Annotated in this window: 115 protein-coding genes and 1 tRNA gene (2 of these 116 running past the window's edge); 74 read left to right on the top strand and 42 right to left on the bottom strand. The window is 34.6% G+C overall.

Features of this window, described 5'->3' with window-relative positions; genetic code table 11:
• Positions 1 to 705 carry the 5' portion of an EamA family transporter gene (locus NZ698_RS08115; protein WP_263002573.1) on the bottom strand. 294 nt of this gene lie to the left of the window's left edge, so only the first 705 of its 999 coding nucleotides appear in the window; its start codon is at positions 703 to 705; its stop codon lies off the left edge, out of view.
• 356 nt (positions 706 to 1,061) lie between these two features.
• Here NZ698_RS08115 and NZ698_RS08110 point away from each other — a divergent pair, with 356 nt between their 5' ends.
• Together NZ698_RS08110 and NZ698_RS08105 are read left to right on the top strand one after the other, a co-directional pair.
• Complete coding sequence (locus NZ698_RS08110; protein WP_263002572.1) at positions 1,062 to 1,808, top strand: metallophosphoesterase; 747 nt, start codon at positions 1,062 to 1,064, stop codon at positions 1,806 to 1,808.
• A 96-nt stretch (positions 1,809 to 1,904) separates the two neighbouring features.
• Positions 1,905 to 4,028 carry a type IA DNA topoisomerase gene (locus tag NZ698_RS08105; RefSeq protein WP_263002571.1) on the top strand — a complete coding sequence of 708 codons (2,124 nt, stop codon included), beginning with the start codon at positions 1,905 to 1,907 and terminating at the stop codon, positions 4,026 to 4,028.
• Positions 4,029 to 4,188: 160 nt separating this feature from the next.
• On the opposite strand, the gene NZ698_RS08100 is transcribed toward NZ698_RS08105, so the two are convergent.
• Genes NZ698_RS08100 through NZ698_RS08090 form a run of 3 tightly spaced genes read right to left on the bottom strand, consistent with a single transcriptional unit; the run spans position 4,189 to position 6,078 of the window.
• Entirely contained in the window at positions 4,189 to 5,496 is a 1,308-nt protein-coding gene (locus NZ698_RS08100) for a ComEA family DNA-binding protein (protein WP_263002570.1), read from the bottom strand.
• Between the two features lie 56 nt (positions 5,497 to 5,552).
• The gene (locus NZ698_RS08095; protein WP_263002569.1) at positions 5,553 to 5,720 is read right to left on the bottom strand and encodes a hypothetical protein; all 168 of its coding nucleotides are present in this window, start codon (positions 5,718 to 5,720) and stop codon (positions 5,553 to 5,555) included.
• A gap of 13 nt (positions 5,721 to 5,733) precedes the next feature.
• Complete coding sequence (locus tag NZ698_RS08090; RefSeq protein ID WP_263002568.1) at positions 5,734 to 6,078, bottom strand: MerR family transcriptional regulator; 345 nt, start codon at positions 6,076 to 6,078, stop codon at positions 5,734 to 5,736.
• 82 nt (positions 6,079 to 6,160) lie between these two features.
• On the opposite strand from NZ698_RS08090, the gene NZ698_RS08085 reads away from it, so the two are divergent.
• The gene (locus NZ698_RS08085) at positions 6,161 to 7,051 is read left to right on the top strand and encodes an SMP-30/gluconolactonase/LRE family protein (protein ID WP_263002567.1); all 891 of its coding nucleotides are present in this window, start codon (positions 6,161 to 6,163) and stop codon (positions 7,049 to 7,051) included.
• A gap of 59 nt (positions 7,052 to 7,110) precedes the next feature.
• On the opposite strand, the gene NZ698_RS08080 is transcribed toward NZ698_RS08085, so the two are convergent.
• The gene (locus NZ698_RS08080) at positions 7,111 to 8,418 is read right to left on the bottom strand and encodes a DEAD/DEAH box helicase (RefSeq protein ID WP_263002566.1); all 1,308 of its coding nucleotides are present in this window, start codon (positions 8,416 to 8,418) and stop codon (positions 7,111 to 7,113) included.
• Positions 8,419 to 8,612: 194 nt separating this feature from the next.
• On the opposite strand from NZ698_RS08080, the gene NZ698_RS08075 reads away from it, so the two are divergent.
• The 4 genes from NZ698_RS08075 (at position 8,613) to NZ698_RS08060 (ending at position 12,322) form a co-directional block, all read left to right on the top strand.
• The gene (locus NZ698_RS08075; protein WP_263002565.1) at positions 8,613 to 9,035 is read left to right on the top strand and encodes a PaaI family thioesterase; all 423 of its coding nucleotides are present in this window, start codon (positions 8,613 to 8,615) and stop codon (positions 9,033 to 9,035) included.
• Positions 9,036 to 9,088: 53 nt separating this feature from the next.
• Complete coding sequence (locus NZ698_RS08070) at positions 9,089 to 9,433, top strand: phage holin family protein (protein WP_263002564.1); 345 nt, start codon at positions 9,089 to 9,091, stop codon at positions 9,431 to 9,433.
• Between the two features lie 218 nt (positions 9,434 to 9,651).
• Positions 9,652 to 11,646, top strand: a complete 1,995-nt coding sequence (locus tag NZ698_RS08065) for a S9 family peptidase (protein WP_263002563.1) — start codon at positions 9,652 to 9,654, stop codon at positions 11,644 to 11,646.
• A 184-nt stretch (positions 11,647 to 11,830) separates the two neighbouring features.
• Positions 11,831 to 12,322: a DNA-deoxyinosine glycosylase gene (locus tag NZ698_RS08060; protein WP_263002562.1), complete on the top strand. Its 492-nt coding sequence runs from the start codon at positions 11,831 to 11,833 to the stop codon at positions 12,320 to 12,322.
• Between the two features lie 51 nt (positions 12,323 to 12,373).
• Here NZ698_RS08060 and NZ698_RS08055 read toward each other — a convergent pair whose 3' ends face one another.
• Complete coding sequence (locus tag NZ698_RS08055) at positions 12,374 to 13,066, bottom strand: AIM24 family protein (RefSeq protein WP_263002561.1); 693 nt, start codon at positions 13,064 to 13,066, stop codon at positions 12,374 to 12,376.
• A 198-nt stretch (positions 13,067 to 13,264) separates the two neighbouring features.
• Between NZ698_RS08055 and queA the strand changes: the two genes are divergently transcribed.
• The 4 genes from queA (at position 13,265) to NZ698_RS08035 (ending at position 17,446) form a co-directional block, all read left to right on the top strand.
• A complete protein-coding gene (gene queA, locus NZ698_RS08050) occupies positions 13,265 to 14,314 on the top strand; it encodes a tRNA preQ1(34) S-adenosylmethionine ribosyltransferase-isomerase QueA (protein ID WP_263002560.1) in 1,050 nt (349 codons plus the stop codon).
• A 68-nt stretch (positions 14,315 to 14,382) separates the two neighbouring features.
• Positions 14,383 to 15,417 (top strand): dual-specificity RNA methyltransferase RlmN, encoded by a 1,035-nt coding sequence (gene rlmN / locus NZ698_RS08045; RefSeq protein WP_263002559.1) that lies wholly within the window; start codon positions 14,383 to 14,385, stop codon positions 15,415 to 15,417.
• A 101-nt stretch (positions 15,418 to 15,518) separates the two neighbouring features.
• On the top strand, positions 15,519 to 16,397 hold the full coding sequence (locus tag NZ698_RS08040; RefSeq protein ID WP_263002558.1) for a hypothetical protein: 879 nt from the start codon (positions 15,519 to 15,521) through the stop codon (positions 16,395 to 16,397).
• A 71-nt stretch (positions 16,398 to 16,468) separates the two neighbouring features.
• On the top strand, positions 16,469 to 17,446 hold the full coding sequence (locus NZ698_RS08035) for a polyprenyl synthetase family protein (protein WP_263002557.1): 978 nt from the start codon (positions 16,469 to 16,471) through the stop codon (positions 17,444 to 17,446).
• A 59-nt stretch (positions 17,447 to 17,505) separates the two neighbouring features.
• Here the strand turns inward: NZ698_RS08035 and NZ698_RS08030 are convergent, their stop codons facing one another.
• Positions 17,506 to 17,802: a hypothetical protein gene (locus NZ698_RS08030; protein WP_263002556.1), complete on the bottom strand. Its 297-nt coding sequence runs from the start codon at positions 17,800 to 17,802 to the stop codon at positions 17,506 to 17,508.
• Positions 17,803 to 17,940: 138 nt separating this feature from the next.
• Between NZ698_RS08030 and NZ698_RS08025 the strand changes: the two genes are divergently transcribed.
• Positions 17,941 to 20,373 carry an alpha-ketoacid dehydrogenase subunit alpha/beta gene (locus NZ698_RS08025; RefSeq protein ID WP_263002555.1) on the top strand — a complete coding sequence of 811 codons (2,433 nt, stop codon included), beginning with the start codon at positions 17,941 to 17,943 and terminating at the stop codon, positions 20,371 to 20,373.
• A gap of 132 nt (positions 20,374 to 20,505) precedes the next feature.
• A complete protein-coding gene (locus NZ698_RS08020; RefSeq protein WP_263002554.1) occupies positions 20,506 to 20,844 on the top strand; it encodes a hypothetical protein in 339 nt (112 codons plus the stop codon).
• 114 nt (positions 20,845 to 20,958) lie between these two features.
• Here NZ698_RS08020 and NZ698_RS08015 read toward each other — a convergent pair whose 3' ends face one another.
• Positions 20,959 to 22,161: a C1 family peptidase gene (locus NZ698_RS08015; RefSeq protein ID WP_263002553.1), complete on the bottom strand. Its 1,203-nt coding sequence runs from the start codon at positions 22,159 to 22,161 to the stop codon at positions 20,959 to 20,961.
• A gap of 289 nt (positions 22,162 to 22,450) precedes the next feature.
• Here NZ698_RS08015 and NZ698_RS08010 point away from each other — a divergent pair, with 289 nt between their 5' ends.
• From NZ698_RS08010 to NZ698_RS07940, 15 genes are all read left to right on the top strand, one after another.
• Positions 22,451 to 22,969 (top strand): RNA polymerase sigma factor, encoded by a 519-nt coding sequence (locus NZ698_RS08010; protein WP_263002552.1) that lies wholly within the window; start codon positions 22,451 to 22,453, stop codon positions 22,967 to 22,969.
• Between the two features lie 11 nt (positions 22,970 to 22,980).
• Positions 22,981 to 25,431 carry a vWA domain-containing protein gene (locus NZ698_RS08005; RefSeq protein ID WP_263002551.1) on the top strand — a complete coding sequence of 817 codons (2,451 nt, stop codon included), beginning with the start codon at positions 22,981 to 22,983 and terminating at the stop codon, positions 25,429 to 25,431.
• 185 nt (positions 25,432 to 25,616) lie between these two features.
• Positions 25,617 to 27,674, top strand: a complete 2,058-nt coding sequence (locus NZ698_RS08000; protein WP_263002550.1) for a vWA domain-containing protein — start codon at positions 25,617 to 25,619, stop codon at positions 27,672 to 27,674.
• 206 nt (positions 27,675 to 27,880) lie between these two features.
• The gene (locus tag NZ698_RS07995) at positions 27,881 to 28,384 is read left to right on the top strand and encodes a GbsR/MarR family transcriptional regulator (protein ID WP_263002549.1); all 504 of its coding nucleotides are present in this window, start codon (positions 27,881 to 27,883) and stop codon (positions 28,382 to 28,384) included.
• A gap of 148 nt (positions 28,385 to 28,532) precedes the next feature.
• Positions 28,533 to 28,952 (top strand): hypothetical protein, encoded by a 420-nt coding sequence (locus tag NZ698_RS07990; RefSeq protein WP_263002548.1) that lies wholly within the window; start codon positions 28,533 to 28,535, stop codon positions 28,950 to 28,952.
• Positions 28,953 to 28,968: 16 nt separating this feature from the next.
• Positions 28,969 to 29,745, top strand: a complete 777-nt coding sequence (locus NZ698_RS07985) for a fatty acid desaturase (RefSeq protein ID WP_263002547.1) — start codon at positions 28,969 to 28,971, stop codon at positions 29,743 to 29,745.
• A gap of 2 nt (positions 29,746 to 29,747) precedes the next feature.
• The gene (locus NZ698_RS07980) at positions 29,748 to 30,203 is read left to right on the top strand and encodes an SRPBCC family protein (RefSeq protein ID WP_263002546.1); all 456 of its coding nucleotides are present in this window, start codon (positions 29,748 to 29,750) and stop codon (positions 30,201 to 30,203) included.
• 60 nt (positions 30,204 to 30,263) lie between these two features.
• Positions 30,264 to 30,968 carry a YqjF family protein gene (locus tag NZ698_RS07975; RefSeq protein WP_263002545.1) on the top strand — a complete coding sequence of 235 codons (705 nt, stop codon included), beginning with the start codon at positions 30,264 to 30,266 and terminating at the stop codon, positions 30,966 to 30,968.
• A gap of 400 nt (positions 30,969 to 31,368) precedes the next feature.
• Positions 31,369 to 32,811 carry an alpha-L-fucosidase gene (locus tag NZ698_RS07970; RefSeq protein ID WP_263002544.1) on the top strand — a complete coding sequence of 481 codons (1,443 nt, stop codon included), beginning with the start codon at positions 31,369 to 31,371 and terminating at the stop codon, positions 32,809 to 32,811.
• Positions 32,811 to 35,468, top strand: a complete 2,658-nt coding sequence (locus NZ698_RS07965) for a beta-glucosidase (protein WP_263002543.1) — start codon at positions 32,811 to 32,813, stop codon at positions 35,466 to 35,468. Before NZ698_RS07970 ends, NZ698_RS07965 begins: the two co-directional genes overlap by 1 nt.
• Before the next feature lie 234 nt (positions 35,469 to 35,702).
• The gene (locus NZ698_RS07960) at positions 35,703 to 37,013 is read left to right on the top strand and encodes a PQQ-dependent sugar dehydrogenase (protein WP_263002542.1); all 1,311 of its coding nucleotides are present in this window, start codon (positions 35,703 to 35,705) and stop codon (positions 37,011 to 37,013) included.
• Between the two features lie 121 nt (positions 37,014 to 37,134).
• Entirely contained in the window at positions 37,135 to 37,407 is a 273-nt protein-coding gene (locus tag NZ698_RS07955; RefSeq protein ID WP_263002541.1) for a hypothetical protein, read from the top strand.
• Positions 37,408 to 37,583: 176 nt separating this feature from the next.
• Positions 37,584 to 38,972, top strand: a complete 1,389-nt coding sequence (lpdA, locus tag NZ698_RS07950; protein ID WP_056082259.1) for a dihydrolipoyl dehydrogenase — start codon at positions 37,584 to 37,586, stop codon at positions 38,970 to 38,972.
• A gap of 400 nt (positions 38,973 to 39,372) precedes the next feature.
• Entirely contained in the window at positions 39,373 to 39,987 is a 615-nt protein-coding gene (locus NZ698_RS07945; protein ID WP_263002540.1) for a PH domain-containing protein, read from the top strand.
• A 143-nt stretch (positions 39,988 to 40,130) separates the two neighbouring features.
• A complete protein-coding gene (locus NZ698_RS07940; RefSeq protein ID WP_263002539.1) occupies positions 40,131 to 40,922 on the top strand; it encodes a patatin-like phospholipase family protein in 792 nt (263 codons plus the stop codon).
• A 2-nt stretch (positions 40,923 to 40,924) separates the two neighbouring features.
• On the opposite strand, the gene ade is transcribed toward NZ698_RS07940, so the two are convergent.
• The 4 genes from ade to NZ698_RS07920 all read right to left on the bottom strand — a co-directional run bounded on the left by ade (position 40,925) and on the right by NZ698_RS07920 (position 44,506).
• Positions 40,925 to 42,553, bottom strand: a complete 1,629-nt coding sequence (gene ade, locus NZ698_RS07935) for an adenine deaminase (protein ID WP_263002538.1) — start codon at positions 42,551 to 42,553, stop codon at positions 40,925 to 40,927.
• A gap of 72 nt (positions 42,554 to 42,625) precedes the next feature.
• Positions 42,626 to 43,078 carry a hypothetical protein gene (locus tag NZ698_RS07930; RefSeq protein WP_263002537.1) on the bottom strand — a complete coding sequence of 151 codons (453 nt, stop codon included), beginning with the start codon at positions 43,076 to 43,078 and terminating at the stop codon, positions 42,626 to 42,628.
• A 54-nt stretch (positions 43,079 to 43,132) separates the two neighbouring features.
• Entirely contained in the window at positions 43,133 to 43,843 is a 711-nt protein-coding gene (locus NZ698_RS07925; RefSeq protein WP_263002536.1) for an ABC transporter ATP-binding protein, read from the bottom strand.
• Between the two features lie 81 nt (positions 43,844 to 43,924).
• Positions 43,925 to 44,506 (bottom strand): hypothetical protein, encoded by a 582-nt coding sequence (locus NZ698_RS07920; RefSeq protein WP_263002535.1) that lies wholly within the window; start codon positions 44,504 to 44,506, stop codon positions 43,925 to 43,927.
• A gap of 324 nt (positions 44,507 to 44,830) precedes the next feature.
• Between NZ698_RS07920 and NZ698_RS07915 the strand changes: the two genes are divergently transcribed.
• The 6 genes from NZ698_RS07915 to NZ698_RS07890 all read left to right on the top strand — a co-directional run bounded on the left by NZ698_RS07915 (position 44,831) and on the right by NZ698_RS07890 (position 48,655).
• Positions 44,831 to 44,953, top strand: a complete 123-nt coding sequence (locus NZ698_RS07915) for a hypothetical protein (protein WP_263002534.1) — start codon at positions 44,831 to 44,833, stop codon at positions 44,951 to 44,953.
• Positions 44,931 to 45,689 (top strand): SDR family NAD(P)-dependent oxidoreductase, encoded by a 759-nt coding sequence (locus tag NZ698_RS07910; RefSeq protein ID WP_263002533.1) that lies wholly within the window; start codon positions 44,931 to 44,933, stop codon positions 45,687 to 45,689. The genes NZ698_RS07915 and NZ698_RS07910 overlap by 23 nt, the downstream gene beginning before the upstream one ends.
• 212 nt (positions 45,690 to 45,901) lie before the next feature.
• Positions 45,902 to 46,897 carry a VOC family protein gene (locus NZ698_RS07905; protein WP_263002532.1) on the top strand — a complete coding sequence of 332 codons (996 nt, stop codon included), beginning with the start codon at positions 45,902 to 45,904 and terminating at the stop codon, positions 46,895 to 46,897.
• Positions 46,898 to 46,955: 58 nt separating this feature from the next.
• Entirely contained in the window at positions 46,956 to 47,399 is a 444-nt protein-coding gene (locus tag NZ698_RS07900; protein WP_263002531.1) for a nuclear transport factor 2 family protein, read from the top strand.
• A gap of 111 nt (positions 47,400 to 47,510) precedes the next feature.
• Complete coding sequence (locus NZ698_RS07895) at positions 47,511 to 47,894, top strand: nitroreductase family protein (protein WP_438265555.1); 384 nt, start codon at positions 47,511 to 47,513, stop codon at positions 47,892 to 47,894.
• Positions 47,895 to 48,235: 341 nt separating this feature from the next.
• Positions 48,236 to 48,655, top strand: a complete 420-nt coding sequence (locus NZ698_RS07890; RefSeq protein ID WP_263002529.1) for a pyridoxamine 5'-phosphate oxidase family protein — start codon at positions 48,236 to 48,238, stop codon at positions 48,653 to 48,655.
• Between the two features lie 536 nt (positions 48,656 to 49,191).
• Here NZ698_RS07890 and NZ698_RS07885 read toward each other — a convergent pair.
• From NZ698_RS07885 to NZ698_RS07830, 12 genes are all read right to left on the bottom strand, one after another.
• A complete protein-coding gene (locus NZ698_RS07885) occupies positions 49,192 to 50,013 on the bottom strand; it encodes an alpha/beta fold hydrolase (protein ID WP_263002528.1) in 822 nt (273 codons plus the stop codon).
• A 266-nt stretch (positions 50,014 to 50,279) separates the two neighbouring features.
• Complete coding sequence (locus NZ698_RS07880) at positions 50,280 to 50,795, bottom strand: DsbA family protein (protein ID WP_263002527.1); 516 nt, start codon at positions 50,793 to 50,795, stop codon at positions 50,280 to 50,282.
• A 3-nt stretch (positions 50,796 to 50,798) separates the two neighbouring features.
• The gene (locus NZ698_RS07875) at positions 50,799 to 51,260 is read right to left on the bottom strand and encodes a redoxin domain-containing protein (RefSeq protein WP_034974803.1); all 462 of its coding nucleotides are present in this window, start codon (positions 51,258 to 51,260) and stop codon (positions 50,799 to 50,801) included.
• Positions 51,261 to 51,264: 4 nt separating this feature from the next.
• Complete coding sequence (locus NZ698_RS07870; RefSeq protein WP_263002526.1) at positions 51,265 to 51,912, bottom strand: YoaK family protein; 648 nt, start codon at positions 51,910 to 51,912, stop codon at positions 51,265 to 51,267.
• Positions 51,913 to 51,991: 79 nt separating this feature from the next.
• On the bottom strand, positions 51,992 to 53,038 hold the full coding sequence (locus NZ698_RS07865) for a cupin domain-containing protein (RefSeq protein ID WP_263002525.1): 1,047 nt from the start codon (positions 53,036 to 53,038) through the stop codon (positions 51,992 to 51,994).
• Between the two features lie 294 nt (positions 53,039 to 53,332).
• Positions 53,333 to 54,301 (bottom strand): NAD(P)H-quinone oxidoreductase, encoded by a 969-nt coding sequence (locus NZ698_RS07860; protein WP_263002524.1) that lies wholly within the window; start codon positions 54,299 to 54,301, stop codon positions 53,333 to 53,335.
• A gap of 26 nt (positions 54,302 to 54,327) precedes the next feature.
• Entirely contained in the window at positions 54,328 to 54,771 is a 444-nt protein-coding gene (locus NZ698_RS07855; protein ID WP_263002523.1) for a lipocalin-like domain-containing protein, read from the bottom strand.
• Positions 54,772 to 54,823: 52 nt separating this feature from the next.
• Complete coding sequence (locus tag NZ698_RS07850; protein WP_263002522.1) at positions 54,824 to 55,381, bottom strand: hypothetical protein; 558 nt, start codon at positions 55,379 to 55,381, stop codon at positions 54,824 to 54,826.
• 552 nt (positions 55,382 to 55,933) lie between these two features.
• A complete protein-coding gene (locus NZ698_RS07845) occupies positions 55,934 to 56,488 on the bottom strand; it encodes a putative antibiotic biosynthesis monooxygenase (protein ID WP_263002521.1) in 555 nt (184 codons plus the stop codon).
• 20 nt (positions 56,489 to 56,508) lie between these two features.
• Positions 56,509 to 58,722, bottom strand: coding sequence for a hybrid sensor histidine kinase/response regulator (locus tag NZ698_RS07840; RefSeq protein WP_263002520.1), 2,214 nt, complete (start codon positions 58,720 to 58,722; stop codon positions 56,509 to 56,511).
• A gap of 250 nt (positions 58,723 to 58,972) precedes the next feature.
• Positions 58,973 to 59,668, bottom strand: a complete 696-nt coding sequence (locus NZ698_RS07835; protein ID WP_034675016.1) for a LytR/AlgR family response regulator transcription factor — start codon at positions 59,666 to 59,668, stop codon at positions 58,973 to 58,975.
• Between the two features lie 54 nt (positions 59,669 to 59,722).
• Entirely contained in the window at positions 59,723 to 60,199 is a 477-nt protein-coding gene (locus NZ698_RS07830) for a Dps family protein (protein WP_263002519.1), read from the bottom strand.
• Between the two features lie 239 nt (positions 60,200 to 60,438).
• On the opposite strand from NZ698_RS07830, the gene NZ698_RS07825 reads away from it, so the two are divergent.
• The 21 genes from NZ698_RS07825 to NZ698_RS07725 all read left to right on the top strand — a co-directional run bounded on the left by NZ698_RS07825 (position 60,439) and on the right by NZ698_RS07725 (position 77,840).
• Positions 60,439 to 61,371: a ring-cleaving dioxygenase gene (locus NZ698_RS07825; RefSeq protein ID WP_263002518.1), complete on the top strand. Its 933-nt coding sequence runs from the start codon at positions 60,439 to 60,441 to the stop codon at positions 61,369 to 61,371.
• 86 nt (positions 61,372 to 61,457) lie between these two features.
• A complete protein-coding gene (locus tag NZ698_RS07820; RefSeq protein ID WP_263002517.1) occupies positions 61,458 to 62,411 on the top strand; it encodes a ring-cleaving dioxygenase in 954 nt (317 codons plus the stop codon).
• A 1-nt stretch (position 62,412) separates the two neighbouring features.
• Positions 62,413 to 63,033, top strand: coding sequence for an alpha/beta hydrolase (locus tag NZ698_RS07815; RefSeq protein ID WP_263002516.1), 621 nt, complete (start codon positions 62,413 to 62,415; stop codon positions 63,031 to 63,033).
• Between the two features lie 52 nt (positions 63,034 to 63,085).
• Entirely contained in the window at positions 63,086 to 63,433 is a 348-nt protein-coding gene (locus NZ698_RS07810) for a cupin domain-containing protein (RefSeq protein ID WP_263002515.1), read from the top strand.
• Positions 63,434 to 63,455: 22 nt separating this feature from the next.
• Positions 63,456 to 63,767: a hypothetical protein gene (locus tag NZ698_RS07805; RefSeq protein WP_263002514.1), complete on the top strand. Its 312-nt coding sequence runs from the start codon at positions 63,456 to 63,458 to the stop codon at positions 63,765 to 63,767.
• Positions 63,768 to 63,776: 9 nt separating this feature from the next.
• Entirely contained in the window at positions 63,777 to 64,361 is a 585-nt protein-coding gene (locus NZ698_RS07800) for a Crp/Fnr family transcriptional regulator (protein WP_263002513.1), read from the top strand.
• A 145-nt stretch (positions 64,362 to 64,506) separates the two neighbouring features.
• Entirely contained in the window at positions 64,507 to 65,382 is an 876-nt protein-coding gene (locus NZ698_RS07795) for a pirin family protein (protein ID WP_263002512.1), read from the top strand.
• A 304-nt stretch (positions 65,383 to 65,686) separates the two neighbouring features.
• A complete protein-coding gene (locus tag NZ698_RS07790) occupies positions 65,687 to 66,067 on the top strand; it encodes a molybdopterin cofactor-binding domain-containing protein (protein WP_263002511.1) in 381 nt (126 codons plus the stop codon).
• A gap of 48 nt (positions 66,068 to 66,115) precedes the next feature.
• On the top strand, positions 66,116 to 67,237 hold the full coding sequence (locus NZ698_RS07785; protein ID WP_263002510.1) for an XdhC family protein: 1,122 nt from the start codon (positions 66,116 to 66,118) through the stop codon (positions 67,235 to 67,237).
• A 3-nt stretch (positions 67,238 to 67,240) separates the two neighbouring features.
• Entirely contained in the window at positions 67,241 to 68,221 is a 981-nt protein-coding gene (gene moaA / locus NZ698_RS07780; protein WP_263002509.1) for a GTP 3',8-cyclase MoaA, read from the top strand.
• Entirely contained in the window at positions 68,221 to 68,802 is a 582-nt protein-coding gene (locus NZ698_RS07775; RefSeq protein ID WP_263002508.1) for a nucleotidyltransferase family protein, read from the top strand. The genes moaA and NZ698_RS07775 overlap by 1 nt, the downstream gene beginning before the upstream one ends.
• Positions 68,799 to 69,983 carry a molybdopterin molybdotransferase MoeA gene (locus NZ698_RS07770; protein ID WP_263002507.1) on the top strand — a complete coding sequence of 395 codons (1,185 nt, stop codon included), beginning with the start codon at positions 68,799 to 68,801 and terminating at the stop codon, positions 69,981 to 69,983. The genes NZ698_RS07775 and NZ698_RS07770 overlap by 4 nt, the downstream gene beginning before the upstream one ends.
• Positions 69,984 to 70,021: 38 nt before the next feature.
• Positions 70,022 to 70,756, top strand: a complete 735-nt coding sequence (locus tag NZ698_RS07765; RefSeq protein WP_263002506.1) for a sulfite exporter TauE/SafE family protein — start codon at positions 70,022 to 70,024, stop codon at positions 70,754 to 70,756.
• 2 nt (positions 70,757 to 70,758) lie between these two features.
• A complete protein-coding gene (locus NZ698_RS07760) occupies positions 70,759 to 71,256 on the top strand; it encodes a molybdopterin-binding protein (protein ID WP_263002505.1) in 498 nt (165 codons plus the stop codon).
• 2 nt (positions 71,257 to 71,258) lie between these two features.
• The gene (locus tag NZ698_RS07755) at positions 71,259 to 71,486 is read left to right on the top strand and encodes a MoaD/ThiS family protein (RefSeq protein ID WP_263002504.1); all 228 of its coding nucleotides are present in this window, start codon (positions 71,259 to 71,261) and stop codon (positions 71,484 to 71,486) included.
• A gap of 1 nt (position 71,487) precedes the next feature.
• Entirely contained in the window at positions 71,488 to 72,609 is a 1,122-nt protein-coding gene (locus tag NZ698_RS07750) for a HesA/MoeB/ThiF family protein (RefSeq protein WP_263002503.1), read from the top strand.
• On the top strand, positions 72,593 to 73,033 hold the full coding sequence (locus NZ698_RS07745) for a molybdenum cofactor biosynthesis protein MoaE (RefSeq protein ID WP_263002502.1): 441 nt from the start codon (positions 72,593 to 72,595) through the stop codon (positions 73,031 to 73,033). Before NZ698_RS07750 ends, NZ698_RS07745 begins: the two co-directional genes overlap by 17 nt.
• A 1-nt stretch (position 73,034) precedes the next feature.
• On the top strand, positions 73,035 to 73,943 hold the full coding sequence (gene moaCB / locus NZ698_RS07740; RefSeq protein ID WP_263002501.1) for a bifunctional molybdenum cofactor biosynthesis protein MoaC/MoaB: 909 nt from the start codon (positions 73,035 to 73,037) through the stop codon (positions 73,941 to 73,943).
• Between the two features lie 136 nt (positions 73,944 to 74,079).
• Positions 74,080 to 74,565: a (2Fe-2S)-binding protein gene (locus tag NZ698_RS07735; RefSeq protein WP_263002500.1), complete on the top strand. Its 486-nt coding sequence runs from the start codon at positions 74,080 to 74,082 to the stop codon at positions 74,563 to 74,565.
• The gene (locus NZ698_RS07730) at positions 74,558 to 75,577 is read left to right on the top strand and encodes an FAD binding domain-containing protein (RefSeq protein WP_263002499.1); all 1,020 of its coding nucleotides are present in this window, start codon (positions 74,558 to 74,560) and stop codon (positions 75,575 to 75,577) included. The genes NZ698_RS07735 and NZ698_RS07730 overlap by 8 nt, the downstream gene beginning before the upstream one ends.
• A 25-nt stretch (positions 75,578 to 75,602) precedes the next feature.
• The gene (locus NZ698_RS07725; protein ID WP_263002498.1) at positions 75,603 to 77,840 is read left to right on the top strand and encodes a xanthine dehydrogenase family protein molybdopterin-binding subunit; all 2,238 of its coding nucleotides are present in this window, start codon (positions 75,603 to 75,605) and stop codon (positions 77,838 to 77,840) included.
• A 47-nt stretch (positions 77,841 to 77,887) separates the two neighbouring features.
• Here the strand turns inward: NZ698_RS07725 and NZ698_RS07720 are convergent, their stop codons facing one another.
• Entirely contained in the window at positions 77,888 to 79,024 is a 1,137-nt protein-coding gene (locus NZ698_RS07720; protein ID WP_263002497.1) for a cysteine desulfurase family protein, read from the bottom strand.
• Positions 79,025 to 80,097: 1,073 nt separating this feature from the next.
• Here NZ698_RS07720 and NZ698_RS07715 point away from each other — a divergent pair.
• Complete coding sequence (locus tag NZ698_RS07715) at positions 80,098 to 81,486, top strand: DASH family cryptochrome (RefSeq protein ID WP_263002496.1); 1,389 nt, start codon at positions 80,098 to 80,100, stop codon at positions 81,484 to 81,486.
• On the opposite strand, the gene NZ698_RS07710 is transcribed toward NZ698_RS07715, so the two are convergent.
• Positions 81,483 to 81,956 carry a hypothetical protein gene (locus NZ698_RS07710; protein ID WP_263002495.1) on the bottom strand — a complete coding sequence of 158 codons (474 nt, stop codon included), beginning with the start codon at positions 81,954 to 81,956 and terminating at the stop codon, positions 81,483 to 81,485. The two genes, NZ698_RS07715 and NZ698_RS07710, sit on opposite strands and share 4 nt — an antisense overlap.
• Positions 81,957 to 82,291: 335 nt before the next feature.
• Here NZ698_RS07710 and NZ698_RS07705 point away from each other — a divergent pair, with 335 nt between their 5' ends.
• From NZ698_RS07705 to NZ698_RS07685, 5 genes are all read left to right on the top strand, one after another.
• Complete coding sequence (locus NZ698_RS07705) at positions 82,292 to 83,122, top strand: phosphatase PAP2 family protein (RefSeq protein ID WP_263002494.1); 831 nt, start codon at positions 82,292 to 82,294, stop codon at positions 83,120 to 83,122.
• A gap of 146 nt (positions 83,123 to 83,268) precedes the next feature.
• Entirely contained in the window at positions 83,269 to 83,829 is a 561-nt protein-coding gene (locus NZ698_RS07700; protein WP_263002493.1) for a hypothetical protein, read from the top strand.
• Positions 83,830 to 84,171: 342 nt separating this feature from the next.
• Entirely contained in the window at positions 84,172 to 85,068 is an 897-nt protein-coding gene (locus NZ698_RS07695) for a GLPGLI family protein (RefSeq protein ID WP_263002492.1), read from the top strand.
• A gap of 23 nt (positions 85,069 to 85,091) precedes the next feature.
• A complete protein-coding gene (locus NZ698_RS07690) occupies positions 85,092 to 85,526 on the top strand; it encodes a hypothetical protein (RefSeq protein ID WP_263002491.1) in 435 nt (144 codons plus the stop codon).
• A 14-nt stretch (positions 85,527 to 85,540) separates the two neighbouring features.
• Positions 85,541 to 86,392: an IS3 family transposase gene (locus NZ698_RS07685; protein WP_263002490.1), complete on the top strand. Its 852-nt coding sequence runs from the start codon at positions 85,541 to 85,543 to the stop codon at positions 86,390 to 86,392.
• A gap of 84 nt (positions 86,393 to 86,476) precedes the next feature.
• Here NZ698_RS07685 and NZ698_RS07680 read toward each other — a convergent pair whose 3' ends face one another.
• The 6 genes from NZ698_RS07680 to NZ698_RS07655 form a co-directional block, all read right to left on the bottom strand.
• Entirely contained in the window at positions 86,477 to 86,842 is a 366-nt protein-coding gene (locus NZ698_RS07680; protein ID WP_263002489.1) for a hypothetical protein, read from the bottom strand.
• A gap of 62 nt (positions 86,843 to 86,904) precedes the next feature.
• Positions 86,905 to 87,207, bottom strand: coding sequence for a hypothetical protein (locus tag NZ698_RS07675; protein WP_263002488.1), 303 nt, complete (start codon positions 87,205 to 87,207; stop codon positions 86,905 to 86,907).
• 118 nt (positions 87,208 to 87,325) lie between these two features.
• The gene (locus NZ698_RS07670) at positions 87,326 to 87,565 is read right to left on the bottom strand and encodes a hypothetical protein (RefSeq protein WP_263002487.1); all 240 of its coding nucleotides are present in this window, start codon (positions 87,563 to 87,565) and stop codon (positions 87,326 to 87,328) included.
• Positions 87,566 to 87,685: 120 nt separating this feature from the next.
• Positions 87,686 to 88,261 (bottom strand): hypothetical protein, encoded by a 576-nt coding sequence (locus NZ698_RS07665; RefSeq protein WP_263002486.1) that lies wholly within the window; start codon positions 88,259 to 88,261, stop codon positions 87,686 to 87,688.
• A 525-nt stretch (positions 88,262 to 88,786) separates the two neighbouring features.
• Positions 88,787 to 89,911, bottom strand: coding sequence for a hypothetical protein (locus NZ698_RS07660; protein WP_263002485.1), 1,125 nt, complete (start codon positions 89,909 to 89,911; stop codon positions 88,787 to 88,789).
• Between the two features lie 64 nt (positions 89,912 to 89,975).
• Positions 89,976 to 93,659, bottom strand: coding sequence for a hypothetical protein (locus tag NZ698_RS07655; RefSeq protein ID WP_263002484.1), 3,684 nt, complete (start codon positions 93,657 to 93,659; stop codon positions 89,976 to 89,978).
• Between the two features lie 474 nt (positions 93,660 to 94,133).
• On the opposite strand from NZ698_RS07655, the gene NZ698_RS07650 reads away from it, so the two are divergent.
• The 4 genes from NZ698_RS07650 to NZ698_RS07635 all read left to right on the top strand — a co-directional run bounded on the left by NZ698_RS07650 (position 94,134) and on the right by NZ698_RS07635 (position 97,098).
• A complete protein-coding gene (locus NZ698_RS07650; RefSeq protein ID WP_263002483.1) occupies positions 94,134 to 94,547 on the top strand; it encodes a hypothetical protein in 414 nt (137 codons plus the stop codon).
• A complete protein-coding gene (locus tag NZ698_RS19515; RefSeq protein ID WP_368407651.1) occupies positions 94,531 to 94,815 on the top strand; it encodes a hypothetical protein in 285 nt (94 codons plus the stop codon). Before NZ698_RS07650 ends, NZ698_RS19515 begins: the two co-directional genes overlap by 17 nt.
• 153 nt (positions 94,816 to 94,968) lie before the next feature.
• Positions 94,969 to 95,877 (top strand): leucine-rich repeat domain-containing protein, encoded by a 909-nt coding sequence (locus NZ698_RS07640; RefSeq protein WP_263002482.1) that lies wholly within the window; start codon positions 94,969 to 94,971, stop codon positions 95,875 to 95,877.
• A gap of 564 nt (positions 95,878 to 96,441) precedes the next feature.
• Positions 96,442 to 97,098 carry a hypothetical protein gene (locus NZ698_RS07635; protein ID WP_263002481.1) on the top strand — a complete coding sequence of 219 codons (657 nt, stop codon included), beginning with the start codon at positions 96,442 to 96,444 and terminating at the stop codon, positions 97,096 to 97,098.
• Between the two features lie 332 nt (positions 97,099 to 97,430).
• On the opposite strand, the gene NZ698_RS07630 is transcribed toward NZ698_RS07635, so the two are convergent.
• From NZ698_RS07630 to NZ698_RS07620, 3 genes are all read right to left on the bottom strand, one after another.
• On the bottom strand, positions 97,431 to 97,727 hold the full coding sequence (locus NZ698_RS07630; protein ID WP_263002480.1) for a cadherin repeat domain-containing protein: 297 nt from the start codon (positions 97,725 to 97,727) through the stop codon (positions 97,431 to 97,433).
• A 15-nt stretch (positions 97,728 to 97,742) separates the two neighbouring features.
• Positions 97,743 to 99,035 (bottom strand): serine hydrolase domain-containing protein, encoded by a 1,293-nt coding sequence (locus tag NZ698_RS07625; RefSeq protein WP_263002479.1) that lies wholly within the window; start codon positions 99,033 to 99,035, stop codon positions 97,743 to 97,745.
• A gap of 532 nt (positions 99,036 to 99,567) precedes the next feature.
• A complete protein-coding gene (locus NZ698_RS07620) occupies positions 99,568 to 100,863 on the bottom strand; it encodes a hypothetical protein (RefSeq protein WP_263002478.1) in 1,296 nt (431 codons plus the stop codon).
• A 719-nt stretch (positions 100,864 to 101,582) separates the two neighbouring features.
• Here NZ698_RS07620 and NZ698_RS07615 point away from each other — a divergent pair.
• The 5 genes from NZ698_RS07615 to NZ698_RS07595 all read left to right on the top strand — a co-directional run bounded on the left by NZ698_RS07615 (position 101,583) and on the right by NZ698_RS07595 (position 106,719).
• On the top strand, positions 101,583 to 102,023 hold the full coding sequence (locus NZ698_RS07615) for a hypothetical protein (protein WP_263002477.1): 441 nt from the start codon (positions 101,583 to 101,585) through the stop codon (positions 102,021 to 102,023).
• 126 nt (positions 102,024 to 102,149) lie between these two features.
• Positions 102,150 to 102,731, top strand: coding sequence for a hypothetical protein (locus tag NZ698_RS07610; protein ID WP_263002476.1), 582 nt, complete (start codon positions 102,150 to 102,152; stop codon positions 102,729 to 102,731).
• A gap of 443 nt (positions 102,732 to 103,174) precedes the next feature.
• On the top strand, positions 103,175 to 104,626 hold the full coding sequence (locus NZ698_RS07605) for a serine hydrolase (protein ID WP_263002475.1): 1,452 nt from the start codon (positions 103,175 to 103,177) through the stop codon (positions 104,624 to 104,626).
• Positions 104,627 to 104,642: 16 nt separating this feature from the next.
• A complete protein-coding gene (locus NZ698_RS07600) occupies positions 104,643 to 105,857 on the top strand; it encodes a hypothetical protein (RefSeq protein WP_263002474.1) in 1,215 nt (404 codons plus the stop codon).
• 577 nt (positions 105,858 to 106,434) lie between these two features.
• Positions 106,435 to 106,719: a hypothetical protein gene (locus NZ698_RS07595; RefSeq protein ID WP_263002473.1), complete on the top strand. Its 285-nt coding sequence runs from the start codon at positions 106,435 to 106,437 to the stop codon at positions 106,717 to 106,719.
• Here the strand turns inward: NZ698_RS07595 and NZ698_RS07590 are convergent.
• Positions 106,685 to 106,758, bottom strand: a tRNA-Arg gene (locus tag NZ698_RS07590). The two genes, NZ698_RS07595 and NZ698_RS07590, sit on opposite strands and share 35 nt — an antisense overlap.
• A gap of 47 nt (positions 106,759 to 106,805) precedes the next feature.
• Here NZ698_RS07590 and NZ698_RS07585 point away from each other — a divergent pair.
• The 3 genes from NZ698_RS07585 to NZ698_RS07575 are packed head-to-tail and all read left to right on the top strand — an operon-like array spanning position 106,806 to position 110,584.
• Positions 106,806 to 107,852, top strand: coding sequence for an ABC transporter substrate-binding protein (locus NZ698_RS07585; RefSeq protein ID WP_263002472.1), 1,047 nt, complete (start codon positions 106,806 to 106,808; stop codon positions 107,850 to 107,852).
• A 40-nt stretch (positions 107,853 to 107,892) separates the two neighbouring features.
• Positions 107,893 to 108,537 (top strand): monofunctional biosynthetic peptidoglycan transglycosylase, encoded by a 645-nt coding sequence (mtgA, locus tag NZ698_RS07580; protein WP_263002471.1) that lies wholly within the window; start codon positions 107,893 to 107,895, stop codon positions 108,535 to 108,537.
• A gap of 13 nt (positions 108,538 to 108,550) precedes the next feature.
• The gene (locus tag NZ698_RS07575; protein WP_263002470.1) at positions 108,551 to 110,584 is read left to right on the top strand and encodes a transporter-like protein; all 2,034 of its coding nucleotides are present in this window, start codon (positions 108,551 to 108,553) and stop codon (positions 110,582 to 110,584) included.
• On the opposite strand, the gene NZ698_RS07570 is transcribed toward NZ698_RS07575, so the two are convergent.
• From NZ698_RS07570 to NZ698_RS07545, 6 genes are read right to left on the bottom strand one after another with little or no spacing between them, the layout of a single operon-like run.
• Positions 110,562 to 110,858, bottom strand: a complete 297-nt coding sequence (locus NZ698_RS07570) for a hypothetical protein (RefSeq protein ID WP_263002469.1) — start codon at positions 110,856 to 110,858, stop codon at positions 110,562 to 110,564. The genes NZ698_RS07575 and NZ698_RS07570 overlap by 23 nt on opposite strands.
• Complete coding sequence (locus NZ698_RS07565) at positions 110,858 to 111,445, bottom strand: hypothetical protein (RefSeq protein WP_263002468.1); 588 nt, start codon at positions 111,443 to 111,445, stop codon at positions 110,858 to 110,860. The genes NZ698_RS07570 and NZ698_RS07565 overlap by 1 nt, the downstream gene beginning before the upstream one ends.
• Positions 111,446 to 111,450: 5 nt before the next feature.
• On the bottom strand, positions 111,451 to 112,530 hold the full coding sequence (recF, locus tag NZ698_RS07560; RefSeq protein WP_263002467.1) for a DNA replication/repair protein RecF: 1,080 nt from the start codon (positions 112,528 to 112,530) through the stop codon (positions 111,451 to 111,453).
• Complete coding sequence (locus NZ698_RS07555) at positions 112,527 to 112,835, bottom strand: type II toxin-antitoxin system RelE/ParE family toxin (RefSeq protein ID WP_263002466.1); 309 nt, start codon at positions 112,833 to 112,835, stop codon at positions 112,527 to 112,529. The genes recF and NZ698_RS07555 overlap by 4 nt, the downstream gene beginning before the upstream one ends.
• Positions 112,823 to 113,059, bottom strand: coding sequence for a hypothetical protein (locus NZ698_RS07550; protein WP_263002465.1), 237 nt, complete (start codon positions 113,057 to 113,059; stop codon positions 112,823 to 112,825). The genes NZ698_RS07555 and NZ698_RS07550 overlap by 13 nt, the downstream gene beginning before the upstream one ends.
• A gap of 12 nt (positions 113,060 to 113,071) precedes the next feature.
• On the bottom strand, positions 113,072 to 113,836 hold the full coding sequence (locus tag NZ698_RS07545) for a UbiA prenyltransferase family protein (RefSeq protein ID WP_263002464.1): 765 nt from the start codon (positions 113,834 to 113,836) through the stop codon (positions 113,072 to 113,074).
• 18 nt (positions 113,837 to 113,854) lie between these two features.
• On the opposite strand from NZ698_RS07545, the gene NZ698_RS07540 reads away from it, so the two are divergent.
• Positions 113,855 to 115,343, top strand: partial view of an alpha-2-macroglobulin family protein gene (locus NZ698_RS07540; RefSeq protein WP_263002463.1) — the 5' portion only. The gene runs 4,511 nt beyond the window's last position; 1,489 of the gene's 6,000 nt are visible here — the first part of the coding sequence; the start codon lies at positions 113,855 to 113,857; its stop codon lies beyond the right edge, outside the window.

The raw sequence follows: 115,343 nt of genomic DNA, 5'->3' as shown, positions 1-115,343 counted from the left end.
AATCAAAAACAGCAAACCCAGCCAAGCTGAAACCGGAACTGCTGTGATGGAAAAACCTGCCCATTCATTTCTGAAAAGTGCGACTAAAAATGAAGCAAGACCTGCAACGATCAACTGTTGAGAAATATTCATAAAGGTTGAATGATCTGCCGGATTTTTCTTGGAATATAAAGATCCCAAAACCCACGCAACCGAACTTAATGCGAGAACGATAAAGGCGATTATTCTCAGAGATGAATCCACATTTGCAGTATGAGTATTTACACTTCCGTTCAAAAATAAAATCAATCCGGCGAAACCCAGTAACAATCCGATCGGAATAAATTTGTCTGAAAAATAATAACTCCAATTCTTTTTATCGATGGCAATGAACCAAAACGGTCCGGTTGCAATGGCGATGGCAGCTTCTGAAGCAGTAACGTACTGTTCTCCCCACGCAACAAGACCTGTTCCTCCGGTCAGAATCAGAATTCCTGTGACTGCATTTTTCCACCAGTTTTTCAGGGAGTTGGCTCTTTCACCTTTTGCAGTTAAATATCCGATGAGTAAAATTCCGGCAGCAAAGAATCTGAATCCCGAAAGTATAAAGGGCGGAAATCCTGTCAGTCCGAATGAGATGGCGAGGAAAGTAATTCCCCAGATGATATAGATGTTGGCGAAGGCTACAGGAACCAGCCATTTGTTTTTAAAATCAGTTGTTTTCATATTGTTTTGTTTACTGGTTTTTTCAAATAAAAAAGGCTTTACAACGTGGTAAAGCCTTTAAAAAATATGTCATAATAAAAGTAAGGTCATCCACTAAAATTCATATATAAAGGCATACAGCAATACATCATCATGTGCATGATGTTGATCTTCTTCATTGAATTGTATCTGAATTTTGTTTTCATTTTCATTTCCAAACCTGATTACGGGTGCAAATATAGAACATATATTTTTATTAGTCTACTTTTTTAGTAGACTTTTTATTGATTCCTTTTTAAACTTTTGATTTTTAGATATTTATTTTTTAAATTAAATAATGTTTACGTTTTTTATTTAAATTAAATTACTTTTAAAAAATGAAAATTCAGATCATCAGCGATTTGCACCAGGAATTTGGCTTTACTGATTTATCTTTTGATAAGGCGGATATTGTTGTTTTGGCAGGAGACGTCAATTTAGGTACGAAAGGAATTGATTGGATCAAAACTAAGATTCCTGATAAACCTGTTATTTATGTATTGGGTAATCATGAATACTACAAAGGTTCTTACCCAAAAACTTTAAACAAAATAAAAGAAGCAGCAAAAGATTCTAATGTATTTGTGCTCGAAGATTCTTTTGTGGATATTGAAGATGTACGATTTCATGGGGCAACTTTATGGACGGATTTTTCCATTTTTGGTGATCCTCGATTTTATGGAATGACTTGTCAATCCGTGATGAACGATTATAAGAAAATCACTCGTGATCCTTCTTATTCTAAAACGAGGTCAATCGATACTTTTAAAATTCATCAGTTTTCTAAATTCTCGCTGAAAGAAAGTTTAGAAAATTCAAAAGGATTGAAAAACATTGTGGTTACACATCACGCACCGAGTATAAAATCTGTTCCTGAACATTTTAAAAATGATCCTGTGACTGCGGCTTACTCTTCAAACTTAGAAGATTTTATTGAAGAATATCAACCGCTGTATTGGATTCATGGGCACATTCATACACCTTGTAGATATAAAATTGGGGAAACAGAAATTATCTGCAATCCTCACGGCTATATAACTGAAAAATATAATGGCTATGAGAAAGAACTGATTGTTGAACTGTAATCTTTGAAGTTTATACTCAATATTTTTGATATTCCTAAACTGATAATTCCAAAAAAATTCCCGAATTTTGCACCCCTTTCTATAACCCGATTATTCATGAAACTTTGTATTGCCGAGAAACCAAGTGTTGCCAGAGATATAGCCAAAGTATTGGGCGCAACCATGCCCAAACAAGGCTATATGGAAGGAAACGGCTATTGTGTGACATGGACTTTCGGACATCTTTGTACCCTCAAAGAACCACACGATTACGGTCCGCAATACAAATCATGGAATCTGTTTTTGCTTCCGATTATTCCAAATAATTTCGGGATTAAATTAATTCCAAACAAAGGTGTTGAAAATCAGTTTAAAGTGATTGAAAAACTGGTTGCAGAATGTGATGAAGTCATCAATTGCGGGGATGCGGGACAGGAGGGAGAACTTATTCAACGTTGGGTGTTACAAAAAGCAAAATGTGACAAACCGGTGCAGCGTTTGTGGATTTCTTCCCTTACCGAAGAAGCAATCAAAGAAGGTTTTGAAAAATTAAAACCTGCCGAAGATTACAAAAATCTCTACCTCGCAGGAAATGCAAGAGCAATAGGAGATTGGTTATTGGGAATCAATGCAACCCGACTTTTCACCAAAAAATTTGGCGGAAACAAAGCGGTTTTGTCCATCGGAAGAGTGCAGACTCCGACTTTGGCGATGCTCGTTCAGCGTCAGAAAGAAATCGACGCCTTCTCAACCGAAGAATATTGGGAACTGAAAACCAAGTACCGTGACGTCATTTTTAACGCTGCAATTGACAGATTAAAAACGATTGACCGTGCAGAAAAAGGTTTGGAGTATTTGAAGGTAAATACTTTTGAAATTCTTTCTTTTGAAATTAAAGAAGGGAAAGAAAAAAATCCGAGATTATTTGATTTGACCGGACTTCAAGTGGAAGCGAATAAAAAATTCGGCTATTCCGCAGACAGCACTTTAAAATACATTCAAAGTCTTTACGAGAAAAAACACGTTACTTATCCGCGTGTTGACACAACGTATTTATCAGAAAGTTTATATCCGAAAATCGGTGGAATTCTGCAAAGTATGGTAATTTACAAAGAGTTGATTTCGCCTTTACTGGAAAAGCCTATTCCAAAATCGAAAGCTGTTTTTGATGATGCTAAAGTGACCGATCACCATGCAATTATCCCAACGGAAATTCCGCCGACTCAGAATTTAAGCAGAGAAGAAAAACTCATTTATGATCTCATAGCTAAACGTTTTATCGCCGTTTTTTATCCTGAATGTAAAATTTCAAATACTATGGTAGAAGCTCAGGTAGGAACGATTCCTTTTAAAACAAGCGGAAGACAGGTTCTCGAACCGGGTTGGAGAGCAGTTTATGCTAAAGATGCCAAAGAAGAACCGACGGATAAAGAAAAAGATAAGGACGAAGAACAAACGATTCCGGAATTTAAAGTGGGCGAAACCGGACCTCACGAGCCAATGATTCATCAGGGAAAAACCTCTCCACCAAAAGCTTACACCGAAGCAACTTTACTTCGAGCGATGGAAACTGCCGGAAAACAGGTCGACGATGAAGAACTTCGTGAAATGTTGAAAAATAACGGAATCGGTAGACCTTCAACCCGTGCAAATATTATCGAAACTCTTTTCAAAAGAAAATATATTGAAAGGAAAAAGAAAAATTTGGTCGCAACTTCTACAGGAATTCAGTTAATCGACACGATCGAAGATGAGTTGCTGAAAAGTCCGGAACTGACAGGAGAGTGGGAGCTGAAACTTCGTAAGATCGAAAGTGGTGAATATGAAGCCAATCAGTTTAAGGATGAGTTGATTCAAATGATCAGAGAACTGACCAAAAAAGTTGTTGACGGAAAAGCAAAAGTTTTCACTTTACACGAAGAAAAAGAAGAAGTCAAAGAAAAGAAAAAGCGCGAACCAGCCATAAAAAAAGAACTGCAGTCTTGGGAAGAAACAAAATGCCCAAAATGCAAATCACACAACTTAATGAAAGGAAAAACCGCAGTTGGATGTTCCGATTATAAAAACTGCGGCTTCAAAGTTTCATTTGATATTTTCGGGAAAAAGCTTTCCGACAAACAATTAATGGATTTAGTTTTAAAAGGAAAAACATCAAAATTAAAAGGTTTTACCACGCATCCCGAAAGTTTAAGTGAAGGAATAGTTTCGCTGTCTCCGGAATTTTTGATAACTCTAAGCTAAAAATTATTGAAATTTTTTAACCATTAAGATTGTTTAGTTGGTAAGAAATATTAAGAGAAATCTAAAGATTTTTTAGCATTGTGCTTAAAGCGAAGCTCAAATTAAAATCCTAAAAATCTAAATAATCTTAATGGTTAAAAATTCTATTCACAATCAAAACTTATTTCACATATAATCTCATCCTCGCTTCGTATTCAGGTTTGGTTTTAATGAATTTCCAAATCTTTTTATCATCGGGATTAGTAACTCTGTAAAATATAATTTTATCCGCAGAATATTTAAAATACGGATGATTTTTCAACCATTCTTCAGGTGCATCAACCAAAGAATATCGTTCCACTTTTGAGTTGTCGAGTGGTGCAATGCTTAGTAATTTCTGAACCAACTCTTTGTCGATATTATAAGTTTCAAGAATCTGTTCTTTTGTCATAAAACCTCCAAGTTTCTTTCTGAAACCGATCATCGAACCTGCACTTTTTTCGTCTAAACCAAATTCCAGAAGCTGTCGGAAAGTAATAGAATTCATATCAATTTTTGAGAAATCTGTCTTTTCCTGTTTTACTTCAGGTTTTTTAGATTCAGCGATTTTCATTGTTGCCGTGTTTAATCGGATGAAAGGTTTCAGTTCGGCAAATTTTTCCGCAGAAATTACAAAGCAATTCTGAATATCTTCTAATGTTTTAAAACTTCCTTTCAGATTTCGATCACGATAATTCACGATCACATTGGCTTGTTTTTCTGTAAATCCTAAAGCCATCCAACCATTGACATCCAAAACATTTGGATCGAAAGTTGTTTGCGGAGTCCTGGTTTTAAATGAATTGGATTTTCCTGCATATGCATTAAAATTAGCAGGAGTTTTTGCAGGCAAAATTAAAAAAGGCGCAAGTTTTTGATAATTTTCATCATTAATGATAAAACATTCTTTGAACTTTTCTTTACTGACGAAACTTCCTCCTAAATAACTTTTGTATTTTAAAATTGCGGCTGCTTGTTTTTCACTAAACCCCATCTTTTCCCAATCGACTTGAGAAAGATTGTCTGGATTAAATTTCCTTGTGATATTTAAAGATTTCTTTTCAAAACTGTTAAAAGTAGAATTTCCTGATTTTGCTTCAGAATTTGTTTCAGGAAGTAAAATAAATGTTTCAAGTTGGCTGAATTTGTCCTCAGAAACCGCGTAACATTTTTTAAATTGTTTTTTTGAAAGAAATTTTCCGCCGACAATTTGCTTGTATTTTAAAATCGTGGCGGTTTGTTTCTCAGAAAATCCCAACTTCTGCCATTGGTTTTCATCCAGATCATTCGGATCAAATTCAGATAGCGATTCTAACGGTAAATTTTCTGAGATGAAAGTGACTTCAGGAAAAGAGTTATCAGATTTTTCGGTATATTTTTGAAATGCAAGCAGCGTAAGAAGCAACATTCCAAGAATTGCCATCTTTTGGTAATAATTTTTTTTCATCATTTAGTAAAATTAAAAATAAAATTTAATTATAAAAATGATTTAGTTAAAAAATAAACCTATTTTCTGCTCTTGTTGTGAATAAATAGCTGAACAAGTGCACCTACAGTTAATCCAATCAAAGCGCTCATCACGATCGTATTGGCATCAAAAATAACACCCATAATCAGCAGCGCTACTGTAATGAGAATCATGATAAAAAGGTATTTACGTTCGAGTTTTATCATTTTAAATTTGAATTTATTCGGAATCTTTTTCTACCAAAGAATCTTTCAGTTTAAGCAATTCTGCTTTTACAAATTCTAAACGGTCGATCAAAGAAATTGTTTCAGAAATTTTTGAATTTGTAGTCAGAGCAACACGAGCTCCGTCTAAAGTGTACCCTTTTTCTTTCACCAAATGATAAATAATCTTCAGATTTTTGATATCTTCAGGCGTAAAATAACGGTTTCCTTTCTTGTTTTTTTTAGGCTTGATGATTGGGAATTCCTGTTCCCAATATCTTATCAATGAAGCGTTTACGTCGAAAGCTTTGGCAACTTCTCCTATTGAATAATACAGTTTGTCGGGTAAATTTGTCTTCATTGTAGCTGATCCTGAAAATTCAAAGATAAATATTTTTTAAACCACTTCGCAAATCGTAAATTGTAAACTTTAATTTTAGAAAATGAAAAATATCTTGAATACAGGTCTTATTGGTTTAGTTTTGGCATTTCTCAGTTGCAAATCAACAAATTACAATGCTATGCTTGAAAACACTGAACCGAAATTAATTTCAGACCAATTCAAATTCACAGAGGGTCCTGCAACCGATCAAGCAGGAAATGTCTATTTCACCGATCAGCCAAATGATAAAATCTATATCTGGGACTGGAAAACCAATAAAATTTCTTTGTTTTCAGATAAAACTGGGCGCGCCAACGGAACATATTTCGATGAAAACGATAATCTGATTACGTGTTCTGATAATGAAGGAGAAATCTGGAAAATTGGTAAAGATAAATCGGTAGAAGTTTTGTCAAAAGGTTTTGAAGGGAAAAGATTAAATGGTCCAAACGATCTTTGGCTCGATGGAAATGGCGGAATTTATTTCACAGATCCTTTATACAAAAGAGATTACTGGGGAAATTTTAAAATTGAAATTCCTGAGAAAAATTTATACTACAGAAATAAAGATGGAAAAATTTCAAAACTGGAAACCTTCACTCAACCCAACGGAATTATTGGAAGTATTAAATTGAAAAAACTATTTGTTTCTGATATTGATGCCGGAAAAACCTATGTTTATGACATTTTAGGCGAAGGAAAACTTTCAGAAAAGAAGTTGTTTTGCGAAATGGGTTCAGACGGAATGACGCTCGACAAAGAAGGAAATCTTTACTTAACAGGAGACGGAGTTACGGTTTTCAATAATAAAGGAGAAAAAGTTCAGCACATCAAAATTCCTGAAGATTGGACTGGGAACGTCACTTTCGGTGGAGAAAAAAATAATATTTTATTTATAACCGCTTCAAAATCGGTGTATACTTTACCAACGAAAACAAGTGGATTGAAATAGATTGAGGTTTAGGCAAAGGTTAAGATTGAAATTTTCAGTCTCAACCTTTGCCTTAAATTTCAATAAGCAACTTCCATTTTCACTTTTTTACCTTTCAGCTTTTCAGTGCTTAGTTTTTTCAATAATTCTCTCACTTTAGTTCTTGAAACTGCCACATAAGAAGTCGTATCTTTCACTTCAATCAAACCTAAATCTTCCTTCTGTAATTCACCTTTTTTCAATAAATATCCAACGATATCTACTTTATTCACCTTATCTTTTTTTCCTGCGCTGATATAAATCGTCTGAAATGGCGGATTAGCAGGAACTTTAGAAAATTCTTTTACGGATTCTTCAGGAGTATCTTTTCTAATAAACGGAAACTTTTCATCTTCTGTCATCACCAAATAAGCAAAACCTTTGGCGTTCATTCTTGCAGTACGTCCGTTTCTGTGAATAAAAGCGTCTTCAGTTGTTGGCAATTGATAATGTACAATTGATTCAACTTCAGGAACATCTAAACCTCGTGCAGCAAGATCTGTTGTGATTAAAACTCTTGCAGTATCATTTCTGAATTTCAGCAAAGCACGTTCTCTTTCGTCCTGTTCCATACCACCGTGGAAAGTTTCTCTTGCTATGCCTTTATCTAAAAGCAAATCAGCAATACGATCGACGGTTTCTCGGTGATTACAGAAAATAAGGGTTCTTTTGTTCCCGATTTTACAGATCAGATGAAATAAAGTATCGAGTTTTTCCTCAGAAATCGTCATCACTTTTCTTAACTGAATATCAGGTTTATTTTCTGCTAATTTTAAGAAATCAACTATTTTTTCATCTTTCAGTCCGGTAAACTTCGGAATTTCATCCATAGAAGTTGCTGAAGTCAGAATTCGCTGAAAAAGGTTGTACATATTTTCGATAATATATTCCATGTCATCATGAAAACCTAATTCTAACGCCTTATCAAATTCATCAAGTACCAAATTCTTGATTGTTTTTACATCAAGATTTTTATTTCTCATGTGATAAGCAATCCTTCCCGGAGTTCCGATCAATACGGCCGGAGCTTCTTTTAGATTGTTAATCTCTATCTTTTTATCATGACCTCCGTAGCAAACCGTCACTTTAAAATCAGTTCCCATCGATTTGAAAACCTGCTCGATCTGAAGAGCCAGTTCTCTCGCCGGAACTACAATCAAAGCCTGAATTCCTGTAGATTCTTTCTGCAGATTTCTTAGAACCGGAAAAAGAAAAGCAAGCGTTTTCCCTGAACCGGTAGGAGAAAGTAAAACAACATCTGTATTGTTTTCCGTAGTTTTGTATGTAGATTTCTGCATCTGATTCATATCCTGAATCTGCAGTTTTTTGTAAATAGATTCTAATTCCATTTTGCAAAGGTAAGGGAAAAGAATTTTTGTGGAAATTTTTAAATTAAATTAAAGAACTTACTGCAGATATTGAAGATTTTAATAAAAGTAAAAAGTACAAAGTACAAAGTACAAAGTAATTTTGACTCTAAAACTCTAAAACTCTAAAACTCTAAAACTCTAAAACTCTAAAACTCTAAACCCTCCCACTCAAAATGACTCCAGAGAAAAAACAACTTATGACCGACAGTTTCAACCGTTCAGAAACGTTGAAATTTTACAAAGCGGAACTATTGGAAGTAGAAACAGATTTTGTTTCGATCAAAATTCCTAAAATGGAAATGATGACAAGAACAGCCGGAATGTTCAACGGTGCAATGATTGCTTCTCTGGTTGATGTTTCATCAGGTTATGCTGCGGTAAGCCATTATGAGGAAGATGCGTATGTCGTGACAGTTGAACTGAAAGTAAATTACCTGCGTCCTGCAGTTGGTGATGCATTAGTTTCGAAAGCTTATGTTGTGAAAGGAGGAAGTAAGATCAGTGTCATCAGAACCGAAATTTATACGGTAAGCAAGGATCGTACTTCAGAAAGTCATGTTGCAACTTCACTAGTGACGATGATGAAGATCAAATGAAATTATAGTGGAACAAATTTTGTTAAAGAAAAACTCATTAAAAAATATAAATCATGAATATACTTATCCGACTTTTTATTACTGCGATTGTCGCTTTTTTACTCACAAAAATCCTTCCGGGTGTTCATTTTGACGGTTTCATCGGAGCTGTTATTTTCGCCATTGTTTTAGGAATTTTAAATCTTATTTTAAAACCAATTTTAAGTCTTTTCGGTCTTCCGCTGACTATTATCACTCTGGGATTTTTCGCTTTAGTTATCAATGCGATCATCATTTTAGTCGCTGATTATTTTATTGATTCTATGGAGGTCAATGGCTTTTGGTGGGCATTTATTTTCAGTATTTTGCTTTCAATTATTACATCGTTGGCGAATTCGATGTTTGCAGATAAAGATTAAATTAAAGATTTTTTTAACTAATAATAATAATCGTCAGTTTTTTAGCTGACGATTATTTATTGTTGATAATTTGTGAATTAATCGTGCTAATTTGTGTTTCAATAAAACTGTTAATTTTTTCGTTGATTTTTATTTAAAATATTAACTTTGGCAACCTTGGATTTAATAAGAACATTTAAATCTCAATTTGATTTATATGTTCACTAAATGAATTTTTTATGAAACTAAAATATAGTTTGCTGGCATTAGCAACTCCATTTTTAATGAATGCACAACAATTAATGACTCCTGAAATTCTTTGGACTTTAAAGAAAGTCGGAGTACAGGCAGTCTCTCCCGATCAGTCTTCGCTAATTTATAAAGTCGGGCAGGTCGATCTTAAAACTGAGAAAACAAAAAACGAAAACTATTTTCTGAACGTTCTTAATAATCAATCTTCTAAAATTGATTTAGGCAAAAAAGCATTAATTCAATGGGATAAAAACGGAATTTATGCTCAAGAAGGGGATCAGATTTTCCTTTCAAAAGACAACGGGAAAACCTGGACTGAATTTTATACAATCGGTGAAGCTGATAATATCGTCATTTCTCCGGATGGAAAAAAAATAGCTTTTAGTAAGCAGGTTTTAGTTGAAAAACTGATGGGGAAAGATAAATATTCCGACACTCCAAAAACCACTGCACAGGTTTACACAGACCTGAACCACAGACATTGGGATTATTTCAACGAAGGAAAATACAATCATGTTTTTCTAGTGAATACTTCGGATAAGGTTGATGCGGCAAAAGATCTTCTGGAAGGAAAAACCTGGGATTCCCCGCAAAGACCTTTCGGTGGAGCAGAAGATTTTATCTGGAGCCCTGATTCTTCGCAACTTTTATATGTTACAAAACCTAAAAGCGGTAAAGAATATGCAACAAGCACAAATACAGATATTTTTGCTTACGATTTAGCTTCAGGAACAACAAAAAACTTAACTGAAACAAACAAAGGCTATGATCTAAACCCTAAATTCAGTCCGGACGGAAAATCTTTGGTTTGGCAAAGTATGGAAAGGGATGGATTTGAAGCTGATAAAAACGACATTAAATTAATGGATTGGAAGTCAGGAAAAACTTCAAATCTTACTAAAAGTTGGGACGAAAGTATTTCCGGAGATGTTTTCTGGGGTGGAGATTCTAAATCTATTTATTTTACGGCAGCATTCAGAGGAACAAAACAATTATATTCTTTAGAAGTAAAATCTTCAAAAGTTCAGCAGATCACAAAAGGAGATTTTGATATTAATGAAATTTTTGCTGATAATAAAACTTCACTTTTAGTTACAAAAACAGATATCAATCACGCATCAGAAATATTTTCTGTAAATCTTAAAAATGGAGAATTAAATCCTGTCACAGAAGCTAATAAAGAAATGTATTCTAAGTTAGCTCTAGGTAAATCTGAATTGAAAATGGTGAAAACTTCTGACGGAAAAGAAATGGGAGTGTGGTTCCATTATCCACCCAACTTTGATCCGAACAAAAAATATCCAACTCTTGTTTATTGTCAAGGCGGGCCACAATCCGCACTAACTCAATTTTTCAGCACCCGTTGGAATTTTGCTTTAATGGCAGCAAACGGATACATTGTTGTCGCACCAAACCGTCGCGGAATGCCTGGTTGGGGGACAAAATGGAATGAAGAAATCTCCAAAGATTGGGGAGGTCAACCCATCAGAGATTATTTGGCGGCGACAGATTTTGCTAAAACTTTACCTTACGTTGACGGAGAAAGAGTTGCTGCAGTTGGAGCAAGTTATGGTGGTTACAGCGTATTTATGTTGGCTGGAGTTCACAACAACAGATTCAAAACATTCATCGCTCACGACGGGTTGTTTGATATGAAATCCTGGTATTTAACCACTGAAGAACTTTGGTTTGCCAATTGGGATTTGGGTTCTCCATGGGAAAAACCTTTACCAAAAGCCTATACAGAATTTAATCCAAGCAACTTTGTTGACAAATGGAATAAACCAATCATGATTTTTCAAGGTGGAATAGATTATAGAGTTCCTTATGAACAAGGTCAGGAAGCTTTTCAAGCTGCAAAATTAAGAGGTTTAAAATCTAAATTGGTCTATTTTCCAAACGAAAACCATTGGGTGCTGCATCCTCAAAATGGTTTGGTGTGGCAACGCGAATTCTTCGATTGGCTGAAAGAAACGTTATAAATTAAGCCACACGAAAATTCCCCTCCTTTGGAGGGGTGGCGAAAATTCAAAGAATTTTTGACGGGGTGGTTTTACTGTGTCAAATAACTTTTAGCAATAGAAATAATATCAATACAAGCGGGCTTTAGCCCGCTTTTTGTTTTCAATATTATAGGGCTTCAGCCAAAATTTATATATTTGAATCATGCAAAACCGCATCTCATCTTTTCCACCAATTATCAATAATACTTCAAAAATCATAATTTTAGGATCAATTCCTGGTGTGAAATCTTTAGAAAAGCAACAATATTATGGTCATCCGCAAAACAAATTTTGGAAGATTATTTTTGAATTGTTTCACGAAGAATTTACTGATGATTATGATCAACGAATTGCTGTTTTAAAGAAAAATCATGTAGCACTTTGGGATGTCATAGATTCGTGCGAAAGAAAAGGAAGTTTAGATTCAGAAATTAAAAATGAAGAAGCCAATCAGATCGCAGAACTTTTAGAAGAATATCCAAACATCAAAGCAATTTTCTGCAATGGTGGAAAGTCTTATAAAAATTTGCAGAAATTATTAGGTAAAAATTTCAGGATCCCTATTTATTTATTGCCTTCAACAAGTCCGCTTCACACGATTTCTTTTAAGAGGAAATTCGAAGACTGGAAAAAGATTTTAGAATTTATAGTATAAAATAAAGAGTCAGCTTAATAATGCTGACTCTTTTATAATTTGATTTTAAATCTATTTCTCCACCACATAAACCTCCTCAAACGGCTGTATCAATACCCATCCATTTCCGGAAAACTTCATCTGAAATTCTTCGCCGCTTCCTCTTCCAATTAAGCTCTTAAAAGATACATTGGTTTTTAGTTCCGGGCTAATATTTCCAGACCAAGCAACAGTTGCATTGGGATCCGTGAAAACCGGTGCATCGGGAGTAACCATCAAAGTTAAAGGTTCGCCGTGAGTGGTAATCGCAATATGTCCTGTTCCCGAAAGTTTTACCTGAAACAATCCTCCGGACATCATCCCTGCAATACTTTTCAGCATCGTAATGTCGCTTTTAATGCTTTGCTCGTGTGCTAAAACATCATTTCCATTCACGAAAAGTGTCTCATTATTCAAATAAAGAATTCTCACTTTTTTCCCGGAATCAGCAACGTATAATTTACCAGTTCCTTCAGCTTTCATCAGTTTTGAACCTTCTCCACTGATTGCTTTTTTTAATAGATTTCCCAATCCGCCGGAAAGCATTCCCTGTCTTTCAAAGTTCACATTTCCTACATAACCAACCATGCTTCCTGTTTTTGTCCAGACCGCCTGATTGTTGAGGTTGATTTCTAAAAGTGCAGGTTTTTCCAGCTCAAAATAATCTCTTTCAAGAGGATTTTCTTTGGTTTCTTTTACGAATTCTTCTAAAGAATATTTGCTCATAGGTGTAATTTTAATCTTACTAAAATAGTCTTTTTTTTGCTTTAAATTTCATTAAATAAAAAAATGTCATACTTTAAAATCCCTGCCAGTACCGATTGTGAAATAAAGACTTGACAAAGGGGTGTCGAATGTTGTATATTTGCAATCCGAAAATTACATCCGTAATTATCACATAATTTTTAAACCGTAATTTAAAAAATGAAGACATCCGATTTTAATTTTGATCTCCCTGAAGAATTATTGGCAGAACATCCATCAGAACACAGAGATGAAGCAAGATTAATGGTTCTTGACAGAAAAACTCAAACCATTGAGCATAAAACATTCAAAGATGTTGTAGATTATTTTGACGAAAAAGATTTATTCATTTTCAACAATACTAAGGTTTTCCCTGCACGTCTTTACGGAAATAAAGAAAAAACCGGAGCTAAAATTGAAGTTTTCTTATTGAGAGAGCTTGATAAAGAAACCCGAGTTTGGGACGTTTTGGTAGATCCTGCAAGAAAAATCAGAATTGGTAATAAATTATTCTTCACAGAAGATGAATCTTTGGTTGCTGAAGTAATCGATAATACTACTTCAAGAGGAAGAACTTTGAGATTTTTATTCGACGGTTCTTACGAAGAATTCAGAACAAAACTGAAAGAGTTAGGAGAAACTCCTCTTCCAAAATATATCAAAAGAGATGTAGAACCTGAAGATGCTGAAAGATATCAAACGATCTATGCTAAAGTAGAAGGAGCTGTAGCGGCACCGACTGCAGGTCTGCATTTCTCAAGACATTTGATGAAGAGATTGGAAATCAAAGGAATTGATTTTGCTGAAGTGACGCTTCACGTAGGTTTAGGAACATTCAATCCAATTGAAGTGGAAGATCTTTCTAAGCACAAAATGGAATCTGAAGAAATCATTATCGATGAGAAAAATGCTGAGATCATCAACAAGGCTGTTCAGGAAAACAGAAAAGTTTGTGCAGTAGGTACAACAACGATGAGAGCAATTGAAACTTCAGTTTCTTCAAACAGAAAAATTTCTGCATTCAATGGCTGGACAAATAAATTTATTTATCCGCCTCACGATTTTGGAGTTGCGAATACAATGATTACCAATTTCCACACGCCAAAATCTACTTTAATGATGATGATTGCAGCGTTTGCAGGAAAAGATTTCTTAATGCAAGCTTACGAAGAAGCGGTAAGAGAAAAATATAAATTCTATTCTTACGGTGACGCAATGTTAATTTTATAAAAAGATATTAGATAGATGGTTGCAGGTATTAGTTATCTGCAACCTAAAATCTTCCACCTATTCCTACAATGAAAGACATCCGTACATTATCCCTAGACCAACTCAAAGATTACTTTGGTACTATTGGTGAAAAACCTTTTCGTGCCAAGCAGGTCTATGACTGGATCTGGAGTAAAAATCTTCATTCATTTGAAGAAATGACGAATCTTTCAAAAGATCTGAGAGAAAATCTGATCCGTGACTTTATCATGAATCCTGCAGCCGTAGATCAATTTCAGAAATCTACAGACGGAACGATAAAAAACGGAGTAAAGCTTCATGACGGATTGATGGTAGAATCTGTTTTGATTCCTACAGAAACGAGAACTACAGCGTGTGTATCGTCACAGGTAGGTTGTTCGTTAAACTGTGAATTTTGTGCTACAGCCAAGCTCAAAAGAATGAGAAATCTTGAAGTGGCAGAAATCGTGGATCAGGTTGCTCTTATTGATAAACAAAGTAAAGAATACTACAATCGTCCGCTCACCAACATTGTTTTTATGGGAATGGGAGAGCCAATGATGAATTACAAAAATGTAGTCGAAGCCATCAGAAAAATCACGCAGCCGGAAGGTTTGGGAATGTCTCCAAGAAGAATTACAGTTTCTACATCCGGAATTCCAAAGATGATAAAAATGCTGGCTGATGATGAATTAAAAGTAAAACTTGCACTATCATTACACTCTGCGGTTGAACAAACCCGTAATGAGATTATGCCGTTTTCAGACAAATTTCCTCTGACAGATATTATGGAGGCTCTTCAATATTGGTACAAAAAAACAGGTTCTGTAATTACGTTCGAATATTGTGTTTGGAAAGGAATTAATGACAAAGATGAAGACATTAAAGCTTTAATTAAATATTGCCGACAGGTTCCTTCTAAAGTTAATTTAATCCAATACAACCCAATTGGTGAAGGTAAATTTGATCATCGAAGTATTGCAGCTGAAGAAAAGTATGTTCGCGAACTTGAAAAAGCAGGAATTACAGTGATGGTGAGAAAAAGTCGTGGCGGTGACATTGATGCAGCTTGTGGACAACTAGCCAATAAAAACGCTGAATAATTTCTTAATTAAATTCTTTTTAAATAAATTCAATCCATAAAGTGGAGGCATACCTTTAAATTCTTAACAATCCATTCATACCAAATTCTTAATTTTGCATGATGAAAAAGGTTTTTCTACTATTTGTAATTTTCACATTCCAAACTGCTTTTTCTCAACATGCAGAAATTTTCAAGCTTAAAAAATTCAGAGTTTCAGTTTTAAACGATTCGATCCAGGAAACTTCAGGACTGAATTTTTTTGATGGAAAACTCTACACCTTCAACGACAGCGGAAATCCTGCTGAACTGTACGAAATCGATAAAAATTCAGGAAAAATTCTCAAAGTTTTAAAAACGAGTACTGAAAATAAAGACTGGGAAGCTTTAACCAATGATGGGGAAAATTTCTACATCGGAGATTTTGGCAATAATGCAGGAACCCGAAAAGACTTAAAAATCTATAAAATTCCTTTTCAGAATAATGAATTGCAGAATGATTTGATGAAAACTATTTCTTTTTATTATCCTGAACAGAATGATTTCACCTCAAAAAATATTTCCACAGATTACGATTTGGAATCGATGATTTATTTAAATGGAAAAATTCACATTTTCACTAAAGAATGGTCTTCAAAAGCTACAACGCATTACACACTTGATCCTGAAAATTCTGAAAATCAGGCTGCTCAGAAAGTAGAATCTCACAAAACTGGTTTTGTAATAACTGATACTTATTATTACGATAAAAAACTTTACGTTGTCGGTTATACCAAGAAAACCGAAGTATTTTTAGATATATTTAATGAAACTGAGCCAGGAATATTTTTCAAAGAAAATCCAAGACACTTTTATTTAGGAAGCGCATTGACGATTGGACAAATTGAAGGAATTGCAGTCGATGAAAAAGGAATTTATATTTCAGGGGAAAAATTCTATTCACCGATTAAGAAAACCAAACCGTTTTTTTATTTTATTCCTAAAGATAAACTCAAACTTTAATTTTGTTAAAATTGGTTTAAAAAAATTATCTTTGTGAGAATTAATAAATACTCACCCATCATTCTCAGATAGTGGCCAATATTGTAGAAGAAATCAAACGACCGATCAATGAGGAAATGAAACTTTTCGAGCAGAAGTTTTATGAATCTATGCAAAGCAAAGTCGCTTTACTTGATAAAGTTACCCGTTTTATTGTTACCACAAAAGGGAAACAAATGCGTCCGATGTTTGTTTTTCTATGTGCAAAATTGATTGGAAACGTCAACGAAAAAACCTATCGCGGTGCTTCAATGATTGAGTTGATTCACACGGCAACTTTGGTGCATGACGATGTTGTGGATGAGAGTTTTAAAAGACGTAATTTTTTTTCTATTAATGCTTTATGGAAGAATAAAATTGCAGTTTTGGTAGGAGATTTCTTGCTTTCTAAAGCGGTTTTACTTTCTACAGACCATAAAGATTACGATTTACTTTCTGTAATTTCAAGAACCATCAGAGAAATGTCTGAAGGCGAACTTCTTCAATTGGAAAAAGCCAGGAAACTAGATATTACCGAAGATGTTTACTACGAAATCATCCGTCAGAAAACTGCTACTTTGATTGCTGCATGTTGCGAAATCGGTGCTTTATCAAACGATGCTGATGAAAATTTAGCCAAGAAAATGATGCAGTTCGGAACGTATACCGGGATGGCTTTTCAGATCAAGGATGATTTATTTGATTATTTAAGTTCAAATTTTATCGGAAAACCGGTCGGAATTGATATCAAAGAACAGAAAATGACGCTTCCTTTGATTCATACTTTGAAAATTGCCAGCGAAGCTGATAGAAAATATTATTTCAATACCATCAAGCGTTACAATAACGACCAGAAACGTGTGAAAGAGCTTATTGCTTTTGTGAAAAGTTCAGGCGGTTTGGATTACGCAATTCAGGTCATGAAAGATTTTCAACAGAAAGCAAAAAATATTTTGGATGAATTTCCTGATTCTGAAGTGAGAAAATCTCTGCACACGATGCTGGATTATGTGATTGAAAGAAAATTCTAATTGCCATTTCTATATCAGAATTTCAATGTTAATTTAAAGACAACAAAAAAACTGGAATTTTAATCCATTATTGTTGTTGTTATAATAATCACAGATAGAATAATACAAAATAAAGCGATTAAAAATAAATAATCCGCAATACTCTCATATCTGTTTCCTAAACTTTCTTTCTTAGATCTTATCGACATAAAAGAAAATAAACTGCTGCACGCAAAAAACACACATGCGATGCCCGCAAATTCATCTAAAAATGTATGATGACTCGTTTTAGTGATTTTCAATGAGGTAATGATGATCATCGAAAACCCTAAAAGATTGGTCGATGCATTGAGGATGTGGGTTGACTTTTTTTCCATATTACAGAGTTTTATTCAAAGTAAATACATTTTTTTTCATTATCAAATTTTTAAAAAATATTCTTTAAAATTAAAATTAATATAAAAAGTGTATATTAGCAAAATACTTGATAATTAAAAAATATTTAATATTTGGCTATGCAGACAACCTATATTGAAACTCAGCAGATTTCTTTTCAAGACTTTAAAAATCAGATACTTGAAGACTATAAATTAGGAAGAATCTCTCGTGAAATGTCTTATTTGGGCAGAAGAGAAGTGCTTACCGGAAAAGCGAAGTTCGGAATTTTTGGAGACGGAAAAGAGTTGCCGCAATTGGCAATGGCGAAAGTTTTCAGAAACGGAGATTTCCGTTCAGGGTATTACAGAGATCAGACTTTTGCACTAGTTGTAGATGCTTTATCGGTTGAAAGTTTTTTTGCGCAATTATATGCAGATACAAGTGTTGAAAGAGAACCTGCATCTGCCGGAAGACAGATGAACGGACACTTTGCTACAAGAAGTTTGAACGAAGACGGAAGCTGGAAAGATTTGATGGCTCAGAAAAATATTTCTTCTGATATTTCTCCGACTGCCGGACAAATGCCGAGATTATTAGGTTTGGCGCAAGCCTCTAAAGTATACAAAACGGTACAGTTTGAGGGTTCTGAAAAATTCTCCGACAAAGGAAACGAAATCGCTTTCGGAACCATTGGTGATGCTTCTACTGCAGAAGGTCATTTCTGGGAAACTTTAAATGCTGCGTGTGCGCTTCAAGTACCGATGATTGTTTCAATTTGGGATGACGGTTATGGAATTTCTGTACCAACAATGAAACAGAGAGCAAAAGCCGATATTGCTGAAATGTTGAGCGGTTTCCAGAGAAAAGAAGGTGAAAACCAAGGTTGTGAAATCATTCAGGTGAAAGCTTGGGATTATCCTGCTTTGTTGGATGCTTATGCGAAAGCAGAACATTTTGCAAGAACTGAATCTGTACCTGTGGTGGTTCATGTGATTGAAGTGACTCAGCCTCAAGGTCACTCTACTTCAGGATCACACGAAAGATATAAAAATGAAGACCGTTTATCATGGGAAGCTGATTTTGACGGATTGTTGAAATTCAGAGAGTGGATTTTAAATTATTCGATCGAAATTGAAGGTAAAGAGGAGATCATTGCTGCTGTTGAAGAATTGGATGCGATTGATGAAGAAGCGAAGAAAAAAGTAAAAGCCGGACAAAAATTGGCTTGGGAAAATTACCAGAAAACACTTACAGAACTTGCTTTTTCAGTTTTACCTTTAGTGGAAAATCTGAAAGGTCAAAACTCTGAAATTGAAACTTATATCAATCAATATACTAAATTGGTTTCAAAAGCTAAAAAAGATGTTTTCCATTTGATCAGAAAATCTTTATTGGCAACAAGAGGAACAAATTCAGCGGAAAGAACTCAGTTGATGAATAAGTACAACGAAGTTTTTGAAGTTGAAAAAGACAATTATTCTTCTCACTTATATTCGCAGTCTCAGTGGAAAGCTGAAAATGTGAAAGAAGTAAAACCTATCTACTCTGAAACTTCAGAAGATGTTGACGGAAGAGTAGTAGTGAGAAATAATTTCGATAAAATATTTGAAAAATATCCTCAAACTTTAGTCTTTGGTGAAGATGCCGGAAATATCGGTGACGTGAACCAAGGTCTTGAAGGAATGCAGGAAAAATATGGTGACATTCGTGTTGCTGATACCGGAATCCGTGAAGCGACTATTTTGGGTCAGGGAATCGGTATGGCAATGAGAGGTTTGAGACCAATCGCTGAAATCCAGTATTTAGATTATATCTTGTATTGTTTGCAGGGAATGAGCGATGATTTGGCGACAGTTCAGTACAGAACAAAAGGCGGTCAGAAAGCTCCTGTAATCATCAGAACGAGAGGTCACAGATTGGAAGGAGTTTGGCATTCAGGTTCTCCGATGGCGGGAATTTTAAATCTTTCAAAAGGTATTTTGGTTTTGGTTCCAAGAAACTTGACGAAAGCTGCCGGATTCTACAACACGATGCTTCAAAGCGACGATCCTGCTGTGATTGTTGAATGTCTGAACGGTTACCGATTAAAAGAAAAACAGCCTGATAATTTAGGTGAATTTACTGTTCCTGTCGGGAAAATTGAGGTTACAAAAGAAGGAAAAGACGTGACTTTGGTAACGTACGGTTCGACTTGGAGAATCGTTATGGAAGCAGCAGAAGAATTAGAAAAATTGGGAATTTCTGCAGAAGTTATTGACGTTCAGTCATTAATTCCTTTTGATTTAACACACGAAATTGCTGAATCTGTGAAAAGAACAAACAGATTGGTTGTAATCGACGAAGATGTGGAAGGTGGAACATCAGCGTTTATCCTTCAGCAGATTTTAGAGAAGCAAAAAGCGTTCAGATTCTTAGATTCTGATCCTTTGACGATTGCTGCAAACGATCACAGACCTGCATATGCAAGTGATGGTGACTATTTCTCTAAACCATCTTCCGATGATATGGTGGAGAGAATTTATGCCTTATTTAATGAAACAAATCCTGAGAAATATCCTTCGATATTCTAATTGAGATTTTAGATAAATTTTGAAACCGCTTTCTTTTTAGGAGCGGTTTTTTTTTGAGTTGTCACTTTAATTCAATAGAAATTGTAAATTAAATTCGTCTTTATATGTCATTATTTAACAAAAAGAAAAACCATGAAATTTAATTTTATTTGTCTAATTTTTATACTAATTACGAGTTGTAAAGAAGAAAAAAAAGCAGTTTTGCTGGCTGATCGGGAAGCTCCGATCGGATGGATATATTTAGAAATGTTTAATGATAAAACTTTTAATTTTATATCTAAAGGAGGTTTAAGAGGTGATGATGTTTATTCGGGAAATTTTAATTTAAAAAATGATACAATGTACTTTAAATATAAAGATTCAATTCCGCAAGCGGGTTCAAAGGCAGTAATTAAAGATGGTTTTGTAAGTTATCTCAATGGCAAATATCCTGAGAGTGTTGAAATCAAATTAAATAATATCAAAAAATAAATATCGTATACAGTTAATTTTACAAACAAAACCGCCTCAAGAAAAATCTCAAGACGGCCTATTAACAAGTTTAAAAATATCTAAAATTGTCAAATGAATGACAATAATGATTTCCTACAAACCAATACTTTTGATTGGTTTCAATTGTTTTCTTATGTTCTTTGGGATTGCATTTTTATGAACCAAAATCGCAGTTGATTTATACTCGACATATGGTTTTGTCACATACAAATATCCGTCAAAATCGTTCGTTACACCCCAAGAATTTTTCACCATATAATATTCTTTTCCCGTTTGATCTTTCGCCAAACCTACGATGTGCATTCCGTGGTCATCGGTTGTGGTAAGGTTGTTTAAAGCTTTCTGACGAAGATCTTCAGTGATGGTTTTGTCTTTTTTAGGCTGTGTAAACAATTCTTTTTTTACTTCCGGAGTAATCTGATCCAAATCTACATCAGGAACATAGGCAACCCCGTTTTTGTAAGAAAAATAAGGCTCCGAAACATCGGTTGCCCAACCTACAGAATATCCTTTGCTTACTGCATTATCAATGATAGCCGTCATTTCATTCATTGGAATATTCCAGTCAGAGTCGTGGCTCCAGTTATCAGGAATCGGAACGACAAATTTCTGATAGTAAGGATAATCTTTGTAAGAAGATAATTCCACATAATCTTCAGGATTAATACCTACAACTTCTTTAGCAAAAGTTTTTGGAGTATATTTTTTCCCTTCGTAGTTAAAGTTGGCCGGAACTTTTCCTAAATATTCATCAAGAATTGCATCCACAGAATCCATCCAGTTATCTTGAAGTTTTCCTTTTGAAGATGCTGCAACCAAACTTTCTAAAACAGGTTTTAGTTTCCCTTGCATTTCATTAAAATTATTTAAAGTCTGCCCAGATTTTAATCCTGTATAAACATCCTGCGGAACGGCTCCGTATTTTTTGTACATATTGACAACATCATGCAGTTCTCCACCATCGCCCCAACTGATTGCTCCGCCGTTTAAAACATATAATTTTGCTTTGTCGTGATAAGAATTTCTTGCAGTGAAAATTTCTGCTAAATCAACAGGCTTTTTACCCATTCTCTGCATTTCAGATTCCAGAAAAGAGTTTCCGGAATAACTCCAGCAGGTTCCTGATGAACCTTGGTTTTTTACCGAAGTTGCCCCTACATCTTTTAAAGTAGTAAACTGGAAATTGGCATTTTGAGACTGATTGTTCTTCAACTTGTTGATCAGGTCATCCTGAGCAAACATCATACTTCCTGCACATAAAACAACAAGCAGTGATGCAATTCTTTTATTTTTCATAAGAAAAGGAATGTTTATTTTACAGTTCTGTTTTAGAAATTTCATTAGTTTAAAACTATTTAGGCAATCTCATAACTGTAAAAAATTATAATTAAATAGTCGACAGTATTAAGGTAATGTTACAGATTTGAATGTTAAAAAGGGTTAAAGTTGGTAAGAGCTAAATGACTAAAAAACTGTACAACTTTTACCTTCTTTACTTTGAGTATTTCCTTAATTTTAGAAAAAGTTTACAATGTTTCCAACCTTTCTGAAATTTCCTGCATCTATAAGAGTATAAAGCCTGACTATGGAAAAAGAATTACTGTTAGAATGCCAACGGAACGACCGCAATGCCCAGCGGAAGGTTTATGAGAAAATGGCGGGCAAACTGTACTCAGTCTGCAAACGCTATCTGAAAAACGACGAAGACATCGAAGAAGTGTTGGCCGATACGTTCTACAAAATTTTCACAAAGCTCAATCAACTGCAAAATCATGAAATTTTCGAAGCTTGGGCAAGAAAAATTGCAGTGAACGAATGTTTGCAGAAACTGAGAAGTATGAAAGCTCTCGACATTTCTTTAGAAGACGAATTGGTAGAATCGACGGGTTCACCAACGGACAGTATTTCTTTTGAAAAGGATATTTTGAAGCTGCTCAACTTTCTTCCAGAAGGCTGCAGAGCTATTTTCAATTTGTTTGCGATTGAAGGTTATCCGCACAAAGAGATTGCGACAATGCTTTCCATCAGTGAAGGAACTTCAAAATCTCAGCTCAATTTTGCGAGAAAAAAGCTTCAGGAACTCTTGGTTAATCACAACATTTAAACTTTTACACAATGGAAAACAATCACGATATAGATAAAAAATTCAATGAGGCTTCTCATTCTTTGGAAGAACCTGCGACTTTTCCGGGTTTCGATAAGGTTTGGGCAAAAGTTGAAGAGAAATTAGACAAAAAAGAAGATAAGAAGAGAAACGTTCCTATCTGGTTTCCTTATGGAATTGCAGCGAGTTTAATTATTGGTTTGGGAGCGTTTTATTTTATTAACAAAAAAGAAATTGTTGATATTTCAAAGCCTCAAATTTCTCAAAATAAGGTTTCGCCAAAAGTAAATCCTAAAGTTGAGGTAATTGATAGTACTGTGAAATCTAATATTGAAATGGAAATTGCTGTTGTAAATGCTCAGAAAGAAAATCAAGTTTTAGTTTATTCAAATGTAGTTCCTGAGCCTGTAAAAGCTCCAAATATTTTAGTTCCAAAACAAGGAGATTATGCAGTTGCAAGTAACCCAAATTACATGGAACCGGATCATGACGGAGTTTTAGATAAAGATGATGAGCCACAAGAGATGAAAGAAGTTGTTGTAACGGGTGCTTTAGGAATTAGAAAAAAACAAAATGCGACATCATCCTCAAATCAAATTTCAAATTCTAATATAGTTCAATCCTTACAAGGTAGTGTTGCAGGAGTTAAGATTTCAAGTAATAATAATGGATGGCTTTATAATCAATCATCCAACAACAATGTGGTAAATTCTATTCAAGAACAAATACCAAGTAGTACAATTTCGGGAAGTCTACCGCAAAATATTCTCATCAGAGGCGCTGGAAGTTTAAATGGAAATAATCAGGCTCTGATTGTAATTGACGGTATGGTTTCTAACCAGATCGCTTTAACAAAGTTGAATCCTCAGCAGATAAAAAGTGTAGATGTTTTAAAAGAAGCAGCATTAACCGCTCTATATGGAAGCCGTGCAGCCAATGGAGTAGTCGTTGTTACCACCAAAAAACTTTCCAGAAAAGAGAAAAAAGCATTTAAAAAATTACAAAAAGTTCAGGACAGCATCAATCGTTCAAAACAAATTCAGCAATATAGCTCTGAAGAATACGATGCTTTTGTAGAAAATCCTTTTGAACTGACAAAAAATCAATCGGTTTCTACTTTCTCAATTGATGTTGATAAAGCAGCGTATTCCAATATCCGAAGAATGATTAATAATGGTGAAGTGGTAAATAAAAATGCAGTGAGAATAGAGGAAATGATCAATTATTTTAAATACAATTATCCGCAACCGAAAAACAACCAGCCTTTTTCTATCAATACAGAATACAACGATGCGCCATGGAATCCTAAACACAAATTACTGAAAATTGGTCTTCAGGGAAAAAATATTCCGATGGATAAATTACCGAGTTCAAATTTTGTTTTTCTGATTGATGTTTCCGGTTCGATGGATGCTGCGAATAAATTGCCATTGCTGAAGTCATCTTTCAAAGTTCTTTTAGATCAATTAAGACCGCAGGACAAAGTCGGAATTGTAGTCTACGCAGGAAGTGCAGGAATGGTTTTACCTCCGACTTCAGCGAAAGAAAAAGATAAAGTAATTGAAGCTTTAGACAAACTGCAGGCAGGTGGAAGTACAGCAGGAGGACAAGGAATTGAATTAGCTTACAAACTTGCTCAGGAAAATTTCATTAAAGGCGGGAATAACCGAGTAATCATCGCAACGGATGGTGATTTTAATGTAGGAGCTTCTTCAACCGGCGATCTTCAGACATTGATCGAAGAGAAAAGAAAATCAGGAGTTTTCCTTACATGTCTAGGTTTCGGAATGGGAAATTTCAAAGACAACCATATGGAAACTTTAGCTAACAAAGGAAACGGAAATTATGCCTACATCGACAATATGCAGGAAGCCAATAAGTTTCTCGGAAAAGAGTTTGCCGGAAGTATGTATGCAATTGCAAAAGATGTGAAAATTCAGATTGAGTTTAATCCGAAATTTGTAAAATCATATCGATTGATTGGTTATGAGAATAGAAAATTGAAGAATGAAGATTTTACCAATGATAAAATTGATGCCGGAGAATTAGGAAGCGGACATACCGTTACAGCTTTGTACGAAGTGATTCCGAATGATGTAAATTCTGAGTTTTTACCTAAAGAAAATGACCTAAAATATACTAAAAACACAAATGATGAAAATTTTAGTGATGAGTTGGCAACCGTGAAATTCAGATATAAAAAACCTGACGGAGATACAAGTTCGGAAATTATTCAAGTGGTAAAAAATTCAAATGAATCAATTTCTTCGGCGAGTGACGATTTTAAATTTGCCTCTTCGGTCGCTTGGTTTGGTTTGGTTTTGAGAAATTCAAATTTAATTAAAAACAAAAGTCTAGTTGACATTGAAAAACTTTCTAAGAAAGGAAAAGGAAATGATGAAGAAGGTTACAGGTCTGAGTTTGTGAGATTACTGGAAACTTACAAAACGATTCAAAAGTAAAATTTTATAAAAAGAAATTTCTTCGGAGATTTCTTTTTTATTTCATTGAAAATTAAATAGATCAGGCAAACTTAACAAAGCTTTTTTATCATCAATTATAGATTTTTCACTGAAACCTTTTTAAATTTTTGCATCTATACATTAGTGTGAATTTGTTAAATGTTTTTTTAAAAAAATTAATGAGTATGAAAAAATTATGTATTACAACATTGGCTTTAGCATTGTTAGGAAGTTGCAAGACCAAAAATGTTACCGATTCTACATCGGAATCTCAAAAATTAAGCATTAAAAAAGATAAAGATCAGGACGGTCTGAAAAATAATCATGATAAATGCCCTGAAATTGCAGGATCACTTGAAAATAAAGGCTGTCCATGGCCGGATTCAGACAATGACGGCGTTCCCGATAAAGACGATTCCTGCAAAGATGTTGCAGGACCAGTTGAAAATAATGGTTGTCCGTGGCCGGAAACTGACGGAGATGGCGTGATTGATAAAGATGATGCATGTCCTACAATCGCCGGTCCTGCCGAAAACAATGGTTGTCCATGGCCGGATACAGATGGAGACGGAATATTAGATAAAGGTGATGCTTGTCCTACAGTTCCAGGATTACCTGAATATAATGGTTGTCCAAAACCGAAAAGTGTGGTTGCAGAAGAAATCGAATATTCATTGGAGAGTAGTTCAATTACTCGCTCACAAAAAAAGCAACAACGCATTGTTCCGTCAAAACCAGTAAAACAGACTAAATCTGCTACAGATAAAAAAGTTTACAGTAAAAAAATTACAACCATAAAAGGAAAGAAAGGAGTACAACCCATCAGTAACACAGATGAAGAATACAATTCATTAGTTGAAAATCCTTTTGAACTGACAAAAAATCAGTCTGTTTCTACATTTGCGATTGATGTTGATAATGCTTCATACTCAAATATCCGAAGAATGATCAATTATGGAAGTGTTGTCGACAAAGACGCCGTAAGAGTTGAAGAAATGATGAATTATTTTAAATATGATTATCCTCAACCGGAAAACAAGCATCCTTTTTCAATCAATACAGAATACAGCGATTCTCCGTGGAATGCTGATCATAAACTTTTAAAAATAGGTCTTCAGGGAAAAAATGTGGCGATAGAAAATCTTCCCAATTCCAATATAATTTTTCTGATCGATGTTTCTGGATCGATGAGCAATGAAAATAAACTTCCGCTTTTAAAATCTTCATTTAAAATTTTACTGGATCAGTTAAGACCACAAGACAAAGTAGGAATTGTTGTTTATGCGGGAAGTGCAGGAACGGTTTTGGAGCCGACTTCTGCAGCGGAAAAAGTAACAATTTTAAAAGCCTTAGACCAACTTCAGGCAGGAGGAAGCACTGCCGGAGGAGAAGGAATCGAGTTGGCTTACAAATTAGCAAAAGAAAGTTTTATCAAAGGCGGAAATAATCGTGTAGTTTTGGCGACTGACGGAGATTTTAATGTTGGAATTTCATCTGAAAAAGACCTTGAAACCTTGATAGAAGAAAAGAGAAAAACAGGAATTTTCCTTACGTGTTTAGGTTACGGAATGGGAAATTATAAAGACAACAGACTCGAAACTTTAGCTGATAAAGGAAACGGAAATTACGCATATATTGATAATTTACAGGAAGCAAATAAGTTTTTAGGACGAGAATTCGCCGGAAGTATGTACACAATTGCGAAAGATGTGAAAATCCAGATTGAATTTAACCCGAAATTTGTTAAATCGTACAGATTAATCGGTTACGAGAACAGAAAACTAAGAAACGAAGATTTTACTGATGATAAAATTGACGCAGGAGAATTGGGAAGCGGTCATACTGTGACTGCTTTGTACGAAATCATTCCGGTAAATGTAAACTCAACATTTGCTCCGAAAGAAAGTAAACTGAAATATTCTGCTACTACGGCTTCTCAAAACTTTGGAGATGAGTTGGCAACGATCAAGTTCCGATACAAAAAACCGGACGGAGATAAAAGTACAGAGATCACAAAAGTCGTGAAGAATTCTGAAGAACCCTTAAATCAATCAAGTCCGGATTATAAGTTTGCTTCGTCAGTCGCTTGGTTTGGCTTGGTTTTGAGAGATTCAAAATTGATTAAGCTAAAAGATTTAGATAAAATTGAAAATCTGGCAAAAGAAGGAAAAAACAAAGATGATGAAGGGTATAGATCAGAATTTATCAGATTGGTCGAAAGCTATAAAGCAATTCAAAAATAGATTTCAAACAGACATTCAAAAGGATGTCTGTTATTTATTAAAATAAACTTTCAAATATTATTGAAAATTCAAAAACTATGATTATCTTTGTAACAGTTAAAGAAGTTTTTAGTTGTTCAATTATACAGTTCTCATTCAAACTGAAAAACTACACAACTAAGTAACACAGTAACTGATCAACTGCAAAACTAACAAACTTAAAAGAAATGAAACTTTCAGAAGCCAAAGAAAAATACATTCAGACTTGGGGAACATTTGCCACGAGTTGGGGAATCAACCGCACAATGGCGCAGGTTCATGCCTTGCTTTTGGCAAACGGAAAACCACTTTCAACTGATGAGGTGATGGAATTGTTGGAGATATCGAGAGGAAACGCCAATATGAATCTTCGTGCTCTGATGGATTGGGGAATTGTAAAAAAAGAGTTTATCAAAGGTGACCGAAAAGAATATTTCATTGCAGAAAAAGACGTTTGGTTTTTGTTTAAACAGATCACAAAAGAGCGTAGAAAGAGAGAAATAGAGCCTGTTGTTGCATTTTTAGAGGAATTAAAAAACATTGAAGACAACAATTCTGACGAAGCAAAAGAATTTATCAAATTGATGGATGATTTTAGCAATGTCACAAGCAAAATCAACAATATTATGGATCTTGCGATTAAAAGTGACGATCATTGGCTGGTCGGAAAGATCACCAATTTACTAAAATAGAAAGGACTTCAAAATCCTTTTTTATTTCAAACCAACTTTCAATAATTACTGAAAATATTATAATTATGAAAAACTTAATCATTCATTTAATCTTGATTTTTTATTTCGGGGGAAAAACAAAAAGAATAACTTTTTAAAATTGATTATAATGAAAACACTTTTAAAACATGAATTTAAAATTCAAATCGTAACCGTTTTAATATTTGTTGTCACTTTTGTAAAGAGCTTTTATTCCGAAAATGGCATTTTTTCTCAGATTATGATTGTTGAATTTTTTGTTTTGGCGATCGTACAGTACACTTTAAACATTATTAAATTCTTCAACGATGATTTTATCAATGATGATTCTAGGAAATTATATATGTTTCTGTCAATTTTCGTGGTGGTAGGTTTTCTTAGTTGGAGATTGGCTTTTGTTTTTGATTGGAGTGATTTTGAAAATTTTTCAGGAATGTTGGCTCTAACATGGATATTTCTTACACCATTTCTAATTTTTCAATCTTTATACATCAGTTGGTCAGATTCAGAAAAGAAGATTGAAAAACAAGATGAAATTTCTCAAAAATAATTAAAACTAAAGAAAAATGAACCATACAGATTTAATCAAAAAAGTAGAATGGAAAGATCTCAAAAAACTTTCTCTAAAAGAAATGTTGATTGAAAATAACATAAGTGTTCCCTGGCTTCTAATCTCTTTGTTTTTGGCTTTCAAAGGATATTATTTTGCGGCGCTTCCGTTTTCCGGATTTTACTTTCTGACAGCGCTCAGACAAGTTCACAACGGTTTTCATAATTCTTTAGGTACAGGAAAATTTCTTACATGGCTTTCGATGAACAGTATTTCAATGATTGCTTCCGTTCACGCTGTGAAATTCAATCACATCAGACATCACAAATTTTGTCTTTCTGAAGAAGATTATGAAGGAAAATCAGCCTCAATGAAATGGTATCAAGCCATTTTCTACGGGCCAAAGCATCTGTTTTTAATTCATTGGATGACATTTAAATTAGCAAATAGAAAGTGTAAACAAAATATGTTTTTAGAACTAATTTCAATCTCAGTTTTTGTTTTCATCGCGTTTTATTTTAAAATTAATTTTTTGATTTATCATATTTCCATTATGTTTTTTGGAGAACTTTTAATGGCATTTTTCGCAGTCTGGACAGTTCATCACGACACTCACAATCATCCGGAAATCGCAAGAACCCAACGTGGATTTTGGAAAAACAAACTAACTTTCAGCATGTTTTATCACATGGAACATCATCTTTTTCCGGCAGTTCCAACAATTAAATTGCCTGAATTAGCTGAGAGAATTGATAAAGTTTTACCCGAATTACATAAAAAGCAAACTTTCTGATCATGTCTGTCATTCATTTAAAAACAATCATCAAAGCTGATATTTACAAAGTTTTCGATTTGGCAAGAGACATCGATCTCCACCAAAAATCTACTTTTAAAACGGGTGAAAAAGCTATTGAGGGAAGAATTTCGGGATTGATTGAAGATGGCGAAACGGTCACCTGGAGAGCAAAGCATTTGGGGTTTTATCAAACTCACACTTCAAAAATTATTGAGATGAAAAAGCCATATCAATTTACAGATATCATGTTGAAAGGAACGTTCAAGTCATTAAAACATCAGCATCTTTTTTCTCAAGAAGGTGAAAGTACGGTGATGATCGATATTTTTGAATTTGAATCTCCATTCGGAATTATTGGGAAACTTTTCAATACATTTTTTCTAAAAAATTATATGACGAATTTTCTTCTTGAAAGAAATAAAATGATCAAAAAAACAGCCGAATTATCGGTTTGAAAATTAAATATTTAACCAATCACAAATTATTTCATCTTAAACAATTCAAAAACAAAAATTATGAATTTCCTGAAAGCCGAATGGCGAAAATTAGCAATTATCAATTACGAAATCGATCCAGAAATTTTAATGAAATATCTTCCAAAAGGTACTGAACTTGATTTTTACAAAGGCAAATGTTATGTAAGTCTTGTAGGTTTTATGTTTTTAAATACCAAATTATTGGGACTTCCGATTCCTTTTCACAGAAATTTTGAGGAAGTAAATCTTAGATTTTACGTAAAGAAAAAAGAAGGAAATGAATGGAAAAGAGGAGTGGTTTTCATCAAAGAAATTGTTCCGAAACCGGCTTTAAGTTTTGTAGCAAACTCAGTTTACAAAGAAAATTATCAAACTATGCGTATGAAAAATCACATGCAGCATAACGAGAACGATTTCATGATCAAATATTCCTGGAAAGACAAAAATTGGCATTCTATAGAAATAACCGCTGACAACAATGCACTTCCTATGGAAAACGATTCGGAGTTTGAATTTATTACGGAGCATTATTACGGTTTTACCAAAAGATCAAACAAAACTTCAGAATATGAGGTTTGCCATCCGAAATGGGATTGGTACAAAGTGAAAAATCATCAGCTCGAAATTTGTTTTAATAAAATTTACGGTAAAGATTTTGAGTGCTTAAATCATCAGGAACCCTTATCGGTAATGCTTGCCGAAGGTTCTGAAATTGAAGTGAGAACGAAGAAATATTTAGTTTAAAAAAACAAGAGCCAGTTATAAAATAAAAAGAGCCAAGTACGAAGTGGTAGTTCTTAGTATAAATTGACGCACTTGGAAATCTCAAATTTCAGATTGACGCCCTCTAATAATTTCACAATTTTTAATCATAAACTCATGTGAATGATGTGTCAAAAACTTCGTGCCCCCTCACAAATAACAATTTTATTTTCAACAATAATTTTTGTAATCATACCTAAAATCCATTCGATTATAAGCAGTTTTCTGCTCCCAAAAGAGAATTTTCGATTTTTAATCTTATGTGTTCTAAATATCCTCAATCCATTAAACTTAAAACTCATGTTACTCATGTATAAAAAACTTTTGTCCCTTTTGTGGTAGAATTTATGGTTAAAGTTTAATTTAGCAAAAACTAAACTTCATGTTCACCAAGCCAAAAACGAAAACGCTCTTTCTCTCATCCTTATTACTTTCATCCATTTTTTTTTCACAGGCACACAATGTTTCAGAAGGCTACCAAAAACCTACAGATCCGCTTGTTATTCAGAATCTTGAAAACTGGCAGGATTTAAAATTCGGGCTCTTCATGCACTGGGGAACCTACAGCCAATGGGGAATTGTAGAAAGCTGGAGTCTTTGTCCGGAAGACGAATCGTGGACACAAAGAAAACCTGAACATGGAAAATCGTACAACGAATACGTAGAAAATTATGAAAACCTGCAGAAAACATTTAATCCGACTCAGTTTAACCCACAAAAATGGGCAGATGCGGCGAAAAAGGCGGGAATGAAATATGTAGTTTTTACGACCAAGCACCACGATGGTTTTGCGATGTTTGATACCAAAGAATCTGATTACAAAATAACTTCTTCAAACACTCCTTTTTCCAAAAATCCCAAGGCGGATGTGACGGAGGAAATTTTCAGTACATTCAGAAAAGATGGCTTTAAAATCGGAGCTTATTTTTCAAAACCCGATTGGCATTCTGATGATTACTGGTGGCCGTATTTTCCACCGAAAGACCGGAATGTAAATTATGATCCGAAAAAATATCCTGAAAGATGGAACAGTTTTAAAAATTTCACTTTCAACCAACTCAACGAAATCACTTCCAATTACGGTAAAATAGATATTCTCTGGCTCGATGGAGGCTGGGTTCGTCCGTTTCACACCATCGACCAAAATGTGGAATGGCAAAGAACCATCAAGGTCGAACAGGACATTGACATGGACAAAATCGGAACGATGGCGCGAAAAAATCAACCCGGAATTATCGTCGTAGACCGCACGGTTCCCGGAAAGTGGGAAAATTACGTAACTCCTGAGCAGGCTGTTCCTGAAAAAGCACTTTCAATTCCGTGGGAAAGCTGCATCACGATGGGTGATTCTTTTTCCTACGTTCCGAATGACAATTACAAATCGTCTCAAAAAATTATTGAAACTTTGGTGAAAATCATTTCCCGGGGCGGAAATTATCTGATGAACATCGCTCCCGGACCGAATGGCGATTACGATGCGGTGGTTTATGAAAGATTAAAAGAAATTTCAGGTTGGATGGATCAAAACCAATCGGCGGTTTTTGCAACGAGAGCAGTGGCACCATACCACGATGGTAATTTTTATTATACCCAAAGCAAAGACGGTAAAACGCTGAATGTTTTCCACTTAAATGATCAATCAACCTATGAGTCTCCATCAACGTTAAACTTTACAATTCCTGAAAATTTTAAACCAAAATCATTAAAAGTTTTAGGACTATCCAATAAAATTCAATGGAAAAAATCCGGTAATATAATTGAAATTCAATTGCCTGAAGACCGTAAAAAATTGAACTATGCAAGTGTAATTCAAATAACGCAATAATGAAGTTTAAATTAAAATTAATTGGAATTTCATTGTTGAGTGCTGTTTTCATATCAGCTCAAAAACCGCTGTACAAAGATTCAAAACAACCGATACAAACAAGAGTTCAGGATTTGCTGAAACGCATGACGCCCGAAGAAAAATTCTGGCAGTGCTTCATGATTCCCGGTGATCTGGACAACGTTCCGAAAGGTCAGTATTCCCACGGAATTTTCGGATTGCAGGTGAGTGCAGGAAATCAGGGCGGTGGAGTTGCCGGACAGTTGTTGAAATACAATGCCAATGAAGATGCGGAAAGACTGGCAAAAAAGATCAACGCCATTCAAAAATATTTTGTGGAAGAATCTCGATTGGGAATTCCAATTATCCCTTTTGATGAGGCCTTGCACGGACTGATGCGGGAAGGAGCGACTGCTTTTCCGCAGGCAATCGGCTTGTCCGCGACCTTCAATCCTGAGTTGATGAAAGAGGTTTCGAGCGCGATTGCAAAAGAATCAAAACTGAGGGGAATCCGTCAGATCCTGACTCCCGTGGTGAATCTTGCGAATGATATACGATGGGGAAGGACAGAGGAAACGTACGGAGAAGATCCGTTTTTAACTTCCCTGATGGGCGTTAATTTCGTCAGTTCATTTGAAAAGCAGGGAATTATTACCACTCCGAAACATTTTTTAGCGAATGTGGGTGAGGGCGGAAGAGATTCCTATCCGATTCACTGGAGCAAAAGATATTTGGAGGAAACTCATTTGGTTCCGTTTCAGAAAGCCTTTCAACAGGGAAAAAGCCGTTCGGTGATGACTTCCTATAATCTGTTGGATGGTAGACCTTCAACGGCCAATCACTGGTTGCTGACTGAAAAATTAAAGAAAGAATGGGATTTTAAAGGATTTGTCATCAGCGACGCCAGTGCGGTGGGTGGTGCCAACGTTCTGCACTTTACGGCAAAAGATTACGACGATGCTTCTGCACAGGCGATCAATGCAGGACTTGACGTGATTTTCCAGACAGAATATCAGCATTATAAACTTTTTATGCCGCCGTTTTTGGATGGTAGAATTTCAAAGGAAAGAATTGATGATGCAGTGGCGAGAGTTTTAAGAGCAAAGTTTGAGCTCGGTCTTTTTGAAAATCCTTATGTTTCTAAAAAAGATATTGATGAATTAAAGAATATCAATAACAAACCTCTGGCGGAAAAAACAGCGGTCGAATCTTTTGTTTTGCTTCAGAATAATCATCAGACGCTTCCAATTTCAGAAAAGATAAAAAAGATTTTAATTGTCGGAACTGATGCTGTGGATGCAAGACTGGGCGGTTATTCCGGACCCGGAAATAAAAAGGTGAGTATTTTGGAAGGAATTAAAAATTTCGTCAAAAATAAAAATATTGAGATCACTTATTCAAAAGGAATTGACTGGAATATAAAGAATTTTGCAACCGTTCCTGCTGAATTTTTATCTTCAGAAAATCAAAAAGGTTTGAAAGGTTTTTACTTTTCCAATCCTGATTTAAAAGGAAATCATGCATTTGAAAAGCAGGATGAACAGATCAATTTCAAATGGACTTTATATTCTCCAAATCCGGAAAAGCTGCAGCCAGACAGTTACAGCATTCGCTGGACAGGAAAACTCGAAGCGCCGGAATCAGGAAAATATAAGCTTGGATTACGTGGAAATGATGGTTTCAGATTGTATATAAATGGAAAACTGGTTATCGACCATTGGGAAAAACTGAGTTATTCAACCAAAACAGTTGATATTGATTTGACTAAAGGTCAGAAATATGATATCACCATTGAGTTCCATGAAAATAGAGGTGAAGCGAACATCGAATTGGTCTGGAATTATGGTTTAAACAATTACCAAAAAGATTTTGATGAGGCTTTAAAACTTGCTCAAAATTCAGATTACATCATTGTAACAGCCGGAATTCACGAAGGTGAATTTCAGGATCGCTCATCAATCAGTCTGCCCGGAAATCAGGAAGAATTCATTAATGAAGTTTCCAGATTAAATAAACCGACAACCGTAGTTTTGGTGGGCGGTTCTGCTATAAAAACTACAGATTGGAAGGATAAAGTAGGAGCCATTCTGGATGTCTGGTATCCCGGTGAAGAAGGCGGAAATGCTGTGGCAAAAGTGCTTTTCGGAGCAGAAAATCCTTCAGGAAAATTACCGATTACGTTTCCGATAGAGGAAGGTCAGTTGCCTCTGACGTACAATCATCATCCGACCGGTCGGGGAAATGATTACCACGATTTGAGCGGGGAGCCGTTGTATCCGTTTGGTTTCGGTTTAAGTTATACCACTTTTGAAATTTCTGATTTGCATTTAAATAAATTAAAATTTAAAGAAAATGAGACGGTCATTGCAAAGGTCAAAGTTAAAAACACAGGTTCAAAAGCAGGAAGTGAGGTGGTTCAGCTTTATATAAAAGATTTGTTGGCGTCTGTTTCAAGGCCGGTTTTGGAATTAAAGGGTTTTCACAAAGTGTATCTGAAATCCGGTGAATCCAAAGAAATTTCAATTGAAATTCCGGTAAAAGAATTGCAGTTTTTAGATGAAAAAATGAACTGGATTGTGGAAAAAGGAATATACAGAATTATGGTCGGAAATTCATCAAAAAATCTTCCTCTTAAGCAGAATATTGAGGTCGAATAATGTTTTGGATTAAATCTGATGATTAGCTGTAATGATAAAAAAAATAGTATTTCCTGACTAAGTTTACGCCGTTGTATATCTTAACAGCGGCCTCTATTTAAAATTCTTTGTCTGACTTTGCGTTAAATAAAAAATTATATAAGATCTAATCCATTATTGTGCAACCGTTTTCTTTTTCGGGAACGGTTTTTGCAATTTTTGAGACAAATATTTTAACACATCACATCATTATTTATGAAAAAATATCTTCTACCGGCAGTCGCAGTGCTGTTTTTCAGCTGTAAAGAAAGTAAAAATCAGAATACTTCAGAAACCGAAGTCGTTACCAAAACAGATACTTTAAAACTTCCCGCACCCGATGAGAAAGGTGCCAAAAATAAATTCAGTAACGTCATCGGATGGCCTGCAGGAAAGGCTCCGACAGCTCCTGAAGGATTTACAGTGACCCGTTTTGCCGAAAATATCAAAAGTCCGAGAAACATGATTCAGGCTGCAAACGGCGATATTTTTGTCGTCCTTTCCAATTCTGAAAGAACAAAAACCGAAAAAATTAAAAATGACATCAGCGGGAAAAGCGATGCTGAAGTCGGAGGAAAATCAGCCAACCGTATCATTTTATACAGAGATGCCAACAAAGACGGAGTTGCAGAATCTTCTTCTGTTTTTCTGGATAATCTGAATCAGCCTTACGGAATGCTGATTATTAAAGATAAATTTTATGTTGCCAACACCGATGGACTTTGGGTTTATCCATATAAAGAAGGTGATACGAAAATTACCCAGGCAGGAAAGAAAATCGTTGATTTACCTGCTGGAGGTTACAACAATCACTGGACGAGAAATTTAATTGCCAATAAAGATCAGTCTAAAATCTATATTTCCGTTGGTTCCGGAAGTAACGTCGGTGAAAACGGAATGGAATATGAAGTGAGAAGAGCCAATATTTTGGAAGTCAATCCTGATGGAAGCGGAGAAAAAATCTACGGAGCCGGACTTCGGAATCCTGTCGGAATGAGCTGGAATCCTTCCACCGGAGAGCTTTGGACCGTTGTAAATGAAAGAGATGAATTGGGTGACGAGCTCGTTCCGGATTATCTGACCAGTGTGAAAAGAGATCAGTTTTACGGCTGGCCATATGCTTACTTCGGAAAAAATGAAGATCCGAGAAGAAAAGGAGAGAAGCCTGATTTGGTTGCAAAAACCATTGTTCCGGATGTTCCGTTAGGGTCGCACACTGCATCTTTAGGACTAACTTTCTACACAGGAAATCAGTTTCCTGAAAAATATAAAAACGGCGCTTTTATCGGACAGCACGGATCGTGGAACCGCTCATCTTTAGTGGGTTATCAGGTAGCTTTTGTGCCTTTTGCCAACGGGAAAGCTTCAGGACCTTATCAGCCATTTTTAACCGGATTTATAGCGAATGAAGAGAAAGGTGACGTGTACGGAAGACCTGTAGGTGTTTTACAAATTGCCGACGGATCTCTTCTGGTTGCTGATGATGTCAGCGGAATTGTGTGGAGAGTGGCACATTCTAAAAAGTAAAATTTTGTGTTAATACCAATTTCATTCAGAAATTTACATCAAATTTTGTGGTATGAAATATGTAATATTTAGCTTATAACCCATTGAAATTGTACAATTTCAATTATAAAAGTTAAACGTCATGAAAAAGTTATTGATATCAACCATTCTTTTAGTAGGATTATCGTTCAATGCTTATGGTCAGAAACGTCCGCCGAGACCGCCTGCACCGCCACATCCATCAAAAACTCAATTGACAAACAGTAAAGCGAGTGAACTGGATAAACGATACCGAACAGAAAAGAAAATGATTATGAATCATCCGGTGGCTACTAAGAAAATGAAAAATGAGCAGTTAAGAGCTTTGAATCTGAGATATCAGAATGAAAAAAAACTGCTGAGAGCTGCAAGATAATCTTCGGGATTAATAATTTAAACGAATTATAAATATAAAAGAGAGAATGCGAAAGTATTCTCTTTTTTGCTTTATAATAAAAATCATATGACTTTTTCCAAAGCATGGTCATATCCATCTGTTTAGACATACAAATCCAATATTTTTCCTTAAATTCGCATAAAAATTTTAATCTAATGAATTACGATATTATTGTCATCGGTAGTGGTCCTGGTGGATATGTTACAGCAATCAGAGCAGCACAGTTGGGTTTTAAAACTGCAATTATCGAGAAAGAAAATTTAGGAGGAATCTGCCTTAACTGGGGATGTATTCCTACAAAAGCTTTATTGAAGTCGGCTCAGGTTTTTCATTACATCAATCACGCTGAAGATTATGGTTTAAATAAAGTGGAAGCGAGTTTTGAGTTTCCGAATGTAATCCAGAGAAGCCGTGGTGTTGCCTCTAAAATGAGCAAAGGAATCGAGTTCTTGATGAAAAAGAACAAAATCGACGTAATTCTTGGTACTGCAAAAGTACAGAAAGGTAAAAAAGTTTCTGTGACTGATAAAGACGGAAAAGTAACTGAATATACCGGAACCAACATTATTTTGGCTACCGGAGCACGTTCTAGAGAATTGCCAAACTTGCCTCAAGACGGTAAAAAAGTAATCGGATACAGACAGGCATTGTCTCTTCCTGAGCAGCCAAAATCTATGATCGTTGTAGGTTCTGGAGCTATCGGTGTTGAGTTTGCTGATTTTTATAACACAATGGGGACGAAAGTAACCGTTGTTGAATTCTTGCCAAACATCGTTCCTGTGGAAGATGAAGAAATCTCAAAACACTTAGAGAAATCTTTGAAAAAGACAGGGATCGAAATTATGACCAACGCATCTGTTGAAAGCGTAGACACAAGCGGAAACGGTGTGAAAGCGACTGTAAAAACAGAAAAAGGAAATATCACTCTTGAAGCTGATATCTTATTATCTGCTGTTGGAATTGCTGCAAACATCGAGAATATCGGTCTTGAAGAAGTGGGAATCCAGACAGATAAGGGTAGAGTTTTGGTAAACGAATGGTACGAAACGTCAGTTCCAGGTTATTACGCAATAGGAGATATTATTCCGACTCAGGCTTTGGCGCACGTTGCTTCTGCTGAAGGAATCACTTGTGTAGAAAAAATCAAGGGAATGCACGTTGAGAAAATTGACTATGGCAATATTCCTGGATGTACTTATTGTCACCCGGAAGTAGCTTCTGTTGGTCTTACAGAAAAGCAGGCTAAAGAAAAAGGTTACGAAATTAAAGTAGGTAAATTCCCTCTTTCCGCAAGTGGAAAAGCCACTGCAAACGGAAATACAGATGGTTTCATCAAAGTAATTTTTGATGCTAAGTATGGCGAATGGTTAGGTTGCCACATGATTGGTGAAGGAGTAACTGATATGGTTGCTGAAGCTGTTGTTGCAAGAAAACTTGAAACTACAGGTCACGAAATTATCAAATCTATTCACCCGCATCCAACGGTTTCTGAAGCAATTATGGAAGCTGCTGCAGCTGCATATGGTGAAGTGATTCACATTTAATTTGAAATAATCAATTTTAAATAATATTAACCACAGATTTTTCTGTGGTTTTTTTGTTTTCTAAAAGTCTGTTTAGATTTAATATTTAAATTTTATGATCCTATTAATTTTTAAACGCAAAGATTTAATTCAACTTTACATTTCATTTTTAGAAAGCAAAGGCAAATAAAATTTGCTTCACAAAGCTTGAAAACACAGCTTTATCAAATCAACTTGTTGATTCTTCTTGGCTCACTTGAATAATTAAGTCTTTAAATTAAATCTTTGCGTCAAAAAATGAATAATCATTTTAGAACATTTATTCAAATTTAAACGGACTTTATGGTAATTTTTTTTGGTTTTATTTCGCTTATTTTCTTAATTTTATTTCACTTAAATAAAATACAAATTAAAATAAATTATGTTTAAAAAATTAGCTGCAGAAGCTCTAGGATTGGGAGATATTGGAAAAATTATTCCGTCTCAAGATTATGACAAAGTAGATTCTGATGATTATATTTTATCGGAGGATAATGAAAAAATCTTCTTTTTAATCAAATCTAAAAGAGATGAATATTGCTTTACAAACAGAGCTTTGATCCATATTGATGGAGCAAGTGCAATTGATAGAAAGAGAATTTTGAGAAGGTATGAATATTATCAGTTTCCTTTCTCTAATGTAGTTTTGCAAACAGCTGGGACAATTGACCTGGATGTTGAAATATCATTTAATATCGGCAATGTCCCTCTGATGATCAGTGTTGCAAAAGGACAGGTTGATCAGTTGAAAGATTTGTACAAGGCACTTTTGGCAATTCAGCAGGTGGTTCATCACAATCATTCATTGTTGAATTTTTCGAATGACAGTTTGCAGAAAGCAATAACAACTGTAGCGGCAGGAAAACAGGAGAGTGTTTCAAAAAGTCAGGAATTGAGAACAATCAACGAATACATTTTCGCATGGAATACGACCAGTTTTGATAAATATACTCAAAAAGATTTTTCAAAAGTTTTTGAAAAGTATATCAATAATTAGAATTTAATTCTGGTAATTATAGAAATGCCACAGATTTTAGTTTGTGGCTTTTATTTTTTCCATTCAACAAAAATTGTTGGTAATGCATAATATTTAATGTCATTATTAATTTTTTTCCAGAGAGTTTTCATTAAATTTATTCAATGAATTTTGAAAAAACAGGATTGGTTTTATCGGGAGGCGGTACTAAAGGTATAGCTCATGCAGGAGTTTTAAAATTCCTTAGCGAGAAAAATATCGATATTGATATTTTGTCATGTTGCAGTGCAGGATCTATTGTCGGCTGTCTCTATGCAATCGGAAAAAAGCCTGAAGAGATTTTAGATTTCTTTCAGTCGATCTATTTTTTCAACTGGAAACATTTTACTTTTAATCAACCGGGTTTGGTTTCCTCCATTATTTTCGCCAATTATCTCAAGCCGATTTTTCAGGATATGAAAATTGGAGAATTAGATAAAGAAGTACGGATTGTTGCTACAGAATTAGTTTCAGGAACCGAAAAAGTTTTTGATAAAGATTTTAAAGTTATTGATGCAATGATTGCTTCCTGCTCAATTCCCGGAATTACAACGCCGTATATTTTGGGTGAAGAAATGTATTGTGATGGGGGAGTTCTCAATAATTTTCCGGCAGATATCATCAGAAAAGATTGTGATAAATTGATTGGCGTGTTTGTTTCGCCGCCACATGATATTAAAATTACCGATCTAAAAACCATTAAATCTATTGTTTCCCGCTCATTCGACTTGTTTTCCTACAGAGTCGAAAAAGTAAAATTTGAATATTGCGATTGGCTGATCTCTTCAAAAGATCTTTCCGCTTTCGGAAATTTTGAAAGAAAAAAAGACCGTCTCGAACAAATTTACAACATTGGTTATGAAGCGGCTAAAGATAGTTACTCTAAAAGTGATTTTATGAAGGAGTTCAAAAATTAAATTTATTTGACAAAAACATCCGTAAACTCAAAACTTTTACCATTAAACAAACCTTTATCACTCAGCTTTAACTCAGGAATTACCAAAAGTGCCATGAATGATAAACTCATGTAAGGTGCTCTTAGTTTGCTGCCTAATTCTTTTGCTCTTCGATCTAATTTGATGTATAATTCTGCAACTTTTTCAGCAGGAAGATTGGTCATAATTCCCGCAATTGGTAATTCTAAAACCAATTCTTCAGTTTCTGTGGCCAATGATATTCCTCCTTTTGCTTTGATTACTGCATTGACTGCTTTACAAATATCTGCATCATCTTTTCCTACAACAACGATGTTATGACAATCGTGGGCAACACAAGATGCGATTGCGCCACTTTTTAAACCGAAATTTTTAATAAATGCAACCGCAACTGGCGCATCACTATAACGATTTACAACTGCAATTTTCAGAATGTCTGCTTCGATATTTGATTCGGCAAATCCATTAATTATTAAAGTGTCTGCTTGAATTTCATGCGTGATCAATTGTCCGTCTAAAGCTTCAATTACACGAATTTTGCCACCTTCACTTTTGAGTTTAAAATCAGAAGGCTGTTTCAGATTACAATTAAAATTATTGACAATCGGGGCTTCAACAGACTGAATGAAAGATTTTCCGTTCTCAGCCACCATTTCACCGTTGATATATGTTTTTATAATAGTAAAATCGTCAGTATTATCAATTTCAATAAAATCTGCATTGTCACCAATTTGTAATAGTCCGATTGGCAAGTTATAGTGGTTCACAACATTGTAAGATGCAGCTCGTAAAACATCATATAAATTGTGACCTTCTTTCAATGCACGTTTCACATGATCATTAATATGAGATTCAATCAAATTATCGGGATGTTTGTCATCACAACAGAACATGATCTGCTCTGGAAAATCTTTTAATAATGGAATTAATGTGTTGAAATTTTTAGCAGCACTTCCTTCTCTGATCATTATTTTTACGCCATGCTTCAGTTTTTCTAAAGCTTCCGTGTGTCCAAAACATTCGTGGTCAGTTGAAATTCCCGCATCAAAATAAGTTTTCATTCCTTCACCCATTAATCCAGGAGCGTGACCATCGATGGGTTTTTTATGTTTTTTAGCAAAAGCTATTTTCCTTAAAACTTCATCTTCATTATAAATTACCCCCGGAAAATTCATCATTTCCGCTAAATAAACGATTTCTTTTCTGCTAAATAATTGATCAATATCCTGAGAATCAATTACTGCTCCTGCAGTTTCAAAATTGGTTGCAGGAACGCATGAAGGAGCTCCAAAATAAAAGTGAAAAGGAACTGTCTCAGCATTAGCAATCATATAATCCACACCTTCAATTCCCAAAACATTGGCAATCTCGTGAGGATCGGAAATCGTTCCTACCGTTCCATGCTTTACGGCAATCCTTGCAAATTCTGACGGAACAAGCATACTGCTTTCTATGTGAACATGAGCATCAATGAATCCCGGTAAAATATAGGTATCTAAACTTTCCTCAATTCTTTTTATAGAAGCGATTTTTTTATCAGAAATAATGATTTCAGCAGGATAAGTTTCCTTTGAAATGATGTCTATTAAATTAGCTTTAACTGTAAATGTCATTGCGCTTTTATTAAAATGAAAAATTCCTAATCGTGAAAATTAGGAATTTATTATTTGATTTTTTAATTAAATTTAATTTTTAACGACCTTTCCATCTTGTCTTACAAAAGTTTTTCCCTCGATATCTGTCACTACCAATGTATAAGCTGGTTTTGTTGCTGAGTTGGTAAGGTAGTTTCTGTATACTTTATAACTGTAATTGTTATTGTTAAACTCGTAGTAATAATTTCCTCCACTTCCGTCAGGAATAAGTTCTCCGTCCGAAATAATCATGCTTGGCTTTGCAGTGATTTTTGTATTGGCACCCCAAGATTGATAAAGGTAATTTCCGTTGGGTTGTTTGTCGATTCTTATTTTAAACTTTTTGGTTTTAATGATAACTGTTTTAGGAACTTTTTCCTGAACTTTTTTTTCTCTGTTATTTTTAATTTCTTTTGGTACATCAGAAATACTATTATCTTTTATCACATTTGCAAAAGACAAAATAGGTACTAAGGTTGCGCACAGTATAATTTTCTTGATCATTTTCGTTAGTGTATTTAAGATTATTCACTGAGGTGTTATCAAATTTAAAGCCAATTAAGAAATGTTTTCAGTCTGAGTATAACTTGCGAAAGCTTCTTCCAGACTTTCAAACTTGCCTTTAAATTCCTCAATTGGGCAATCCTGCAAAATATTTCCTTTATGAATAAGGATCACACGCGAACAAAGTGCTTCAACTTCCTGCATAATATGTGTAGAGAGTAAAACGGTTTTTTCTTTACCAATTTCCTTTACTACATTTCTGATTTCAATGATTTGATTGGGATCTAAACCATTTGTCGGTTCATCTAAAATCAACAAATCCGGTTGGTGAATAATTGCCTGAGCCAATCCGACTCTTTGTTTGTAACCTTTTGAAAGCTGATTTATTTTCTTTGATTTTTCTGGAGTTATTCCCACCAATTCAATCACTTCATCAACTCTTGCTTCAGAAATTTTGTGAATATTCGCTACAAATTGTAAGTATTCTTTCACATACATTTCCATGTACAAGGGATTGTTTTCAGGTAGAAAACCGATGTTTTTTTTGCTTTCAATCTCGTTTTCCGAAATGTTTTTACCATTAAAAATGATTTCGCCTTCATCAATTTTAAGAGCACCTACAATAGATTTCATCAGTGTAGATTTTCCTGCTCCATTGGGACCGAGAAGACCGATGATTTCACTTTTATCAATAGTAATGTTGATATTATTGAGAGCAGTTTGCTCTGCAAACTTTTTGGTGAGATTGATTACTTGAAGAGACATAATTTATGATAATCTTTTTACAAAAATAAAATAAAAAAACTCATTCGGAGAGAATGAGTTGAGTATTATTAAAAAATAAAATTATTTTCTTGATTTATTTTTGGGAGGTACAGGTTTTGTAGCCACAGGTGTTTCATTCACATAGCTTTGTTGTGCTGTTGCAGTGTTAGAAACTTGTGGTGTTACTCTTTGTTGACTTGGCTTATTGTATAAAGCAGCTTTTGAAGTACCGATTCCGAAAATTTTATCAATTTGTTTCTTATTCAAAAACTGTGATTTTCCTACATACTTTCTGTTCTTATTGATAAACTGAATGAATTGTACTGTCGGCTGACCGTAGTTTTTTTCGTAATGAAGTTCAATAATATCATTAGGAAGTTCTAGAGTGACATTTCCGACAGGCTGGTCGATAAAACCATCAGTTACAAGCTTATAAAGTCCCATTACATCAGCATTCACGTCTAAAAACGAAAATGATCTGAAGGTATTTAAATTACTGGTGTTGATATCCTGATAATTAAAAGTAAACCTATTTTCTTTTTTGTAAAGACCTACCGAGTTTTCCTTGCCGATTTCCACCAAGGTCTCATTCTTCAGCACTTTGATCTGCGAAAAAGCAGAAATGCCGAACATGCAGGCAAATAGTAGAATTATTTTTCTCATGCGTTTGATTTTAATATTTTTTGATATGGTAATGCTAATTTAATTATTCTACCATAAACAACAATTTTTTTCTGCGACAAAATTAATGTTTTTTTTTTGAATCTAATTTTGATTGTAAACATTAAAGTAAATTTAACGTTCCTCTTAAATTAAAAAAACCGCTTATTATAAGCGGTTTTAAAGTTATGTGAACTTGAAAGGACTTTATTGAAAATATTTATTGACAGATATAGATAATATATTGCAAGTTTTCAGCAGCTTACAATAAACTGACTCCTGTTGTGCCAATTTTGTCTTATTAAATAACAATCAAAATTTAAATAGATGAACAAGACTATTTTTATTACAGGAGCCAGTACAGGATTTGGAAAATTAACAGCGACAACACTTGCTAAAGCAGGTTTTACGGTAATTGCAGGAATGCATGGTGTCAAAGGAAAAAAATGAAACTGCCGCAAAAGAACTGGAGGCAATTCCCAATATTCACGTTATTGAAATCGATGTTACAGACGACCAATCTGTAACCAATGCTTTTGCTGAAACATTAGAAAAATTTGGAAAAATAGATGTGTTGGTCAACAACGCTGCCTTTTCCGGTTTCGGATTACTGGAAGCATATAGTATTGATAAAATACGTCAGATGTTTGAGGTTAATTTTTATGGCGTGATCCGAACTTATCAAGCTGTGTTGCCATCGATGCGTGAGCATAAAAGTGGTGTGATCATTAATATTAGTTCAGGAGCAAGCGCCCATACATCGCCATTTATGATTCCGTATTTCGCATCGAAATTTGGTGTGGAGAGTATAACGGAAGGTTTGCAAGATGAGCTGAAACAGTTCAACATTGAAAACGTTTCCATCCAGCCCGGCGTCTATCCAACCGAAATGAACACCGGTCAAAAAGCTGGAGTGAATGCAGACAAACCTGAAATTGCAAATCTTTATGACCCCGTTGCAACAGAACAGTTTAACGCAATTGGAAGTGCCTTATTCGGGAAGATGAAAGAGTTCAATAAGGATCCTCAAAAGATTGCCGACGGAATTTTGGAATTGATACAGATGAAACAAGGTTCCCGTCCTTTACGTTTTCCGCTGGACGCTGTTGCGCAGGGAACGGATCTCGAATTTATCAATGCCAGAGCTGAACTGAAAGCTAAATGGTTAGCAAAATATAATGATTAAATTACTTTTCGAAAGAATTAAAAAGGGTTGAAGGATTTGTACTTCAACCATTTTTTAGTTGTTGGTTTTGTTGAATTTACGATGATGTTTTTTCAATAAGATTGCATTTCATTGACATTTGTTTGTTTTTTTTTCAAGCTTTTGTCAATGGAAGAAGGTGGTCAAATGGCAGAAATTTGCTTTATCAAATAACAATAAAAAAATTAAATAAGATGAGCAATTTAAAAAAACAAATCAAAGCAACCGCAGTAGCCGGTGCATTATTAGCGTCAGCTTCAGTTTCTAATCTTGGCGCACAACAGAAAGCTGGAATTATCGGAATAGACCACGTTGGAATCAATGTTCCGGATATGAATCAGGCAGTTAATTTCTTCACAGATGTATTGGGTTTTTCAGCAGTAACCACATTAGGACCGATTCCTTTGGATGATACCTGGAAGAAAAATAATCATATGCAGTCTGGAACTGGTGCAGTAACCATTAGAATGGTAAAAGCCGGAACTGGTGCCAATATCGAATTATTCCAATATCAGGATAATAAAGGCAGTAAACAATTCCCTGGCGGAGATGACCTTGGTGCAAGCCACATCGCTTTTTATACAGATGACATCAAGCAAAGTGTAACATTTTTAAAAAGTAAAGGTGTACAGTTTTTGGGTGAACCATTTCTAATGCCTTCTGGTGATACAGAAGGCGAAACCTGGGTTTATTTCTTAACACCTTGGGGAGCAAAAATGGAACTGGTTTCCTATCCCAACGGAAAAGGTTACGAAAAGAATAAACCAGCAACTATTCTATGGTCTCCGAAAGATGTTCATTCATCAAAATCAGAAAGTTCAAAAAATTTATCCGAGACAGAAATCCGTTTATTGGTTGAGACACACTTAGCCATCTGGAATGAAAGTGATCTGAAGAAACGTGAAGCTTTGATGAAAAAAGTTTATGCAGAAGATATTGAGATGGTGGACAGCCATTTTATAGCAAAAGGTTTTAAAGAGATCAACGGTTTTGTGGAAGATCTTCAGAAAAAAGCACCTGGTTCCAAATTTACCCACGTCAAATCGATTGATGTCAATCATAATATTGCACGCCTATTCTGGCAGAACGGAACAACTGATAAACCTGATGCAGTAACCGGAATGGATCTTTTCGTATTCGAGAACGGAAAAGCGGTGAAACTCTATGTTTTCGTGGACAGCAAAAAATAATCTTCGACATTAAAATCAACCAAAATTTACTTAATAATAACATTTAAAATTATCAATTATGAAATCTTCAGTCATCAACCCAAACTCAAAAAATGAAACATTGATCCGCGAACTGTACAGAATCGCAGAGATTCAGGATACAAAAGGATTCGTTGACCTGTTCGCAGAAGACGGCTATTTCTGGGATGTCTCTGCCGGAACCAAATATTACGGTGAAGATATCGGTAAAACGGTCGATGTGTACGCCACTGCTTTTCCAGATATGCACAGAGAATTGTATGATCTCTATGTTTTGGAAGATGAAAATACGGTGGTTGTGGAATTATCTCTGAACGGAACACACAAAGGACCACTACAATTGCCATCAGGAACGATTGCGTCAACAGGAAAAACAATGCAGACGCCTTGTTGTGATGTTTTTAAAATCGAAAATGGAAAAATAAAATCATTTCATTGTTACACTGCAGCAACGATTATGTTGGGACAGTTGGGACTTTTTTAAAACTCAATAGATCAGGATGAATGATAAAATTTTTTCATCCTGATTTAAAAAATGTTATAACGAATGGAAAATATTATAGACCTTCTGAACTGGCGTTATGCCGCTAAAAGAATGACAGGTGAAAAGGTCGTAGATGAAAAAATCAATACCATTTTGGAAGCTGCACATTTAGCGCCTTCTGGGATAGGTTTACAGCCTTATGAGATCATCGTCATCAGTGATCCTGATATCAAAAAACAGATTCTCCCTATTGCTATGGATCAATCCGTAGTTACTGAGTCTTCTCATCTGTTGGTTTTCGCCGTTTGGGATGAATATACCAAGGAAAGGATCGACCACGTTTTTGATCATCTCATTTTAAAACGACATTCTGAATCTGCATCTTATGAAAGACAAAGGCATTTTGCCAAACAGTTCTTTGGCAATATGAGTATTGAAGAGAATTTTCATCACGCTGCAAAACAGGCCAACATTGCTTTAGAAAGAACAGTTTAAAAAACCGTTCAAGATTTTCAGAATAAAAATTTAAAAATAAGACAATGGAAAAAGATACTATTTAGTTTGGCGAGCCTTACAGCGATTAATTGTTAACAAATTCTATACTTGTTTCTTTAAATCATCGCAACCAAAGCAATTGTAAAACAAAGCTTCCATTTTTCTAATCACTGTTCTGAATGGTTGCTAATGAGTAAAAGGAGTAGATTAGCAACAGCTTATTTTAATAATTTGGCTAATGTTATTTTATAAAGGTTTTTATCGGTACGTGTTTTGGTTATGACACGAAACAGGTTGTTCTGTAAATTATCATCAAAAACATTAATTAAACAAAAGTTAAAATGAAAAAAGCATCATTAAAAACAATTGCAGAAAAGATGAAGGATCTAGACTTCTGCATGATGACTACAAGAGACGGAAGGCAGACTCTGCATTCGAGACCAATGAGTAACAATGGTAAGGTAGATTATGACGGTGATTCGTGGTTTTTTACGTTTTCTGACAGTAATAAAGTTCGTCAAATTGAAAAAGATGACAAAGTAAGTTTAGTTTATCAGACCGATGATATGCTTTTCATCGAATGTTATGGTACTGCAACAATTGTAACTGATAAGAAAATTCTCAGTGATAAATGGGTTGATAGTCTTGAACAATGGTTTCCCGATGGTATCGAAACACCGGGTATTTGCCTGATTAAAGTAACTTCTCAACGTGTTACGTTTTGGCATAAGGATGAAGAGGGTGAATATATTTCCTCATAATAACTAATTACAAAAATTTCCTGAGGAGTGTGTATCATCTTTAATCTTAAATGATAAAAATTGTTGTAAAAAATTAACAATATCATAATAAAAAAATCGTGAATTATAAGAAGATATGAATTGCAATACTATTAACGTATTATCAAAAAAATGGAGTTCAAACTAACTCCATTTTTTAGTATATGAATCTTCGGCTAATAAAATTTTATACCACAAAAATTATTAGTCTGCTAATGTTTTGGTCGGATAAACATACGATAGAAAAAAACCGACAAAGAAGCGAACTTCAAATGTCGGTTTTGGTAATATAGGATTTTCTCCACTCAAATGTTATATATCTCAATAATTTACAAGTAAATAAAGTCACTTAGGACAAAATTAGACTCATTTTTTGCCTGTAATACAGAAATAATTTTTAACTTTTTTAATAATCGCGCTCATCGAAGACATAAACTGATTACTAAAATTTCAAAATGTTAATATGCATAAATGATTGTTTGAACTTCATCCTTTTCTATATTTAAATTATACCTGAACTAAGCCTCAATAAACTCCAAAAGGTCTTTATTAATAACATCTGCGTGAGTTGTCGGCATTCCGTGAGGAAAACCCGGATATGTTTTTAAAGTTCCGTTTTTCAATAATTTGATTGATTTTAACGCCGCATTTTGATAAGGCACAATTTGGTCGTCTTCACCGTGAAGCACCAAAACCGGAATATCAACAGCTTTCAAATCTTCTCTGAAATCAGTCTCAGAAAACGCTTTGATGCCGTCGTAATGAGCCACAATTCCGCCCATCATTCCTTGTCTCCACCAATTTCTCTGTACACCTTCTTTCACATCTGCACCTTCTCTATTGTAGCCATAGAAAGGGAAAGTCAAATCGATATAAAACTGCTGTCTGTTGTTCAAAGTCTGGTCTCTGATGCCATCAAAAACGGACATCGGAACACCATCCGGATTACTGTCGCTCGCTACCATAATTGGCGGCACGGCACTGATTAAAACTGCTTTTTTAGCTCTTCCATTAGCATATTTATTTACATATCGAATAACTTCGCCACCACCTGTAGAATGACCGATGTGAACTACATCTTTCAAATCTAAGAATTCTACCAATTCAGCTGCATCAGAAGCATATTGCTCAATCGTGTGATTGTAAATATCCTGGCTAGAACGGCCGTGACCTCTTCTGTCGTGTGTCACCACTCTGTAACCTCTTTGCAGGAAGAAAATAACCTGCGCATCCCAATCGTCAGATGACAAAGGCCATCCGTGGTGAAACATTAAAGTTGGTCCTTCGCCTTGGTCTTTGTAAAAAATCTCTGTTCCGTCTTTTAATTTTAGTGTGCTCATAATTTAATTTTTTAATGTTGTGATTAATTTATTTTAATATTTTGTTGTCTTAATTCTTTAGCAAATGTAGGATGGTTCAATTCGTTTCTCGTTAATCTAGTTTAATATCGTACATTTTTGAAAAATAATTTTTATTTGGGCAGCTTTATCCGCCTTCCGTTCCCGCTTTTTTTGTCATTGCGAACAAAGTGAGGCAATCAGTTGAACGATTCAGCAATCGCAATGACAAAAAAGAGCTCCACTCAAGTCGGGCTGCAGATTCGGCTTCAGTTCACGTTTTCCCTTACCAATTCCAAAAGGTCTTCCGCGCCACCATCAAATTTATTTCCATTTACGAAAAAAGAAGGCGTTCCGTTCACGCCACTCATAATTCCGCTTTCAAAATCTGAATCAACCTTATCTGCCAACTCAGTGCTTTCCAAATCCTTTTCAAATTGAGGAATGTTCAGTTCTAATTGTTCCGCCAGTTTCATTAATAAGTTCTCATTCAAATCTCTCTGGTTTTCATAAATCGCATCGTGCATTTCCCAGAATTTCCCTTGTAGATTGGCTGCCTCCGCTGCGACGGCCGCCAGTCTTGCATATTGATGCATTTCAGACAATGGAAAGTTTCTGAAAACAAATTTAATTTGACTTCCAAATTCTTTCATTAATTCCTTCAGAACCGGATAAGCGGCGCCACAGTATGGACATTGATAATCTCCGTACTCTACGATAACGAGGTCAGCTTCTAAGTTGCCTTGTGCGTGGTCAGTGTTGCTGACAGTTGGTTTTAGTGACATAATTTATTTTGTGTTAAGGGTTTCTAAAGCATCTAAAATTCCGTCCGCGCCAGGATTGATTGCCGTTGGCGACAGATAACTCCATTCTATGATTCCATCTTTGTTGATGACGAATAATGCGCGTTTACATTCACCTTCTTCCTCATCATAAACACCATATTTCTTGGCAATTTCTCCTTTTGCTTCGAAGTCTGCGAGTAAAGGGAAGTGTAAATTTCTGGATTGGGCAAATGCCAGATGACACCATTTGCTGTCCACAGAAATTCCGAAAATCTCTGCATCGTATTTCTTGAAAAACTTCAAAGTTTCATTGTATAAAGCCATCTGGTCGCTGCAAACCGGACTCCAGTCGGCTGGATAAAAAGCGAGAATGACATTCTTTCCTTTGAATTCTGAGAGTGTAATTTTCTGGTCTGGCGTTGCGTACAATGTAAAATCTGGGGCAACATCGTTTTTCTGTAACATAATATTAGTTTTTAGTGTTAATTCTTGAAATCAGTATTCCGCAAATCATCAGTAATAATGCAGGAATCATCAAAATCCATTTTCCAAGATAACCGAGTAGGAAAGGAGCGATAAACGCACCGGATAAAAATCCTATCCACAAAAGCAAAAGATGAACGGCGTTGGATTTGTACGCTTCTTTTTCAACTTTATCATCGGTCATCGTAAGCATTGCGGTGTTCCTTGCCAGGCTGTTCAGAGTTCCTGTTACAAAATCTGTATTTACCTTTTGACTTCCGACAGAAGTCACAATCGTGTTCATCATTCCCATTGAAAGTCCGACGATTGCAATGGATAACAGATTATTGATATTATAAAAATAAGCAATAATTGAATAGAAAATGAGAATTCCGGAAACAAGATGAAAAGTTAATATTTGGTTCTTAATTCTCTTCCATAATGAAAGACAGGTTCCGGCATAAATTCCTAGTAAAAAACAACTTATGACTGTAACTGAGGTAATAACGATTCCAAATTTTCCGATTGAAAGCGCCGCTCCAAGTGAAGTGGTATTTCCACTCATAAAAGAGACGTAGGTTTTCCACTGAATCAATCCTGTTGCATCGATGTAGCCTGCAATCAAAGCTAAAAATATCGCCAATCTCTCTTGCATCTTAATTGAATCAGATGAAACGGAAGGGTTTGTTTTAATGACAGAATTATCCAATATTTCAAGAGATTGTGTTTAAATCTTATTTCTTAGGCTGAATAAAAACTTTCTCAGTCGGTAATTTCTCAATTTCGCCATCTTTCAAACCAAAATTAGTAATGACAACATCTTTCGGATTTCCAGCCAGCCATTCGCTCAAATCAATCGACTCATATTTTCCGCTGTTGAAGCCAATCAGAATTCTGCAAACCGCGTCGCCTGTATTTTTGATGTAATGTCCGGCTCCCATTGGAACATAACCCACATCTCCGGCACTAAACTGTTCTGTAACACAAGTAGATTCTGCAAGAAAAACCGACATTTCCGCTTGTCCTGAAATAAAATATTGCCACTCGTCCGCATTCGGATGCCAGTGCATTTCTCTCAAAGCGCCGGGTTGCAATTCCAAAATAGAACCGGACATTGTACTGCTGATTGGGAATTCTTTACTCGTCACCAATCTCTGTAAACCTCCGCCTGGAACAATTCTCGGCTGTTGAGAATGCAAAGGATAACGGTGAAAACTCGTCAATTCGATATCAGATTCATTTGGGCGAGCTTCAGCTACGAAGGACATCTCATCCGGAACAATTCCTGCAGCGAAATACGCTTCTTTCTGAGGTAAAGCCGCAACTTCCTCTAAAGTTAAATTTAAATTCTGAGCTACAACTTCCGGTGGTACAGACGAAACAAAATCAGTCACGCTGAACGTATGGTCTTCGGAAAAATTACCGTTGTCAAAAATCAAAATGAAATGACATTCTTCCGTTCCTGTCGCCTGAATCGAGTGACCGTAACCTTTTGGAAAATACCAAACATCGCCCGGCTCAAAATTGTCTGTATAGCTATGTCCATCAGGATGAATAATCGTGGTACGAACCGTTCCCGAAATGACGTAAGCCCATTCTGCGGCGTTGGCGTGCCAGTGCAATTCTCTCATACTTCCCGGTTGCAGTCTCATAGAAACACCCGCAATACCTATAGAAGCTGGGAAATCTTTTACGGAGGCGCCTCTTGTAGTTCCACCGTCGTTGGTTCTAGGTTCTTTTTTCTCTAATTCGTATTTGAAACTTAATGATGCAGTATTCATAATGATAGTTTTTGTGATGAATGATTGTTTGTCTTTATTTCTACTGTAAAGCTACCCCGGAATCAAAAGATTTTGAAGTGCTTTTCGGTGAATGGGCAAAATGAGTCGGTGGGAATTTGAAAGGAGTAGTTGGTGTCTTTAGAGTAAAGATAATAGAGGAGAGATAATAGACTTTCAATTTGAATTTTAAGTCAAAAAACTCTTATTGATGAGGATTTTATTAATGAAAAATCCTTCACAATTTGAATTGAGAAGGATTGAAATTCAATTTAGATTATTAATTAACCTATCGCTTTATCTCACAAGAATAATCTTTCCTATGTGTGAACCATCTTCAAGCAGTCGATGCGCTTCCGCAGCTTCTGAGAAAGGAAATGTTTTGAAAATGACAGGTTTGAACTGTTTAGATTCAATCAAAGGCCAGACATTCTTTTGGATTTCCTTGGCCAATTGTTTTTTGAATTCATATTCACGGCTTCTCAAAGTACTTCCTGTAACGGTCAGGCGCTTGATCATCACTTTCCAAATATCAAGGTCTACACGACTGCCACTTACGGCATTGATTTGAACCAATTTGCCTTCAGGTTTCAGAATATTGATGTTTTTGGCCAGATAATCACCGCCAATCATATCCAGAATGACATCTACACCTTCATCTTGCAGTTCGGCTTCAAAATTCTGGGTCTTATAATTAATATAAGAATCTGCGCCGAGTTCAAGACATTTCTGGCCTTTTTCATCGGAACCAACCGTGACAATTACTTTTGAACCCAATGCGTGCGCAATCTGAATTCCCGTGATTCCAATCCCGCTGTTTCCGCCGTGGAGCAAAAGGGTTTCTCCAGGTTGAAGATTTCCTCTCTGAAAAACATTAGACCAAACCGTAAAAACAGTTTCCGGTAAACTCGCCGCCTCAGCAAAACTTAAATCTGCCGGAATTGGCAAACATTGGCCTTCTCTCACAGCGACACATTCTGCGTAACCGCCACCTGCGAGAAGTGCACAAACTCTGTCGCCAACGGTGAAGTCAACGACATCGGGTCCGCATTTTACAATGGTTCCGGCAACTTCCAATCCCGGAATTTCGGCAGAAGCTCCATCCGGTGCAGGATAATTGCCTTCACGCTGGAACACATCTGGACGGTTGATTCCTGCGGCTTTCACTTCGATTAAGACTTCTTCCCCGGATATTTCGGGAGTAGGGTATTCCTGTAATTCCAATACATCAGGACCTCCAGGTTTTGTAATAACGATTGCTTTCATTTTTTTAATTTTAATATCAGATTCTTTCAAACTCTCTTCCAGGTCAGTTGATGAGTCACCAACCGGGAATTGCTGGTGAATGGTTTCTCACTTTGTAGATGCAGAAAACCATCTTTAAAGATAACGATTCTATTCTGCGTTTGCCCCGTCCAGTTGGGAAAAAGTGAGATGTACATTGTGTGGCTTACCAACTGTTTTTCATCATCCGTTTTGAATGGACCCGAATACGCAAGATAGGTTGAGCCTTCCTGTGTATATTCTTCAGGCGTGGCATTGGTCCAATGTTCCTGATGAAAGTTTTCCCGGTGCGTATCCATAATTTGTGCCGACATATAGCCGTCAGGATTGTAAATAATCAGACCTTTCGCATTTTCACCCATCGGATGGGTGATTTCTCCGCCATCGACAGGAACTTCGATGAGTTCTACCAAAGTCCAGGTTCCTAAAAGTTTTTCAAAAAGTTTTTCCATAACTTTAAAATGAAATGAGCGTACCGAGATACGCCCATTATGTTTTTTTGAATTAGAAAGGTTGGTTGTATTTTCCAGTCAACGCTTTGTTTTCGATGCTTTTTGCAAAGTTGGGTGTTTCTTCGTGGTTGTGGGCGTCGGAAGCGGCTTGTCTGGAAGCAGCGGCGTCAGCAAGATTCACGTTGTGTTCTTTCAGGTATTCGAACATTTGAGGAGTTGCAGTGGCGTGGATTTCGTTGGTGTATAATGTTGTGTTATCATCGATTTTTGTGGCTTTTAGTTCCCATAAAACCTGAACTTTGGTATGGCCGCCTTTAGTAATGGAATCTGAGATGGATAACATTCTGCAGTAATCCGGACGGTGTTCAACGGCAACATAATGCTGAACCATCAAAGCATCTCCGATTGTTTCGACATTTAAAGAAACCGGTTCGCCATCATACGTGGTAGAGATGGCGGCTCCGATGTGCTGCGTAGAGCATCTTTGATATTCTGCGTCGGGAAGATTTAATAACCAATCTGCTATGTTAACTTTTTCGATTGGGGCATTGATAATCGCTGTAACGGTAGAGTGAGACAATGCGTTTTCTGGTGTTTGAATAATTTCCATAATGTTTTAATTTTAAGTGTTTAAATTATTTATTTGATAGTGTAAAGCTACTATCCACTGATTTCAAAATCAATTGAAATTCGATGAACAGGCAGAAAGTGTCGTTTGAAATTTGAAATGGAAAGTTGTTTCGTTACAAAACCCTCGATTTGCGACCTATGTAAAAGTTGTTTTGTTTCCCGCAGACCGTGGGAAACTTCCGCCAAAGTTGTTTGGTTACAAAACACTTGATTTGTGACCAAAGTAAAAGTCATTTGGTTACAAAACGGTCGTTTTGAGACTTCCGCCAAAGTTGTGCAGATTGCAAAACGGTAGTCGTGAGCAACGGTAAAGTTGTTTTGCTTTAAATAAGCTGTTTTGGAGAAAAACAAAATGGGTTTTAATTTAAACAATTTGTTTTGAGAGAATGCAAGTTGTGTTTTATTCTAAATGGGTTGCTTTGACAGAATGCAAGTTGAGTTTTACTCTAAACAGGTTGTTTGAAAAAGCATTAAAATAAAAAAATCCATCCCTTTTTTGTTTGAGACGGATTTTATATAAAATCGAATATTCTTATTTATAAAGCCACTTCCTAATCAACTTCGTATAATTCGGCATCACCACGTAAATCACCAGGAAAACCAGACAGCCTGTACTGACCAAAGTGTCAAAATACCGATTGGCAGGAATATTCATTAATCGTAAAGAGGGCAATAACAGTAATTGCATCAGCAATGATAAAGGATAGATGGCAGACCAGGTTGCCAGATATTGTTTCCAACGAACTGGAACTTTGTTGTCTGTTTTTTCACCATAAAAAAGAAAATCCAACCCGGATTTGATTTCGTAATTATCTTCTTTTGTGAATAATGGATGCGCTTTGTCAATCAGTTTTCTTCTGGTATCAGATTCCATCCAGTTTCTAAGATTTTCAATCGTATCAAAGCGAATGATGACGGTGTAAACAAACGTCAGATTCGGAATCGGGCGCACGATTTGCCAGTCGATAAAACCTTTTGCACTTTTGGAAACGGGCAGAATTTCATCAAGCCATTTTTCATATTCGATTTGTTTTCCGTCGAGAACGTGATGGGTGATGACCACCGATGCGCCTTGAGTTTCCATCATAAAATTGGTTTTTAATTCATTTAATTCTCGATCGACTGCATAAATAACTTGGTTTCGAAGAAAGATTTCAGTAAAATATCTTTTACTTCTTCCAAAGCTTTTTCTGATGACGGATTTTCTTCTGTTGTTAATTCTAAAATATCTAATTTTTCCTCTAATAAAGTTAGCAAACCCATTATCGCAACACTCGATTTTAAATCGTGGGCTCTCAGTTTTAGCAATTTAAAATCTTTATTTTCATAAGCCAGTTTCAGTTCCTGCAAATGAATCGGAACATTATCTAAAAACTGCTGCGTCACGGTTCTTTCAAAATCTTTGTCGCCATTGCTGATAGACTTCAAATAGGTAATGTCGATGAACTCATAATTAGAAGCAGTTTCTTCGGTTTTTACTTCGGTTTTTTCGTTTTCTTTTAATCCGAAATTGGAGATTAATTTGAATAACTCGTCTTCTTTTATCGGTTTAGAAATGTATTCGTTCATTCCACGGCTCATACATCTTTCGCGTTCGCCGGCCAAAGCGTGTGCGGTCATTGCGATGATTGGCGTGTTCAGTTTCAGCTCTTCACGGATGGTTTGCGTGGCAACGTAACCGTCCATTTGTGGCATTTGGATGTCCATTAAAACCAAATCACAGTCGTTGTTTCTCAAAAATTCTACTGCTTCCAGACCGTTGTTTGCAGTATCAAAATCAATGTTCCATTGTGAGAGAAGATGCTTCATCAGACTTTGGTTGATAGCATTGTCATCCACGATTAACACTCTCAAAGGTGCATTTGTTTTATCTTTAAAATAATCGGTATCAATCTTAGGAATCACATTCAGCTGTTCTTTTGCAATTGTGTAAGGAATATAAAAGTGAAAAGTCGTGCCTTTCCCCTGTTCGCTGATGACTTCGATATTGCCGTTCTGCAACTGAATCAGGCTTTTCACAATCGATAAACCCAGTCCGGTTCCACCGTAATTTCGGGTCGTCGAATCTTCGCCCTGATTGAATCTTTCAAAGACTTCAATGAGTTTCTCTTTATCAATTCCGATTCCGGTATCAGAAACTTTAAAACCGACAATGACTTCATTTTCGGTCTGTTGTTTTTTGTAAATTTCGATATTAATGTTTCCCTGATGCGTAAATTTAATGGCATTTCCGATGAGGTTGACCAAAATTTGCGTGAGTCTCGTGGCGTCGCCATTCAACGTATCAGGAATGGAAGTGTCGATTTTGCTGGAAATAGTTAAGCCTTTTTCTTTGGCTCGTTCTACGAAAAATGTTTCGACAGAATTCACCAATCCATTGATGCTGAAGATGCCTTTGGTAATGCGCATCATTCCGGCTTCGATTTTTGATAAGTCTAAAATATCATTGATAATCGCCATCAGATTTTCCCCCGAACGCTGAATGGAAGAGACAAATTCTTTCGAAGTTTCATCCAAAGGTCTTTTTTGCAAAAGGTTCGTAAAGCCCAAAATTCCACTCAAAGGCGTTCTGATTTCGTGGCTCATATTGGCGAGGAAATTTTCTTTGGTTTGTGCAGCAACCGACGCTTTTTTCTCTGCAACATCCAATTCCTGAATCAACAATCTCTGACGTTTGAACTGGCGAAGAATGTGATAACCGACAATGGAACCGCTTAAAATTAAAAGAATCAATAAGGAAATATCATATAATCTCGCTTTTTGTCCCATCGCTTCAGTCTCTTTGCTGAGGTCAACCATATGAAGTTTTCGGCTTTCGTAGATTTTTGCAGTGATGGAAGTGATTTCATTAGAGATTTTTCTGGCTCTCGGGTTGGCGATGGAAGTGTTGTCGTCCATATTTCCAAGGGTGTGATAACGGAGCAGTAATTTGTCTTTCGTCGTTTTCTTTTCCATCGCAAGAACGCTCAATCTATGTATCCACTTTTCTTCCACATCGTCTGAGTTGTCTTTGGAAAGGGAATCTAGAAAATTTTCTATCTGACTGATTTTTTGGTCGATGCCTTCGAGGTGAGTGGTGTCGTTGGTGGCAATGGAAGCTCTAATTCTGCTTTCTACGCCGAGAATATCACGGTCGATTTCACGCAAATGATTGCTCGAACGCAACTCGTTGAGAAGTCGGTTGTTATTTTGGATGAGCTCTTTGGTATTTTTAGCCGAATTGATTTGAACCGCTATCAACAGGAGAGAACCCGCAATAAATGTGAGGATGATGAAATAACTGAACCGTCTGTTTCCCATTACTGAGGATATTTTTTTCATAAGTGTTTGTACTTATTTTGAATTGTTGAAAACCACCCCGTCAAAAATTCTTTGAATTTTCGCCACCCCTCCAGAGGAGGGGAATTTTTGCGCTCTGATTAGAACGTTGAATCTGCAGCCCGGCTTGAACGGAGCTCTTTTTTGTCATTGCGATTGCTGTAAAGTTCAACAAATTGCTAAAGTTTATTCGCAATGACAAAAAAAGCGGGAGTGGAAGACGGAAATAGCTGCCCAAATCATTAATAGTTAATTAGAAAACATTCATTCTCGTGTTGAGAGCCTTTCTGTAAGCATCTGCGACGGGAATGAATTTTCCGTTTATCATAATTCCGCCGTCCTGAAGCGTGTCTATCTTGCCGACAGAAACGATGTAAGACCGATGAACTCTGATGAAATGGTCTTTCGGGAGACGTTCTTCCGCCGTTTTCATTTTGCCGTGGATGGCAAACATTTTTTCCCTTGTGTAAAACTTCACGTAATCGCCCATTGCCTCAGCATAAAAAATATCGTCGAGCTTCAAACGCCTTGTGATATTGGAATCTCTGACGAAAAGGAACTCATCTTTGGTCACTTCCACCTCTTCTTTTCTGCTTTCCAGAATCGATTGTGCTTTGCTTACCGCTTGTAAAAATCTCGCCGGCATCACGGGTTTCAAGATGTAATCTGCGATATTCAGTTCGAAAGCTTCGAGTGCGTAATCTTTATTGGATGATGTGAAAATGATGATGATGTCTTTCCCTGAAAGGTTTTTAGTAAGTTCTATTCCGGTCATTTCCGGCATTTCGATATCCAAAAATATCAAATCTACCTGATTGTTCTGCAAATGATTGTAAGCTTCAATCGCGTTGGAATATTCGTTGACAATCGTGAGATTTGGGACTTGTTTTGCCAAATGCGCCAAAGTGGTTCTTGCGATATCGTTGTCATCAACAATTAAAGCTTTCATAGGGATAGTTTATTATGGTTGACACAAATATAATTATTCCTTTTCTTATTTTCTTTAATTTCTGAAGTAAGAGCGTATCATCCAAGCCATTTCTTCGTGCGTTTCTATCAGGCTTGTGATGAAGTCGCTGGAACCGTAATCTTTGTATTTGTCTGCGAAAGGTGTGACGTTTCCTCTTAGAAAATCGATGATGCTTTCGTGGTCTTTTAAAAGGTCTTTCATAAAGCCTAATCCGTCGTTGGTACGCTCGCTGTATTCAGTAAGATGTGTTAATTCTAAATAAGCTTTCATAGTTGCAGGTGCATAATGACCGATTTTTCTGAGACGTTCTGCAACGCTGTCAATCAACTCGTCCAACTGTTTGTACTGTTCTTCGAAGAAAATATGGTTGGCGTGGAAATTATCGCCGGTCACGTTCCAGTGGGCATTTCTTGTTTTGATGTAAAGTACCGTTTCGTCAGCTAAAAGTTTTGCCAATTGTTCTGCAACAGCTTCTGTGTTTTGCTCTGTAAGTCCGATGTTTGTTTTCATAATTTTAAGATTTAAGTTGGAGCGGTATTGCTCTTTTTCTGATGTAAAGTTCAGAAGGAATCTTAAAAAAATGATGGATTTTTCGGTGAATGGGCAAAATGAGTCGTTGAATTTACAGGTTAAATCTTTAAAAATTCTTTATATGAGAATATCACAAAATGAGATTTATTAAACTAGTTAAATGTGCAGCATTTTCCACCGACCTAAATTTGTCATATCAAAATTAAAAAATCAACAAAATGGAAAATAGAATTTTAGGACTGCACCACATTACAGCAATCGCAAATAATGCCAAAAGAAACTTAGATTTTTACACTCAGGTTTTAGGTTTGAGACTGGTAAAGAAAACCGTGAACTTCGATGATCCCGGAACTTATCACTTTTATTTCGGGAATGAAACCGGAACTCCTGGAACAATTTTGACATTTTTTCCTTGGGAAGGAATCGGACAGGGAACCAACGGTGCAGGTTTGGCTACGCACATCGGGTATTCGGTTCCAAAAGGAAGTTTAGTATTCTGGAAAAGCAGGTTGCAGCAATTCAATATCAATGTTGAAGAAAGCGAAATCTTCGGTGAAAAACTGATTTCATTCAAAGACCCGGACGGTTTACAGTTACAGTTTATCGAATCATCAACTCCTGATGACAGAAAAATCTGGACGACCGATGACATCAAGGATGAGAATGGTTTGAAAGGTTTTCACAACGTTACTTTAACCTTGAAAAAAGCTGACCCAACCATCCAAGTCCTGACTGATATCCTTGGATATGACCTTCAAAAACAAGAAGGCGAAAAATACCGTTTCGCAACAGATGCGATAGAAACTGCAAACCTTATCGATATTATTGAAAATGATAAAATTCCTTTTGGTAAAAATGCCGCCGGAACCAATCATCATATTGCTTTTAGAGTTGCAAACGATGATATCTTGATGGAATATCACGAAAAAGTAATGTCTGCGGGATTAAATATCACACCGAAAATCGACAGGGATTATTTCTACTCTTTATATTTCCGCGAACCGGGCGGCGTTTTATTCGAAATCGCAACAGATAATCCAGGATTCACAGTTGATGAACCTTTGAACGAATTGGGACAAAACCTGAAACTTCCAAAGCAATACGAAGCAATGCGTGCTCAAGTAGAAAAAGCGTTACCGAAATTATCATAGGTTATTCTTCTTAGTTAAAGAATATTTTAAATTTATTTCATTAAAAAACTAATAACCAACAACTTTCAACTTTAAATCAAAAAATTATGGCACTTATAACAGGACTTCACCACGTTACCGCCATCACAGGCGACGCGCAGGAAAATATAGACTTTTATACAGGAGTTTTAGGACTTAGATTAATCAAAAAAACGGTCAATTTCGATAATTCTGAGGTGTATCACTTTTATTTCGGAGACGAATTCGGAACGCCGGGAACCATTATGACAACTTTTCCTTATGGCAAAGGTCTGGCAAACGGCAGACACGGCAAAGGAATGCTGAATACAACAGCTTTTTCCATTTCAATGGATGCTCTGGATTATTGGCTGGAAAGGCTGGATAAATTCAATATTCCTTACAAACAGGCACAGCAAAGGTTTTCGGGTGAAGTTTTTATTTATTTGGAAGATTTTGACGGGCTAGGTTTGGAGTTGGTTTTCAATGAAAAAGATGACAGAAAAGGGTATGATAACGGATTTATTCCGAAAGATTTTGCCATCAAAGGTTTCCATCACGTTGAGATTTGGGTAGATGCTTACGAAAGAACTGCCGCACTTTTAACCACACAAATGAACCATCAATTGATTGCTGAAAGCTCTGACAGATTCAGATTTGGAACGGAAGATAAACCCGGGAAATATGTCGATTTGCTTTGTACGCCCAATTCTCTGAAAGGTTTGGCCGGAAGAGGAACGGTGCATCACGTTGCTTTTGCGACTCCCGATGCGCAGTCACAATTGGAGATGATTGAAAGACTGAACAAATTCGGTTTACAGCATACTGAAGTGAAGGATAGAAAATACTTTACTTCCATTTATTTTAAAGAGCCGGGCGGTGTTTTGTTTGAAATTGCCACTTCAGGGCCTGGTTTTGATATTGATGAAGAATTGGCATCTCTTGGTGAAGATTTGATGCTGCCGGAACAGTTTGAAGAAAACAGAGGCCACTTAATAGATGTTCTTCCAAAAATTAATTATCCAACAGAAAAATTTAGATAAAATGAGTCACACTTTAGATATAAAAACAGGCGGAAAATCATTGAATGAAGCTGAAAAAGTTTTGATAATGATTCACGGAAGAGGCGGAAGCGCACAGGATATTCTGAGCTTATCCCAACATTTGAATGTGGAAGATTATGCTTTGTTGGCGCCACAAGCAACCAATGGAAGTTGGTATCCGTTATCCTTCATCGCTCCGGTTGAACAAAACGAACCTTGGTTGTCATCAGCCATTGAAACTGTTGGTAAAACTGTGGAAACGGTTTTGGATGCAGGAATTAAGGTTGAAAATATTTACTTTTTCGGATTTTCCCAGGGTGCTTGTTTGACATTGGAATTTTTAGCAAGAAATGCACAAAGATTTGGTGGAGCAGTAGCCATAATCGGTGGTGTGATTGGAGAAAAAATCAACCATGAAAATTACAAGGGCGATTTTGCACAAACCCCGATTTTCCTGGGAACAAGCAATCCGGATTTCCACGTTCCGGTAGAAAGAGTTTACGCAACAGCGAATATTCTGAAAGAGATGAATGCCGATGTAACGGAGAAAGTTTATGCAAATTTCGGACATTCCATCAATCAGGAGGAAATGGAACTGGCAAATTCTATCGTTTTTAAATAGATTAAAGATTTTAGACATTAGATATCAGACGTCAGATTTAAAATGAAATAATATGAAAATTACTAAAATATTCAGTGACGAAAATGGAGAATCTCATTTCGGAGACATCGAAATTCCGTTAATCAATCAGGGAGAAATTGGATATTTATCCGAAGATATGAATGTTAAAAAACTTCAGTTCAGAACCGTTTCAGCTGATTACAACTACGATTTTCATCACGCTCCGCAAAAGCAATATATTGTACTTTTGAATGGCGGTGTGGAAATACAAACTTCTCTTGGTGAAATCAGACAGTTTCAAACTGGCGAAATCCTTTTGGTTGAAGATATTTCGGGAAAAGGCCACAAAACCAGGAATCTTGAAAAGAAAGAGCGAACATCGTTATTTATTCATATTTAAAATTAATTAAACATAAACACTTATGAATACATTAAACTTTTTGGTCATCGGAAAGAATCAGGAAATTCTTGAGACCTTAAAAAGAATTATCGAAAATAATGAAGGCTGGAAAGCAGAAATCGAGAGTGATGAAAACGCCTGTTATGATTATATCAAAGAAAATCAGGTGGATATTGTGCTGTTGAGTTCCGGTTTAGATGAGGAATTTGAAAATGATATTAAGATATTTTGCACAAACTTAGATAAAGATGTGAAGGTTATCGACCATTACGGCGGTGGAAGTGGACTGTTAAAGAACGAAGTTTACAGTCTTTTTCCTAATTTGCAGCCGTAAACTTAATTTATGTTTGAAAATATCGTCAAGAACGTTACCCGTTTTATCAATCTGAGCAGCGAAGAAGAGAAAATTTTCACCGATTTATTGGTCTGTGAAACCATTCCGAAGAAAACAATTTTGTTGCGGGAAGGTGAAATCTGCCAGTTTGAAGGCTTCATTCACAAAGGTTGTTTGAGGGCTTATTACCTTGATGATAATGGTTTTGAAGTGACAATTTTGTTTGCCATCGAAGATTGGTGGATAAGCGATATCGCCTCGTTTCAGGACCAGAAACCTTCCAATTTATATATTGAAACGATTGAAGATTCGGAGATTTTTATGCTGAATCCGACCACCAAAGAAAAATTGTTGCAGGAAATTCCGAAATTTGAAAGGGTTTTCAGAATGTTGGTTCAGAGGAATCTCTTTACCCTTCAAAACCGTCTGGTGAACACGATTTCCAAAAGCGCATCAGACCGATATCTGGAATTTATCAAAGTGTATCCTACAATTCCGCAGCGGGTTGCGCAATATTATATCGCTTCTTATCTGGGCGTTTCTAAAGAATTTGTGAGTACGATTAGGAAGCGTTTGGCGACTAGAGAAAAATAATTTAGGATTTAAAATATACAATGTCGGATATGAAAATATTCGACATTTTTTTGCTTTAAATGTATTTATTAAACTAGTTAAATGCACAGCAATTTTCATCACCATAGATTTGTCCTATCAATAACGAATAAATAATAAAACAGATATGGACAGAAAAGATTTTTTAAAGAAAGGATTACTCGGAACAGGAATGTTCGTAGCAACCGCATCATTGGGAAATACAATGAAAAATGAGATTGACGAAATTGAGCCACTGGAACCGATTGGATATAATCATTTACCAAACACCGATTCAAAAATCAAAGATAATTCTGTGATTCACAAAGCGGATTCCAGAGGGAAGGCAGACCACGGCTGGCTGGTGAGCAACCATACCTTCAGTTTTGCGAATTATCACAATCCGGAAAGAATGCATTTTGGTGTTCTCAGAGTTTTGAATGATGATAAAGTAGAGGCGGGACGAGGCTTCGGAACGCACCCTCACGATAATATGGAAATCATCAGCATCCCGTTGGAAGGCGATTTGGAGCACAAAGACAGTATGGGAAATTCTGCGATTATCAGGAGTGGAGAAATTCAGGTGATGAGTGCCGGAACCGGAATTATGCACAGTGAATTCAATAAAAATAATGACAGTTTAGTGAAGTTTCTGCAAATCTGGGTATATCCAAACAAAAGAAACGTGACACCAAGATATGACCAGATTACTTTAGATAAAACAAAAAGTCAGAATCAATTCCAGCAGATTCTTTCTCCGAATGCGGATGACGAGGGCGTTTGGATTCATCAGGATGCTTGGTTTCACTTAGGAAACTTCGAAAATAATGTTGAAACCAATTACCAAATCAGGAAAAAAGGGAACGGCGTATATGCTTTTATTTTGAAAGGCAGCGCAGAAATCGAAGGACAAAAAGTGGAAACAAGAGATGGTTTTGGCGTTTGGGATATTTCCGATTTGAACATCAAATCAACTTCAGAAAATACGGAGATTTTGTTGATGGAAGTTCCGATGACAATGTAATAGAAAAAATTAAACAGTCACTTTTACGAGAGTGAAATGTTTATAAAAAATAGGCTTGGGTTTTATTATCTGAGCCTGTTTTTTTTGTTTTAAATTAAATCTTATTTTAAATCTTTATTTGGTTTAAATTATTGATTATTAGTGTTTTAATTTTTTTTTTTTTTTGGTCGGTTTTTTACAGAGTTGAAATTATCCGTATATAGTTAAGAATAAACTGGAAGAAGTTTCCGGTTGGAAAAAACGTAAAAAGAACGAAGGTTTTGGCGTTGCCATTACAGAATGTTTCGCATCTACAGTGGGACATGTGGTCAAAGTTTCCAAAAATCCTGACGGCGGCGTAAAAATAGATAAAGTCTGGGCGGTAATAGATTGCGGTTGGTATGTCAATCCGGATATTATTAAGGCTCAGGTGGAAGGTTCTGTTGTAATGGGATTGGGTGCGGCAGCATTTCATGAAATTACTTTCAAAGACGGAAAAACCGAGCAGAAGAATTTTTATGCTTATCCGATGCCGAGAATTAATGATATTCCACCTATTGAAGTTTTTGTGATTGATAATGACGAGGATGCAGGCGGAGTGGGTGAACCGGGATTACCGCCTTTGGCTCCTGCATTAACCAACGCAATCTTTGATCTTACCGGAAAAAGAATTCGTAAATTGCCATTTGATTTGAATAAAGTTTAAACGGATCATTATTTAAACTTGATATAACAACTGTTTGATTTAAATCCAATGACAGAAATCGGTAATATTATAGCATCCTACAACACGGCACGTGCTGCAGGAAAAAAAACTGCGCTGGCAACAGTTGTGAAAGTGGAAGGATCTTCCTACAGACAGCCGGGTGCCAGAATGGTGGTGACCGAAGATGGAATTCTGACCGGCGCCATCAGCGGAGGTTGTCTGGAGGGTGATGCATTGAGAAAGGCTTTACTTGCCATCAATCAGAAACAGAATAAACTGATCACTTACGATACGAGTGATGAAAGTATTCTGGAGTTCAGCGTGCAACTAGGCTGCAATGGAATTGTGCATATTTTATTTGAATATATTGATTCTGATAATCCTCATAATCCATTGGAGTTACTGAAAAAAGTTGAAGAAAACCGCACCGAATCAGTCATTACAACGTTGTTTTCTTTGGAAAGAAACGCAAAACAAATCGGAACGGTCAATCTTTATCAGGAAAACCAGACTTTTTTTGATGACCAATATTCTTTAGAAGATGAAAGTTTAAATACTTTAAAAAATAAATCTTCACAAATCATAAATATTCAGGTCGAAAACAAAGATCAGAGCGCATTGTTTCAATATATTGCTCCACCCGTTTCGCTGGTGATTGCCGGCGCAGGTAATGACGTTCAGCCTGTGGTTAAGATGGCTGCTATTTTGGGCTGGGAGGTGACTGTGGGAGAGGGAAGAGTGACTCACGCTACTCAAAAGCGTTTTCCAGAAGCGAAAAATGTTTTGGTTGTAAAACCTGAAGAATTAATAGAAAATATCGTCATCGATAACAGAACTTATTTTGTTCTGATGACTCACAATTATAAATATGATCTTGAAGTTTTAAAGCTGGTTTTAAAAACAAACTGTCCGTACATTGGAATATTGGGGCCAAAAACGAAACTGCAGAGAATGTTCGATGACCTTCATGCGGATGGAAATATTCTCACAGACGGAGATTATCAGCGCATCTACGGCCCGATTGGTCTGGATATTGGTGCAGAAACGTCGGAAGAAATTGCTTTGTCTGTTATTTCTGAAATTAAAGCAGTGATCGAGGACAGGAAAGGGACTTCTCTTCGCTATAAAATTGATAAAATTCACGGCCAGCCAGCGGCAAAACATACATAACACATGATTACAGATACTTTCGGAAGAGCGCATGATTATCTGAGGATTTCCCTTACGGATAATTGCAACCTGCGTTGTTTTTACTGCATGCCGGAAGAAAAATATGCCTTTGCTCCCGCCGCAAAACTGATGCAGGTGGATGAAATTGAAACCATAGCTAAGCTTTTCGTAGAACATGGAGTGAAGAAAATCAGACTGACAGGTGGCGAACCTTTGGTTAGAAAAGACGCTCCGAAAATCTTAAAATCATTAGGCAAATTAGATATCGAACTTGCAATTACGACTAATGGAATTCGTGTCGATGAGATGTTAAACGAACTGCTGGAAGCCAATATCAAAGCCATCAACATCAGCCTCGATACTTTACAGCCTGAAAAATTTTTAAAAATTACAAGACGCGATCTGTTTCACCGTGTCAGAAACAATATCAATCTACTCCTCAAGCACAACAATCGGGTAAAAATCAATGTTGTCATCATGAAAGGTTTAAATGATGATGAAATTCTTGATTTCATTGCTTTGACGAAACACAATAATATTGAAGTGCGGTTCATTGAGTTTATGCCTTTCAGCGGAAATCAGTGGACGAGCAATCAGGTGTTTACGCTGCATGAAATTTTATTGAAAGTAAGTTCGAAACATGAAGTTATTCCTCTGGAACCTGAGCCTAACGATACCTCAAGCCGATATATCATTGATGGTCATACTGGATCATTCGCCGTAATCAGCACAATGAGCCAGCCTTTTTGTGATACCTGCAACCGTATGAGGCTGACCGCCGACGGAAAATTAAAAAACTGTCTGTTCAGTAAGGATGAAACTGACTTACTGGGAGCGTTAAGAAATGGTCAGGATATTTTACCGTTAATTGAGCAGACGATGAAAGCCAAGGCCAAAGCTTTGGGCGGACAGTTCAGCGGTGTATTTGAAAACATCGATGCATCAAAATTAGAAAACAGAAGTATGATTACAATCGGCGGTTGATGGAAACAGGAATACTCATTTTAGCGGCAGGAAATTCCTCACGACTCGGAGAGCCAAAACAGTTATTGGATTTTAAAGGAAAAAGTCTCCTGCGACATGTTGCTGAAGAATCACTCAAAATAACAAAATTCGTTGTAGTGGTTACAGGATCTAGTTCAATTGAAATTTCCAGAGAAATTGATGATCTTAAACTTATCATCACAGAAAATAGAATATGGAACGAAGGAATGGGCTCTTCAATTCACATCGGATTTGATCAGCTTTTAAATTCATTTCCAGCCATTGAAAACTGCATTGTTTCAGTTTGCGATCAGCCTTTTATCGAAGCATCGGTTTTTTCTGAATTAATTCAGATGCAGCAAGATTCTCAAAAAGGAATTGTTGCCTCAAAATACGCAGACACTTTAGGAACACCGGTTTTATTTACTAAAAAATATTTTACAGAACTTTCAAAATTTTGCGGTCAGGAAGGTGCAAAAAAACTGCTACAAAAATTTAAAGACGATATCGCTGAAATCAATTTTGAAAAAGGCGCTATCGACATCGATACCCACAACGATTACCAACAACTGATTCAATGAAAATGATTTCCGTCAACGAAGCCAAACAAATCATCCTGCAGTCTGCATTAAAGAAAAAAAGCAGTGTCGTTCCGCTTTCAGAAGCTTTTGGATTGGTCACTTCAGAAGATGTAATTGCTTCAACCGACATCCCTAATTTTCCGCAGTCGTCAATGGATGGTTATGCCCTGAAGTTTTCAGATAAAAATCAGCCACTTTCCGTGATTGGTGAAATGGCTGCAGGCGCATCCAAACAATTGGCAATTGGTGAGAACGAAGCTACCAGAATTTTTACCGGAGCGCCGCTGCCTGAAAACGCAGATACTGTGGTGATGCAGGAAAAAATTCGTCTGGAAAATGAAATGCTGATTATAGAAGACGAAAATCTTTCTGAAGGACTCAACGTCCGTCCGAAAGGTGCCGAAGTTAAAAAAGGAGAGGTCGCCATGACAAAAGGAACCTATCTCTCGGCCGCCGCCATCGGATTTCTTGCCGGTATCGGTTGTGCTGAAGTTTCTGTTTATACACCTCCAAAAGTTGCCATTATTCTTACCGGAAACGAACTTCAGGATCCCGGAAATCTATTAGTATTCGGTCAGGTCTACGAAGCCAATTCTTTTCAGTTGAAAGCAGTTTTAAATCAAACTGGAATTAAAAATATTGAAGTCTTCAGAGCTGAAGACGATCCTAAGGAATTGCACAAAGTACTTGAAAGCGCAATCGAAAACAGTGATGTTGTTTTGCTGAACGGCGGCGTGAGTGTGGGAGATTATGATTTTGTCACTGAGGTTGCTAATATCTGTGGCGTTGAAGAAAAATTTCATAAAATCAGACAGAAACCGGGCAAACCGCTTTTCTTCGGAACAAAAGAAAACAAATTGGTTTTCGGGCTACCCGGAAATCCATCTTCATCGTTAACCTGCTTTTACGAATATGTTTTACCGGCACTCGAAAAAATGATGGGACTGCCGTCAGGTGTTACCGAGATTAAAGCAAACGTAACTCATCATTATCCTAAACCAGCTGGACTGACGCATTTCCTGAAAGCATTTTACAGCAATGGAAAGGTAACCCCGCTTCATGCTCAGGAATCTTTCCGTCTGCATTCTTTTGCACAGGCCAACTGTTTTATTGTTCTGCCTGAAGAATCATTGGGATGCACAGCAAATGAAGAAGTTACGGTGCATCTTTTACCAAAATAATTTAAATAAAAAAATAGAAATCCTAACGCATCACGCCTATGTCTGTAGAAATATTTTATGTTATTCTTTTTTTTGTTGCCTTTTTGTACGCCGCAGTCGGTCACGGTGGTGCGAGCGGATATCTGGCACTCATGGCTCTCTACGGCGTGGCTCCGGAAGAGATGAAACCGACCGCTTTGGTGCTTAATCTTTTTGTTTCCTTAACGTCTTTCATTCAGTATTACCGTGGTGGATATTTTTCCAAAAAACTTTTTATTCCCATTGCCGCGGCCTCAATTCCCATGGCATTTATTGGCGGAATGATCACAGTGGAAGAAAATATTTACAAACGGATTTTGGGAATTTTACTTTTATTTCCGGTGATTCGCTTTTTCTTTTTTAAAAATGTAGACGACAGCGAACTGAAACCTCACAACACGACAATTGCAGTCGTAACGGGCGGAGTGGTAGGTTTACTTTCAGGAATGATCGGCATCGGTGGCGGTATTATTCTTTCTCCGATCTTACTTTTGTTGCACTGGACCAATCAGAAACAGACCGCAGCAATCAGCGCGGCGTTTATCTTCGTCAATTCAGTGGCAGGACTTGGAGGAATGGTCACGCAGGGAATTTCTTTCACTGGTGATATGATGATGTACATTATTGTTGCTTTTACAGGAGGTTTACTGGGTGCTTATTTAGGTTCAAAAAAGTTCAATCATAATGTTTTAAAATATGTATTGGCGACCGTTTTGCTGATGGCATCGTACAAATTATTACTCACAAAAGCTTAACCATGAAGATTCTTTCAATTCTTATTTTATTTTTCAGTTTGACACTCAATGCTCAGGCTGCCAAATCGATTTCGGTAACCGGAGACATTGCCAGGCCGATATCGATCAGTTTTAATGATCTTATAAATTATCAGAAACATTCGGTCGACAGTCTGGCTATTTATAATCACAAAATGGATTACAAAAGCACTCTTAAAAAATTGAACGGTGTTCTGCTTAAAGATGTTTTGTCGAAAGTGGAGTTCAAAACCGATTCTCCAAAACTGTTAAGTGAATTTTATCTGGTCTGCATTGCCGATGACGGCTATAAAGTAGTTTTCTCATGGAATGAAATTTTCAACAGCGGAAACGGAGATCTGGTGCTCATCTTAACAGAACTGAATGGATCTGACGCTTCTAAACTGAAAGAAAACATTATGCTGGTAACTCCGACAGATAAAGCAACGGGAAGAAGATATGTAAAGAATCTGTCGAAAATTGTAATTCAACAGGTAAAATAATTATGGAAATAAAAGTCATCTCATTTGGACAGATCGCAGAAATTACGGGAAAAGAATTCATGATGGAAGCAGCAGATTTAGATTCGTTGAAGTTGTTTTTAATTCAAAAATTTCCCGAACTTTCAGACAGGAAATTTGCTTTCGCGGTCAATAAAAAATTGGTGCAGGAAAATATCATCTTAAATCAAAATGATGTTGTGGCTTTGATGCCGCCTTATTCGGGAGGTTAATATGGAAAATTACAATGAAAGATACGCCCGGCATTACGCTTTGTCTGACTTCGGTTTTGAAGGTCAGCAAAAACTTCTGCAGGCAAAAGTTCTTGTCATCGGTGCAGGTGGTTTAGGTTGTCCGGTTCTCCAGTATCTCGCTGCTGCAGGCGTTGGAATCTTAGGAATTGTTGATCATGACCGCATTTCACTGAGCAATCTTCAGCGACAGACGCTTTATTCTACAGATGACGTTGGTAAAATGAAAACTGATGTTGCTTCTTTAAAATTAAAACAGTTAAATCCCGAAATAAACATTAAATCTTATCAGCTTGAGCTGACTTCAGAAAATGCCTGGGATCTTATTTCAGAGTATGAAATTATTGTCGACTGCACCGATAATTTTGCCACACGTTATCTGATCAATGATGCCTGTGTACTTTTAGATAAGCCTTTGATTTTCGGAGCGATTTATAAATATGAAGGTCAGGTGGCTGTTTTTAATTTAAATTTAAAAAATAATAAAACGGTCAACTACAGACATCTTTTTCCAAATCCTCCCAAACCGGATGAAGTGCAGAACTGCAATGATGTCGGTGTTCTGGGTGTACTTCCAGGAATGATCGGAATGATGCAGGCAAACGAGGTGATCAAATTAATTACAGGTGTTGGTGAAGTTTTGGATGGCAGATTATTGACTTTTAATATGCTCAGTTATGAAACTTTCATTGTGGATATTTCAAATCAAAATTCAGCCATAAATTTAATTCCTGAGAATAGAAAAGCTTTTGAGGAAACGAATTATGACTTTCTTTGTGGAGTTTTTGAAATGAATATTGAGGATTTAAGTTCTGAAGATTTTATTCAACAAACTTTCAACGAAAACACAGTAACCATCGATGTAAGGGAAATTGATGAACACCCGAAAGCAGATTTTGAACATATTCCAATTCCCCTTTCGCAATTAAAAAGCAGAGTGTCGGAAATTGAGAAAGACAACATTCTTTTGTTCTGTCAAAGCGGAAAAAGAAGTCTGAAAGCAGCCGGGATTTTACTGGAACATTTCGGAAATCAGAAAAAAATAAGCCATCTTAAAGGTGGAATTACAGCATTACAGGAAAGAAAAAATGAGCAGAGCAATTAAAAATATATTTACACAGGGAGCGATCAGTCCGCTTTTTATTTCTGAAAGCATTGCAAAACATGCGACGAAAAAAGACATTGGGGCGCACAGTATTTTTCTGGGTCAGATCAGAGAAGATGTGGTCGACGGCAAAACTGTAGCAGCAATTGAATACACAGCCTACGAGGAAATGGTCCTGGAGAAAATGCACGAAATCAGAGAAGATATTTTTTTGAAATATGATCTGACCTGCATGCACGTTCATCACAGTTTGGGAACCGTGAGTGCAGGAGAAATCTGTCTTTTTGTTTTTACCTCTTCAAAGCACAGAATTGCAGCAATGGAAGCCTGTAATGAACTAGTAGAACGTATCAAATCGGAGCTTCAGATTTGGGGAAGAGAAATTTTTAATGACGAATCCCACCAGTGGAAAGTAAATAAATAATATGGTTGATATTACACATAAATCATTCACGTTGCGGAAGGCGATTGCGACAGCAACAGTCAAAACTTCTTCAGCAGAAACCATTTCGGCAATAGAAAACCGCACCGTTCCGAAAGGAGATATTTTTGAGTTTTCGCGTGCGTCAGCATTGTTTGCGGTTAAAAAAACAAGTGACGTCATTCCCGATTGTCATCCGCTACCCGTTGAATTTACATCGGTTACTTTTAAAATAGAAGATTTGTCGGTGATTATTTCCGTGGAAGTACATACCATTTATAAAACCGGAGTGGAAGTGGAGGCGATGCACGGCGCATCAGTGGCCGCACTGGTGATGTATGATATGCTGAAACCGATTGACAAACACGTAGAAATTCAGAACATCCGTCTGTTGGAAAAACAAGGCGGTAAATCTGACAGCAATAAATTTATAAATTCAGATGTAAAAGCTGCGGTGATCGTTTGCTCAGACTCAGCATTCCGTGGCCATAAAGAAGATACTTCAGGAAAAGCAATTTGTGCAGGCTTAGAAAAATATCAGATCACTGATGTCAACTATCAGATCATTGAAGATGATTTTAATACCATCCAATCCACTTTGATCAATTGTAAAGAAGATAATTTTGATTTGGTCATTTTCACTGGCGGAACCGGACTTTCAGCCAGAGATGTCACTCCCGAAGCAATTGCTCCATTAATCGACCGAGAAATTCCCGGAATTATGGAGACTGCAAGAAATTACGGTCAGCTGAGAATAAAAACCGCGATGCTTTCCAGAGGTGTTGCAGGATTTTCAGGTAAGACGCTTGTCCTCACCTTGCCCGGCTCCAAAAAAGGGGTTAAAGAATCCATGGAAGCACTTTTCCCACAGGTTCTTCATGTTTTTCAGTTGAATGATAATCAGATTCATTAAATCTCATTTAATTTTAATCAAAATTCGGTCTTAAGTACATCGATTATAAATTAGCTTTAATACTACCACATGAGCCGTTATGCAGACATAACGGTTCTTTTTTTGTAATACGTTCACTATACCAAAGCTCAAATTTATGTTAAATAGTGAAAAACAATCCATTACGCTTAATGTGAATGGTGAAAATCATCATCTGGAAATTCTGCCTTGGGTTTCCCTTCTCGATGCTCTACGGGAAAGAATTCATCTTACCGGAACAAAAAAAGGCTGTGACCACGGACAGTGTGGCGCTTGTACCGTTTTAGTAGACGGGAAACGTGTTTTAAGCTGTCTCAGTCTCGCTGTTATGAAGGAAGGCACAGAAATAAAAACTATCGAAGGAATTGCAGAAAACGGAAAATTACATCCCATCCAACAGGCTTTTATTGATCACGATGCCTTTCAGTGCGGGTACTGTACACCGGGACAAATCTGCAGTGCGGTTGGATTGCTCAACGAAAATAAAGCCGAAACACGTGAAGAAGTTCAGGACCTGATGAGCGGAAATCTCTGCCGCTGTGGTGCCAACAGAGGAATTATTAATGCTGTAATGTCAGTAAAACAAATGATGTCCCATGAATAATTTTTCTTATACAAAAGCCACTGACGTTGAAGATGCAGTTTCTTTGATCAACGGTCATGATGGCTATAAAGTCATTGCCGGCGGTACCAATATTGTAGATCTGATGAAATATTTCGTCACTCAGGCAGATACTTTAGTTGACATCAACCAAATTTCCGGACTGAGTGATATTACCGAAATTCCGGAAGGAGGAATTAGTATCGGTGCGTTGCTTACCAATGCGGAAACCGCATATCATCCCGTTATTGAACAAAAATATCCACTGTTGTCAAAAGCAATTTTAGCTGGAGCGTCGGCGCAGATCAGAAATATGGCGACCAATGGTGGTAATTTACTGCAAAGAACAAGATGCTATTATTTTTACGATGTCAATACTCCGTGCAATAAGCGTGAACCGGGTTCGGGATGTTCCGCAATTACCGGTTACAACAGAATTCATGCGATTTTGGGACACAGCGCAAACTGTATCGCTGTTTTTCCTTCCGATATGTGTGTAGCGCTTGCCGCTTTGGATGCGGTCGTTCACATTTCAGGACCTGACGGAGAACGCACATTGGAATTTGCCGATTTCCACAGACTTCCTGGCGATACACCAGAGTTTGATAACAATCTTAAAAATGGCGAACTCATTACAGGAATTGAGCTTCCCGAAAAAGGCTTTGCTGAAAATTATTCTTATTTAAAACTAAGGGACAGAGCTTCCTATTCTTTTGCTTTGGTATCCGTTGCGACAGGTTTAACCTTGGAAAACGGGAAAATTAAAGAAGCCAGAATTGCTTTAGGCGGTGTTGCTCATAAGCCTTGGCGTGTAAAAGAAGCAGAAGATTTTTTAGTTGACAGAGAAGCGACAAGAGAAAATTTTTCTGTTGCAGCCGATATAATTTTGAATGGTGCAGTTGGTTTTGAACATAACAGTTTTAAAATTGATCTTGCTAAAAAAGCAATTGTAAGAAACTGCATGATGGCATTAGACCCAAAATCACAGCGTCCCGGCGCAAAACCATCTTTATAAACATCACTTTCAAATACAATTATTTATGGAAAATACACCATCTGTCGGAAAACCAATCAGCCGTCTCGAAGGTCATTTAAAAGTAACCGGAAGTGCAAAATACGCCGGAGAATATCAGGCTGACGATTTACTGTACGGTTATGTAGTCAACAGTACGGTCACAAAAGGTAAAATCAAGTCAATCGATACTTCGGAAGTCAAAAAAATAGCTGGTGTGATTGAAGTTTTCACCCATGAAAACAAACCTTCAACGGCTTGGTTTGATTTTCAGTATGCCGATATGGATGCGCCTCCAGGAACTGTTTTTAAGCTACTTAAAGATAACGATATCAAATACAACGGTCAGCCTATTGCGCTGGTGGTTGCAGATACTTTTGAACTGGCCAGATATGCAGCCACAAAACTCGACATCGTCTACGAACAGGAAGATTTTGAAACCGATTTAAAGACCAATCTTGAAAAATCCCGTGATCCTAAAAAAGGACTGGCTTCAATGCTTAAACCGCCACCTCCAAAACCGACCGGTGATTTTGATCAGGAGTATGAAAATTCTTTTATTAAAACAGACAGCCATTTCAGTCACGGCACAGAGCACCACAATCCGATGGAAATGTATGCATCTACTGTTATTTATGAAGGAAAAGATAAACTGAAGATTTACGATAAGACACAGGGAACGATCAATTCCCAGATGTACGTTGCAAATGTTTTCGGGCTGAAAATGAAAAATGTTCAGGTAATTGCCCCTTTTGTGGGTGGCGGTTTCGGTTCAGGTCTCCGTCCTCAGCATCAGCTTTTCATGGCTGTCATGGCATCTTTGGCTTTAAAAAGAAACGTCCGCATCACTTTGGATCGCGCACAGATGTACATGATCGGGCACAGACCACCGACTTTGCAGCAGACAAAATTCGGAGCAGATAAAGATGGAAAAGTCAATGCTATTTACCACAAAGCCACGGGCGAAACTTCAAGATTTGAAGATTATGTCGAAATTGTAGTCAATTGGGCAAACATGCTGTATCCCGCTGAAAATACTTTACTGGAACACGAAATTGTTCCGCTGGACGTTTATAGTCCTTTGGATATGAGAGCGCCGGGCGGAAGTACCGGAATGCACGCCATAGAGGTCACCATGGATGAAATTGCTTACCAGTTAAATATTGATCCTGTGGAACTGAGACTGATCAACTACTCAGAAACCGACAAGAGCAGCGATAAGGAATTTTCGAGCAAAGAACTGAGAAACTGTTATCTGCAGGGAGCCGAAAAATTTGGTTGGAACCAGAGAAATCCCGAACCCAGAAGCATGAAGCGTGGCAACAAACTTGTTGGATATGGAATGGCCACAGGAATGTGGGATGCCAACAGACTTTTAGGCCGAGCTGAAGCCATTATTACTCCGGATGGAAAGGTTGAAATTAAAAGTGCGGTTACCGATATCGGAACAGGAACTTTAACTATTATGACCCAAATCGCAGCAGATGAACTTGGACTTCCAATAGAAGATATAACGTTCTCCCATGCAGACAGTAAGATGCCTTTTGCACCGATTCAGGGTGGATCTTTTACAACGGCAACAGTGGGTCCTGCAGTACAGAATGCCTGCCAGGCTCTGAATGAAAAGCTATTTAAGCTCGCTAGAAAACTAAAAGATTCAGTTTTAAGTGATGCTAAATTTAAAGAGGTTCAGTTCAGAAATGGATGGATCAGTTTAAAGAATAATGCTGAAACTAAAATCAGTATCAAGGATGTTTTAGCTTCCACTGAGGGAAAGTCAGTGAAAACAACCAATTCTGCGATGCCTAATCCGCTGACTTACGGTAAAAAAGCTAGAGCAGTGCACAGTGCTGTATTTGTGGAGGTGGAAGTGGATGAAGAACTTGGAATGATTGAAGTGAAAAGAGCGGTAACAGCCGTTGCAGCCGGAAAAATTATCAATCCCAAAACAGCGGAAAGTCAGGTTTTGGGCGGAATGATCTGGGGAATCAGCAAGGCTTTGCACGAAGAAACAATTCTTGACCATCAGTTTGGAAAATATATGAATGCAAACTTAGGCGAATACCATATTCCTGTGCATGCAGATATTCATGATCTTGAAGTTTTGTTTGTGGAAGAAAATGATCAGTTTGTGAATGATCTCGGGGTAAAAGGCGTAGGAGAAATTGGTGGAGTAGGAATGCCTCCTGCGATTACCAACGCTATTTTTCACGCAACAGGAAAAAGAATTTACGATTTACCGATTCATTTTGACAGACTTCTGTAAATCATCTTTATATAAAAAATTCAATCCCACTGCAACCGGTGGGATTTTTATGCTCTTAACTGATGAACAAGTTCGGTTACTTTTCTAATCGTAAAATCGATTTCCTCCGAAGTGGTAAATCTTCCAAGACTGAAACGGATAGAACTTAAAGCATCTTCATCCGACAGTCCAAGTGCTTTCAAGACATGGGATGGCTTCGAGGTAACCGATGAACAGGCCGATCCGCTGGAAACTGAAATATTTCCCAACGCGATAATCAACTGCTCAGACCACACGCCCGGCAAACAGATATTTGTCGTATTGTAGATTCGGTTAATAACCGAGCCATTCACAAATGTTCCATCAATTTTTAATAATTCTGTTTCAAGGTAATCACGAAGTTGGGAAATTCTCGTTTCATCATTCTGCATTTCAGATTTTGCAATTTCACAGGCTTTTCCAAGACCGATAATCCCAGGCACATTCAAAGTTCCGCTTCTCAGATTTCTCTGCTGCCCACCACCGTGAATCTGTCCGGAAAGTTTAATTCTTGCTTTGTTTGAAACGTACAGTGCACCAATTCCTTTCGGACCATAAAATTTATGTGCAGAAATGGTAAGCATATCAATTCCTAAATCTTCGGCATCAATGTCTATTTTTCCAATGGCCTGAGTTGTATCGCACAGTAAAAATGCACCGTTTGCATGTGCTATTTCTGAAATTGCTTTAATATCGTGAACAGTACCTGTTTCATTATTAGACATCATCACAATCACGAGAAGTGTTTCTTCGTTAACGGAATTTTTGAGATTTTCAATGTTGATACTTCCATCAGACTCAACATCAAGATAATCCACATGAAATCCCTGAGTTTCCATATATTCACAGGTATCGAGAACAGCCTTATGCTCTGTCTTAAAAGTGATAATTTTCTTCCTGGATGAATGGGCAAGTCCTTTAATGGCTAGATTTAAAGCCTCGGTTGCGCCTGATGTGAAAACAATCTCATTCTCCTGTGCACCGATCAAATCTGCAATTTGCCATGCTGCATTTTCCACTGCATCTTTTACAGAAAGTCCTTCAATATGCGAACTGTTGGCGTTGGCGTAAACTTCTGTAAAGTAGGGAAGCATCGCCTCTAGAACTCTTGGGTCGGTCTTTGTAGTGGCATTGTTGTCGAGGTAAATATGATTGATAACTTGCATTTTATGAAATTTTTTTGATAAGTTATCTAAGATATTTAAAATAATGTAAAAAAGCTATTGAATTACTTTGATAATGAGAAACAACTCACAATCAGTCCTAGTAATGCTTTCCGAGAAATTATAAACTTTTTAAATTTTTTTTTACTATTACTATATCTTTAATCTTTTTTAATCTTTATCTAAACTTTGACTAAATGATTTATTCCAAATGATTATTGATGAAATATTTGGATTCAGGTTTCTGTCATAATCACTCTATAATAAGCGTCAAAGGTGAATCGGTAGTCAGTACTGTTAAAGGCTGGCAAAAAACTTCTAAGGTCAGATGATTTAAAAATAATCACATTTATGGCTAAAAGTATTCTATAAAATTATGTGTTAAAAGGTGAAGTATTAATTGCCTTTACGTAATTTTGTAAATCAAATTATACAATAAACACCAAATTTACAAAATGCCCGAACGTATTAAAATTTCTGAGAATTTACAGATTCTAGCAAGTCTTGTCGTTGGTAGTATAAGTGGGATTTTAGCTAGACTATTACTTAAAAAGGTTACATATAAATCTAAGAAAAAAAATGACCATAGTACTTAAATTTAGATTTTCTACTTCTATAAAGGTATAATGTCGTAAATATAACTGAACGAACAATATACAATTACAAAAAATGTAAACGTATCCGAAGTGCAATCAGTTATATAAACTAAATTTTTAGCAAATACTATGCGCAGACGTTAAAAGATTTGGTTTCTATGTTAGGAAATTGGGGGGGCAATCATAAGAGACGAATTATACAAACTCCTAAAGTTCAAATAATGTGATGAACTTTAAATATCTTATACCCTTTCTATTAAATCTTCTTTATCGAACATCATTCCTGAATTCTGTTCCGTCAGCGTAAGATTTACATCTTAAAAACAAGCTATGTCTTCCAGAATTTTAGAGTAAAGTATCTGGATTTTATCAATTTTTTCCAAACTGACAATGGGAACTAAATGACTAGAAACTTATCATATTAATACCGGTTTATGAATTAAAAGGCTTTGAATTTGTTATCATAAAGAAAAAACAACTATGAAAACAGGATTAGTCTGGTTTAAAAATGATCTGAGGCTCCATGATAATGAAGCGTTGACCGAAGCAATTAAGGATTGTGATGAATTAATTTTCTGCTATGCAATCGAAAAGAACAATTTCCAAAAACTTGATCTGGGATTTAGAAAGTGTGATATCAACCGTTTTAAATTTTTGGAGCAGTCTGTAATAGATCTGCAGAACCGTCTAGAAAAATTGGATGGTCATTTGTTGATAGGCTCAGATTCAGCTGCTGAATTTCTGCCCGAATTGGTAGAAAAATATAATATTTCAGATATTTATGCCGAGGAAGAATATGCGAGCGAAGAGGTCGATCTTATTAAAAAAATCCAAAAGATTTTGCCTTCAGTAAATTTTCATTTTTATTGGGGAAAAACGCTGTATCACAAAGAGGATATTCCCTTTTCTATTTCAAAAATTCCTTTATCAAGTAAAGCCTACAGAATTCCGGCAGCAAAAGAGTCGGAACCTAGAAAAACGATTAAAGCACCTGCGAAATTAAAGAGCGTAAAAAATGTAAAAAGTACCAAATTTCCATCTTATAAAAAGTTTGGTTTTTCAAAAAAAGAATATGATGCGGCACAACCACTTCTGGAGGGCGGAGAAACTAAAGCATTACAAAGACTTCAATATTATACCTTTAAATCTGAACTTTTAACAGGATACCGTTGGTCGAGGAACCAATCACAAGGATTGGATTACAGTTCGAAATTATCTCCCTACCTTGCTTTAGGCTGTATTTCTCCAAGGGAAATCTTTGAACAGGTAAAAAAATACGAGAACAAAATTAAAAAGAATCAAAGCACTTGGTGGCTTGTTTTTGAGTTGGTATGGAGGGATTATTTTACCTTCAAAGGAATGAAATTCGGCAATAAAATTTTTAAAACAAAAGGTTATAAAAATAAAAGCATTTCTTTTAAAAATAATAAGAAAAATTTCAGGAAATGGTGCGAAGGGACAACAGGAATTCCTTTTGTAGATGCACATATGAGGCAGTTAAACGCAACCGGATACATGAGCAATCGTGGTCGTGTAAATTGTGCAAGTTATTTCGTGCATGATTTGAATATTGACTGGACGTGGGGAGCAGCATACTTTGAGAGCAGATTGATCGACTATGATGTGAGTTCAAACTGGATGAACTGGCATATGCAGGCTTTTGAAATTTACTACACCAATCCCATCCATCAGTCGAATAAGTATAAGGCGCAGGATTTTATCCGGGAATGGATTCCTGAGTTAAGAGATAAAAATGACATTGAAGTTTTGATTCCTTGGGAATTTGATATCTCGGACTACCCAAAACCGATTGAAATATTTTCAAAATGGGAAAGAGCTATAAGTTTAATTCAAAAACTTAAAGTTTAAATGATACGCTGTAAGAATTTTTTATAAATTTCTTCTTTTATATAATTTTCATCATCTTTATTTAAAAATCCTAACGGTGCATAATCTGTATATTTCTTTTTAAAATCTTCAACTATTTTATAGTATAGATCATTCTTTTTAATATATGGTGAATTATAATGATTAATTTTTTCAAATTCTCTTTCAATATCATTAAAAAAGATTTTAAAGTAGCTTCTGTCATTAATTTCCCTCTTCCACAGGAGGAGCCAGTTAATTTGGCTTGCTATCGTGTTTGTATTTTCAGGATATCTTAATTCCTGTTTTAAAAAGAAACGAGGATGCTCATTGGTAAACCTACAAATGAGATCATAGTCTTTATTCATTCTTTTGTTGAAATCTGAAAGATTGAGCTGTGCTATTTTTAAATTTTCTGCATTTTTTGCGATTGTTTCCTGAGGAACATCTTTTTCAAATGAAATTGTATTCACATCTAAATATTTAAATTTTCACAATTGTACTAAAGAATCGCGGCTTGCTTTTAAAACTTAAACATTATATAAATCTGCAAGAAATTTATAAGGTGCTTGTTTGAAATTGCCTTTCAAAATCACGAGCGCTTCGCTAACAACTGGTAAATAATCAAATCTGAAACCAACTCCATTAAAATATGACTTAATTGGGAATTTTATGATTAGATCTTAACAAGATTATGAAGTATTGGCAAGACAATTGAAAAACAAAAGACTAATCGATTTACCTTAAAAAGATAATACTATACCAATTGATCGTCTTTTTTTTTGATATCATATGTAAAAGTAAGTAAATGACTGAAAAGAAATTGAAAATCCGACAGCAGGCGTTTGCATTGACTCTCTGTACCATTGTATTCATGATTGTTTACAATTTAGCAACCTTGTATGCTTCTTCTTTAGATGATTTACCATCATTCACTTTTGACTTCGAAGAAAGTATTCCATTTGTGCCTTTGTCAATCATTCCTTACATGGCAAGCGGGATTTTTTTCTGTATAGTGTTTTTCTTATGTAAAAATAAATATCAGTTAAAAATTCTGACGTGGAGAATGCTATTTGTCATGATTACAGCCGGCATAGCATTTATTACAACACCTTTACAATTTTCGTTTACAAAGCCTGAAGTTTCCAATGAAATTCTAAATCTACCTTTCTTATTTTTAAAAATTTTTGATTCACCATTCAACCAATCGCCGTCGTTGCATATTGCATTTGCTTTCATATTCTGGTCAATCTTCAGAGATATTTCAAAGTGGCGGATTTTTTTAATGATCAATCTTATCTTGGTAGGAATTTCAACGTTGACCACTTATCAGCATCATGTAATCGATATTTTGACCGGCGCCATTCTTGCACATGTTAGCTTTTTAGTAATCCCTTACCGCAAAAAAAATCCTGAAAATCCGTATTTCCACTTTGCAAATTATTATTTTCTATCGGGCTGGATCCTGCTTTCTGCTGGTTTATTGATAGATCACTATCTTGGTAATGAGGGATTCATACTTTTTTTACCAGCATTAGTAACAATGATGATCGGTTATTTTTATCAAAATAATTCTAAAATTTTTTTCCCGGTTGTTTTTACTATAAAACAAAATATTCGTCAATTCAGAAAAAATTAATTTGGAAACTTTCAGAACATTTTTCTTCACTCTTAATCGTTGTATTCATCAATCGTTTAGAATATACGTGTACTCGTATGCTTTTATTATAGTAATGCGTAAATTTGCATATTATCTCTTAAAACATAAAAATCCGAACAAAAACGTTGAAGAAAAATTTAAAATATACATTCCTGATAATTTTAGCTGTTTCAATTCTTGGAATTGTCTATTTTTTTTCAAAATGGAATAAGGTAAATATTGATGAAAATATTGGAAAATCAAAGGGAATAAATAATCTTAATTCCAAAGTTTTTGACCATGCTTTTATCATATTTGATTCTGCAAAAGTACGAACAGATTTTGAAATTTTTGAAAAAAAAGATGACACGGTATCTTTCAACTTAAACATCAATAAAAGTCTGACAACTGAAAATATTTATTCTCTGATTTTTAATAGTGGAGATGGATTTTCAGGAGTTAATATAAGTGTATTAAAATACAGAAATTTCTTTTACACATCAGCTGAATCTTACTCTGATGACGAAAGTTTATCTGGTTTTGGCAAATCTGAGAGGTACACTATTATAAAACAAAAATTAACGTTAGATAAATCTGAATATAAAAGAGGAGATAGTGTTTTTGGGAAAATCGAATTGCAAATTAAATTCAATCCAACTGATTCAATAATGGACTCCAAGGGTTATTTCAGAAGTATTATTGAATGATGATAAAGTTTATGAGCAAAAGGCAAACGTAATAAGAAATTATTTAATCCTAATTTCCTAGCCGTCAATATTTTGAATTAAAGCTTTTTTGCTTAATTAAGCTGTATTTAAAATTTGGCTACGCTCTATCAAAAGTAAGTTATCCTTAAATTTCAAGAATGGCTTAAAAATCAAAATATCGAATGGATATCTATACAATAGAAATAGTTACCATTATTTTATTGAACCGAATAATTAAGTTTTTATTTTTGATGAGAACAAGCTGTCAAACAATTTTGACGATATCCAATTTTCTAAAAACTAAAAGAATCTCAAAAAACGATTAATAATAAAGTAAATACGATGACATATAGTTTCAAATTAAAGAAAAGTAAATTGGGTAGACCCAATAGATATTTTAAGGTAATTATTCTATTAGCTTTATTATTTGGAATTTTTTTTCAAGCTCAAACGAATCGATATATTTACGAGTTGCGTCTGAAAATGGACTCGACAGATCATGACTATCAGAAATATCACATGATTTTGGATATTGGTAAAAATGAAACCAAATTCTACGGTAGAGATCTTCTAATTTCAGACTCCATTAATAAAAAATTCGGTAATATCGAATCGAAGCATATTGATATGACAGGTCAGATAGTGAAGAGAAAAACCGGTTCGCCTACTAATGAAAACTTTCTTAATATCAAATTTGACTATTACACATATAGTACGACAGATCCTATTCATTGGGAGATCGATAAGGAGACAAAAAAGTTCAATGATTATATTGTTCAACGAGCTACAGCAGACTTTGGCGGACGACACTGGATTGCATGGTTCAGCACCGATGTTCCTTTAAATGAAGGTCCTTATAAGTTTACGGGATTACCCGGTTTAGTTTTTGAAATTTATGATGATAAAAATAATTTCATTTACAAGCTGGTAAAAAATGAGAAGCTTATCAAAAATGTTGATATGAATGATTTTTTAGAGTCAAATTTTGGGAATAAAGCAGTAAAAATAAATGAAGCTCAGAGAAAGAAATTGCTGATGGATTTTTACAACGATCCTTTTTCTTTTGAGAGAACTAATCTTGCTGATAGGAAGGATCTTGATATCAACATAGGTGGTAAACAGGTTAAAAATATTGAAGAACTCAATGCCCAAGTGAAAGCTATGCAGGGGATCATCAGTAAATATAATAACCCTGTAGACTTACAAAAGGCAATAAAATATTGTCTAGTCCTGAAATAGCGATACAAAAAAAAACAATCGTTATGAAGGAACCCTTAGAAACGCTCTACGTAAAGCGCACGCAGAAAGATTACAGTTTGAGTTTTAAACTTCAAATTGTGAAAGAAATTGAAATAGGTAAATTAGGAATTACCGAATGTCGTAAGAAATATGCGATACAATCCCGCTCCACCGTTGTGAGCTGGCTCAGAAAATATGGTAACTTTGATTGGGACAATCAAACACCAAATGCTATGCAAAAAACTCCTGAACAAAGAATTATGGAACTTGAGGCTGAAGTAAAATTGCTCGAAAAACAAAAAGCATTACTTGAAAGACAAGCCTACATTGCCGATAAAAAGGCAATTTTCTTCGATATGATGATCGACCTTGCAGAGAATGAATATCAGATTGATATACGAAAAAACTCCGCATCCGAACAATCAGCAACTTCCGCAGAACAGAAAGAGAAACTCTGATTTTCACCTGTGGATTGTCCGGATTGGATAGACAAGTCTATTATCGAAGTTTGAAACGAAGCACCATGCGTATTAGCAAAGCTCAGCAAGTTGTCGCATTGGTGGAGGAAAAGCGTATGATGCAGCCAAAAATTGGTGGTAAGAAATTGTATTTTATGTTAAAAGAATCTTTGAAATTACTGAATATTGGCAGAGACAAATTCTTCGACATTTTACGGGCCAATCATTTACTGATTGTTCCCAAGAGAAGTTATCACGTCACGACCAACTCGCATCATCGCTTCAGAAAGCATAAAAATATGATATTGGATTACCAAATCAACAAACCGAATCAAGTTTGGGTTGCAGACATTACCTATATTGGAAACAGGGCAAATCCCAGTTATCTAAGTCTGATAACAGATGCTTATTCCAAGAAAATCGTAGGACATCACGTAGCAGACAATTTGAATACGGAAAGTAGTTTAATCGCCTTAAAGAAAGCTTTGAGAAATAAAAAAGTGAATTTAGAATCGCTGATACATCATTCTGACCGGGGTCTGCAATATTGCTCGAATGAATATCAAAGACTATTGGAAAGGAATCATATCAAATGCAGTATGACGCAAAACTCAGATCCTTATGAGAATGTGGTGGCAGAAAGGATTAATGGGATTTTAAAACAAGAATTTGATATTGATAAATATGATCTTAAAACACCGTTGAGAAGAAAAATAGTGGATGAATCAATAGAGATTTACAACGAATTGCGTCCTCACTTTTCCAACCATTACCTGACTCCAAACCAAATGCACGAACAACAAACATTGCAAATGAAAACTTACAAAACAAAAAACCAAAGCAAAAACGTTTTTACTTTAGTTTAATTAATTATTTTTGACCTATAATCTGTATCGGATTTTTAGGACCGGACATGTTACTTTTATATTAGGTGATGAAGCGGGATGATTTCAAAAAATATATTTATATTTTTTATCTTCAAAAATACCTTTTACAAAAACATCCTTTTTATCGCGAGTTCCTATTTGGTGAAATGTTGCAACATTCACTAATTGTTTTAGCTTTATAACTTTATCTTTATAAAGAACATTATCTAGATAGACTGTTTTATTATCTTGTGGATTCTTTTCACTTGCTACATCTATCTTGCCTATTAAGTAAATATTAGCTTGTTTATCCTTATAAAGTAGATCCATTTTTATCATAGAATATGGGCTTTTTTGATAAGGACTGAATAAACCAAATAAGATTGATATAAAAATAATTATTCTTATTTTCTTTGAAATTTTGTATTTATGTGCAAAGTAAACTTTCACATATCTATCTTTGTGATAGAATCTTTTTTGAATACTTTTATTTTGTGAATATTTTAGCTTAACTATATTTTTAGCGTTTCCATACTTGTCGCATTTGCAAAAATTATCTCATCAAATTCACTTTTATGTTCATCCGCAAATTTTTTCATGATTTCATATTCTTGATTTCCACTTACCTCCGAAAAACTAACAACTGTGATTTTATTATTGATTTTATCAAGAAAATAAACAAAGCCATTTCCTTTAAAATAATCAAAATATTCATAATTATTATCGATATTTAATTTTTCTAATTCATTCTTCAAATTAGCACCAGTAATTTGATATTGATTATTATCGTCGTAAATAAAATCATATATCATCAAATCCCCTTCATTTTTATATTCTCCTGCTCTTATAAGAAATTTCCTTTGTAGTATAAATTGTAAATGTTTCTTACAGATCCATTAATAAAAGATTTATTTGTATATAAATTTTCAGTTCTTATATTTTTTTGTCTCTTAATAGTTCTAAAAATACAGGATTAATATCTTGAACATTAATATTAGTTATACTTAGTAGTATATATTTTTTCTGATCATTTAAGTATTCTGGTTCGGGTGAAGGAGATTCAAGAGTATCATAAATATTTGAAGTGATCTCTTTATTTTGAACCTTTTTATCATTACAAGAGTATACAATTACCCCTAAAATTACCAAAACAGTTTTAAGAGGTGCTTTCATATCTAAAATATTTAAAAACTAGATAAGCGTTTTTATATAAAAAAGTTCGGTATTTAAAATACCGAACTAACATTATAGTTTAATTATTTTCTTAAAAATAAATGAATTTGCATGTACATTTTATTTACACTGGATATCATTATTTTCATTTTCAGCCTGACTTTCTTTAATTGTTTTTACTAATTCAAGATTTTTTCCCTTCCATATATATTTTCTCAAAAAAACACCGTCATTTGAAACTAAATATCTTCCTTCTTTACAAACGTCCAAATTAGCGATGGTATCTAATTCCGCTATGTTTTCATATTTTTGATTTTCTTTATTGAAAATAAAAAAATCAGCGATATAATTTTTATTATAAACCGAATGACTTGTTATATGAGGATATAGCATGATATCATTTACACCATCAAAATTATAATCAAGATTAGAATAAACTCCACCTTCTATAACACCAGTAGAAATATTTTTATCAATAAGGTTTAATACATATTTTTTACCTTTCTTTAAAATTATTAAAGAATCTAATCTTTTATATTCAACATTAGAAGAATTATTTTTTTCTGTTTTAAAATAGTAAACATATTCATTGCCATTCACAGAATCCCTCTCGGTTATATGCTCATTGGTCTGATTTACAATTTTTGTATTATTACTATTTTCTTTAAATTCATTCTTTTTTTTGCATGATAACATCAAGCCAACGATTAGTAAGTAAAAGATTAATTTTTTTATTTTTAATTATTTTTCAAAGTGTACTCCGGGTATTGCGTTTTTTTCATCTTTACTACAAAGCAACTTATTGCCGGCAGAAACATGTGTCATTTAAATTTGTAAAAAGTATACTTACAAAAATCCAGTCAAAATAATACCGTATATAAAGGAAAAAAAACCTGAAATAAGAATAAAATATAGAATATAAAGGATATACTTATTTGTCAAATTGTATTTTATAATAATAAAATTTGTTAAGATTTGTATTAAAAAAAAGATTGGAAAAAGTAAGCTACCAATTATTGCATCCATAATTTTTTGTTTTCCTTGAAAGAACACAACTATTACAGAAATAATAAGAAATATTACAAATAAAATTAAATTAAAATTGATAACCTTAACACGACTTTTTTTAATAAAAAAATATATATTCCCAAAGAGAATTATCAACAAAATAAAAATTGTTATTTCCATAAAATTAATTTGACTAAAGTTATAAAATTAATCTTATAATTTCTTATCTAATGCCCTTTTTATTCTATCTCTCTGCATACAAACTCTACATCCTTCTCCAGAACCTATTTGATGGTTTGGATTTTTCTTTAGTTTTTCAATAAATTTTTTATAATAAGAGTCGCCTTGTTTATAGTAGGTTACTAATATTGCCTCTTGTTTTTCCTGAGTAAACTGTTTTATATGACTATCAAATAAACTTTTTGCTTTTTTTATTACCAAAGTAGCTAAATGCACTGTTCCGTTATCAGACCTGATATAGTCAACCAAATCAGTATAATCCCAGTTTTTCTTTTTAAAAGTTTGTGGATACAGATTATATAATTCTTTAGCCGTTTCAAGTTTGATATTACCAATCCCTAAATCATGTTTTGTGGAATTTAACAACTTTTTATTAGAGTTTATAAACGTGTCAAACTCAATTGCGAAGTTTGGCATCCAGTTAATCAGAACATCGTCTTGAAACCAATCTACAGATTTTCTCCACCCTTTTCTCGAATTGTATTCATCAGCAATCGCACCTGCAACTGCAATCTCAGGAACTTTGTATAACTGAGAATAAACTTTAATTAAATCTGAAATTTCTGAGATTGTTTTAAAAACATTACTTGTATATGGGAAGTTATCTTCGCTTACATCGTCTTTAGAATAGGGAAAATTAATCACAGGTTTACATCCGTCTATTGTTTTTAAATCAAACTTGACAATTAGTGGATTTTTATATTCATGATAGATTGTTGAATTTAAATAATCTATTTTACAATAAAATTCAAGTTTTTTATCTTCTCCCCATTCATATAATAAATCCATATAATCTTCTTTTATCAAAAACTTTACTGAGAATCTATTACTATTTATCTGAAGTGTTTTCGAATCTAATAATCTATCTTGAACTGTATTTTTTTCATACAGAAAAATAGTCATTTTGCTATTCTTTTGAAAAGAATGTAATGAAATATTTAGTGTTACAAACTGCCCAAATTTCACATTTCTTGATGACCAATTGGCTCCGACAAAATATTTATCATTTTCATTATTTACTGATTTTTCATCTATAATGGCATTTCCCAACCCCAATGCTTTTACTTTAGGAATTCCCAAATTCTTTATAATTTTCATATTATTAAATCTTATCGTTAAAAAATAGAAATGACGGCAGTAAACCGCCATTTCGTTCATTTGATTAGTCTAATGTGCTATTATCAACAGTACCATGAGATAATTGAACATCTCTCGGTTCAAAGCTGGTTTTAGTCTCTAATTCTAAAGGATTTTCACAATTAGCAGAATCTAATTCCGGGAAAATCGGTAACGGTTGATCGACCGGTAATCCTGTAGATTTATCCTGAATAATCGTAAGTGTTGTGGGAACTCTCGTAATCCAGTATTTTCCTTGCGGTTTTCCTGTTGGTTGACGCATTTCATCAACAATAGACATGTACATCGGATCTCCAATTACAGGAACTTCGCCACCATTCCAGATTTTTCCTGTAGTTAAGAAGAAATTGACAGCATCTTCAAAGCCTGGTTTTACAGTAACAATTACTCTTGCCATACCTGCTTGTAAGAAACTTCTGAATAAAGGATCTGTACTTTCAGAAACGTACATTTCCTGCCACAATTTACGATTTGCCCAATAGTATGGATAGAATGTATAATCCATAATTTCCCACTCAAAAGCTTGTTCCATAAATTTCGCAAGAGCAGTATATTTATCAAGATCTTCACCTAAATAAACCTGATAATTTTCCATTACAGTATCTTTCTCTGCTCCGTTGGTCATTACTTGTCCTAAAACACTCAAATAATCTTGTAAGAGATAAGCGATACAGTTATGTTTAAGAACATCATGTTCCATGTATCTGTAGAAAGTTCCTGTTTTTTCTTTGGCTGCAGCTTCTTTCTCTTTTTGCTCGGCATCGAGTCTGGCTTGTTCTTCCTGGAATTTTTTGTACGCTTCTTCGTAAGCTGTAATGATTAAATTGAAATTCTCTTGTTGCCAAGTCTGCATAAATGTGTCAGATAATTTACAATATAATGTTACGTTAAGAGTTACATCTTCAATATTTCTTCCTCTGTATAAGAAATTAAATGCTCCTTCGATATTTAATCCGGTTTCCATTACTGTACCCTGATTAATTTTTCCACCAAAACTTAAATCCCTGTCACCGCCTCTTCCGTTGCTGCAATAGAAATTACTATTGTGCCATGAAGAGTTTCTATTCATATAAAATCCTAATTTCATTGTTTTGGCAGCATAATTAGGCGTAATGTTTATAGGAGTTCCGACTGCTCCGAATGAACCCGTAGAGTTTGGTCTTCCTTTAATTTCTTGATAAATTTCAGCATCCTCTTTAGGAAGATCTGTCAGTTTTACACCGTAAATCTGAGCCCAATATTGTAATAAAGCTTTTGTGGCAGATTTAGGATCCGGCATATTGTAAGGTCTGTCAGCTTTTCTTGGATCGATAGGGGCTGTAAGAACCTGTCCTTTTGATACAGCTAAAGACAATCTGTGTAATCTTGCCGGCTCAGGAACCATAAATTCAAACATGTTACGTTTACCATAATTATAAATCTGGTTTTTCATTTTCTTATCAATCCATCTGTAAACTCCTGTGATGTGTTGAGGCGGTTCATTGGTTGTAAGAGCTTTTCCTCGGTTGTCAAATTCGTGAACGTTAGTTTCTGTGTACTCTTTAATGATTTTTTGAACTCTTTCTTCAGAAATTTTGGTAAGAACTCTTTCCATGGCTCTTTCCGTAATTTCCTGAGATTTCATTACAGCCTGTCTCGTACTGTCATGTTGCGCAGTATTGTTTGCATATTCTGCACCAATTTCAAATGACATTCCGTATCCTCCGTAAGTTGCTCTTGTATGGGCTGTAATAGCTTGTTGTTTTTCTACTTCTTTAGCAACTTCGGTCTGCATGTCTGTTCTTGAAGTTTTAGAAGTGTCAGAAATTTTTTCTGTTTCCTGAGATTTTGATGTTGTGTCTGTAATTTCAGAGTAATCTCTTGCAACGGAAGATTTATGTCTTAATTCACTTGCCATTACATTTTCGATATTCGAAACCTCTCCCGGAACATAAGCATGAACACTTTGTACAACTTTAAGGAAATCGGCAACTCCCAATCTTTTAATTCCGAAATTCTTTCTTTTGTAAGTTTCTTCAGAATCTTTTATCGGGTTTTCTGTGCGCTCTTTTAATGTAAGAATTCCTGTTAATAATTGATTATTAGGAATTTTTAATAATTCCAGATAAGCTTCACTTCCATTATTAAAATAAATATCAATTCTTATTTTTGAAATAGATGCAAATTTATTGACCATTATCGCCGGAAAACTAATCATATTATTAAGCACAGAAATATTACTTATTGTTTCCTGATGAACGCCGGTATTAGATTCTAATAATATTTTTGCATTGGCAACACTCCAAGAATTATCCTGTACTTCAAAAGAGAAATTAATAAATCCATTATTAGGAATAAAAATCGATCTTGACCATACTGCCTGTAAATTATATGCTAAATGAGTTATTGATCGTGCATTTACTATTGGAATTAAAGCTCCTCCAATATTTGCATACTGTGTCTGTTCAAAAGTTGCTTTATCTAAAGCAGTTTGCATAGTTTCAGCAATATTGTTCTGAACGTGAGAAATTACTTCATTGTAAGTGTCAAAACTTTCATCAATTTGAAGATACTGATCCCCAATTCTCAGTTCCGTGTCCGATATTACTTGACGTTTTGCATTTGTTTGTATTTCTAAACGAAATTTTTCGTTGATGTCCTGAGCTGAGCATAGTTCAATAAATAAATCTAATGATTCAGGAGATAACTTTTCCTGAAGATCAGAAAGAGTAATTTCATTTTTATATGAAAATACAAATCTCGGAAGATTTAATTCTTTTAAGTGATTATATAATCTCTGTAATTCTTCTTCAGAAGCTTTCTGTTCGAGTAAAATATCGATCTGTTCAGAAATTTTTTCGTATTCTTCTAATTCTTTTCGATAGCTATCTTTATATTTTTCATATTCTGTTTGATAAGCTTTCTCACTCGATTTATGATATGATTTTTGAAGTTTTTGTAATTCTGAATTTAGCTTTTCAAGTTTCTCTTTTCTCAATAAAGATTCTGTAACAATCAAATCGTTTTTGGCAACAGAATTTAATCTCTCCAAATCTTTCGGAGCAAGTGATACATTTGCAGAAGCTTCTGATTTTAAAGCCACATTATTTCCAGTGCTTAGATTATCTTCTTCCAGAAATAGATACTTCGGCATTACTATTTTACCATTGAGTGCATTATCTAAAGGCTTTTTATCACCATTTGCTTTCAATACATCTTCATTGATGTCCATATTCTGTGCAAAACCGATATGAATCGCTTTTAAAATATGGCTAATTGCTTCTTTTACGTAAAAATCTTTCTGACTGACAATTTGATAAATAAGATTATTCCAAAGATTATCAAAAATTTTCATAGCATCTAAAGTCAATTCTTTATTGCTGTCGATCAGAGAACTGTAATATTCTTTTGTATATTCCCAATCCCATTTAGAAAGAGTTTCTTTTTTTGAAATTTTTCTTCCGATTACCAAAAGAGTTGCAAACACTCCTGTTTCTAATTCCTTTTCTGTTTTAATAGCTGAAGGAGTAAAATCTATGATTTTAGAAGATAAAGCCTGAAGTTTTAAAGTTCTGTCGCTTCTTGATGAAACTGCATCATCGAAAATTCCTTTCGCTCCAGATGGACGATGAATAAAACCGAGATTTCTTCTTTTTGTTTCTGTAAGTTGTGGGTTTCTTAAACTCACAAATCTGAATAACGTCTGAGACGCATTGTTGTTTGTTGACATTTTCTTAAATTTGTTTGATTTTATAAGGGTTAAGATTTGAAGGTTCTTTTTAGTAGAGTTTACTTCAAGTTTTAGCCTTATTTTTTTAGGTGGTTTCGGGCCAAATTTTCCACCTTAATTTTTAATATCAAGTTTCATTTTGTTTGTTTATCATGATGCAAATATCAATGCTGGAAGCGACAAAACTTGACGTATGAAAAATGAATCTTAATTTTTAGTAAAAAATTAAACAATTGAAATTTTTCCTTAAGAATATTGATTTACATGCTAGATTAAAAATTTTTAATCTATAAACATCTTTGACTTTAAAAGTGGAAAAGGATTGTATGCACTCGATTATTATATTTAGGTATTTTAAATAGGAGTTCATCTCTTATTTTTGGCTTTGAAACCCTTATAAATTCATCAAATTTTATTTCAGCTTCGCATTTGGTTAGCTCTCATCTTGATAATTATTTAAGACTTTTAGCCGCATTGTTAGTCAAAGAACCGCACGCTTTTGCTAAAGATGTTTGGATGGGAGCTACAATTAGAAATATTAAAGACCGAAACGGAAAGAAAATGACTGATGCAAATCTCAAAGAAAAGGCTTCGGAAGAACTTCCTTGGATTGAAAATGTTTATAATGAAACATCCGGTTTTGTACATTTCAGTAATAAACATATACTAAATGCAACGACTTTAGCATCAGAAAGAAAAAATACTCTGAAAACTTTTATTGGAAAGACAGATAATAAGATTTCTTACCACTCTAAGTTGGAAGCTGTAATTGTGATGATTGAAATATCCAATGTTATATTGAATAGAATTTATGGTTGGGTAGAAACAAAAAGAATTAAAGGCAAATTTTTTCAAATAATCTCACAAAACGATGGCTTCTCTGGCTGAATATGAAAGAGAGTTGATACGAGAAAGTACTAATGCGGGATTACAATCGGCAAGAGCTAGAGGGAGAACCGGTGGAAGACCAAAGGGGTACACAGCAGAAATAATTTCGAAGCTCCTTCTTCTACGTTCGATTTATAAAGATCCAACACTACGTCCGGAAGATATTTATAAACCATTCGCATTGACTAGAGCAACCTTTTACCGGTATGCTAAAATTCTGGATCATCATACAGATGAAGAAATAAAGACTATGAAGGCTGAAAAATAAGTTTATATTTATTAAATGTTCGGAACGATACTTAACAAGAAATAATATTATTTTAGCAAAAAATATTACTCACAAATATTCGCATATCCGTTCTATTTTTGTTGGATTTGCGCTATGATGTAGCGGATATATAAGTAAGTTCGCAGAAATCTTATGAAAACAGAAGCCAAATATACCATATTATTCATTCTACTAGCATTCAATACTTATTGTTTTGCACAACCTGGTTGGTCTGAAGTCGGCGGTTCATTGAATGATCTGACACAAACAGACATTGATAAATGCCTAAACTCAGATTGCAAAATAAAATACATTACTATTAATAACGGAACGGATCTGAAAAAATTAAGCATTCTAGATGGTCTAGAAAATTTAGCTTTGCATTTTGATTTAGACAAAGTCCCTGACGAGTTTTCGAAACTTGATAACCTTAAATATTTAATCATAGTGTCCAATAATCTAAAGGACGTTTCAGCATTGGGAAAATTGAAAAATTTAAGTAAGTTAACTATCCTGAATTACTCTGATGATCAAATTCCAAAAGGGTTTCAATATCTTCAAAATATTGAAGAATTAATGATTATTGGTGAATACAAAAACGCTTCTGGAATAGAAAATATGATTAATTTGAAAAAATTAGATTTATCCTCCAAAAATTTAAAATATCTTCCTGAATTCACTTTTCAAAATAATATTGAAGAATTAGAGCTTGGATATGTTCAAGAAAAATTTAATTTCCGCAATCTTTCTTTATTAACTAAGCTTAAAATCTTTTTCTTATTCGAGTCTTCGATAAAGAAGTTTCCAAATACTCTCACAAAAGATATAAAAGAAATAACTATTTGGAGAGCTGATAATCTAACTGACATTCGAAATATTGAACAATCTATTAATCTAGAGAAATTATATATTTATTTTTCTGCAATTAAAAGCTTACCGTCTTTAAATTTTCTTTCTAAAATTCGATGTCTTGAAATAAGTGGTAATCAGAATTTAAGAGTTTCAAATAAAAAATATAATAGTAGCAATTGCAAAGGGGTTTTTGATAATGGAAAATTATAAAAGACTTATGTTAATAGCCAAAAAAAATGGCTGGTTCTCGTTAGGTTGAACTTCTATTTTCCTCAACTTCGAGAATATGATGCGACCCAACCTTCAACAACTTTTCTTAGAGAATTAAGTATTTTTTTTATAATGTGATCAAAAATAGTTGGTGTTTTTTGACAAAAATAATTTGTAGTATTCACGGGTTGATTGGAGGAGGAAATGAGCAATGCATGTGTGCACTCGTTAGCATACAATCAACGCTGTAAACGCTGTAAACAATAGTTTAGAAGGATGGTTAAACCCTAAAATGATTTATAAGTGCTAAAACTATATTCCACATTGCTTTGTCAAAGAAAAAAGATTGGATAGGCTAAGCCTTACATTCAAACAATCCAATTTTTGATTTGGTAATTTATAAAAAACTAAATGATATTGCATTATTTATAAAATTTAGTGGTAAAAAATAATTTTAAAAGCCTAAATAAAATGATTAAGTCAACCCGAAAAATTAAAACTAAACTTTACCTATTCTTTTCTCTACTGTTCCTGTCTCATTTCGTTTTCGGACAGGATTCACTATTGGTAGCAAAAAATTCGTTAGTCAATGTAATTTCAAGTTTAAATGGCAAAGGTTCACAACCTGAATCATCATTTTCTCCTTCTTTGTATATAAATACTTATGTTTTGAGTAAAAAAGAAAAGGATTCTATTTGGAATACTATTTTTAGTGAAAATAAAACGCAGCATCTGTTCAAGAATTTTCAGACTTCGAAAGATGAAAAAATATATTTGATAAAAAACCAAATCAACCTGTTTGCTATACTAAATTCAAATTCCGTTAATAGCCAATCCAAAACTGAATTACTGATCGGAAAGTTTAAATACGACCAGAAATATTCAACAGAGAATAAAGATATTCAAACATATGGAACTTACGGATTACGAAGACATAAAATTATAAATATTTCATCTAAAGAAAAAGCCTCAATTGATTTTCTTAACATTTACATGAACAGCATAGATTCAGACAACAAAATAAATCTATTTACACAAGAAAGAATTATCCTGATTGGAGTTGATGATAAAAAAGAGGAACCTGTTCAAGCCATTGAGATTTTCAAAAAAGACAAATTCAATTTAAAAAAGTTACGAAATAAATTAATTGTCGGAGCAGAAGTTAATTCATATAAAGCAACTATTGGAAATGATCTACTTTTAATTTACTACAAAAAATAAATAAAAAAATTGAAAATATTTATGTTTCATCTAGTAAAGTTTTGTCTAAAAGTAAACTATTACAGAAATCCTTCTTCATTCTTTTAATTTAATAAACCATTTCTTGCTTGTATTATGTAAATTAGTACATAGAAAAAATGGTTTTGCTTACATTTGTGCTAGTTAGAACTTCTGTCTTTATGCTCCTCTGCAAAGCTTCAAAAAGTCTGAGGTTAATATTAATTTCACAAAACGATTACTACTGTAGTTACAAATCAATTAAAAAATGAAGTCATTTTGCGCGATAATAAAAATTTTAATTGTAGAAAATAAAGAAAAAAATCGGATCTATTTCAATCCAATTTTTCAACTGAATATTTTGGTTTAGACTTGATACTTATATCCAAAACAACATCGTAAAGCCCATCCTCTGAAATTTTGAGATTATACCCATCATAGACCAAACTGCCGTCCAGATTTAATCCGATACTGTTTCCCCAATCATTATTCATTCTGAATCTAAAGTCTCCTTTCGAGAGTTTAACTTTCTTTAAATAATAAATGCAAGAATTTTCAGGATTTACACTCATAATAATGTCTTTTCCACCCCAACCTTCGGAAGTGGCATTGCCAATGATTCCCCAGTTCAACTTGCCAGATACTTTTTAAGCGGTTTTTGTTTCCTGACCGTTGATTATCCTGACCGATTCTATATTTCCTTTAACATCTGCATTAAACCTGAGTTTAAAATTTTCAAAAAGTTTGTAATCAGTTTTACTGACAGGCGATAAAGGCAGTCTTGGAATACCGTTGCCATTAAAAATTACAGTTTTGTTGACAACATTGACGTAATAATTTTGTGACTCGAAGGAGTAGATACCTTGCAATTTTTGCAAATCTTCTATTGTTGTTCTATTACTGCTTTTTGCAGTATAAGACTTGTTGTAGATTATATCGGTAATATTATCTACTGCTTTTCCTGAGATCATCTCTGAGTTGGTGAGTATGATAATGGTAATATCATTTTTAAGATCCCTTGAAAATCTACATTTAAAACCGGGGCCACTGCCACCATGACCTATCTGTGTTGCAGTAGAGTTTCTGACGCGGTAAATCTCCTGAGCAAAACCATAATGGTCATTAAGGTATGGCGTAGACATCATCTCAACACTCTTTTTTGTCAGTATTGTACCGCTATACAATGCTTCGCTGAATTTATACAGGTCGTCGATCGTAGAATACATTGCGCCGGCAGCAAAAGGATGGTCAGTTTTAAAAAGCAGCGCCCTGTTAGAATTTTTTCCATCAATGAATTCGTAACCTGTTGCTTTGTTTATACTATTGAGATCATTAAAATGAAATCCGCTTGCAGTCATTTTAAGGGGCTTTAAAATCAAATTTTCGATAGCTTCATTATACTCTAAACCACTGACTTTTTTAATTATATATCCCAGTAAATAATAATTGGAGTTGGAGTAGCTCCAGTTTTTTCCCGGAGAAAAATTCAATGGCTGCTGGGAAATGTATTTTACAAAAGTTTCTTCATTTTTGGTGTTTTCTGTATCTTCAGTTTCTGATATTCCCGATGTGTGTGAAAGCATATTTTTTATTGTGATGCTATCTCCTTTCGGAAAGTCAGGATAATATTTTGAAAGTTTGTCATCTAAAGAAATCTTTTTCTCTTCTGCCATTTTCAAAATTACTGTAGCAGTAAACATTTTTGTAGCTGAAAAAATTTTGTACTGACTATCATTTGTATTCTTCTTGAAGGCTTCCGCATCTTTAAAACCATAGCTTTTTTTTAAGATAATTCTTCCTTTTTCTGCAATAAGTACTGAACCGCTGAATTGATTCATCTTCTCGTAGGTCGTCAATAGTTCGTCAATTTTTATACTTTGTTGAGCATATAGATCACTGCTTATCATAAACATGAAAATGAAGGCTAAAAGGTATTTCATCGTTTTTATTTTTACTCTTAAGTTTTTTTATAATATAGTATAGTATTTGGTGTTGCTGTATAACGCAATTTACATAGATCAGAATTAGTGTATTTGATAATCCGCATAACTGAAAGCAGCATTTTAGCACAAGAAGAACGTTAGTCAAGCTAAAGAAAGCCTAGGTTGAAAACATTTTGAAATAGGCTATCCGTCAGAATTGGAAATTGAATTTAAACTGCGGAGGACATTATAATTTGAAAGTTGGTAATTGTTGTTCAGGGTAATATTTTACACAGTAATTTGTAAATCTGAATATTGCATTTCTAAAATTAAAAGGAACAATTCTAAATTCAAAGCCTCCGTCGACCTTGAATTTTTTCTGTGATATTTTCCTGTCCGAAAATAATAAAGTTGAATAAAAGAAAATTTAGAATCAGGATTTTTTTTTAATTTCATAGTATATCTTTTATTTATTTGAATCTATAAAAATTTGCTAAACTGTTAATTAGATGAAGTCTTCAGTTTCTAATTTTAAGTTGAATTGAAAAAGCTAAAACTTCAGCTTCCTACTCTTAAAATATAGATATCTGTATGCAGGGTATATGTGAAGACGTTTCATCAAACAAATCTGACGGTTCTTTTCAGTAGGGTTGATCGGAATTTTAGTCAATTTTTCATCGATCATTTCCAGTATTAAAAGATAGATTTTATGAAAATATTTGTCTCTGTCCCTCCGGTCTGTTGAAAGCAGCAAATTCAATAAGTATCTGTTGTTAAATGGAGATATAATGGTATTGCATGTATTTGAAATAGATTTGTTACTACCGGCCCAATTTGGCATTTTGTGCTCCCAATAAATTGAATCTAGCAAATGAACATTAGGATCTGCCTTGTTTAACCATTCTGAAACAGCTTCTTTCTCATAATTTCCATTTTTAATTCCTATAATATAACAAACATCATCCACTGATAATTTATTGGGAAGCGGATCGTAGAAGTTTCTGGCAATTTCGCTAACATTCCCATTTATGAGGTATGTATTCGGATAATGATTATTCATCACATTCGATATCTTCCGGATCTTTTTGTCATCTTTCCATAAATCTATACTTTCATTCTCACACTTTGCGGAGACTAAATCATAATCTATAATATTTAATTTTTTTGCGAAACAGTCAGCAACTTCCCGAGCTGTTTTTACGTCCTGTTTGCCATATTCTGACGGATGATTTAACACATAATAACTAATGTTTTTTGAACTGAAAAGTGATGATGCAAATAATATTCTTGAATCCCAACCTGCCGTAACTGCTATTCCTAACTTCTTTCTGGACGCCATGCTAACAATTGAATTTTGAAGTATCCCAAGCGCCAAACCAGCTACCTGGTAATTGCTAAGTTTGGGAAGATAATCGGTCCGCGGAATTCTGGAGTACTTGCATTCATTTACATCATAATAAAAATTTGAGATTAGCTTTGTAATATGTTTGTAAGGCGTTCTGCTGAAAATATTTATTTTTTCATTGGCAATATAAGATGGTAGATTATCATGGTAATCCGTTTTTTTAGAAATATGTGTTATAAGATTTGGTTGAGAACTTATATATAGATCGCTATCTTTTTGATATATGAAAATTTCCAATTGACCTGTTGCGTCATTAAAAACATACGTATTTCTGTTCTCTGAAAAAATAATGATAAAGAATCCCGAAAGCCTTTCAATCTTATCAATCTTTTCCTTAAAATCACATTTTTGAAGATATTCTACGATCTCCTTATTACTGTGTGCCGGATTTTCAAAATCGAAACATTCGCCAAAAAAAATAATATTCTTTAAACAAATCAAGTTTTCGGTATTGTTGGGATGAATATAAATCTCATAGCCAGAATGAGAATAAAGAACGGATCCACTGACTGAAATGTCCGTTCTTTTTAGAACTAATAAGGTAATGAAAGGGATAGATCTGAGTCATATGGGAATGAAAGTAATGATGAGTAGTTTTGTTAAATAATTTTTATTTGTAATATAATTCATGACTAAAAAGTAATAGCAAAAAATTAAATTTGAATGATATTTTATCATTTTATAGTGAAATAATTACAAAATAATGCATTTTTATATCCATATTATTTATTTTAATGATCTAATAAACAGTTATTTACATAATAAAATAAATATTATTTATATATCAAATTATTTTGGTAATATTAGTAATATATTTTTGATTATTCAAATAAATATAAAAATTTGATATTTTTATAAGGTATTAGATGAATAATTCACTTTTTTAATGGTGAATTATTCATTTTAAAGCTTTTCTTTACTTAATGATTTATTTTATTAATTTTACAGCAAAAATTGCAGTGATCTAACATGCATTAATTTTTAATATGATCATCAATAATAGTTCTTGTTTGTAAAAAATACAATGAAAAATGATTGCTCAAAGAGCCTTGATTATGTGCTTTGCGTATTACTGTTACAATAATGGAATACAATAAGGCAGTCCTTAGGAATCTTTGCAATAGAGCAATTAACTATTAATTAATAAGAAATAGAAATAAATGAAAAAAGTCGTAAAATATTTTCTCCCTCTTGTGTTTATGCTATTTTCCTGTGATCAGCAGGTTGAATACTTTATAACAACAGAATACCAGTACAGTAATTCAACGGCCTCAAAAGTAAGTTTGATTCTTTACGATCAAAGTAATCAGATCATTGAGGTAATTGAAATAGAACCACAACAATCCCATACTGACTATCTTGAAGCGGAAGGATTTGAAAAAGGAATTGTACCTCCTTTTTCTTATAGTTATGGCAAGACGTTAAGAGTTGTCTTAAAGTTTGAAAGCTCAAATACCTGTATCACTTATACCAATAATCAGGAGATCTTAGATTATACCAGGTATGATAACTACATGCCCGCAATGCTTAGTGGAAATCACAATACACTGGTTTTTGATATTGGGTCGGTGGAAGAAGCGATGGCGATAAACTGCAATTGAAGAAGCTGAAAGGTTTGGTTATTCTACAACAATGGAGATACAGGGGACAAATACATTAATTTTATGAGCCGGAACAGTAAGTACAAACGACGACACAATGAAACAAAAAATACACGTGATCAATCAATGATAAAAGGTACACGAGTTTTCATCTTGGCTACATCGTCATTAATCATATTGGTTTTTCTTTATCTTGCTCTTCGTAACAATTCTTTATCTGACAATGAACTGAGCACAATTTACGTGACACTTCAAGGCTCTCCAAAATATCGTCATTATAAGATTAAGTCATCTGATTACAGTGATATAATTCTTAAAACCAAAGAATATAAGCGTGAATTTAAAATCACAGCAATGGAGTACAAGGCAACCGATCACCGTTCTCTTCAGAAAAATATTGTTTCCGGTGAAAAAATAGAACTTAAAGTAAAAAAATCCGAAGTTGGAGATTTGAATGGAAGCACCATTTGGAACAATTACAACAATGTTTACGGACTTGGAAAGAATGGCCAAAACTACATTGAGATCGAATTAAGAAATAAATTTTCAGATGAAGACAGCAAATGGTCTTACTTTTTTATTTTTATTGGTTTAGTAATGTTGCCATATGCTTTTATAAAACGCAAACCACTCATAAGTATGGATAAGGCTATCACCACTGTAGCAGTAATTGGACTGCTCATAATGCTGTTTACAAATATTCCATAAGACAATATTATATTTTGAATTAGACATTAGATCATAAAACAATGATTTTTAAAAATTACATTATCAAATTATTACAAATTTCACTGGTGGGATTCTTCTGTATTTTATTTGCTTGTCTCTGTAAAATATTTGAAGGAAAACTTTTACTGGCGGCGATACAGGTTTTCAGTATTTTTAAGATTGGTCATTTCATTTTTCATATATTAATATCTATTTAATTAAGCTCTATAATGTTTTTCAAATTTCAGCAGCGATATTCATTATTTTTCGGTAAGTAGCAACAGAGCAAAAGCCGTTTAAATTATAAACATAAATTTTCTGGAGACATTACGGATGAATTAATCTTATAAAAAACTGACATTTAATGACAAACGAATGTAATACCAATTGTACACTGTGATATAGTGATGGCAGAATTGTCCTCGTTCTAAAATTAATCAATTATGAAAATAAAATTATTAATACTATTACTTACAAATATCTCACTATTAGGTTTTTGTCAGAAAACGAAGCAGACGAAATTAATTGATAATTATCTTGTAGACGCAATGAATACTTTTGAGATCCCGGGATTAGCGGTCGGGATTGTAAAAAATGATAAGATTGTTTTTGAGAAATACTACGGCAGAGAAAATCTGGAGTCTAATAAAGAAGTAGATTCAAATTCTCTTTTCAGAATTTATTCTACAACCAAGTTAATTGCAAGTGTCGCAGTTTTTCAATTGATTGAAGATGGAAAGCTTTCTCTAAATGATAAAATCTCAAATTATGTAAAAGGTCTACCTGAAAAATGGCGGGATGTGAGAATAGAAAATCTTTTGTCCCATTCTTCAGGCATTCCAGATTTTGCCCGTTATGAGGACATACTTGCCGATTCATCTAATGATCAGGTTTTTGAAAGATTGTCAAAGGAAAAAATGGAATTTGAAACTGGAAATCAGTTTAGCTATAATCAGACGAATTTTATGCTATTGGGTATGATTATCGAAAAGATTAGCGGGCAAACATTTGATGATTACGTGATGAAAAATCAATTTTACGACGCTGAGAAGAAGGTAATATTTTCTTCAAATTCTCTTGCACAAATACCAAATCGTGTTCAGAAATATGTTTACAACGATTCTCTCAAACATTATCTAAAACTACAACACATAGGAGGTACAAGGTCGCATTCGGCTAACGGATTGGCAATTTCGCTACCTGATCTTTTACGGTGGAGTATTCAGTTAAATAAAAATCAATTATTAAAGGACGATACGAAAAAGTTGATGTGGAAACCTTTTAATTACGGCAATAAGCATGATTCTTTTACTCACGGCTGGGAAATTACAAAAGTGGGAGGTATAATGTCTTATGGTTTTTCAGGCGGCAATGTCAGTGTTTACAGCACTTTTCCAGATAAGAATCTATCGGTCATTTTTATGTCAAACGGCTACCGTTATAATTCTTATCCACCTCTCTATCTTATTGCTAATCATATCGCAGGACTGGTTGATAAACATTTGGCAAATCCCTATCTGGAAAGCGAGGAATCGGTGATAAATGATATCATAAAGAAGCCGAATATCAGAAAGAAAATTTATGGTTATCGTATTGAAAATGACAAAGTAATTTTCACTTACAATATTCCCGGAAATTTAAATACGGAAGCGATTTTAAAAATGTCTGTCGCCGGTTCGTTCAACAACTGGAATTCTGAGAATAAAGTTTATCAAATGATTTCCAGAGGTGGAAATACTTTTGAATTGGTTCTGCCTGCATCTCAATTCGAAAGGGGGAAAACCTATGAATTCAGATTTGTAATGAATAAAAATGGCTGGCTTACCACACCTTACAGCGCAAAGAATACAAGCAGGAATACGAGTAATAACAATTTAACTTTGGTTGTCAACTAAAAAAACGCATTCTGAAATGAAAATTATATTCACTTTCTTATTCTTAATTATTAACATTCATGGTTTTTGCCAACCTGGTCCGGTATATCGAAATATCGACAAAATCAGTGATGAAAACTTTTTAGGCGCTGACGTTATTGTTATTGATTCTACATCTGATCTAACTAAAATATCAAAACTTAAAAATTCAGACCGTTTGCAACTAACGCTCTATAATCTTAGGGAAATACCTAAAGAATTTAAAAATTTCTTTTACACAACAACCCTTACACTGAATTTTTACAATGTTAAAAATGACGATTTATCTTTCTTAAATGAGTTTCCCAATCTAAAAAGTTTAAGCATTTACGGATATGAAGGAGAAACATTGTCATTTAAAGACTTAAAATTAAATGCTCTTTCTTATCTGTACATCGGAGATTGCGGGAACCTGCACGATATCAATGCAATTAGAAATTTAAACTCACTAGAAGAGCTTTCAATCTTTAAAGTAGCTTATCTTAAAGAATTTCCTAAATTCAGCAAACAGAATTTGATCAAAAAATTGATTATCGAACAAGGCTCAAATGGCAGAACATATGACAACAAAATTAAAAATTTTAAAACAGACGTTCGGAATATTAAAAATCTTCGTCATCTGGAAGAAATTACTTTAGGCAGTCTGACGCATATCGATGAAATTCCGGATTATTTACCGCTTACCATAAAAAAAATTAAAATTGATGCCGGAAGTTTGCATCATGAGAAAGATGATAAAGTGATAATAAAAAATATGAATAACCTAAAACTATATTCTGAGCTCAAAGAGCTTAAATTATCCTATGTTCACTTAGAGGTTTTTCAAGGCAATTTTGAAAATATTTCACTAGACTATTTATCTCTTGATAACATTCCTGATCTAACTGATATTTCCGGTGTATTTTCTTTCAAAAGTATTCGAAATTTGCGAATAAGTAACTGTAGAAGTTTAAAAACTATTTCAGGATCTTCCTGTGAAAATAAAATCGGTAAAATTGAAATTGACGATTGTCCGCGTATTGAAAATGTTGATTTTTTATTCACCTGTAAAAGCTTAAACTCGATTGAAATGAATTCTGAGTTAAATACCTTAAAATTGTCCGGATCGACCAATATGAGTAAGATACCCAACATTTCTATCTTTAATTCAAATGACAAAATACGGCTTTTAAAGAAAGATAATATTTGGGAAATAAAAACGGTTAAAAAATAGCTTTACCAATTTGATTAATTTAAATAAAAGCTACAAAATGTAATCATATCAAGATGAAAAGTCTAGTAATTTTAATTTCTCTACTACTTACAAGTTATGCTTTCGGTCAGCCAAGTCCACGTCATGGATAACCGATTCTGTCAGACAGGATAATATATTTTCGTTAAAAGTTGACTTATTAAGTGAAGCATAAAGAAAAGTTTATTTTGATGAATTCAATGCTGACTTTAATACATTTACAATAATTTATTAAAAATGAGAATTATGATATTGTTGAAGCAGAGACTTATGTCTAAACCGGATGTGGTTTTATAAAATTATGCTTGAGATAGACAAAGCTATTAATGAGGCCAAATATCTGCGGGATTTAGCTTTACACCCACGTAACAGACAAAAAAGTGATAGTTATAGTGGATGGGCTTTATATACTTTATTAATTTATATGTAATTAATGACCAACATAAAGAAGCTTTGGAAACAATAAATTTTATATTGAAAAATAAAGAAAAGGAAAATCCTAAAGTGCATTTCAGTGGTCAAGGCACTTTTTTAAGTTATGCAGATAAAGTGAGATTATTTGAACACTTCGGTAAAATTAAGAGATTATTCCTCTATTATAAACATCTCTGAAAGATATAATAATGCAAATACAATTGACAAAAGAGCAATCGTTGGTTTGATATATCCTGAAAAGTTAACTTTCGATGGTGAGTATTTTCAAACCACAAAAATCAACAGTTTGGCCGGTAATATTGCTTTGATTAACAAAGAGTTAGGAAATAAAAAAAACCGACAAAGAAGTGAAAAAACTTCAAATGTCGGTCTTGTGACCTCGACAGGATTCAAACCTGTAACCTTCTGAGCCGTAATCAGATGCGCTATTCAGTTGCGCCACGAGGCCTTATTTAAAGGTTTGCAAATATAAGACTTTTTTGCTTTCTTTGAAAGATGAAACTGAATTTTTTACTAATTATTGCACTTTTGTCGGTAATCTCCTGTAAACAAGAACAAAAAAAATCACAGTCTGATGTCATTTCTTTGTCATCAAAGCTGAATTATAAAGAAAATGACGATAATTTTCATTTCGAGTCGGGAAAATTTAAATATGATTTTAAATCTGACCAAATTCCTCTGAAAAAAGTTATTTTACTAAATTCCAGCTTGTTAGGTTATATTTCTGAGATTGATGTAGAAAATTCAGTGATTGGAGTTTCAAGTCCGGAATATATTTATTCAGAAAAAATTAATCATTTAATAACACAGGGGAAAATTCAAACTGTAGGAAACGAACAAAAATATGATATTGAAAAGATTATTTCCTTAAAACCGGATGCGATTTTCACTAATTATATCGCAAGTTTCGACAATACTTATCAACTTTTAAAAAATAACGGGATTCAGGTTATATTTTTAGATGAGTATATGGAACAAAAGCCTTTAGAGAAAACAGCTTACCTCAAACTTTTCGGTAAACTTTTTGGAAAGGAAGAATTAGCAGAAAAGAAATACAAAGAAATTAAGAAAAATTATAATGATTTAAGAAAATTGGCTTCAACATCAAAATCGCAACCGAAAGTTTTAGCCAACGAAATATACGGCGATATTTGGTATTTGCCGGGCGGTAAAACATTCACTGCGAATTATATTGCTGATGCCAACGCAGATTATATTTTAAAAGATAATTTTGAAGAAAAGGCTGTAACCATGAGTTTTGAAGAGGTATATTCAAAATCTAAACAGACTCAATATTGGGTCAATGCAGGAAATCACCTTTCAAAGCAGGAATTGCTGAATATCAATCCGTACTACTGTAAACTTGAAGTTTTCAATAAAGGTAAAATCTATGGTGTTACAGCAAAGGAAAAACAGAAATCAAATGATTTTTTTGAAAGTGGAGTAGTTCGTGCCGATCTTATCCTGAAAGATTATATAAAGATCTTTCACCCAGAACTTTTGCCCGATTATCAGCTGACTTATATGAAAGAATTACAATAGATCGCGGGATTTTTTTATTTTTGCAGTAGTTTTTTAGCATATGTGGAAGAAAATAAAGCAATTCATTTTTATCGTTCTTGTTCTGAACGTAGTATTCATCATCTGGGGAAGATTTTTTAATCCACCCATCACCATTACACAAATTGGCGGACTTTTCGAGTACGGAAAGCTCAATCGTGATTATATTTCTTATGATGATATGGGAAATAATGTAAAAAAAGCAGTAATTGCGTCCGAAGATCAAAAGTTTTTTAATCATAACGGTTTTGATTATACAGCGATCGAAAAAGCGATGAAGAACAATGAAAAAGGCAAAAAACTGCGAGGAGGAAGTACAATTTCTCAGCAGACTGCAAAAAATGTTTTTCTTTGGCAGGGAAGAAGCTGGATCAGAAAAGGGCTTGAAGCGATGTATACTTTCATCATCGAAAAAGTATGGAGTAAAGACATCATTCTTGAGAGATATTTGAATTCTATTGAAATGGGACAGGGTGTTTTTGGCATTGAGGCTGCGTCACAATATTACTTCGGGAAACCTTCAAAAGATCTGAATACTTCAGAAGCAGCCTGGATTGCAGCTGTTTTGCCCAATCCTAAAAAATACGATCCCAAAAACCCATCTTCATATCTGAGAAAGAAACACAACTGGATTATGCGACAAATGAGAAATGTAAGTTTGAAATAGTATCTTTGTACTAATGAAATTTCTCAGTACAAGTACAAAAAATTTTGAAGCTGTTCTTAAAAAATATTTTTCTTTTAAGAACGAAACCTCTTCTCTGGAAGCCTTTGCCGAATTTTTGGAAAGCATAAAGAAAGCAGATTTTACTGATGTTCTCAATTGTTTTAAGGCAAATCCTGACTTGGCAGACAATTTCAGATATTATATTCACAATATTTTTGTAGGAAGACCATTCAATTTATCTCTTACTGAGGCAAATATTTTATCAGAGAATGCCTTTTTCCCTGAATTAAAAAAACGGATTCTTAATAAAGTTCTACCACCTGTAGAAAACGAAAATACGGTTTGGTACTTAGTTGATAATATAAGCTTCAGACCCAAAAAAGATTTGGAATATCTCCATAATCTTCCTGAAAATGAAATAAATGAGTTTTTTCATATTCTTGGTATTTCAGATTTTATTCAAAGACAAAAAGTAAAAAGAGAACTTATTTTTTCGATGAATATTCTTTCATGGCGTGTTACCGGGATGGCTCTTGAAGTTGAGGTCGTGAGAATGGCTCCCGAATACAAAAATTTTGACAATCCGTTTTTGGCTTTACAAAATGAGCTCGAAGCTTTGGCTGAAGAATTTAAGATAAATCCTGATATTCAGTTGACTTCCAAAGACAGCAGATATAAGCAGATCAAAATTTATATTGAGCAATGCCATGACTTTGTGAATATTGCTTTTAAAAACTCTTCTAAATACGGTATTTCAGGAAAAATCAATCAGGCTCTTTTAAAAATACGTCAACAGACTCAGAGAATTTATGAGATTGTAAATTTGTTGGTTATTGATAGCGATGAAGATGTTGTTATTAAGTCTAAACAATTAATGCTGAATATTTTAAGTTATAAATCTCATAAGAATAATATTTCAGAGCTTTTCAACGACAGCACGAGAATGATTTCTCACCTTATTACCAATCACACTGCAGAAACGGGAAGTCACTACATCACATCCAACCGCAAACAATACATGAAAATGTTTTACAAAGCGAGTGGTGGTGGAATTATTGTAGGTGCTTTATGTGTGTTGAAAATGTTATATGGTTTTATGCCCGGAAGTGATTTTTTCCATGCATTTTTATACTCGCTGAATTACGCAATGGGATTTGTGATGATTTATCTGATGGGATTTACTTTGGCAACAAAGCAGCCTGCTATGACGGCTGCGACAATGACCAAAGTGCTTTCGGAGCAGGGGAATTCCAATAGAAACAATATTGAATTTGCAGATTTGGTTTCCAAATTATTCAGAAGTCAATTTATAGCATTTGTCGGAAATGTTTTGCTTGCGTTCCCTATCGCATTGGCGATTATTTATGGTTTGGATGTGTTTTTCTCCCAAAATTTAGCGGTTGAAAAATCAGAAAAATTGTTGAAAGATCTTGATCCGTTTAACTCAAAAGCGATTCTTCATGCAAGTATTGCAGGTTTTTATCTCTTTATTTCTGGAATTATTTCCGGAAATATTGGTAACAATTCGATCTTTTTTCAGATTCCGGATAGAATTGCTAAAAATCAATCTATTAAAAGGGTTTTTGGAGCTAAATTTGCCAAAAGTCTTTCAAAATATTATGCTAAAAACTGGGCAGGAATCGTTTCGAATTTTTGGTTTGGGGTTTTCCTAGGAGCAACCGCCCCGATTGGTTTGTTTTTCGGATTAGATCTTGATATTCGCCACATTACGTTTGCGGCAGGAAATTTCGCTTTGGGATTATACGGAAAAGATTTCAGTGTAGATTCTTATACTTTTTGGATTGCCTTGCTTACGGTTTTCATTATTGGTTTCTTCAACTTTTTGGTAAGTTTCAGTTTGTCGATGTTTTTAGCGTTCAGATCGAGAAAATTAAATTTCGGTGAGGTAAGTGAAATTTATAAAGAAATTTTTAGGTATTTCTTAAAGAATCCGTTGAAATTTTTCATTCCGTTGCGTTCGACTTTTGATCATAAAACTTCTAATATGATGCAGAATACAATTCCTACAAAATCTGAAGATCATTAAATTTATCTTTACCAAATTTGTCCTGAAATTTTTTTAGATAAACGCTTTTACGCATTTTAAAATCACTTTTCAATAACGGAGAATCTATTTTTATGGTGATTATTTTTTCTTCGATATTTACACTTTCAATTTCGTTAAATAAGCTTTCATCAAGATATTCTTCAAGAAAATCTTTAATTTCAAAAGCCAATAATTTATCTTCAAAACCATAAATTCTCGCAAAAGATTTTACCAGTTCCGAGGATTGAAATTCGCGTTTTTTATTTCGTTTCATTAATAGTTTCTGATTGGTTGTGTTTGAAAACCGTTGTCTTTGAATAGTTTTTCTAATTGAGAATAAAAGTTAAGACACATTTCGTTTATTTCTAATGAATTTTCTGAAGTGAATCGTATTCTTTGACATTCAAAACAAATTTCAAGAATTTCAAAAATTTTATCATTCTCATCGTAAAATAGAATAGCATTCCTAGGAAAAAAACATTTATTTGCTTCCCGCAAATCACTTGAAAATTTACCGCAAGTGTTGTAGAGTAATTTTGATAATTCAAAAATTTCTTTAAAATTAAGAGTTTTTGATTGGTCAATTCCGTTTAGATTTTCTTTGCCTAAAATATTTTCCAGTTTGATAGGAAATTTTTGTTCCGCCATCATTTTTTTAATTGTTGCAGAATCAATTCCATGTCCGATTGGGGGTAATGGAATTGGAAATTCACTTAAAAAATCTTTATTATAGGAAATCATTTTTACTTTCGTTGCTTTACTAAATGGAAAAATTTTCAAAATTTCATTAGTAGAATATTTCTTTTGTCCAAAAATGATAAATGAACAGAAAATGAATATTAAATATAAAATTTTCTTCATAAATTTTATATTTCAAAAATTATACTTTCCTCATTGATTTTCTTCACCACACTTTCCGTACGTTCTCTGTGCGTATCAGTAATAAAAATCTGGCCGAAATTTTCCTGATTAACCAATTTAATTAACTGTGCAACGCGAGTATCATCCAATTTATCAAAAATATCGTCCAGCAAAAGAATCGGAGTTTTTCCGGTGAGTTCTTTTACTAAACTCATTTGAGCCAGTTTTAGCGAAATTAAAAAAGATTTTTGCTGTCCTTGGGAACCGATTTTTTTTATTAAAACAGAGTCCATTTCGAAAAGCAAATCATCTTTATGAATTCCTTTTGAAGTGTAAGTCAACATTCTGTCTTTATCTAAACTTTCATTTAATAAATTTTCAAAAGAATCTTCAAATAAATGAGATTCGTAAATTACAGAGACCGTTTCTTTCCCACCAGAAATGATCTCATAAAAATTCTGAACAATAGGATTAAGCTTTGCGACAAATTCTTTTCTTTTATCAAAGATTTTCGTTCCGGATTTAGTGATCGGATCATCATAGATTTCTAAAGAATCTTTATCCCAAACTCTGTTTTTTGCAAAATACTTCAACAAAGCATTTCTTTGCTGAATGGTTTTCTGATACTGAATTAAATCAAAGAGATACCCGGAATCAGTCTGAGAAATCATAGAATCTAAAAACTTCCTGCGACTTTCTCCCGAATCAGAAATCAGGTTTGAATCGTATGGCGAAATCATTACGCTTGGTAAATAACCGATGTGATCTGCCATCCGATCGTAGCTTTTATCATTTTTTTTAATGATCTTTTTGGCTTCTTTGGGTTGGGATATTTTAATGCTGTCTTCGCTGTCTTCGTTCTGGATTTCAGCGTCGATCGTGAAAAAATCTTCGTCCGTTTTGATATTATTAATGTCGGTGTTACCTAAGAAACTTTTCCCAACCGATAAATAATGCAGTGCATCAAGAATATTGGTTTTTCCGGCACCATTATTTCCTACAAAGCAATTAATTTGTGGAGAAAACTCAAACTTTTTCTCAGAATGGTTTTTAAAATTGTAAAGGGTGAGTTTTTTGATGATCATAATCCTAGAAGTTTCTTTAATTTGCTAGGATTCTGACGATTGTCCCAAAACGCAATGATATAAATGACAGATTCTGAATATCTGTAAACGAGACTGAAATTTCCTAAATATAAGACTCTAAAAGGTTTTAAATTTCCAAAATTTCCTACAAGTGGGTTAGTTTTTAAAACATCAATTTTTTCGTAAATAGCGATATTAATTTTTTTCGAATAGGTAGTACTTTTATTTCTGTTATTCCAATAATCAAAAACTTTATTTCTTTGCGCAATTGCTATATTAGTCCAAATAATTTTTACTTCATCCATTCTTCGTCTAATTTTCGAAGTTCTTCATCCGTAATAGTTCTTCCATATTTAATATCTTCTTCAGCTAGTAAAAGAAGTTCTTTCTGAGATTCGGAGAATGTATATTGCTCATCTTTTGTACTTACTGATGAAAGAATATCATCAATTGCCTGCAAAAGGTTTATGTTTTTAGTTGAAAAAATTTTTTCGACAAGATTACTTCTTAAGATTTCAATATTTTCCATAACACCAAATTTTCAGTAAAGGTAAAACTTTTCGGACAGAATTAAAAACAGAAACGGCAAGCCCGAACAGCTTTCTACCCAAAAAGAATAATATGAATCTTTATTAGAATTCTTAGAATAGTAAATCAAAATAAATGTAAAGATGGAGGTTAAAAAAAAGCTAAGTGAAAATTGAATTTTAAGATAAAAAACAGATAAAATAGCTGAAGCAAAAACCAAAATGTAGGCAAGATATTTTGTGTTTTGAACTCCAATTAATTTTGGAAACGTCTGAACGGTATCACTTTTCATATCGCGAATATCAAAAGGTAAAACGAGTGCTGTCACAAAAAAGAAACTGATGAGAAATATGGGAAAATTAAATTCAGGTAGAGTTAGCCAGGAGTTTACCAAAGCCCAGACCAAACCTACATAAAACACTTTCAATAAAGGGATTTTTCTTATATAATTTTCGAGAAAAAAGCTATTGTACAGTAATCCTAAAACTACAATGACAAACCATTTTACCAATCGAATTTCGTTATGGTTAAAAATAATCAAAACTGCAGAAATTATTCCCGTCATTACATTTAAAATCAAGATATAAGGAAAATGTTTGGTTTTCTGATATTTCGTATATAGATATCCACTGAAATACGTTATAAATATCAAAAGTACAGACGGAAATCGGAATGTGTTTTGCTCAAGCATGAAAAATACTGCGAAAAAAGTTCCCATCAAAGAGACGTATAATTGGCTGTCTATGATAGATTTTTTCAGTACTTTTAAGCAATTCATTAAGTAAAAATAACATTTATGCAAAGATATTCCAAGATTTTGTTCCTGCTTCTATTGTTGTCGAGTTTTTCTGTGGTTTTTTCACAAAAAAAGTATGATGAACAATGGAAAAAAGTTCAGGAAAGTACAGGTAAAGGAAATTTTAAATCTACTCTGCCTATCATTTTAGACATACAAAATCAAGCCATGAAAGAAAATAATGCACTACAGCTGATTCGTTCTTTGAAAGCGGAATTTAGTATTGTCAATCAAACCACAGATGATGATAAAAACGATTCGGCTTCTAAGTTTTTTGTTAAACTTCAGAATGCAGAAAAGAATCTGAAAGGTGACGATCTTTTGATGTATAAGGTTTTGTTGTCTGGTTTTATGTTTGATTATTACAATGAGCATTCTTGGGAAATCAATAGCAGAACGAATATGAATTCTCAGGATATTTCTCAGATTGAAACCTGGAGTAAACTTGATTTTAAAAATTATTTAAATAAAAATTATAAAGCACTTGACGCAGAAAAAGAAGCGATGAAAAAAGTTTCTTTCGCAAAATATAAAGATGCTTTTTCTAACACCACTGATATTGCCTATTTCCCGACTTTGCTGGATTGGTATTTTCTTAAAAAAGTGAGTTTTTTATCGGATAATGGATTGTTTACAAAAAATGAATTGAGTGAAAACAGATTTTTAATTAATCTGATTTTTGATGAATTAATCGCTCAGAATTCAGGAAATGCAAAGCTGTATTTTATGCATCAGAAATTGTCTGAAAATTGTCAGTTTACTCACTGTAAAGATAAATTAGAACAACTTCAGAATTTAGTTAAATCTAATGTCGATGGCGATTATAAAGTTCTTGTGATGGAAGAAATCATGAACGAACTTGTTATTAAAAACAAGCAAAAAGAAGCTTTAGAAATAGGAAATCTGACAAAAACTCAATTTCCGAAGTCACCATTTTTAGAGAATATTAAAAATAAGGAAAACCAAATCATCAATCCATATTTAAGCTTAAAATATGAACAACAAACTCAGCCAAATAAACCTATTCATCTGGTTGCAGAGTTTAAAAATGTTAAAGAATTTTCAGTAAACATTTATGAAGTAAAAGATAATCTTCAGTCATTTATGCAATATTCAAGAAATCCTTACAATGATGCGTATTCAAAGGTGAAGAAAAATTTGTTGAGAAAAGAGGTTTTTCAGTTGAATGATCCTCAAGATTATCAACTTCACAAAACGTCATTGGAAATCAAACCGCTTTCGTCAGGGATTTATGTTGCAGAATATTCGGTTGAAGGATCAAAACTAGATGAAGAAAGTGACCATAATTTTTATTTTTTAGTTTCAAATCATAAGATTATTTATCAGTCTAAAAATGACAGAAACCAACTTTCAAACGAGCTTAAATTAGTCAATGCCGAAAACGGAAAGCCTATTACTAATGAAATTCTGACTTTTCATGAATTTGTACAAAACAAAACTTTAAATAAAAAAATTGCGGGTAAAACTG

The sequence above is a fragment of the Chryseobacterium edaphi genome, assembly GCF_025628985.1.
GTDB lineage: Bacteria > Bacteroidota > Bacteroidia > Flavobacteriales > Weeksellaceae > Chryseobacterium > Chryseobacterium edaphi.
This window is presented reverse-complemented; position numbering and strand designations above follow the sequence as displayed.

Bases quoted from the DNA above. Each gene is read 5' to 3' on its own strand.
- NZ698_RS08110 (WP_263002572.1), top strand. From the start codon at position 1,062: ATGAAAATTCAGATCATCAGCGATTTGCACCAGGAATTTGGCTTTACT.
- NZ698_RS08105 (WP_263002571.1), top strand. From the start codon at position 1,905: ATGAAACTTTGTATTGCCGAGAAACCAAGTGTTGCCAGAGATATAGCC.
- NZ698_RS08100 (WP_263002570.1), bottom strand. From the start codon at position 5,496: ATGATGAAAAAAAATTATTACCAAAAGATGGCAATTCTTGGAATGTTG.
- NZ698_RS08095 (WP_263002569.1), bottom strand. From the start codon at position 5,720: ATGATAAAACTCGAACGTAAATACCTTTTTATCATGATTCTCATTACA.
- NZ698_RS08090 (WP_263002568.1), bottom strand. From the start codon at position 6,078: ATGAAGACAAATTTACCCGACAAACTGTATTATTCAATAGGAGAAGTT.
- NZ698_RS08085 (WP_263002567.1), top strand. From the start codon at position 6,161: ATGAAAAATATCTTGAATACAGGTCTTATTGGTTTAGTTTTGGCATTT.
- NZ698_RS08080 (WP_263002566.1), bottom strand. From the start codon at position 8,418: ATGGAATTAGAATCTATTTACAAAAAACTGCAGATTCAGGATATGAAT.
- NZ698_RS08075 (WP_263002565.1), top strand. From the start codon at position 8,613: ATGACTCCAGAGAAAAAACAACTTATGACCGACAGTTTCAACCGTTCA.
- NZ698_RS08070 (WP_263002564.1), top strand. From the start codon at position 9,089: ATGAATATACTTATCCGACTTTTTATTACTGCGATTGTCGCTTTTTTA.
- NZ698_RS08065 (WP_263002563.1), top strand. From the start codon at position 9,652: ATGAAACTAAAATATAGTTTGCTGGCATTAGCAACTCCATTTTTAATG.
- NZ698_RS08060 (WP_263002562.1), top strand. From the start codon at position 11,831: ATGCAAAACCGCATCTCATCTTTTCCACCAATTATCAATAATACTTCA.
- NZ698_RS08055 (WP_263002561.1), bottom strand. From the start codon at position 13,066: ATGAGCAAATATTCTTTAGAAGAATTCGTAAAAGAAACCAAAGAAAAT.
- queA (WP_263002560.1), top strand. From the start codon at position 13,265: ATGAAGACATCCGATTTTAATTTTGATCTCCCTGAAGAATTATTGGCA.
- rlmN (WP_263002559.1), top strand. From the start codon at position 14,383: ATGAAAGACATCCGTACATTATCCCTAGACCAACTCAAAGATTACTTT.
- NZ698_RS08040 (WP_263002558.1), top strand. From the start codon at position 15,519: ATGAAAAAGGTTTTTCTACTATTTGTAATTTTCACATTCCAAACTGCT.
- NZ698_RS08030 (WP_263002556.1), bottom strand. From the start codon at position 17,802: ATGGAAAAAAAGTCAACCCACATCCTCAATGCATCGACCAATCTTTTA.
- NZ698_RS08025 (WP_263002555.1), top strand. From the start codon at position 17,941: ATGCAGACAACCTATATTGAAACTCAGCAGATTTCTTTTCAAGACTTT.
- NZ698_RS08020 (WP_263002554.1), top strand. From the start codon at position 20,506: ATGAAATTTAATTTTATTTGTCTAATTTTTATACTAATTACGAGTTGT.
- NZ698_RS08015 (WP_263002553.1), bottom strand. From the start codon at position 22,161: ATGAAAAATAAAAGAATTGCATCACTGCTTGTTGTTTTATGTGCAGGA.
- NZ698_RS08010 (WP_263002552.1), top strand. From the start codon at position 22,451: ATGGAAAAAGAATTACTGTTAGAATGCCAACGGAACGACCGCAATGCC.
- NZ698_RS08005 (WP_263002551.1), top strand. From the start codon at position 22,981: ATGGAAAACAATCACGATATAGATAAAAAATTCAATGAGGCTTCTCAT.
- NZ698_RS08000 (WP_263002550.1), top strand. From the start codon at position 25,617: ATGAAAAAATTATGTATTACAACATTGGCTTTAGCATTGTTAGGAAGT.
- NZ698_RS07995 (WP_263002549.1), top strand. From the start codon at position 27,881: ATGAAACTTTCAGAAGCCAAAGAAAAATACATTCAGACTTGGGGAACA.
- NZ698_RS07990 (WP_263002548.1), top strand. From the start codon at position 28,533: ATGAAAACACTTTTAAAACATGAATTTAAAATTCAAATCGTAACCGTT.
- NZ698_RS07985 (WP_263002547.1), top strand. From the start codon at position 28,969: ATGAACCATACAGATTTAATCAAAAAAGTAGAATGGAAAGATCTCAAA.
- NZ698_RS07980 (WP_263002546.1), top strand. From the start codon at position 29,748: ATGTCTGTCATTCATTTAAAAACAATCATCAAAGCTGATATTTACAAA.
- NZ698_RS07975 (WP_263002545.1), top strand. From the start codon at position 30,264: ATGAATTTCCTGAAAGCCGAATGGCGAAAATTAGCAATTATCAATTAC.
- NZ698_RS07970 (WP_263002544.1), top strand. From the start codon at position 31,369: ATGTTCACCAAGCCAAAAACGAAAACGCTCTTTCTCTCATCCTTATTA.
- NZ698_RS07965 (WP_263002543.1), top strand. From the start codon at position 32,811: ATGAAGTTTAAATTAAAATTAATTGGAATTTCATTGTTGAGTGCTGTT.
- NZ698_RS07960 (WP_263002542.1), top strand. From the start codon at position 35,703: ATGAAAAAATATCTTCTACCGGCAGTCGCAGTGCTGTTTTTCAGCTGT.
- NZ698_RS07955 (WP_263002541.1), top strand. From the start codon at position 37,135: ATGAAAAAGTTATTGATATCAACCATTCTTTTAGTAGGATTATCGTTC.
- lpdA (WP_056082259.1), top strand. From the start codon at position 37,584: ATGAATTACGATATTATTGTCATCGGTAGTGGTCCTGGTGGATATGTT.
- NZ698_RS07945 (WP_263002540.1), top strand. From the start codon at position 39,373: ATGTTTAAAAAATTAGCTGCAGAAGCTCTAGGATTGGGAGATATTGGA.
- NZ698_RS07940 (WP_263002539.1), top strand. From the start codon at position 40,131: ATGAATTTTGAAAAAACAGGATTGGTTTTATCGGGAGGCGGTACTAAA.
- ade (WP_263002538.1), bottom strand. From the start codon at position 42,553: ATGACATTTACAGTTAAAGCTAATTTAATAGACATCATTTCAAAGGAA.
- NZ698_RS07930 (WP_263002537.1), bottom strand. From the start codon at position 43,078: ATGATCAAGAAAATTATACTGTGCGCAACCTTAGTACCTATTTTGTCT.
- NZ698_RS07925 (WP_263002536.1), bottom strand. From the start codon at position 43,843: ATGTCTCTTCAAGTAATCAATCTCACCAAAAAGTTTGCAGAGCAAACT.
- NZ698_RS07920 (WP_263002535.1), bottom strand. From the start codon at position 44,506: ATGAGAAAAATAATTCTACTATTTGCCTGCATGTTCGGCATTTCTGCT.
- NZ698_RS07915 (WP_263002534.1), top strand. From the start codon at position 44,831: ATGAACAAGACTATTTTTATTACAGGAGCCAGTACAGGATTTGGAAAA.
- NZ698_RS07910 (WP_263002533.1), top strand. From the start codon at position 44,931: ATGGTGTCAAAGGAAAAAAATGAAACTGCCGCAAAAGAACTGGAGGCA.
- NZ698_RS07905 (WP_263002532.1), top strand. From the start codon at position 45,902: ATGAGCAATTTAAAAAAACAAATCAAAGCAACCGCAGTAGCCGGTGCA.
- NZ698_RS07900 (WP_263002531.1), top strand. From the start codon at position 46,956: ATGAAATCTTCAGTCATCAACCCAAACTCAAAAAATGAAACATTGATC.
- NZ698_RS07895 (WP_438265555.1), top strand. From the start codon at position 47,511: ATGACAGGTGAAAAGGTCGTAGATGAAAAAATCAATACCATTTTGGAA.
- NZ698_RS07890 (WP_263002529.1), top strand. From the start codon at position 48,236: ATGAAAAAAGCATCATTAAAAACAATTGCAGAAAAGATGAAGGATCTA.
- NZ698_RS07885 (WP_263002528.1), bottom strand. From the start codon at position 50,013: ATGAGCACACTAAAATTAAAAGACGGAACAGAGATTTTTTACAAAGAC.
- NZ698_RS07880 (WP_263002527.1), bottom strand. From the start codon at position 50,795: ATGTCACTAAAACCAACTGTCAGCAACACTGACCACGCACAAGGCAAC.
- NZ698_RS07875 (WP_034974803.1), bottom strand. From the start codon at position 51,260: ATGTTACAGAAAAACGATGTTGCCCCAGATTTTACATTGTACGCAACG.
- NZ698_RS07870 (WP_263002526.1), bottom strand. From the start codon at position 51,912: ATGCAAGAGAGATTGGCGATATTTTTAGCTTTGATTGCAGGCTACATC.
- NZ698_RS07865 (WP_263002525.1), bottom strand. From the start codon at position 53,038: ATGAATACTGCATCATTAAGTTTCAAATACGAATTAGAGAAAAAAGAA.
- NZ698_RS07860 (WP_263002524.1), bottom strand. From the start codon at position 54,301: ATGAAAGCAATCGTTATTACAAAACCTGGAGGTCCTGATGTATTGGAA.
- NZ698_RS07855 (WP_263002523.1), bottom strand. From the start codon at position 54,771: ATGGAAAAACTTTTTGAAAAACTTTTAGGAACCTGGACTTTGGTAGAA.
- NZ698_RS07850 (WP_263002522.1), bottom strand. From the start codon at position 55,381: ATGGAAATTATTCAAACACCAGAAAACGCATTGTCTCACTCTACCGTT.
- NZ698_RS07845 (WP_263002521.1), bottom strand. From the start codon at position 56,488: ATGATGGAAACTCAAGGCGCATCGGTGGTCATCACCCATCACGTTCTC.
- NZ698_RS07840 (WP_263002520.1), bottom strand. From the start codon at position 58,722: ATGAAAAAAATATCCTCAGTAATGGGAAACAGACGGTTCAGTTATTTC.
- NZ698_RS07835 (WP_034675016.1), bottom strand. From the start codon at position 59,668: ATGAAAGCTTTAATTGTTGATGACAACGATATCGCAAGAACCACTTTG.
- NZ698_RS07830 (WP_263002519.1), bottom strand. From the start codon at position 60,199: ATGAAAACAAACATCGGACTTACAGAGCAAAACACAGAAGCTGTTGCA.
- NZ698_RS07825 (WP_263002518.1), top strand. From the start codon at position 60,439: ATGGAAAATAGAATTTTAGGACTGCACCACATTACAGCAATCGCAAAT.
- NZ698_RS07820 (WP_263002517.1), top strand. From the start codon at position 61,458: ATGGCACTTATAACAGGACTTCACCACGTTACCGCCATCACAGGCGAC.
- NZ698_RS07815 (WP_263002516.1), top strand. From the start codon at position 62,413: ATGAGTCACACTTTAGATATAAAAACAGGCGGAAAATCATTGAATGAA.
- NZ698_RS07810 (WP_263002515.1), top strand. From the start codon at position 63,086: ATGAAAATTACTAAAATATTCAGTGACGAAAATGGAGAATCTCATTTC.
- NZ698_RS07805 (WP_263002514.1), top strand. From the start codon at position 63,456: ATGAATACATTAAACTTTTTGGTCATCGGAAAGAATCAGGAAATTCTT.
- NZ698_RS07800 (WP_263002513.1), top strand. From the start codon at position 63,777: ATGTTTGAAAATATCGTCAAGAACGTTACCCGTTTTATCAATCTGAGC.
- NZ698_RS07795 (WP_263002512.1), top strand. From the start codon at position 64,507: ATGGACAGAAAAGATTTTTTAAAGAAAGGATTACTCGGAACAGGAATG.
- NZ698_RS07785 (WP_263002510.1), top strand. From the start codon at position 66,116: ATGACAGAAATCGGTAATATTATAGCATCCTACAACACGGCACGTGCT.
- moaA (WP_263002509.1), top strand. From the start codon at position 67,241: ATGATTACAGATACTTTCGGAAGAGCGCATGATTATCTGAGGATTTCC.
- NZ698_RS07775 (WP_263002508.1), top strand. From the start codon at position 68,221: ATGGAAACAGGAATACTCATTTTAGCGGCAGGAAATTCCTCACGACTC.
- NZ698_RS07770 (WP_263002507.1), top strand. From the start codon at position 68,799: ATGAAAATGATTTCCGTCAACGAAGCCAAACAAATCATCCTGCAGTCT.
- NZ698_RS07765 (WP_263002506.1), top strand. From the start codon at position 70,022: ATGTCTGTAGAAATATTTTATGTTATTCTTTTTTTTGTTGCCTTTTTG.
- NZ698_RS07760 (WP_263002505.1), top strand. From the start codon at position 70,759: ATGAAGATTCTTTCAATTCTTATTTTATTTTTCAGTTTGACACTCAAT.
- NZ698_RS07755 (WP_263002504.1), top strand. From the start codon at position 71,259: ATGGAAATAAAAGTCATCTCATTTGGACAGATCGCAGAAATTACGGGA.
- NZ698_RS07750 (WP_263002503.1), top strand. From the start codon at position 71,488: ATGGAAAATTACAATGAAAGATACGCCCGGCATTACGCTTTGTCTGAC.
- NZ698_RS07745 (WP_263002502.1), top strand. From the start codon at position 72,593: ATGAGCAGAGCAATTAAAAATATATTTACACAGGGAGCGATCAGTCCG.
- moaCB (WP_263002501.1), top strand. From the start codon at position 73,035: ATGGTTGATATTACACATAAATCATTCACGTTGCGGAAGGCGATTGCG.
- NZ698_RS07735 (WP_263002500.1), top strand. From the start codon at position 74,080: ATGTTAAATAGTGAAAAACAATCCATTACGCTTAATGTGAATGGTGAA.
- NZ698_RS07730 (WP_263002499.1), top strand. From the start codon at position 74,558: ATGAATAATTTTTCTTATACAAAAGCCACTGACGTTGAAGATGCAGTT.
- NZ698_RS07725 (WP_263002498.1), top strand. From the start codon at position 75,603: ATGGAAAATACACCATCTGTCGGAAAACCAATCAGCCGTCTCGAAGGT.
- NZ698_RS07720 (WP_263002497.1), bottom strand. From the start codon at position 79,024: ATGCAAGTTATCAATCATATTTACCTCGACAACAATGCCACTACAAAG.
- NZ698_RS07715 (WP_263002496.1), top strand. From the start codon at position 80,098: ATGAAAACAGGATTAGTCTGGTTTAAAAATGATCTGAGGCTCCATGAT.
- NZ698_RS07705 (WP_263002494.1), top strand. From the start codon at position 82,292: ATGACTGAAAAGAAATTGAAAATCCGACAGCAGGCGTTTGCATTGACT.
- NZ698_RS07695 (WP_263002492.1), top strand. From the start codon at position 84,172: ATGACATATAGTTTCAAATTAAAGAAAAGTAAATTGGGTAGACCCAAT.
- NZ698_RS07690 (WP_263002491.1), top strand. From the start codon at position 85,092: ATGAAGGAACCCTTAGAAACGCTCTACGTAAAGCGCACGCAGAAAGAT.
- NZ698_RS07670 (WP_263002487.1), bottom strand. From the start codon at position 87,565: ATGAAAGCACCTCTTAAAACTGTTTTGGTAATTTTAGGGGTAATTGTA.
- NZ698_RS07665 (WP_263002486.1), bottom strand. From the start codon at position 88,261: ATGTTATCATGCAAAAAAAAGAATGAATTTAAAGAAAATAGTAATAAT.
- NZ698_RS07660 (WP_263002485.1), bottom strand. From the start codon at position 89,911: ATGAAAATTATAAAGAATTTGGGAATTCCTAAAGTAAAAGCATTGGGG.
- NZ698_RS07655 (WP_263002484.1), bottom strand. From the start codon at position 93,659: ATGTCAACAAACAACAATGCGTCTCAGACGTTATTCAGATTTGTGAGT.
- NZ698_RS19515 (WP_368407651.1), top strand. From the start codon at position 94,531: ATGGCTTCTCTGGCTGAATATGAAAGAGAGTTGATACGAGAAAGTACT.
- NZ698_RS07640 (WP_263002482.1), top strand. From the start codon at position 94,969: ATGAAAACAGAAGCCAAATATACCATATTATTCATTCTACTAGCATTC.
- NZ698_RS07625 (WP_263002479.1), bottom strand. From the start codon at position 99,035: ATGAAATACCTTTTAGCCTTCATTTTCATGTTTATGATAAGCAGTGAT.
- NZ698_RS07615 (WP_263002477.1), top strand. From the start codon at position 101,583: ATGAAAAAAGTCGTAAAATATTTTCTCCCTCTTGTGTTTATGCTATTT.
- NZ698_RS07610 (WP_263002476.1), top strand. From the start codon at position 102,150: ATGATAAAAGGTACACGAGTTTTCATCTTGGCTACATCGTCATTAATC.
- NZ698_RS07605 (WP_263002475.1), top strand. From the start codon at position 103,175: ATGAAAATAAAATTATTAATACTATTACTTACAAATATCTCACTATTA.
- NZ698_RS07600 (WP_263002474.1), top strand. From the start codon at position 104,643: ATGAAAATTATATTCACTTTCTTATTCTTAATTATTAACATTCATGGT.
- NZ698_RS07585 (WP_263002472.1), top strand. From the start codon at position 106,806: ATGAAACTGAATTTTTTACTAATTATTGCACTTTTGTCGGTAATCTCC.
- mtgA (WP_263002471.1), top strand. From the start codon at position 107,893: ATGTGGAAGAAAATAAAGCAATTCATTTTTATCGTTCTTGTTCTGAAC.
- NZ698_RS07575 (WP_263002470.1), top strand. From the start codon at position 108,551: ATGAAATTTCTCAGTACAAGTACAAAAAATTTTGAAGCTGTTCTTAAA.
- NZ698_RS07570 (WP_263002469.1), bottom strand. From the start codon at position 110,858: ATGAAACGAAATAAAAAACGCGAATTTCAATCCTCGGAACTGGTAAAA.
- NZ698_RS07565 (WP_263002468.1), bottom strand. From the start codon at position 111,445: ATGAAGAAAATTTTATATTTAATATTCATTTTCTGTTCATTTATCATT.
- recF (WP_263002467.1), bottom strand. From the start codon at position 112,530: ATGATCATCAAAAAACTCACCCTTTACAATTTTAAAAACCATTCTGAG.
- NZ698_RS07555 (WP_263002466.1), bottom strand. From the start codon at position 112,835: ATGGATGAAGTAAAAATTATTTGGACTAATATAGCAATTGCGCAAAGA.
- NZ698_RS07550 (WP_263002465.1), bottom strand. From the start codon at position 113,059: ATGGAAAATATTGAAATCTTAAGAAGTAATCTTGTCGAAAAAATTTTT.
- NZ698_RS07545 (WP_263002464.1), bottom strand. From the start codon at position 113,836: ATGAATTGCTTAAAAGTACTGAAAAAATCTATCATAGACAGCCAATTA.